This is a genomic window from Pseudomonas sp. zfem005 (assembly GCF_032621735.1).
GTDB lineage: Bacteria > Pseudomonadota > Gammaproteobacteria > Pseudomonadales > Pseudomonadaceae > Metapseudomonas > Metapseudomonas solani.
Genome location: NZ_JAVYJE010000005.1, coordinates 286,453 through 398,275, shown reverse-complemented (window position 1 = coordinate 398,275; position 111,823 = coordinate 286,453). Strand labels below are relative to the sequence as shown.

Below are 111,823 nucleotides of genomic sequence, written 5' to 3'. Positions count from 1 at the left end.
TGGGTCGGCAGGACCTTGGCGAACTCGACGATGCGCGATTGCAGGCACCAGCCGGACTCGCAGTAGACGTTGGGCAGCTCCATGGCCCACTGCATGGGCTCGAACACGTAGACGCCACCGGTCTGCACGCCGAAGTGCGCCATGATGAAGTCGACGTTGGGGAACTCCTTGATCATCGGCACCCACTCGGAAGGGATGCTGTAGGGGCCGTCACCGGTGTGCAGCTTCACCGGCACGCCCAGCTCGGCGCATTTCTCGAAGGCCGGGCGTACCCAGTCCAGGGCGCGGTCCGGGCGGTAGGCATGCATGTTGGCCTGCATCTGGACCATCTTGAAGCCGTGCTCGGTGACGTAGCGTTCGATGGCCTCGACGCCGTTCTGCACGCCGCAGCGGGGGTTGTAGACGAAGCAGCCGATGAAGCGGTCCGGGTAGGTCTGGACCATCTTCAGGGTGTAGGCCATGTAGGCGTCGATGGATTCGCGGCCCGACAGCTCGCCGTCGGTCCAGGTGTAGATGGTGTTGCCCTGGGGCGGCTGGATGAAGGCCTTGTCGATGCGGCGCGGTTTGCCGTTGACCAGATAGGGGCCATCCATCATCTCCAGCAGGCGCTCGCCGGTGAAGGGGTCACCGTCGTGCCTCCAGGCGAGGTCCACCAGATCGGTGGGGTAGCAACTGATATCGATGATCACAGTTCGATCTCCTGATAGTGCGGGGAAGGAAGACCTTCCGGTTCGCAACAGATCGACCTGTGCAATGGCCATTGCTAGGTGCCTCGCAGCACCTTCCCGCGCCTCTTGCAGGGCGCACAGGACCTGAGCTGTCGCTTGGTCCGCAGTATTGGGAGGGGGCTCGAAGCGCGACCAATACTATTTGGCCGCTGGGTTGATATGCGCTGGATATCGGCCCCGCAAGGGAATGATTTGCAAGGGGTTATCCACAGCGCCGCCTCCGCGTTGGGCACGAATTCACCGCGCAAGTGGCCTCTGTAGGATGGGTAGAGCTCCGCGAAACCCATCAATGCGGCGCGCCAGGAATAACTACGTGCCGTGCCCGACTCCGCCTGGTGGATGAAAAAGCGCCATCCACCCTACGCAGCGGTCATGTCCGTGCAGCGCCGCCGCTTTTCCTGTGAGCGAATTCATTCGCGATCGGGTTTTCCCTATGGCTCGGTGCTCAGGCTCCGCCAGCATGGGTTTCGCTCCGCTCTACCCATCCTACGAACGCATTGCTCCGCCGCAGGATGGGGCGCGATCGGGCTTCCAGGTATTCACCCGATCGCCTCGAACGTTCTCGCCGCCATTTCGCGGATGGCGGCGATCATCGGCGCGACCTTCTCGCCACCGCCGTGGGGCCAGAGGGCGTAGAGGTTGTAGTGCGCGGGAATGCTGGTGCGGGTCAGGCGCACCAGGCGGCCTTCGCGCAGGGCATCGGCGGCCAGCAGGCCGCGCACCAGCCCCACGCCGGTGCCGGCCTCGGCGGCGGCCAGCAGGTTGGCGACGTTGTCGAACACCATCACCGCCGCGGGCTCGGTGGGCTCCAGGCCGGCGGCGTCGAGCCAGGGAATCCACGAGCGCCGCGAGTAGCCCAGCAGCGGCAGCCTGAGCACCTCGGCCGGCTCGATGGGCGCCACCAGGCCATGGCGTTGCAGCAGCGCCGGGGAGACGACGGGGGTGACGCGGTCGTCGCAGAGGGGGGCGAACTCGCAGTCCTGCCACTCGCCGTAGCCGTAGCGCAGGCTCAGGTCGACGCGCTCGAACGCCTGGCGCTCCAGGCGCGGCATGGACAGGAAGAGGATCTCGCGGCCGGGGAACAGCTCCAGCAGCGCCGGCAGGCGGGCGTTGAGCCAGCTCTGCGCCAGCTCGGCATCCACGTCCAGGGTCAGGCGCCGGGGCAACTCGCGGTGGCTCACCGAGGACAGCGCCTTGTCGATCTGCATCAGGCCGTCGGCGAGCATCCCGGCGAACAGCTGGCCGGCGTCGGTGAGGCTGCTGCGGCCCTTCTCGCGAAGGAACAGCGGCTGCCCGACGAACTCCTCCAGCGTGCGGATCTGCTGGCTCACGGCGCTGTGGCTGAGGTCCAGGTCGCGGGCGGCCTGGGAGAAGCTGCCGGTACGGGCGGCCTGGAGAAACGCGCTCATCGACTGCAGCGACGGGTATCGCTTGTACATGGCTGTAAGTCCTGCTTACACGGGTTGGCGGAAATCGTCGCTGGCTGGCGCCACAGCTCCCACCCACTATGGGGCGGCACGACTACACGCGAATTCTCGCCTCAGTTCAAGGAGCGCCCGGCATGATCGAGATCGTGGTGAACGGTACAGGCCATCAGTTGGAAGACACGCTGGCGTCAACGCCCTTGCTCTGGGTCCTGCGCGACCGCCTGTACCTGACCGGCACCAAGTTCGGTTGCGGCGGTGGTTTCTGCGGCGCCTGCACGGTGCACCTGGACGGCACGCCGATCCGCTCCTGCCAGTTCCCCCTGGCGGCTGCAGCGGGGCATGCGATCACCACCATCGAAGGGCTTTCCGCCGAGGGCGACCACCCGCTGCAACTCGCCTGGGTCGAGGAGGACGTGCCCCAGTGCGGCTACTGCCAATCCGGCCAGTTGATGTCGGCGGCGGCATTGCTGGCCTCCGGCACCGCCATCGACGACGACACCATCCGCTCGGCCATGGCCGGCAACATCTGCCGCTGCGGTACCTACCCGCGCATCAGCAAGGCCATCAAGCGTGCCGCCGCAGCACAGGGGGACGCCACATGAGCCTGGCCCGGCCGCTGGCGCGGCGCACCTTCCTCAAGCATTCGGCGACCCTGGCCTCGGGCCTGGCCATCGGCTTCCACCTGGGCGGCGCCCAGGCCGGGCGCGAACTCGGCACGGCCGCCGGGGCCACGGCGCCCTTCGAGCCCAACGCCTGGGTGCGGGTGCTGGCCGACGGCACCGTGAGGATCGTGGTGCACAAGCACGACTCCGGCACCGGCACCCACACCGCGCTGGCCGCCTGCGTCGCCGAGGAACTGGACCTGGACCCGCTGGAGGTGCAGGTCATCACCCCCGAGAACCCCTTCTTCGAGGCCTACCGGCACCCGCTGTGGAAGGTGTTTTCCACCGGCGGCAGCACCAGTGTTTCCCTGGAGTACGGGCGCCTGCGCGAGGCCGGCGCCACCGCGCGCACCCTGCTGGTGGAGGCCGCGGCGCTGCGCTGGGGCGTGGCGCCCAGTGATTGCACCACCCGGGGCGGGCAGGTGCTGCATGCCGCCAGTGGCCGCCGCGCGGGCTACGGAGAGCTGGCCGACGCCGCCGCGCAATTGCCGGCGCCGAAGGAGGTGAAGCTCAAGGACCCGGCGCAGTTCCGCTACATCGGCAAGCTGCGCCACAAGCGCCACGCGGCGGACAAGGTGCGCGGGCGCTTCGAGTACGGCATCGATGCCCGGGTGCCGGGCATGTGGGTGGCGGTGGTGCAGCGCAGCCCGGTGGTCAACGGCCGGGTGGCGAGGATCGACGACAGCGCGGCGCTGAAGGTGCCCGGCGTGCACCGGGTCATCCGCATCCCCGCGCAGGACAAGGTGCTCGGCGGCAACCAGGAGGGCGTGGCGGTGCTCGCCGACGACTACTGGGCCGCCAAGCTGGGGCGCGCCGCGCTGGTGGTGGAGTGGCAGGGCGGCCTGGCGGATTTCGACAGCGAGCAGCTGGCCGCAACCCAGGCCAAGGCGCTGGAAGCCGCCGGCGCCGCGCCGGTGCCGACGCTGCAGGCCGGTGACGCCGCTGCGGCCCTGGGCGGTGCCGGGCGGGTGATCAAGGCCGACTACCGCATGCCCGGCAAGATGCAGAACCCCCTGGAGCCGGTGTGCATCATCGCCTGGCTCGATGCGGGCGGGATCACCTTCAAGGGCGGCGTGCAGGTGCCGTCCTTCGCCATGGAGGCGGCCGAGCTGATCTGCGGCCTGCCACCGGAAAAAGTGCACATCGACGAGATGGTTTCCGGCGGCAGCTTCGGCGCGCGGGAGGCCAAGTACTGGCTGTTCGAGGTCGCCTACCTGGCCGCCCAGGCCAAGGTGCCGGTGAAGCTGATGAACAGCCGCGAGGACGAGATGCGCGCCCTCTACGGCCACCCCGCCACCCTGCACCGCCTGGAAGGGGCGCTGGATGGCGAGGGCGCCCTGCAGGCCCTCAGGCTGCGCGCGGTGTCCCCGGCCTCGCCGGAGATGTGGGAGCCGGGCTACTTCGAGCGCCCGGACCACATGGACTACAGCACCACCGAGGCCATCTCCGCCTTCGACTTCGCCTACCGCGCGCCGCACCTGGACCTGGCCTGGCTGCGCCACGAGAGCGGCGTGCCCAGCGGCTGGTACCGCTCGGTGAGCTTCATCCCCAACGTCTTCGCGGTGGAAAGCTTCATGGACGAGCTGGCCCAGGCCGGCGGCCGCGATCCGCTGGATTTCCGCCTGGCGCACATGCACGAACGGCCGCGCCACGTGGAGGTGCTGCGCACCGCGGCCAAGCGCGCCGGCTGGGGCCGCGCGGCGGGGGCGGATTCGGCCCTGGGCATCGCCACCAATCAGGGCTACGGCAGCTTCATCGCGGTGATCGCCCAGGTGGCCCGGCGCAACGGCACGGTGCAGGTGGAGCGCCTCACCTGCGTGGTGGATTGCGGCCTGGCGGTGTCCCCCGGCGGGGTGGAGGAACAGCTCCAGGGCGGGCTGATGTGGGGGCTCGGCCATGCGCTGTTCGACCGCCTCGACATCCGCCAGGGCCAGGTGGTGCAGAGCAACTTCCACGACTACCGGGTGGCGCGCATGTCGGACATGCCGGCGCTGGACATCCAGGTGCTCGAAGGCGCGCGGGACAAGCCCGGCGGCATCGGCGAGCTGGCCAGCCCGGCGGTGGCGCCGGCCATCGCCAACGCGGTGTTCCGGCTCACCGGCAAGCGCCTGCGGGACACGCCGCTGGCGCTGGATGGCCTGGGCTGAACGGAGTGGATTGAACGGCTTGCGGAGGCTGCATGGACCTACGACTGCTGCGCTATTTCTCGGTGCTCGCCGATGAACTGCACTTCGGCCGTGCGGCCACCCGGCTGCACATGTCGCAACCGCCCCTGAGCCAGCAGATACGCCTGCTGGAGGAATCCCTGGGCACCCGCCTGTTCGAGCGCAGCCACCACCGGGTGGAGTTGACCGAGGCCGGCCGCACCCTCAAGCAGCAGGTGCCGCTGGTGTTCGAGCAGTTGAACCGCGCGCTCGACCTCACCCGCCAGACCGCCCGTGGCCAACTGGGCGAGCTGGAGATCGGCATGATCAGCTCGGTGATGGTCGGCGTGCTGCCCAAGGCGTTGCACCGCTTCCGCACCCGCTACCCGGACGTGCGCTGGCGCCTGCACGAGATGACCCCGGCGGCGCAGCTGGTGGCGCTGAAGGAGCACCGCATCGACGTCTGCGTGTTCCGCGTCGGCCATGACGACCCCGGCCTGCGCAACGAGCTGCTGCTCTACGAACCCCTGCGCGCGGTGCTGCCGGCGGAGCACCCGTTGGCCCAGCGCGCGACCTTGGCGCCCGTCGACCTGGCGGGGGAGTTCTTCGTGACCCTGGAGCTGAACCAGTCGAGCTTCGCCAATTTCCTCGTGCAGTGCTGCGTACAGGTGGGCTTCAGCCCGCTGATCCTGCAGCAGGTGATCGAGGTGCAGACGCTGCTCGGGCTGGTCCAGGCGGGGTTCGGCGTGGCGCTGCTCCCGGCTTCGCTGGAGCAGCTGGCGCCGGCCGGGGTGGTGTTCCGCCGCCTGCAGCCGCCCCTGCCGGAGGTGCCGCTGTACGCCATCTACCGGGCGGGGGATGACTCGGCGGTGCTGCAGCGCTTCCTTGAAACCCTGCGCGAACAGAGCGCCACCGAGCGGCCGTTGCCGGCCTGACGTCTAGCGGGCCAGCCACTCCAGCATGCCCAGCCCCGCGCGTCGGCCGCTGGCGAAGCAGGCGGTGAGCAGGTAGCCGCCGGTGGGGGCTTCCCAGTCGAGCATCTCGCCGGCGCAGAACAGGCCGGGCAGGGCCTTGAGCATCAGGTTGGCGTCGAGGGCTTCGAAGGGCACGCCGCCGGCGGAGCTGATGGCTTCGTCCAGCGGGCGCGGGCGCACCAGGGTGATGGGCAATGCCTTGATGGCGGCGGCCAGGCGCGCCGGGTCGGTGAACACCTCGGCCGGGGTGAGCTCGCGCAGCAGCCCGGCCTTGACCCCGTCGATACCCAGCTGGCTGTGCAGATGCTTGGCCATGGAGCGCGCGCCGCGGGGCTTGGACAGGGCCTTGATGACCTTCTCCAGCGGGTGGTTGGGCAGCAGGTCCAGGTGCACCGTGGCGCTGCCGTCGCGGGCGATGCGCTGGCGGATGCGTGCCGACAGCGCATAGACCAGGCTGCCCTCGATGCCGCCGGCGGTGAGCACGAATTCGCCCGGGCGTGGCGGCTCGTCGTCCAGGCGCAGGGCCACGGTCTTCAGCGGCGCACCGGCGAACTTGTCCTTCAGCAGTGGGCTCCAGCCTTCCACCTCGAAGCCGCAGTTGGCCGGTTGCAGCGGGGCGATGGCGACGCCACGGCCTTCCAGCAGCGGCACCCAGGTGCCGTCCGAGCCCAGGCGCGCCCAGCTGCCGCCACCCAGGGCGAGCAGGGTGGCGCGGGCCTCGATGCTGCGCTCGCCCTCCGCCGTGGCGATGCGCAGGTCGCCCTGTGCGTCCCAGCCCAGCCAGCGGTGGCGGGTGTGGATGGCCACGCCCGCTTCGCGCAGGCGCTTGAGCCAGGCGCGCAGCAGCGGCGCGGCCTTCATGTCGGTGGGGAAGACACGGCCCGAGGTGCCGACGAAGGTGTCGATGCCCAGGCCGTGGATCCACGCGCGCAGCTCTTCGGCGCCGAAGCCGTGCAGCAGCGCGGCCACATCGTCGCGGCGTTCGGCATAGCGGGAGAGGAAGGCGTCGCTGGGCTCGGAATGGGTGATGTTCATCCCGCCGACACCGGCCAGGAGGAACTTGCGGCCCACCGAGGGCATGGCGTCGTAGAGGTCGACCCGCACGCCGGCGAGCGCCAGGGTTTCGGCGGCCATCAGGCCGGCGGGGCCGCCACCGATGATGGCGACGGGGAGGGGATTCTGGGTCATGGCGGGCTTGGCGAGGTTGGGCTGGCGCGCATTCTAGCGCAGGCCTCGCCAGCGGGCATGGGCGCCGCACGGGGCGGCGCCCGGCGGGCTCACTGCTGCTGGCGCAGTTGCGGCTCGGCCTGCGGTTGTTGCGAGTGCTGCTGCTCGACACGGGCCTGGGCGGCCTTGGCCCGCTCCACGTATTGCTGGTAGGCGGGGATGGCGATGGCGGCCAGGATGCCGATCACGAACAGCAGCGCGACGCCGCCCGCCAGGCCGATCAGCCAGGCGCTGCCCTTGGTGCGGCCGTACTTGGCGTTCCAGGTCTGGTCGCTGGTGCAGAAGAACACGATGGTCTCGATCAGCGAGATCAGGCTGGGGATGCCGGTGACCCAGAACAGCAGGTAGAACAGCCCCCACCACTGGCCCAGGTAGAAACGATGGAAGCCGAGGCCGCCGAAGAAGAACGCGAGCACGCCGGCGGTGATCTTGCTCTTGGAGTTCAGGTTCTGGTCAGCGTGGCAGCGCGGGCAGGCCTGCGCGGTGGGCGCGATGGCGGCCCCGCAGTTGCGGCAGAACACGCTTTCCGCTTCGAGGTTGGCGCTGGGTGCCTGGTAGGCATGGACTTCCATGGGGGATCCTTGTGAGGGGAAAAGCGGCGACTCTAACAGTGGCTGGAAATGACTGTCAGCAGGTGGTCATGACTAGGTGAAGGCCGCGTGGATTGTGCTATGGGGGAGCGGCGGTGTTGTAAGGAGGAGGTTAGGAGCGAGTTGCGATTGGGGTGTTGGAGTTAGGTGTATTCGGTCGGCCGAAGCGGAACGCCGCCCGGCCCACCTTACGCGCACCCTGCGCCTACACAACAGTCACTCTGTGCCGGTTCCAGGTTCAGACGAGGCCCATGCTGTGCCAGACGCGGGCGGCGCTGTGGTGGAGGATGCCGTGGCGGCGGGCGAGGGCTGCGCGGTCCTTGCTGTAGCCGCCGCCGATGACGCCGACCACGGGGATGTCGCGGCCCAGGCAGTGGCGCATCACCGCTTCGTCGCGGGCGGCGACGCCGGCATCGGTGAGTTGCAGGTAGCCCAGGGCGTCGTCCTTGTGCACGTCGACGCCGGCGTCGTAGAGCACCAGGTCGGGCTGGTAGAGCGGCAGCAGGTAGTTCAGCGCGTCGTCCACCACCTTGAGATAGTCCCCATCGCCCATGCCCATCGGCAGGGGGATGTCCCAGTCGCTCTCGGCCTTGCGTGCGGGGAAGTTCTTCTCGCAGTGCAGGGAGACGGTGATGGCGTCGGGCGTGTCGGCGAGGATGCGCGCCGTGCCGTCGCCCTGGTGCACGTCGCAGTCGAAGATCAGCACGCGCCCGACCCGGCCGGCCGCCAGCAGGTAGCGGCTGATCACCGCCAGGTCGTTGAAGATGCAGAAGCCCGCCGGGAAGTCGTAGTGGGCGTGGTGGGTGCCGCCGGCCAGGTGGCAGGCGAGGCCGTGCTCCAGGGCCAGTTCGGCGGCCAGCACCGAGCCGCCCACCGCGCGGATGGTGCGCCGGGCCAGGGCCTCGCTCCAGGGCAGGCCGAGGCGGCGCTGGTCCTCGTGGGCCAGCTCGCCCTGCAGGTAGCGGGCGATGTAGTCGGGGCAGTGGGCGAGGGCGAGGACCTCCGCCGGGCACAGCTCGGGGCGCAGCAGCTGCTCGTCGCGGACCAGCCCGCTGTCCACCAGGTGGTCGCGCAGCAGGCGGAACTTCTCCATGGGGAAGCGGTGCCCGTCGGGGAAGGGCGGGCTGTAGTCGTCGTGGTAGACCAGCGGCAAAGGCATAATGCGGAGCTGTTTTTTCGTCGGCCGGGTCGCAGAGAGTAACGCGGCGGCTGTCCATCTCGTAAGCACCGTCACCCTTGGAGGAACCGGCAATGCCCCTCGAACTGCAGACCCCGCGCCTGTTGCTGCGCGCCTGGCGCGACGACGACCTCGATCCCTTCGCCGCGCTCTGCGCCGACCCCGAGGTGATGCGCTACTTCCCCGGCACCCAGAGCCGCGAGGAGGCTGCCGCGCTGATCCAGCGCGCCCACGCCGCCGAGCACGGCTTCGGCCTCTGGGCCCTGGAGCGCAAGGACAACGGCGAGTTCATCGGCTTCACCGGGCTGGGCAAGGTCGGCTTCGAAGCGCCCTTCACCCCCGCCACCGAGATCGGCTGGCGCCTGGCCCGTGCCCACTGGGGCCAGGGCTACGCCAGCGAGGCGGCGCGCGCGGCCCTGGCCTGCGCCTTCGACACCCTGCAGCTGGCCCAGGTGGTGGCCTTCACCGTGCCGGCCAACAGGGCCTCCAGCGCGGTGATGGAGCGCATCGGCATGACCCGTGACGAAGCCGGCGACTTCGAGCACCCGAAGGTGGCAGTCGGTCACCCGCTGCGCCGCCACATCCTCTACCGCATCCACCGCCAGGATTGGCTGGAGCGGCCATGAGCGATGAGGCCCATGCGCACCACGCGGATCAGGCATCGCCCGGCGAGCGGTGGAGTCGGCATCGGCTGTTATTTCGACGATGCGGTGCACGAATTGCTCGGACTTGCCGACAGCCGCTGGCAAAGTCTTTACCATTTCACCCTTGGCCGCGCCCGCTGGGATGAGCGCCTGACGACGGCACCGGCCTATCCTGAATGAACTCGACCCCGACCCTGAACGGGGCAGCCGCCTTGCAGAGGAGATACCCCACATGACCCAGGTGCTGGATGATCTGGTCGCCTTGCTGAGCCTCGAATCCATCGAGGAGAACCTCTTCCGTGGCACCAGCCAGGACCTGGGCTTCCGCCAGCTGTTCGGCGGCCAGGTGCTCGGGCAGTCGCTGTCGGCGGCCAGCCAGACGATGGAAGAGGAGCGCCACGTGCACTCCATGCACGGCTACTTCCTGCGCCCGGGCGACGCCACCCTGCCGGTGGTCTACACCGTGGACCGGGTGCGCGACGGCGGCAGCTTCAGCACCCGGCGGGTGACGGCGATCCAGAAGGGCCAGCCGATCTTCACCTGCAGCGCCTCGTTCCAGGCCGATGAAAACGGCTTCGAGCACCAGATCACCATGCCCCAGGTGCCCGGGCCGGAGAACCTGCCCTCGGAGCTGGAGATCACCCGGCAGAACGCCCACCTGATTTCCGAGCGCATGCGCGACAAGTTCCTCTGCGACAAGCCCATCGAAATCCGCCCGGTCACCGCCAACAACCCCTACGACCCCAAGCCCGGCGAGCCGATCAAGTACGTCTGGTTCCGCGCCGACGGCAACCTCCCGGACATCCGCGCCCTGCACAAATACGTGTTGGCCTATGCCTCGGACTTCGGCCTGCTGACCACCGCCATGCTGCCCCACGGGGTTTCGGTGTGGCAGAAGTTCATGCAGGTGGCCAGCCTCGACCACTCGCTGTGGTTCCACCGCGACCTGCGCGCGGACGACTGGCTGCTGTACTCCATGGACAGCCCCTGGTCCGGCAACGCCCGCGGCTTCTCCCGCGGCAGCATCTTCAACCGCGCCGGCCAGCTGGTGGCCTCGGTGGCCCAGGAAGGCCTGACCCGCGTGCGCGAAGACTGGAAGTAACTCCCCGCGCCGGCCCGTAGGAGCGAGCTCTGCTCGCGAAGCGCTCCGCCGGGTGGGCCATGGCGTAGCGCCCGACTCCGCTGGTGGACATAAAAAGCGATGTCCACCCCGAAATGCCCCGGTGCCGCACGGCGAGCGGGCTCGCGTAGGGTGGATGACGCTCTTTTCATCCACCAATCGGTGTTCCCGGCCTGCACCCTGGGCGAGTTTTGCACCGCATGGGTTTCGCTGCGCTCTACCCATCCTACGTGTGCCTTGCAGGTGCTTCGTAGGATGGGTAGAGCCGTGCGAAACCCATCACCTCGGTATCCCCAGGCGTCCCCACGGCCGGCCTCAGGACAACTGCTGCTTCAATGCCTCGCTCTGGCCGAGGACGCGGGGCATGTCTTCGTAGCGGATCCACCATTGGCCTTGCCATTCCATGAGGTTGACCTGGTGGTGGCCCTGCCATTTCAGCAGGCGGCGACGGGGCTGGTGGTCGGGCGTGCGTTGGCCGTCGAGGAGGGCGGGGAGCACTTCCTGGGTGATCCACTGGCGCAAGCTGCGGTTTTCCGGGTGGTAGAAGTTCACCAGCAGCAGGCTGTGCAGGCCGCTTTCGTTCACCAGCAGCTCGTCGGTGAATTGCCCGGCCTCGTGGCGCAGGGTTTCCTGGCGCCACTGGTCGGCGTCGAGCTTGGCGGTGAGGCGCATGTCCAGGCGGCTGTTGGTGAGGCGGGCGAGGTCGCGGCAGCAGAACCAGGGCAGGCCGTCGATCAGCACGACGTTGAGGGGGCGGCGGTAGCGGATGAAGCGCGTGGCGATGCGGTAGTCAGTCATGGCGCACCTCCGGGGTGGAGGGGCGGCAGGTGATGCGCTGTTGCGACTGGATGGCTCGCATGTTCCAGAACTCCTGTGCTGGACGTGGAGCCGCCACCGATTGGAAGGGTGGCGGACCGTGCGAGGGTAGAGCCCGGTCTGCTTGTGCGTGAACCGGAGGGTTTGCACCCACCTCGCACAGTCCGCCATAGACTGCCAGCCCGACGATTTTCAGGCTCGTGGGGCTGCTATGGCGTGTGTGCTGCACCAGCAAGTACGGGGCTCTACTCCCGGTCATGACCAAGGCCATGACGGGGCGAGAAGCTACCCAGCGGCTTTGTAGGACGGCAATGCAGTTGTCATGTAGGGATCGGCCTGCAGTCCACTCCCCGTCATTTGTTTATCCCGCTGTAAGACCCTGAGTGAAATATTTCCAACGAGTCGATGTTATTAGGCGATTTGCTGTAGGAGAATCCGCTCAAGTCTTTATTGCCAATCGCAATTTAAACCCGTCCGAACAGTGCTAATGCGTTTAAAAACGCATACTGGCTATTTGCTCTTTATTTCGTAAGTAAAACGCTATTTATTCTTCCTCTTATTTCCTACAAGGCCCTGAAAGCCGCGCCAATACATAGGTTTGAAGCCCTGTAGGCCCTGTGATGGCACGTTGCGCCAGCGTGCTGGCACCTTCAGCTTTTTGAACGCCGCCGAATTTCTACTACGGTCCCATTCATTGGTACGCAAGTGCTCGTGGAGTCTTGGGTGTTGTAGGAGTTTTCATAATGAACCGCGCTCAGTTTTTGATTTCGTCCCTGGTGCTTCTGCCTCTGTCGTCGTCTCTGGAGGCCGCGGGGACGGTCCAGGGGCAGTTGGGTATACAACTCGTGATCGGCGCCGGCTGCACCGTGAACAACGGCAGCAACAACGGCAGCGCGAACACGTTCGGCAGCATCGCCTTCGGCACCTATCCCAGCCTGAACAGCATCATCGAGGCCCAGTCCGTGGGGGCTTCGGCGGGCAGTTCGTTCGGCGTGACCTGCACCACCGGCACCAACTATTCGGTGGCGCTGGATTCGGGCCTGCATGCCACCGGCAACCAGCGCAACATGAGTGCCGGCGCCACCGATGTGATCGCCTACAACCTCTATAAGGAGGCGGCGCGCACCACGCTCTGGGGCAACGGCAGCAACGGCGGCACGGCCCTGGCCGCCACCGGCACCGGCGCCAACCAGGAGCTGGTGGTGTATGGCCGCGTACCGCCGCAGACGACACCCGCCACCGGCACCTACACCGATACCGTCCAGGTGACCATCACCTGGTAAGCGTTGTGACCGGGCCCGGCGCCCGGCAATGACCACTGCGACACGGAAGTAAGACTCACAGCCAGGAACCGCCATGGTCTGCCATTGCGACAGCAAGTGGATGTGGCTGGTGCTGATGGTTTCGACGACGGTCTGTCCGTCGATCCATGCCGCCAGCAAGAGCGCCACCATCGGAATAGCCGCTGAAGTCCTGCCGGCCTGCAGCGCCGGCAGCACGGTACCGGCGACCCTCGGCCAGTTCGGCACCCTGGATTTTGGCACCCACTTCAACCTCGCCGCGCAGGTCACCGTGGTCGGCACGGCGGGAGCCGGTGCACTGCGGGTCAACTGCCTGACCAGCACCCCCTATCGCGTACTGATCAGCGCCGGCGGCAGCGGCAACGTCAATGCCCGCCGCATGACCGGGCCCTCGGCGGCCCAGGTCAGCTACAACCTCTACACCTCCGCCACCTACGCAACCGTGTGGGACAACAGCATCGGCGTCACCGGCACCGGCAACGGCCAGGACCAACTGCTGCCGGTGTACGGCCGCGTGCCGGTGCAGGCCGCGCCGCTGTCGGGCACCTACACCGACACCGTCACCGTGACGGTGAGCTGGTGATGTTGCGCCGGCCCCTGGTCGCCAGCCTGGCCCTGCTGCCGGGCCTGGGCTGCTTCGCCGACACGGGCCTCAACGAGCTGCAGATCACCCAGCTGTTCGAGATCAAGGCGGCGGTGACCGCCGGCTGCATCCTGGGCAGCGGCAGCAGCGACGTGACCACCTACGGCAGCATCAACTTCGGCCAGGTCAGCACCCTGCCCAGCGACGTGACGCGGGTCAGCACGGTGGGCAACGGCTCCATCCAGTTGCAGTGCACACCCGGCACCTCGCTGAGCATCGCCCTCAACGCCGGGCTCAACACCGCCAGCGTCACCGGCGGCCGCTACATGATCAAGGGCGCCGAGACCCTGCGTTACCAGCTTTACAAGGACGCCGGCTACAGCGCCGTGTGGGGGGATGGCAGCAACGGCGCCACGGCCATGAGCCTGACCTACAGCGCCACCAGCGGCACCCAGTCCTACCCGGTGTATGCGCGGCTGTTCGCGGTGGCGACCATGCCCAGCGCCGGGATCTACAACGACACGGTGACCGTCACCGTGACCTATTGAGAAGGGGAAGCCCATGCACCGAACCGCCCTAGGACATGGCCTGCGCACCGGCGTCATCGCCGCCTTGCTGGGGCTGGGCCTGACGGCGGCGAACACGGCCATGGCGGCGAGCTCGGTGCTGATCTGGCCGATCAACCCGACCATCGAGGCCGAACAGAAGGCCGCCGCGCTGTGGCTGGAGAACCGTGGCCAGCAACCCGTCGACCTGCAGGTGCGGGTGATGACCTGGCGCCAGGGCAACTTCGACGACCAGCTCGACGCCCAGCGCACCATCATCGGCAGCCCGCCGGTGGTGACCATCGCCCCGGGCAAGCGACAGATGATCCGCCTGATCGCCACCCAGCCGGCGCCGGCCGGCACCGAACAGGCCTACCGGGTGCTGGTGGACGAGATGCTGCGCCCGGATGCCCAGGTGGACCCGCAGCTGGGGGTGAAATTCCAGATGCGCTATTCGGTGCCGCTGTTCGTGTTCGGCGGTGGCGCGGGGCCGGAGCCGGTGAGCGGCGCCAAGCCCCGCGAGGGGGTGCAGATCCTGCAGCCCAGGCTCAGCTACCAAGTGCGCCAGGAAGGAGGCAGGCGCTACCTGTTCCTGAGCAACCAGGGGCCGGCCCATGCCCGCCTGTCCAAGGTGTCGGTGCGCCAGGGGGGCGCCAGCACACTGATCGCCGACGGCCTGCTGGGCTACGTGCTGCCTGGGGCGCAGATGCGCTGGCAACTGCCGGAGCGGGCGCCGAGCGGCAATTTCGTGCTGGAGGCGCGGATCAACGAGCAGGCCGAGCCTCAGCCGATACCGGCCCATTGAACAGCGGCCGGGCGACTGCCGAAGGATGGCGCGTATTGGGGGCAACGGGCGCAACACAACGGCATGGGCATGGCGCCTGTGGGGCGGGCTGCTGCTCGTCCTGCTGCTGGGCGGGGCGCCCTGGGCGGCCGAGCCCAACCCACCGCCCGCCGACGCCGCTGCTGCGCCCGCCGACTCGGGCGCGGTGCCGGGGGAATACACCCTCTACCTGGAGCTGGTGGTCAACGAGATGCCCACCGACAAGGTGGTGCTGGTGATCGTCCGTGATGGCCGCTATTGGGTCGAGTCCGAGGACCTGCGCGGCGCTGGGGTGCGCCTGCCCGAGGGCGCCAGCGGGCCCCAGGCGCTGGATGCCATCGAAGGCCTGGGCAGCGAATACGACCAGGAACTACAACGCCTGAAGCTGACGCTGCCCAGCGAATGGCTGCCGCGCCAGGAGGTGGGCGACACCAGCGTGTACGCGCGCACCCCGGCCCGCGCCGACTTCGGCGCGCTGTTCAACTACGACCTCTACTACACCGACAGCGATGCCGGGCAGCGCTACGCCAGCACCTGGCTGGAGCAGCGCCTGTTCGGCAGCCGCGGCACCCTGGGCAATACGGGCGTGTACCGCAAGAGCTTCGGCGACAGCGAGGGCGAGGGGGACGGCTACGTGCGCTACGACACCCTGTGGACCCTCAACGACCAGGAGAGCCTGCGCACCTTGCAGGTGGGCGACCTGGTCACCGGGGCGCTGACCTGGAACAGCGCGGTGCGGGTGGGCGGCGTGCAGGTGTCGCGTAACTTCGGCCTGCGCCCGGACCTGGTCACCTACCCCCTGCCGCGCTTCAGCGGCGATGCCGCGGTGCCGAGCACGGTGGACCTGTTCATCAACAATGCGCGGGTCAGCAGCGACGACCTGCAGCCCGGCCCCTTCACCGTGAGCAACGTGCCCTACATCAGCGGCGCGGGCACCGCCACGGTGGTGACCACCGACGCACTGGGGCGCCAGGTGTCCACCGACGTGCCCTTCTACGTGACCAACACGCTGTTGCAGAAGGGCCTGTACGACTACTCCCTGGGTGTGGGCAAGCTGCGCGAAGACTACGGCGTGAAGAGCTTCGCCTATGGCAGCACGGTGAGCAGCGGCACCTTCCGCTACGGCATCAGCGACGCCTTCACCCTGGAGAGCCACGCCGAGCTGGGCGAGGAACTGCGCCTGGGCGGGCTCGGCGGCACCTTCGGCCTGGGCAACTGGGGCACCCTCGGCACTTCGTTTTCCCAGAGCACCTATGAGGGCCTGCGCGGCCATCAGGCCAGCCTCGGCTACAGCTATTACTCGCCGCTGTTCGGCTTCGCCTTCCAGCGTGTGCAGCGCAGCTCGGGCTTCGTCGACGTCAGCCAGGTGAGCGCCCTGGAGCTGGGCCGCGAGGAACTGGGCCTGGCGCGGCGCACCGACCAGGTGACCTTCTCGGTGAGCCCGGAGGAGATCGGCAGCCTCGGCATCGGCTACTTCGCCAGCGAGACCCGCAGCGGCGAGCGCACCCGCGTGCTGAACTTCTCCTGGTCGCGCAGCCTGTGGGCCAACAGCAGCCTGTATGTGTCGATGAACCGCGAGTTGGGCACCTCGGGCTACTCGGCGCTGGTGCAGCTGATCATGCCGTTCGACATGCTCTCCACCTTCAGCGCCAGCGTCGAGCGCGACACCAACGGCAAGTACCGCGAGCGGGTCAACTACGGGCGCACCGCACCGAGCCAGGGCGGCGTCGGCTACAACCTCAGCTATGCCGCCGGTGGCGGCCGCTACACGCAGGCCGACGTCACCTGGCGCACGCCTTATACGCAGATGCAGCTGGGCGTGTACGACAACGATGGCGAGCGCACCCAGTGGGGCGATATCAGCGGCTCGCTGGTGTGGATGGACGGCGGGGTGTTCCCCAGCAACCGCATCAACGACGCCTTCGTGCTGGTCAGCACCTCGGGCTTCGCCGACGTGCCGGTGAACTTCGAGCACCAGCTGCTGGGCTACACCGACAGCCGCGGTCACCTGCTGGTGCCCTGGGTGCCGTCCTACTACCGCGCCAATTACGAGATCGACCCCCTGGGCCTGCCGGGCAACGTGCGTATCCCGGATGTCTCCCAGGAGATTGCCGTGCACCAAGGCAGCGGCGCCCTGCTGGAGTTCCCCATGGCGCGGGTGGTGGCGGCGAGCATCCTGCTGATCGACGTGCGTGGCGAGGTGCTGCCGCGCGGCGCCATCGCCCGGGTCGAGGGGCGCGACCTGGAGGCCTATGTGGGCTGGGACGGGCTGGTGTATTTCGAGGGGCTGGAGCTGCGTAACGCGTTGCGCGTGGAGCTGCCCAACGGCAGCCACTGTGCGGTGACGGTGGAGCTGAAGAGCCTGGACGAGGAACTGGCGCAGATCGGCCCGCTGACCTGTCGCTGACCTGCACGAACGAGGAACGAGTCATGGATGCGAAGCGCAATATCCTCCCCCTGCTGCTACTGGCGCTGCTCTGGCTGGGTGCGGGGCGGGCGTGGGCGGCCTGCACCACGGTGAACCCGGCGGTGAGCCTGGGCAGCGTCAGCTCCTTCACCATGAACGCCTCGGCCCAGGGCAACCTGGGGGGCGCAGGGCTGACCTGCGCGACCTTCCTGTCCCTGCTGGCGGCCAACTATGTACAGGTGACGCTGCAGTCCACTGCGCCGGTGCTCAGCGATGGCAACGGCAACAGCATTCCGCTGAAGGTGTTCGTCACCAACGGCGGCGCCGAGATCACCCCCGGCTCCACGGTGCAGCTGAGCAGCCTGGCGGTGCTGGCGCTGCTGACCAATGCCAGCACCGGCATCAACCTGTACTTCCAGGCCCAGGCGGCCAATATTCCCGCCGGCACCTACACCACCAATGTGGTGTTCACCTGGCGCTACGCCATCTGCGAATCCGGCGTGCTCAACTCCTGCTCCTGGCAGCGCAGCCCCGGCGTCACCCAGAACTGCCCGCTCGGCCTCTGCGGCGCGCCCACCAACTGGGGCACCGGGGTGACCGCCACCAGCACCGTGACCATCGTAGTGACCAAGGCCTGTGCGCTGAACAGCTACCAGAACGTCGACCTCGGCAGCCAGGCGCTGGTCAGCCAGTTCGCCTCGGTGACCCGCGCCATCACCCTGACCTGCACCAGCGACGAGGGTTACCTGGTCAGCTTCGACAACGGCCAGAACTACCAGGCACCCTGGCGGCGCATGGCCAGCGGCGCCAACCGCCTGAGTTACAACATCTACTTCCCCAATACGACGACGGTGTGGACCACCACGCAGAACCTGTCGCAGAAAGGCACGGGATTGCTGCAGACGGTGAACTTCCAGGTGACCGTCGACCCCACGCAGGCCAACGTGCCGGTGGGTACCTACATCGACAACGTGACCCTGATCATCAACTACTGACGGGACGGTGTACCCTGGCGCGCTGTTCCCCGAACCGTCCGGAGTAGAGACATGGGCCTGGCGCAGTTCCGCCATTGGGTGTTCGACATGGATGGCACCCTGACGATTGCCGTTCACGATTTCGCCGCGATCCGCCGCGAGCTGGCGATTCCCCCGGAGGATGACATCCTCCATCACCTCGCCGCGCTGCCGGCGGAAGAGGCCCGTGCCAAGCACGCCTGGCTGCTGGAGCACGAGCGCGAGCTGGCGCTGAATGCACGCCCGGCGGCCGGTGCCGTGGAGCTGGTGCGCCACCTGCACGCATGCGGCGTGCGCCTGGGCATCCTCACCCGCAACGCCCGCGAGCTGGCGCTGCTGACGCTGCAGGCCATCGGCGTGGACGATTGCTTCGCCCCGGCCGACATCCTCGGCCGCGACGAGGCGCCGCCCAAGCCGCACCCGGGTGGCTTGCTGCACCTGGCCGAGCGCTGGGCCGTGGCGCCGGACGAGATGGTGATGGTGGGCGACTACCGCTTCGACCTCGACTGCGGCCGCGCCGCCGGCAGCGCCACGGTGCTGGTCAACCTGCCGGAAAACCCCTGGCCGGAGCTCACCGACTGGTACGCCGAGGATTGCGCGCAGCTGTTGCTGTTGGCGCGGTAATCGGGTGCGTGCCAAGACCGCAACCGCATGGGTTTCGCTTCGCTCTACCCATCCTACAAGGCACTCCCCCGTAGGATGGGTAGAGCCGTGCGAAACCCATCAAAGGCCCCGCACGGGGCGGGTGGCTACAGGTCCCGTGCGGTGAAGGTGTCGCAACGGTTGATGTCGCCGCGCTCGAAGCCGGTCTTGAACCAGCGCACCCGCTGGGCCGAGGTGCCGTGGGTGAAGGAGTCGGGCACCACCTGGCCGCGTGCCTGTTTCTGCAGGCGGTCGTCGCCGATGGCGTTGGCGGCGTTGAGGGCTTCTTCCAGGTCACCCGGCTCCAGCCAGTCCAGGCGTTTCTGCGCGTGGAAGGCCCAGACGCCGGCGAGGCAGTCGGCCTGGAGTTCCTGGCGCACCAGCAGGCCGCTGGCGCCCTCCATCTTCTGGCCCCGTTGGCGCGCGGCATTGACCTTGGCGGAGACGCCGAGCAGCGTCTGTACGTGGTGGCCCACCTCGTGGGCGATGACATAGGCCTGGGCGAAGTCGCCGGCGGCGGAGAAGCGCTGGGCCATTTCGCGGAAGAAGTCCAGGTCCAGGTACACCTGGCGATCGCCGGGGCAGTAGAAGGGGCCGACCGCCGAGGAGGCGAAGCCGCAGGCCGATTGCACGCCGCCGTTGAACAGCACCAGTTTCGGGTCCTGATACTGGCGGCCGCCCTGCTGGAAGATGGCCTGCCAGGTGTCTTCGGTATCACCGAGCACGGCGCGCACGAACTCCGCTTCCTGGTCGTCCCCCGGTGGCGCGCCGCTATGAGGAGGCGCGGTGGAGAGGCTGGCCTGGCCGGCGAGCTGGCCGAGGATGGTCAGCGGGTCTTCACCCATGAGCAGGCCGACCACCACCACCAGGGCGATGCCGCCCAGCCCGATGCTCTTGCCGCCGCCGAGGCGCATGCCGCCACTGCCGCTGCCGCGCGCATCCACCACGTTGTCGCTGCGTCTCGCCCGTTGCCAGCGCATGTGCCGATCCTTGATCTTGTCGAGGCATTGAGTGTCGTAGCTGGCGGCGGGGTGCGCCAGCCCGGTCGTCAGCCGAGGCGGCCCGGCTCCGGCAGCAGGCGCGCTTGGGCCAGCAGTTGCACGGCGCCGCCGACCTGCACGCGGCCCTCACCGGTGACCTGTACATCCAGCCGGCTGGGGCGGCCGAGGAAACGCCCCTGGTTGAGGGCGAAGCCCTGCTCGCGGCGCTCCAGGCCCCGCTGTACCAGCCAGGCGGCGACCGGGCCGGCGGCACTGCCGGTGGCGATGTCTTCGACCACGCCGAGGGGGTCCCAGGTGCGGCCTTCGCGGGCGTCGACGTCGATGAGGAAGACGAAGGCCGCGCCTATGGCCGCCAGGTCGTCATCCAGCGGGCGTTGCTGGCGGGCATTGGCCAGCCCGGCGCCGGTCACCGGCAGCAGCAGGTAGGGCAGGCCGGTGCTGACCACCTGCGGCGGGTGGCGGCTGTCCCATTCGCTGCCGAACGCAGCGGCGAAGGCCTGGGCGGCACTGGCGTCCAGCTCGGCGCCGAACTCGGCGACGCCCTGGTCCATCTCGGCATAGAAGCCCTGGCCCTGGCGGCGGGTGGCCAGGGTGACGCGTTTGTCGCGCAGTTGCAGGGCCCATTCGGCGTGCTCGCCCGGGGCGTGCAGGTGGTGCAGCAGGGCGGCGGCGCCGAGGATCGGGTGGCCGGCGAAGGGCAGCTCCTCTTCCACGGTGAATACCCGCGCGGCGAACTCGCCGGGCTGGGCACCCGGCTCGAGGAAGATCGACTCGAACTGGCGCAGTTCCTGGGTCAGCGCCTGCATGGCGGCGGGCGACAGGCCCCGGGCGTCGGGGAACACCGCCAGGCCGTTGCCGGCCAGCACGCGTTCGGCGAATACATCGACTTGCCAGTAATCCATTGTTGTTCCTCGGAAACGCGCGCGGCCGCCCAGGGGCGGCCGCGCTGTGTGGGGTAGGGGAGCGCTAGTGTGCCGGATACTCGGCCAGCACGCTCTGCTGACCTTGCGCCGATACGCCGATCACCTGGTAGGCGTCCTGCATGCCGTCCATCTCCATGCCTGGCGAGCCCATGGGCATGCCCGGCACGGCGGCGCCGATCAGGTCCTTGCGCTCGCGCAGCTTGAGCACGTCGCTGGCCGGCACATGGCCTTCGACGAACTTGCCGTCGACCACGCCGGTGTGGCACGAGCCCAGGCCGTGGGGCACGCCGAGGCGGGTCTTGACCGAGGCCATGTCGCGCTCGACGTGGTCGTTGACCTGGATGCCGTTGTCCCGCAGGTGGCTGATCCAGGCCTTGCAGCAGCCGCAGTTGGGGTCGCGGTAGACGTCCATGGAAACGGTCTCCGCTGCCTGGGCGAAGAGGGGACCGAAGAGCAGGGAAGCGAGAAGGGCGCGGCGCATGGAGTAGCTCCTTGAAGTGGAATGGGCGACAGCTTATGCCTGTCGCCGCTGCGCTGCGCGCCGCGGCTGTTACGGGATGTACGCCGGTTGATATGGGTCAGTTTTCCCGGTTTCCGGGGACGCGTGCGTTGCCCTCGTAGGATGGGTAGAGCGGAGCGAAACCCATCAATGGGGCGCGCCAGGGAAAACGGCGTGCCGCTCCCGACCCCGCCTGGTGGAGGTAAAAAGCGACCTCCACCCGTACCGACCCTGTCCGCATGTTGGCTGGGCGGCCTCAAGGCGCCGGCCGTGCGGGGAAGTCCTTCAACAGCTCGGCCACGGCCTGGTCGAAGCCTTGCTGGGTGAGCTTGGGGTCGTGCAACTGGCGGCTGATCTGCGCTTCGAACAGCACCCGCTCGTCGAAGCCGTCGAGGATGCGCAGGGCGAGGCGGGCGCGTTCGTCCTGGGTCAGCTCGGTCTGGTTGTAGAGGGCGCCGCCGGGGGTGACCACCGGTCGCATGGTCACGCCTGGCTCCGGCGCCAGGCCCAGGGCGTAGATGATGGTCAGGTCGCTGCCGTGCTCCTGGTAGCGGTAGCCCTTGGCTTCCAGGGCCTTGTGCAGGGCGTTGTCGAAGCGTTCTTCCAGGTCCTGGCGGTGCCCCGGGGCACGCACCGGCTGGATGCTGAAGGTCATGTAGTGGCTGGTGCGCGCGGCCGGGGCGACGGTGACGCCGTCGTCGGGGGGCGCGGCGCAGGCGCCCAGCAGCATGGCGAGCAGCGGCAGGCTGAGGCGGGGCGGCAGCATGGGTGACTCCTTGGAATGGTCCTGGCTAGAGCCTAGCCGTGGCCCTGGCCCGGCGGCCCCGACCTTGCGATGGGTTGGGCGAACGAAACCCGCTGCGGTGGGTCTTTTGCAGATCGCTGCCGATCGGGAGGAGAAAGGCGATGCTACTTGCCCGGCTGATTCTGGTGGTCCAGATCCTGGTGTTCGCGGGTTTCGGCCTGGCCTACTGGTTCCGCCCCTACGAGATGGCCAACCTCAGCGGCATGCTGCTGATGGAAACCACCTCGGTAAGCAACGTGCGCGTCTACTACGGCGGCCTGCAGATCGGCCTGGCGCTGTTCCTGCTCTGGGCCCTGCGCGGCCGCGAGCTGATGCGCGCGGCGCTGATGATGCTGTTGCTGGTGCAGTCCGCCCTGGCCCTGGCGCGCATCGGTTCCCTATGGCTGGACGACGGCACCCTGCAGAACTTCGACATCAGCTCCCTGGCCTACAAGGTGGCCACTGCGCTGCTGGCCGGCGTAGCCCTGGTGCAGCTGGCGCGCTACCAGGAACCGGTGGCGGACACCGCGCTGATCGGCGACCTGGACGACGAGGTCAGCGAGCCGCTGCGCCGGGGCGGCATCCGCGAAGGGTTGGTGGAACGCATCGACGAAGCGGCACCGCTGCCGCCGGAAAGGCCCTGATACAGAGCCGTCGCACACGGGGCGACGGCCTGCCGGGCAGGCTTGGGAAACTTGCCTATCCTTTGGTTTTCAAGCCGATGACGGAGGCGGTCCCATGGATATAGAAGCCCTATTTTCCAACCTGCACACCTTGCCCAGCATTCCCAAGGTGGCGCAGGACCTGATCCAGCAATTCGATAGCCCGACCTCCAGCCTGGATGGCGTGGCGCGCAATATCGCCCTCGACCCGGTGATCGCCGCCAAGGTGCTGCGCCTGGCCAACTCCGCGCGCTTTCGCGGGGCGCGGGAGTCCACCAGCATCGAGGATGCGGCCATGCGCCTGGGCTTCAACACCTTGCGCACCCTGGTGATGGCTTCGGCCGTGACCGGCGCCTTCAAGGCCTCGCCGAATTTCGACCTCAAGGGCTTCTGGCTGCACAGCTTCCAGGTGGCGAGCATCAGCCGCCTGCTGGCCAAGCAGAAGGGTGTGGACCCGGACACGGCGTTCACCTGCGGGATGATGCATGACATCGGCGAACTGCTGATCCAGACCGGCGCCCCCGAGTTCGCCGAGAAGCTCAACAGCGGCAAGGGCGGGGCCACCGGGCGTGCCGCCAGCGAAACGCTGCAACTGGGGTTCGGCTACCCGGAAGTGGGCGCGGAGCTGGCGCGGCGCTGGCAGCTGCCGGCGGTGATCCAGCAGGCCATCGCCTACCAGGCGCGGCCGATGCAGGCGCCGGCCGATGCCTTGCTGCCGCGCATCCTGGCCCAGGCGGTGCTGGTCAGCGAGGCGCTGCAGGCCCATGGCGGCGCCACCGAGGAGGCGCGGCAATCCCTGGAAGGCCCGCTGGTGGAAGGCGTGGACCTAGACGCGCTGTTCGCGGCGTTGCCGGCGGTGCTGGAGGCGGACAAGGCCTTCGCCGAACTGCTCACCTGAAAACCGCCGCTTGACTTGGCGCAGCGGCAGGAATAATTTCCAGACCCATGAAATCGACCTCCCTGATGCTGCGCCAACAGATTATTACCGCCATTACATACTTGGCGGGTTGACCAGTACCTACACAGAAACCCGCCCTCGAGGCGGGTTTCTTCTTTCTGTCTCCTGGGCCCCAAGCGAACCGCAGGAGACGCCATGCAACCTTCCCCCCTCGTCCAGGCCGTGCAACGGGCGGACCAGCTGATCAATGCCGGGCGCTTCGATGCGCTGATGGATTTCTACACCGACGACGCCGTGCTGGTGGTGCGCCCGGGCCTCAACGTCCAGGGCCGCGACGGCATCCGCCGCGCCTTCGATGCCATCGCCGCGCATTTCCAGCACAGCCTCTGGGTCAGCCAGCGCGACCTGCAGGTGATGGAGACCGGCGACACCGCCCTGGTGATGGGCCGTGCGCGCATCCAGTGGCGCTCCAGCGATGGCTTCCTGTCCTTCCTCGAACGCAAGGCCACCTACGTGTTCCGCCGCCAGGCCGACGACAGCTGGCGCTGCGCCGTGGACAACTCCTATGGCACCGACCTGCTCGATGCCGTCACCGGGGAGGCCGTGGCATGACCGACTCGCTGCTCAAGGGCTATGTGCAGAAGATCCTCCGCGCGCCGGTGTACGACGTCGCCATCCAGACGCCCCTGCAACCGGCACCGCGCCTGTCCCAGCGCCTCGGCAACGCCGTGCTGCTCAAGCGCGAGGACCTGCAGCCGGTGTTCTCCTTCAAGATCCGCGGCGCCTACAACCGCGTGTCCCAGCTCAGCGCCGAGCAACGTGCGCGCGGGGTGATCGCCGCGTCCGCCGGCAACCACGCCCAGGGCCTGGCCCTGGCGGCGCGCCAGCTGGGCATCGAGGCGACCATCGTCATGCCGCGCACCACGCCGGAGCTCAAGGTCCAGGGCGTGCTGGCCCGGGGCGGCAAGGCGGTGCTCCACGGCGACGCCTTCCCCGAGGCCCTGGCCCATGCGTTGCGCCTGGCCGAGGAGCAGGGCCTGACCTTCGTGCCGCCCTACGACGACCCCGACGTGATCGCCGGCCAGGGCACCGTGGCCATGGAGATCCTGCGCCAGCAGCCGGGCGAGCTGGACGCCATCTTCGTGCCGGTGGGCGGCGGTTCGCTGATCGCCGGCATCGCCGCCTACGTGAAATACCTGCGCCCCGAGGTGAAGGTCATCGGCGTCGAGCCGGAGGATTCCAACTGCCTGCAGGCGGCCATGGCCGCCGGCGAGCGGGTGGTGCTGGAGCAGGTGGGGCTGTTCGCCGACGGCGTGGCCGTGGCGCAGATCGGCGCGCACAACTTCGAGGTCTGCCGCCAGTATGTGGACGAGGTGCTCACCGTCAGCGCCGACGAAATCTGCGCGGCGATCAAGGACATCTACGACGACACCCGCTCCATCACCGAGCCGGCCGCTGCCCTGGCCGTGGCCGGGATCAAGAAGTACGTGGCCCGCGAGCGCTGCGAGGGCCGCACCCTGGTGGCCATCGACTCGGGCGCCAACGTCAACTTCGACCGCCTGCGCCACGTGGCCGAGCGCGCCGAGCTGGGCGAGCAGCGTGAGGCGATCATCGCCGTGACCATTCCCGAGCGCCCGGGCAGCTTCCGCGCCTTCTGCGAGGCTTTGGGACGGCGGCAGATCACCGAGTTCAACTACCGCTTCCACAGCGAGGCCGAGGCGCACATCTTCGTCGGCGTGCAGACCCACCCGGAGAACGACCCGCGCGACGCGCTGGTGAGCGGCCTGCAGGCCCAGGGCTTCCCAGTGCTGGACCTGACCGACAACGAGCTGGCCAAGCTGCACATCCGTCACATGGTCGGCGGCCGCGCCGACGGCGCCCTGCACGAGCGCCTGCTGCGCTTCGAATTCCCCGAGCGGCCCGGCGCGCTGCTGAATTTCCTCAACCAGCTGGGCGGGCGCTGGAACATCAGCCTGTTCCACTACCGCAACCACGGCGCCGCCGACGGCCGCGTACTGGCCGGCCTGCAGGTTCCCGACGACGAGCTGCACCTGCTGCCCGCCGCGCTGGACGCCATCGGCTACCCCTGGTGGGACGAAAGCGACAACCCGGCCTACCGCCTGTTCGTGGGGTGAGGGGGGAGCTAGCGGATGGACGGGCCTGGCGCGGCGTCCTGTAGGGGCGACTTCAGTCGCCAAGCGGCGCGCAGCGCCGCCGGCTTGGTGGGAGCGAATTCATTCGCGATTGAGAGGGCGGCGCGCGCCGGGTTTCACCCGACCTACATGTCGCTCAACCATCGTGCTCACGTGTGACACCGCATTGGTGGAGGTAAAAAGCGACCTCCACCCTACACAGCGGTCATGCCCGCGCGGTGCACGTTTTTTGTGGGAGCGAATTCATTCGCGATCGGGGCACCAGGCGGTGACCCCGGCGGGAATCAGCGACGGACCAGCAACACACCCGATTCCATATGGTGGGTGTAGGGGAATTGGTCGAACAGGGCGCAGCGCTCGATGCGGTGGGTGTCGTGCAGCTGGGCGATGTTGGCGGCCAGGGTCTCCGGGTTGCAGGAGATGTAGAGGATGCGCTCGAAGCGGCGGGTCAGCTCGCAGGTGTCCGGGTCCATGCCGGCGCGGGGCGGGTCGACGAACACGGTGCCGAACTCGTAGGCCTTGAGGTCGATGCCGGCGAGGCGGCGGAAGGGGCGCACTTCGTTGAGGGCTTCGGTCAGCTCCTCGGCGGAGAGACGCACCAGGGTGACGTTGTCCACGCCGTTGTCGGCGAGGTTGGCCAGGGCGGCGTTGACCGAGGTCTTGCTGATCTCGGTGGCCAGCGCCTTGCGCGCGCGGGTGGCCAGGGGCAGGGTGAAGTTGCCGTTGCCGCAGTACAGCTCCAGCAGGTCGTCCTCGCGCTCGCCCATGGCTTCGAAGGCCCAGGCCAGCATCTTCTGGCACACCTCGCCGTTGGGCTGGGTGAAGGCGCCTTCGGGCTGGCGGTAGCGGAAGGCGCGGCCGGCGACGGTCAGCTCTTCTTCCACGTAGTCGCGACCGATGACGATGCGCTTGCCCTTGGAGCGGCCCACCAGGCTCACGCCCAGGTCGGCGGCGAGCTTCTCGGCCTCGGCCTTCCAGGCATCGTCCAGGGGGCGGTGGTAGCAGAGGGTGATCAGCGCGTCGCCGGATAGGGTGGTGAGGAACTCCACCTGGAACAGCTTGAACGACAGCACCTGGCTCGCCTGCCAGCCGGCTTTCAGGCGCGGCATCAGCTCGTTGATGCGGCGGCTGGCGATGGGGAAGTCCTCGATCAGCACGGGGGTGAACTTGTCCCCGGCTTCGAACATGGCGTAGTGACGGGTCTCACTGCCGGTCTCGCGCCACAGGCGGAACTCGGCGCGCAGGCGGTAGTGCTCGCGGGGCGAATCGAAGACGTCCGGTTGCGGTGCGTCGAAGGGCGCCAGCAGTGCCTTCAGGCGCTCGGCCTTGTCGGCGAGCTGCGCGGCGTAGCCTGTGGGATCAAACTGCGGGCGGCTCATCAGTGGAAGAACCCCATCTTGATCACGAACAGCACGGCGAGGATCACCAGCGCCGGGCTCAGCTCGCTGTAGCGGCCGGCCAGGGTCTTGATGGCGGCCCAGGCGATGAAGCCGAAGGCGATGCCGTCGGCGATGGAGTAGGTGAAGGGCATGGCCAGGGCGGTGATCAGCACCGGGGCGGCGGTGGTCAGGTCGCTCCATTCGATCTCGGCCAGGCCCGAGGCCATCAGCACGGCGACGAAGAACAGCGCCGGCGCGGTGGCGAAGGCGGGCACGCTGCCGGCCAGGGGCGAGAGGAACAGGGCCAGGAGGAACAGCACGGCGACCACGACGGCGGTGAGGCCGGTACGGCCACCGGCGCTGACGCCGGCTGCGGATTCGATGTAGCTGGTGGTGGTCGAGGTGCCCAGCAGCGACCCGCCCATGGCGGCGGTGGAGTCGGCGATCAGGGCGCGGCCCATCTTCGGCATGTGGCCGTCGGCGCGCATCAGGCCGGCCTTCTTGGCCACGGCGATGAGGGTGCCGGAGTTGTCGAACAGGTCGACGAAGAGGAAGGCGAAGATCACGCTGACCAGGCCGATTTCCAGTGCGCCCTTGATGTCCAGTTGCAGGAAGGTGGGCGCCAGGGACGGCGGCATGGAGACGATGCCACCGAACTTGGACACGCCCAGGCCGATGCCGGCGAGGGTGACGGCGAGGATGCCGATCAGCACGGCGCCGGTCACCTTGCGGGCTTCCAGGGCGATGATCAGGAAGAAGCCGAGCACGGCGAGGATCGGCTCGGGCTTGGTCAGGTCGCCCAGGGTGAGCATGGTCACCGGGTGGGCGGCGACGATGCCGGCCTTCTGCAGGGCGATCAGCGCGAGGAACAGGCCGATGCCGGCAGCGATGGCCGAGCGCAGCTCCAGCGGGATGCTGTTGATGATCCATTCGCGGATGCGGAAGATCGACAGCACGAAGAACATGCACGCCGAGATGAACACCGCGCCCAGGGCCACCTGCCAGGTGTGGCCCATGTGCAGCACCACGGTGTAGGTGAAGAAGGCGTTCAGGCCCATGCCGGGGGCGAGGGCGATGGGGTAGTTGGCGATCAGGCCCATGACGGTGGAGCCGATGGCGGCGGCCAGGCAGGTGGCGACGAACACCGCGCCCTTGTCCATGCCGGTTTCACCGAGGATGGCGGGGTTGACGAAGAGGATGTAGGCCATCGTCAGGAAGGTGGTCAGGCCCGCCAGGACCTCGGTGCGTACGTTGGTGTCGTGCGCTTTGAGTTGGAACAGTTTTTCCAGCATTTTCGCTCCCCGTGACGTCTTCGCGTCTGTTGGCCCGGACTGGATAGCAGTCAAGCACAGCGCCTGCGGTTGGGCGCCGTTTCTGCCAGCCCGGCAAAAAAGGCGCGCATCATACCAGCTCCCCTGGGGGCGGTGAATTTATGACCAGACGGGCAGCTCGGGTTTCGTCGTGCGGCCCGCCCGGGCAGAAACCCTGAACCTCGGCGAAGACCGGCCAGTCCACCAGAAAGATGCGGGTATCCACACCCGCGCACCGCCCTTCGGGGCCGGACGAGACGAGCCTGAGGTCAACATGAGTTCCCTATCCAGCCTGCGCCGTGGCCAAACCGCCGTCGGCCATCCGATCCAACTGGTCATCAACGGCGAATCCCATCGGCTGCAGGTGGAGCCCTGGACCACCCTGCTCGACCTGCTGCGCGAGCGGCTCGACCTGGTGGGCACCAAGAAGGGCTGCGACCACGGCCAGTGCGGCGCTTGCACCGTGCTGCGCAATGGCGTGCGGATCAACGCCTGCCTGGCCCTGGCGGTGATGCAGGACGGCGCCGAGATCACCACGGTGGAAGGCCTGGAGCGGGGCGGCGAGCTGCACCCGATGCAGGCCGCGTTCATTCGCCACGACGCCTTCCAGTGCGGCTACTGCACGCCGGGGCAGCTGTGCTCGGCGGTGGCCCTGGCCAGCGAGAACCACGCCCACGACCGCGACGGCATCCGCGAGCAGATGAGCGGCAACCTGTGCCGCTGCGGCGCCTACGCCAACATCCTCGACGCCATCGAGGAGGCGCTGCCCGCCTGCCGGGGCGCTGCCAAGGGGAACGCCGCATGACGCCCTTCAGCTACGAACGCCCCGAGGAACTGGACCAGGCCCTGAAGCTGGCCGGCCCCCACGCGCGCTTCATCGCCGGTGGCACCAACCTGGTGGACCTGATGAAGGAGAACGTCGAGCGCCCCGAACGGCTGATCGACATCACCGCGCTGCCGCTGCACGGCGTGCTGGTCGGCGAGGACGGCGGGCTGCGCATCGGCGCCCTGGTGAGCAACGCCGACCTGGCCTGGCACCCGCGCGTGCAGAGCCATTTCCCGTTGCTGGCCGAGGCGCTGCTGGCCGGCGCTTCGCCGCAGTTGCGCAACATGGCCACGGTCGGCGGCAACCTGCTGCAGCGTACCCGCTGCCAGTACTTCTATGACGTGGCCACGCCCTGCAACAAGCGCGAGCCCGGCAGCGGCTGCCCGGCGCGCGCGGGGCTCAACCGCAATCACGCGATACTCGGCGCCAGCGAACACTGCGTGGCCACCCACCCTTCCGACATGTGCGTGGCCCTGGCGGCGCTGGAGGCCAAGGTGCACGTCGCCGGCCCCGGCGGCACCCGGGTGATCGTCTTCGCCGACTTCCACCGCCTGCCCGGCGACGAACCGCAGCGCGACAACCTGTTGGCGGCGGACGAGCTGATCACCGAGGTCGAGCTGCCGCCTTCGCCCTTCGCCCGCCACAGCGCCTATCTGAAGATCCGCGACCGCGCTTCCTACGCCTTCGCCCTGGTTTCGGTGGCGGCGGCGCTGCGCGTGGAGCAGGGCACCGTGGCCGAGGCGCGCATCGCCCTGGGCGGTGTGGCGCACAAACCCTGGCGCCTGCCGGACGCCGAGGCGGCACTGGTGGGGCGCCCCTGCACACCGGCGGCCTTCCGTGTCGCCGCCGACCTGCTGCTGCAGGGGGCCGAGGGCCTGGGGCGCAACACCTTCAAGGTGGAGCTGGCCCGCCGCGCGGTGGTCCGCGCCCTGGCCGACGCCGCCAAGGGAGGGCTCCGGGCATGAGTGCATCGCCACTGGGCAAGGCCCATGACCGGGTGGACGGCCGTGACAAGGTCACCGGCCGCGCCCGCTACGCTGCCGACTTCGCCGTGCCCGGCCTGTTGCATGGCTGGGTGGTCAACGCGAGCATTCCGCGCGGACGCATCCTCGCCATCGACAGCCGCGCGGCCGAGGCGGTGCCCGGCGTGCAACTGGTGCTGACCCACGCCAACCGCCCGCCCATCGCCAGTTATGACGAACCCTACGAGGACGCCGACGCCGCCGACGGCTCGCCGTTCCGCCCGCTGTACAACGACCGCATCCTCTATAGCAGCCAGCCGGTGGCACTGGTGGTGGCCGAGACCCTGGAGCAGGCGCGCCACGCCGCGCGCCTGGTGACGGTGGACTACCAGGCCGAGCCGCACCAGACCGACCTGCTGGCCGCCCTCGACGACGCTCACCTGGCCCCGGCGTCGCTGCCCGAGCCCCGGGGCGATTGCGCCGGCGCCCTCGCCGGCGCGGCCCTGCGCATCGACGTGAGCTACAGCTCGCCCATCGAGCAGCACAACCCCATGGAGCCCCACGCCGCCACGGTGGTCATGCAGCCTGACGGCGCGCTGCTGGTCTACGACAAGACCCAGGGCACGCAGAACAGCCAGCAGTACATCGAGCGGGTATTCGGCCTGGAGCCGGGCCAGGTGCGGGTGATGGCGCCCTTCGTCGGCGGCGCTTTCGGCTCGGCCCTGCGCCCGCAGTACCAGCTGGTACTGGCGGTGATGGCGGCGCTCAAGCTGCAGCGCTCGGTACGGGTGACCCTGACCCGGCAGCAGATGTTCAGCTTCGGCTATCGCCCGCGCACCCTGCAGCGCCTGAGCCTGGGCGCCGCCGCCAATGGCGAGCTGCGCGCCCTGCGCCACGAAGCGGTGGGGCAGACCTCGCGCTTCGAGGACTTCACCGAGCACGTGGTGGAGTGGTCCGGGATGCTCTACCAGTGCGACAACGTCGAACTGGGCTACCGCCTGGCGCCGCTGGACGTCTACACGCCGCTGGACATGCGCGCCCCCGGCGCCACCCTCGGGGTCTTCGCCCTGGAGTGCGCCATGGACGAGATGGCCGCCGCCGTGGCCATCGACCCGCTGCAGCTGCGCCTGACCAACTACGCCGAACGCAACCAGAACGAAGGCAAGCCCTTCTCCAGCAAGGCCCTGCGCGAGTGCTACGCCCAGGGTGCCGAGCGCTTCGGCTGGGCGGCGCGTGACCCGCAGCCGCGCAGCATGCGCGAGGGCCACGAGCTGCTCGGCTGGGGCATGGCCACCGGCGTGTGGGAGGCCATGCAGAGCCCGGCCAGCGCCCGCGCGGTGATCGATGGCGACGGCCACCTGCACCTGAGCAGCGCCACCACCGATATCGGCACCGGCACCTACACGGTGATGACCCAGATCGCCGCCGCCAGCCTGGGGCTGGACATGGCGCGGGTGACCTTCAGCCTGGGCGACTCGCACCTGCCGAAGGCGCCGCTGCAGGGCGGTTCCTTCACCGTCTCCTCGGTGGGCAGCGCGGTGCAGCAGGCCTGTGTGGCGCTGCAGGACCGGCTGCTGAAGACCGCCGTGGAGCTGGAGGACTCGCCCTTCGAGGGGCTGACGCGGGAGCAGGTGGAGTTCGTCGACGGCGAGCTGCGGGTCATCGGCGCGCCGGAGCTGGCGCTGGGCTATGGCGAGATCGTCCGTGCCGCTGGCGGCGCGGCCCTGGAAGCCCGGGTGGACGCCAAGCCGGACGACAAGCGCGACGCCTATTCCACGGCCAGCCACTCGGCGGTCTTCGTCGAGGTGCGGGTGGACGAGGCGCTGGGCGTGGTGCGGGTCAGCCGGGTGGTCAGCGCCATCGCCGCCGGTCGCGTGGTCAACCCGAAGATGGCGCGCAGCCAGATTCTCGGCGGCGTGGTCTGGGGCATCGGCATGGCCCTGCAGGAGGAGACCCAGACCGACCATGCGCTGGGCCGGCACATGAACCACAACCTGGCCGAGTACCACATCCCGGTGCACGCGGACATCGGCGATATCGAGGTGATCTTCGTCGAGGAAGAGGACGAGGTGGTCAACGCCCTGGCCTCCAAGGGCGTCGGCGAGATCGGCATAGTCGGGGTCGCGGCGGCGGTGGCCAACGCCATCTGGCACGCCACCGGCAAGCGCATCCGCGACCTGCCGATCACCCCCGACAAGCTGCTCTGATCAATCGCCGCCGTGCAGGCGGTCGCGGTTGGCCAGGGTGGGGAAGAGCTTTATCCACAGGCCGGTGATGAGCAGGGTGCCGACCCCGCCCATCACCACCGCCGGCACGGTGCCGAACCAGGCGGCGGTGACGCCGGACTCGAACTCGCCGAGCTGGTTGGAGGCGCCGATGAACAGGCCGTTGACGGCGCTGACCCTACCGCGCATCTCGTCCGGCGTGTGCAACTGCACGAAAGCGCCACGGATGACCATACTGATCATGTCTGCCGCGCCCAGCACCGCCAGCACCGCAAGGGAGAACCAGAACGAGGTGGACAGGCCGAAGGCGATGGTGGCCACGCCAAACACGCCCACGGCGGTGAACATGATGCGCCCCACCTGGCGTTCGATGGGGAAGCGTGCCAGCCAGAACGACATGGCCAGCGCGCCCACCGCCGGTGCCGAGCGCAGCAGGCCGAGGCCCCAGGGCCCGGTGAGCAGGATGTCCTTGGCGAACACCGGCAGCAGCGCGGTGGCGCCGCCGAGGAGCACGGCGAACAGATCGAGGGAGATGGCGCCGAGGATGTCGCGGCGGCTGCGGATGAAGCGGATGCCGGCCAGCAGCGAGTCCAGGGAGGCGCGCTCCTTGCGCAGCACCTGCTGGCGGCTGGACAGGCTCAGCATCAGGCAGCAGGCGATGCCGTAGAGCACCGCCACGGGGCCATACACCCAGAGGCTGCCGAAGGCGTAGAGCAGGCCGCCGACCGCCGGCGCGACGATGGTCGCCGCCTGCATCGCCGAGGCGGCCGCGGCCACGGCGCGCGGGAACAGCTCCGTCGGGACGATGTTGGGCAGCAACGCCTGGGTCGCCGGCATTTCGAAGGAGCGTGCCGCGCCGAGGGCGAAGGCGAGGAGGAAGATCATCTCGCGGCTGATGGTGTCGGTGGCGCTGCCCAGTACCAGCGCGACGGCGATCAGCCCCTGGACCGTCTGGCACAGCGCGGCCACGTGGCGGCGGTCGTAGCGGTCGGCCACGTGCCCGGTATGGAGCATGAACAGCACGCGCGGGAGGAATTCCGCCAGGCCCACCAGGCCCAGGTCAAGCACGTTGCCGGTGAGTTCGTAGATGTGCCAGCCGATGGCCACGGTGAGCATCTGGAAGCCGCTGGCGGTGCACACGCGAGCGAACCAGAACGCCATGAACGGGCGGTGGTGACGCAGCAAGAGGGCCTGGGACATAGGTCGGGAAAATGCTTAGGAGGCTATCGGATGCGCAGATTAGCACCTTGCCCCGGCGCCGAAAATCGGCGCGACGCCCCGGCACCCGAGGCGTGCACCTTCGTGCCAGGAATTTATTCTGACCGAGCGGCCAATTTTTTCTTGTCTGCCGATTCGGTTCCATTAGAATCTGACCTTCGAGTCAGAAACCCTCTCGACCATTCTCATCGACCCCGAGCCTCGGGGCCGACGGATTACTACGCACAGGAAACAGGGGCCGGCACAGATCGCGCCCCAAGGATCGGGTATGTCCAACCGTGAGTTATCCCGACGCGCCTTCTTGCAGGGCAGTGTCATCGCAGGTATCGGCATCACGCTGGCACCACTGGGCAGCAAGGCCTTTGCTGCATTGTTCGAGGACAAGGTCACCGCCTCGCCGCAGCCCTGGTACACGCCCGGCGGCCAGGCACGAGCGCGCATCGACGGCGTTTCCAAGGCCTGTGGGGCCAAGGTCTTCGCCCGTGACATCCGCGCCAAGGACATGCCCGGCTGGCCCCAGCGCCAGGGCCATGCGCTGCTGATCAAGGCGACCCGCGCCGACCAGCTCTACGCCGGCCTCGACCTGTCCATGCTCGGCGACGAGCTCAAGCCCGATCGCCTGGTCACCGCGGCGGACCTCGCCCGTGACGGCATCGGCTTCCCCGAAGGCCACAACCTCGACCCCTTTCTGCCGGAAGGCCAGGTGCCGATGTTCATCGGCCACCCGGTGGCGATGGCCATCTGGACCGACTTCGACCGCTACCGCCGGGCCAAGAACATCCTCAAGTTCAACGAGAAGGTGGTGCGCTACGGCGCCAAGGCCGAGCTGTACCAGGCCGACCCCTACGGCAGCTTCCGCTTCGTGCGGGTGGGCGGCGAGACGGCGTTCGAGCCGGACGTGTTCTCCAGCCTCAAGGACAGCATGCTGTTCCCCATCATCCGCCAGCGCAAACCGGTGTGGAGCCAGCAGGCCAAGATCAACGGCGACCTGACCCAACAGGGCCTGTACTACGCCGAGCGCATGGAGCAGCAGCTCAAGGCGCCGCCGGAAGACTGGCTGGTGTTCGACGAGCGCTTCACCACCCAGTCCATCGAGCCGGCGGCCCTGGAGGCCGACAACGGCAACGGCTGGTATGACGCCGAGAGCGGCACCCTGCACTTCGTGGTCGCCACCCAGTGCCCCTTCGAGGTGGCCGAGCAGACCGCGCACATGCTGGCGCCGTCGCGCTTCAAGGTGGCCACGCTCAACCTGCACCCGGGCTACACCGTGGGCTACGGCTCCAAGGACAACAACATCTTCGTCTTCTACGCCGCGCTCGCCGCGATGTACGGCGAAGGCGTGCCGGTGCGCCTGGCCAACGACCGCTACGAGCAGTTCCAGAGCGGCATCAAGCGCCACCCCTTCGACATGCACTACCAGCTGGCGGTGAACAAGCAGGACCACAGCTTCCAGATCTTCCGCGCGCACATGGACGTCGACGGCGGCGGCCGCGCCAACTACAGCTCCTCGGTGGCGGCGGTCGGCGCCACGGCGGCGCAGTCCATCTACTACCTGCCGCAGAGCGACCTGGCCGCCACCGCGTACCACTCGCGCGGCGTCGAGGCCGGTTCCATGCGCGGCTACGGCACCCTGCAGACCATGGCCGCCACCGAGATGATGGTGGACGAGGTGGCCGGCCGCCTGGGCCTGGACGCCATCGAGCTGCGCAAGAAGAACGTGTTCAAGACCGGCATGAAGAACACCCAGGGTGCGATTCCCGCCGGTGCGCTGCGCCTCGACGAGATTCTCGAAAAAGCCGCCCAGCACGAAATCTGGCGCACCCGCGCGGAGCGCAAGCAGCGCTTCGACGCCGAGGACCCGGACAACCTCTACGGCGTCGGCTTCGCCATGTGCCAGAAGGACTTCGGCACCGGCTCCGAGGCGCCCCTGGCGAGCCTGGAGATCACCGCCGACGGGCGCGTGCTGCTGCGCCACGTGGCCATCGACATGGGCACCGGCATGGCCACCTCCCAGGCACTGCTGGCCGCCGACCACCTGGGCCAGCCGGCCCATGAGATCAAGACCGGCGAGACCGACTGGCACGAGCTGGGCCTGGTCACCAGCGGCAACCCCTACATCATCAGCCAGGCCGACCAGGACGCTGCGTTGAAGAACCCTCGCTGGGTGGGCAAGCTGGCGTCGCCGTCCTCGGCCACCAACTCCGCCTACTACTCCGGCCACGCCACCCGCGAGGCTGCGCGCATCATCTTCAACTTCGGCCTGTGGCCGGCGGCGCTGAGCATCTGGGGCCGTGGCGAGTACAACGGCTCGCTCAACCCCTACGTGGTGCGCCGCGAAGACGCCCACTGGAAGGATGGCGCCCTGAGCGCCGGCGGCATGCCGCCGATCCCCTTCGAGCTGCTGGCGAAGAAGGCCCATGACCTGGGCCTGGTCACCGCCGCCAGCGTGCACGGCTTCAACCGCTGGAAGTGGGCCTCGGCCGAGTTCGAGATCAACGGCGTGCGCGAGAGCCTGCCGCTGGACGCAGTGGCGGTGAAGTACGGCGCCGGTGCCGACGCCGGCAAGCGCGCCCTGATGACCCGCAACGGCTACCACCTGCTGGACCGCGTCTCGGTCAGCTACCCGGAAACCCAGCTCAATAACGCCATGGTCACCTACTACAGCCCGGTGGCCACCCTGGTGGAGATCAAGGTCAACAAGGGCAGCGGCCAGGCCACCGTGATCAACCACCATTCCTGGATGGAGTGCGGCCGGGTGATCGTCCCCGAGCTGGTGCTCGGCCAGCTGGAAGGCGGCATCGCCATGGGCATCGGCCACGCGCTGATGGAGGAAATGCCGCTCTACGAAGGGGGCCCGGGTGAGGGCACCTGGAACTTCAACCGCTACCAGCTGCCCCGGGCGAAAGACGTCGCCGTGTGGTCGCAGACGGCGGAGATCCTGCCGCCGCTGTCGCCCAGCGACCCGGCCAAGGGCATCGCCGAAGTGGTGATGATCCCCGTGGTCGGCGCCATCGTGAACGCCGTGGCCCACGCCACCGGCAAGCGCCTGCGCGACCTTCCCCTGACTCCGGCCCGCATCAAGGAGGCCCTCCATGGCTAACCGCGCGCTCAGCATGAACATCAACGGCCAGGCCGTCGGCCCCATCGAGGTGGCGGACGACCTGATGATGATCGACTTCCTCCACGAGTACCTGAACCTCACCGGCTCGCGCCTGGGCTGCGGCCAGGGCGTGTGCCACGCCTGCGTGGCCATCCTCGACAAGCCCGACGGCACCAGCGAGGAAATCCGCACCTGCATCACCGGCGCGCATTTCTTCGCCGGCAAGAAGGTGCGCACGGTGGAGGGCCACGCCCAGCTCGACGACAAGGGCGAGGTGAAGAGCCTTAACCCCATCCAGCAGAAGTTCGTCGACCAGTTCGCCTTCCAGTGCAGCTACTGCACCCCCGGCTACGTCAACGCCGCCACCGTGCTGGTGGAGAAGCTGCAGCGCCAGCCGATCAAGCGCAGCGAGCTGGAGGGCGAGATCGACAACGCCCTGGGCAAGCACATCTGCCGTTGCACCGGTTACGTCCGCTACTACAACGCCGCGCGCGATGTGGTCGAGGAACTGGGTCTGGTGAAGGAAGGCTGATGATGAAAGCACTGCTGATCGCTGCCGGGCTGCTCCTGCCCCTGGCCGCCACCGCCGCGCCCGAAGCGCCCGCCGACAAGGCCCTGATCGAGCGCGGCCGCTACATCTCCCGCGCCGCCGACTGCGTGGCCTGCCACAGCATCGAGGGCAGCGCCCCCTATGCCGGTGGCCTGCCGCTGGAGTCGCCCTTCGGCACCATCTATGGCACCAACATCAGCCCGGACAAGGAGCACGGCATCGGCCACTACACCGCCGATGACCTCTACCGCGCGCTGACCCAGGGCGAGAAGCCCGATGGCAGCAAGCTCTACCCGGCGATGCCCTACACCTCCTACCACCTCATCACCCGGGAGGACTCCGACGCCCTCTACGCCTACCTGATGAGCCGCGAGCCGATCCCCAAGGCGAGCCCGCAGACCAGCCTGACCTTCCCGTTCAACCTGCGCTTCGGCCTGGCCTTCTGGAACATGCTCTACAAGAACCGCGTGCAGATGCAGCCGGCGGAGGGCAAGAGCGAGGCCTGGCAGCGTGGCCAGTACCTGGTGGAAGCCCTCGGCCACTGCGGCGAATGCCACACCCCGCGCAACGCGCTCGGTGCCCTGCAGCAGGACCAGCGCATGGAAGGCGGTGTGCTCCTGGGCTACCTGGCGCCCAGCCTGAAGGCCGAGGCGCTGGCCGCCCGTGGCTGGACCACCGACGACCTGGCGACCTTCCTCAAGCACGGCATCAGCGCCCAGGGCTCGGTGTTCAACGAGATGTACCCGGTGCTGCACCACAGCCTGCAATACCTGCCGGAGGTGGATCACCAGGCCATGGCGGTGTTCCTCATGGGTGACCAGCCGCCGGCTCCGGCGACCATCGCCACCCGCCCGCTGGCCGAGCTCACCGCCAGCGGCCAGGCCGGTCGCCAGGAGTACCTGAACCTCTGCGCCGGCTGCCATGGCGCTGAGGGGCAGGGCATCCCCCACGTGGCGGTGGCCATGGCCGGCAACACCACCCTGCGCCAGGAGGATTCGCGCAACCTGCTGCGGGTGATCGACGACGGCATCCGCGAGCAGCAGTTCACCGGCTTCGAACGCATGCAGCCGATGCCCGGTTTCCTGCATGATCTTGATGACGCGCGGATGCGCGATCTGCTCAACTACCTGCGCCAGACCTGGGGAGGATCGCCCGGGGACATCGGTATGGAGAGCGTCTCCCAACTGCGAAGCGAAAAGGTTCACTGACCATGCAACACCTCGACCTCATCGTCGTGCGCAAGGCCCTCGAGTGGTCCAGGGCCGGCCAGCGTGTCTGGCTCTGTACCGTGCTTTCCACCTACGGCTCGGCGCCCCGTGCGCCGGGCTCGCTGCTGGCCGCCAACGAGGCGGGGCAGTGGGTGGGGTCGTTGTCCGGTGGTTGCGTCGAGGATGACTTCCTCGAACGTGTCGCCGAAGGCGCATTCCCCGAGCCGCTGGCGCTGGTGCGCTACGGCGACGGCAGCGATGAGCGTTCGAAGATCAGCCTGCCCTGCGGCGGGGTGCTGGACGTGCTGGTGGAGAACCTGCCGGCCGATTGCGAGGTGCAGGCGCACCTGCGCGAGCTGGAAAGCGCCCTGGCCGGCCAGCGCCGGCTGCTGCGGGAGATCCGCATCGACGGCGGCAGCCGTGCCCTGCTGGAGGACCGCGAGCAGGGCGCCCGGGTGGAGCGTAACGAACAGGTGATCCGCCTGCGCGTCGGTGCTGCCCAGCGCCTACTGCTGGCGGGCTATTCCTCGGTGGCCCAGGTGTGCGCCGAATTCGCCCAGCCGCTGGGCTTCGAGGTGGTGCTCTGCGACCCCCGCGAGGAGGTGCTCGAGGGCGTCGAGCTGCCGGGCGTCGAGGTGCGCCGCGAGCTGCCCTCCGAAGTGATCCGCAACGGTGGTTGCCACGCCGACACCGCCGTGGTGGCCCTGACCCACGACCCGCGCATCGACGACCTGGCGATGATCGAGGCGGTGCGCACCGAAGCCTTCTACATCGGCGTGATGGGCTCGATGGCCACCAGCACCAAGCGCCGGGAGCGCCTGCGTCGCGTGGGCGGCCTGAGCGAAACCGAGATCGACCGCATCATCGCCCCCATCGGCCTGAACCTGGGCAGCAAGACCCCGGCGGAGATCGCCCTGGCGGTGCTTGCCGACATCCTGCGGGTGCGCAATGCGATACCGCGCGAGCGGGTTTGATTCCCTGGACGGAACGCTGGGGAAACCCTGTAGGAGCGAATTCATTCGCGATGGCAGCCGACAGGCTGCCGCTCTGTATTGGGACCGCTGCGCGGTCCTTTCGCGAATGAATTCGCTCCCACCCATTCTTTGATGCCCCAGGAGTTGTCATGCCCCCCGTCATCGCCCTGATCCTCGCCGCTGGCCGTGGCACACGCTTCGGCAGCGACAAGCGTCAGGCGCGCCTGGCCGATGGCCGCACCCTGCTGGCGGCCAGCGTGGCGCGGGCGCGGGCGGTGTTCGATGAGGTGCATGTGGTGCTGCGCCCGGAGGACGACCCGGCGGCGTTGGGCCTGCCCGACGATTGCCCGGTGATCCGCTGCGCGGACGCCGACCTGGGCATGGGCCACAGCCTGGCGGCGGGCGTGCGCGGGTTATCCACAGCCCGGGGCAGGGCCGTGGCGGTGATGCTGGGGGACATGCCCTGGCTGGCCGAGGCGACGCTGCGCCAGTTGGTGGCCCAGGCCGATGCGCAGCACATCCTGTTCCCGTTGCACCACGGCCTGCGCGGCCACCCGGTGATCTTCGGGCGCGATTTCTGGCCCGAGCTGCAACACCTCCAGGGCGACGAAGGCGCCCGTTCCGTGCTCGCTGTCCACCGCGAGGCCTGGCGGGTATTGGAGGTGGACGACCCCGGCGTGGTGCTGGACGTGGACACGCCCCAGGCCCTTGATTCGGGGCACGCGCCACGGCCGTAGGCGTGCACCGGCTTCCGGGGGTGTAGGGTGGATGACGCTTCATCCATCCACCAGGTGGGTTACGGGCTGTTCAGGACTGTCCAGTGACCTTGTAGCGGGGCCCCGCTCCGGCTCCGTGTTTGTCCAGGGTTATCCACTCGCTGCGGCAACCTGCCGCGTGGCAATCGACCACAGCATTTTTCTTCAAGCGAAGCGCTACTCTTTAGCTGCTGATTGATCTGCGTCAATGCCCGACCTTTGGGTTTGCGCTTGCGGCCGATTGGGCCGCCATCTCCCTGAAACTCCACATAAAAAGAACGAATTCCCATGAGCAGCGCTCCAATTGCCGGAGTGACCTGCCCAGGGCCGTGCCCGTGAAACCAGCTATGAGGACGCCGTAATGTTCGGATTGGAGGCTCTTGATCTCGCCCGAATCCAGTTCGCCTTCACCATTTCCTTCCACATCATCTTTCCGGCCATCACCATTGGCCTGGCGAGTTACCTGGCGGTATTGGAAGGCTTGTGGCTGAAGACCAACCGGGAGGTCTATCGCGACCTCTATCACTTCTGGTCGAAGATTTTCGCCGTCAACTTCGGCATGGGCGTGGTGTCCGGCCTGGTGATGGCCTATCAGTTCGGCACCAACTGGAGCGCCTTCTCCGACTTCGCCGGCTCGGTTACCGGGCCGCTGCTGACCTACGAGGTGCTCACCGCATTCTTCCTCGAGGCCGGCTTCCTCGGCGTGATGCTGTTCGGCTGGAACCGCGTCGGGCCGGGCCTGCACTTCTTCTCCACGGTGATGGTGGCCATCGGCACGCTGATCTCCACCTTCTGGATCCTCGCCTCCAACAGCTGGATGCAGACGCCCCAGGGCTTCGAGATCATCGATGGCCGGGTGATCCCCACCGACTGGTTCGCGGTGATCTTCAACCCGTCCTTCCCCTATCGCCTGGCGCACATGGCCACCGCGGCCTTCCTCGCCACGGCCTTCTTCGTCGGCTCCTCGGCGGCCTGGCACCTGCTGCGCGGGCGTGACAACCCGGCGATCCGCCAGATGCTCTCCATGGCCATGTGGATGGCCCTGCTGGTGGCGCCGATCCAGGCGTTCATCGGTGACCTGCACGGCCTCAACACCCTCAAGCACCAGCCGGCGAAGATCGCCGCGATGGAAGGGCACTGGGACAACAGCAGTGGCGAGGCGACCCCGCTGATCCTCTTCGGCTGGCCGGACATGGAGCGCGAGGAAACCCGCTTCAAGGTGGAGATTCCCTACCTCGGCAGCCTGATCCTCACCCACAGCCTGGACAAGCAGGTGCCGGCGCTGAAGGACTTCCCCAAGGAAGACCGGCCCAACTCCACCATCGTCTTCTGGTCGTTCCGCATCATGGTCGCCCTCGGCCTGCTGATGATCCTGGCCGGCGTCTGGAGCCTGTGGCTGCGCTGGCGCGGCGGGCTGTTCAGCTCGCGGCCGTTCCTCTACCTGTGCCTGTGGATGGGCCCGTCCGGGTTGATCGCCATCCTCGCCGGCTGGTTCACCACCGAGATCGGCCGCCAGCCCTGGGTCGTGTACGGGCTGATGCGCACCGCCGACGCCTCGTCGAACCACAGCTTCGCGCAGATGAGCCTCACCCTGATCATGTTCGTGGTGGTGTACTTCGCCGTGTTCGGCGCCGGCTTCAGCTACCTGCTGCGCCTGGTGCGCAAAGGGCCGAAGACCGACGAAGGCAAGGAGCAGGGCATCGGTGGCCCTGGCCAGAAACGCACGCCGGCACGGCCGATCTCGGCCGCCGACGAGAACATGGACGACGATGACGCCAGTGGCGACGACCTGGGCGCGAGGAATTGAACATGGGCATCGACCTTTCTCTGATCTGGGCAATCATCATCGTCTTCGGCGTGATGATGTACGTGGTGATGGACGGCTTCGACCTGGGCATCGGCATCCTCTTCCCCTTCGTCAAGGACGACTCCGAGCGCGACGTGATGATGAACACCGTCGCGCCGGTGTGGGACGGTAACGAGACCTGGCTGGTGCTGGGCGGGGCGGGGCTGTTCGCGGCCTTCCCGCTGGCCTACTCGGTGGTGCTCAGCGCCCTCTACCTGCCGCTGATGTTCATGCTCATCGGCCTGGTGTTCCGGGGCGTGGCCTTCGAGTTCCGCTTCAAGGCCAAGGAGCACAAGCGCCACATCTGGGACAAGGCCTTCATCGGCGGCTCCCTGGCGGCGACCTTCTTCCAGGGCGTGGCCCTGGGGGCCTTCATCGAAGGCATCCCGGTGGAGAACCGCCAGTTCGCCGGCGGTGGCCTGGACTGGCTGGCGCCCTTCCCGATCTTCAGTGGCCTGGGGCTGGTGGCGGCCTATGCGCTGCTCGGCTGCACCTGGCTGATCATGAAGACCGAAGGCCGCCTGCAGGAGCAGATGCACGACATGGCCCGCCCGCTGGCCCTGGTGCTGCTGGCGGTGATCGGCATCGTCAGCATCTGGACGCCGCTGTCCCATGGCGAGATCGCCCAGCGCTGGTTCAGCCTGCCCAACCTGTTCTGGTTCTTGCCGGTGCCGCTGCTGGTGCTGGTGACCTTCTTCTACCTGCTGCGCTCGGTGGCGAACTACGACAACATCAAGCCCTTCGTGCTGACCCTGATCCTCATCTTCCTCGGCTACAGCGGCCTGGGCATCAGCCTGTGGCCGAACATCGTGCCGGGCTCGCTGAGCATCTGGCAGGCCGCCGCGCCGCCGCAAAGCCAGGGCTTCGCGCTGGTGGGGGCGCTGTTCATCATCCCCTTCATCCTCGTGTACACCGCCTGGAGCTACTACGTGTTCCGCGGCAAGGTCACCCCGGACCAGGGCTACCACTAGTGGACAGGAGAGCGACCATGGCTGTGGATAACCCCGAGAAGAAGCCCCTGTGGCAACGCCTGGGCTGGCTGCTGGCGATCTGGACCGGCAGCGTCCTGGCGCTGGGCGCCGTGTCCTACCTGCTGCGGCTGTTCATGAATGCGGCGGGGCTGAGCACGCCCTGAGCCGGGACAAGATGCCGGCTCGGCTCCGATGGTGGACCCGCGATCCTTATGACGGCGATGTCGGGTTGCATCCGACCTACGGTTGAGCGACTCCCTGCGGTACCAGGGAGCGCGGGACGGTAGGGTGGATGTCGCTTTTTACATCCACCAGCGATGCCCGGTYTGGCTCCGMTGGTGGACCGRTGAAGCGGGGTCCAMCCTACGCGACGGTCGGCTCGTGCAGGGCGGGTGGAACCCGTGAATCCCTGTGACGGTGATGTCGGGTTGCACCCGACCTACGGTTAAGCGACTCCCCGCGGTACCAGGGAGCGCAGGACGGTAGGGTGGATGTCGCTTTTTACATCCACCGGCGGCGCCCGGCCCGGCTCCGATGGTGGACCGGTGAGGCGGGGTCCACCCCACGCGACGGTCGGCTCGTGCAATGCGGGTGAAACCCGCGAATCCCTGTGACGGCGATATCGGGTTGCACCCGACCTACATCGGCGCCCGATTGAATCGCGCCCCTACTTGGAGGCCTTTAGGATCACGAACTTGGGCGTGGCGGCGACCTGCTCGACGCCGCGGTACAGGCGCTTGAGCTTGGCGTGGTAGCCCAGGTGGCGGTTGCCGACTATCCACAGCTCCCCGCCGGTGACCAGCGCATCGCGCGCCTGCACGAACATGCGCCAGGCGAGGAAGTCGCCCACCACCTGCTGCTGGTGGAAGGGCGGGTTGCACAGCACCAGGTCCAGGGAATCCGCCGGCTGCTCGGCCAGGCCATCGCCGGGACGCACCTCCACCGCGCGCTCGCCCAGGGCCGTGCGCCAGTTATCCACAGCCGATTGCACCGCCATGTAGGACTCGTCCACCAGGGTCAGCTGCGCCGCCGGGTTGGCCAGGGCGTAGGCGATGCCGAGCACGCCGTTGCCGCAGCCCAGGTCGGCCACGCGGGTGGCGTCCAGGCGCTTGGGCAGGTGCGGGAGGAAGGCGCGGGTGCCGATGTCCAGGCCCTCGCGGCAGAACACGTTGGCGTGGTTGAGCAGCTCGATGCGCGGCTTTTCCAGCAGGTAGCGGGTGGGGTAGGGCGAGCTGACGCGCGGTCGGTCCGCCTGTGTGGCCACCAGCAGGCGGGCCTTTTTCACTGCCAGCGAGGCTTGCATCGGGCCGATGTATTTCTCCAGCAGGTCGCCGGCGGCGTGGGGCAGGTGCTTGACCATGCCCGCGGCCACCACTGTGGCGCCGGGCGCCAGCTGGCCTTGCAGGCGGATCAGCTGTTCTTCCAGCAGGGCCAGGGTCTTGGGCACGCGGATCAGCACCCGGTCGAATGGCCCCTCGACCATTTCACTGGCCGGCACGAAGCGCAGCGCGTCGGCGGCCAGGCCGTTACGCGCCAGGTTGCGCTGCAGGCCGAGGAAGCCCAGGTGCGAGTCGCCGCTGCTGGTGACCTGAACGTGCGGCGCGAGGCTGGTGGCCAGGGCGCCGAAGCTGTCGTTGAGCACCAGCACCCGGGTGGCGGCGTCGGGCGCCTGCTCATGCAGGTGGCCGAGCAGGTACTCGTCGGCGGCGTCGAAGGCCTGCAGCGGGTCGTTCGGCTGGTCGGGAACGCGGACCAGGTCGAGCTGGCCGAAAGGGGTGAGCAGTTGGGGCATCGGGAACTCTGGAAAGGGCTGAAGGCGGAGATTGTGCTGGAAGTGAGAGCTGGTTGGGATTAGCGGTGCTTGTTTATTGATCAGTTTTGCCTAAGAATCCGCGCCTCTGATTTCGGACCGCCATCCCATGGCGATTCTCTGCGCCGGAACAGCTCCAATAATAACCAGGCATCTGGCATTTCTCTGCCCTGAACGACCTGGTACGCCGTAAAAAACGGTGCGTACCCGCTGGTTGGGAGCGGGCGTTCCACCGAAAAAAACCTTATTCCAGACGGAGCCGACGCGCATGGCGCGGGCTTCGCCGTTGCCATTTGCACAGGTGCATACATGTACAAGTCTCTGTTCGGGGCGCTCTTCGCTTCGCTCATGGTCCTTTCCAGCTCCGCGCTGGCCGAGGAGCCGATCCTCATCAAGTTCTCCCACGTGGTGGCCGAGGACACGCCCAAGGGCAAGGGCGCGCTGCTGTTCAAGAAGCTGGTGGAAGAACGCCTGCCGGGCAAGGTGAAGGTCGAGGTCTACCCGAACTCCAGCCTCTTCGGTGACGCCGACGAGATCCAGGCCCTGCAGAAGGGCGAGGTGCAGATGCTGGCGCCCTCGCTGTCCAAGTTCGAGGCCTATACCAAGCAGTTGCAGGTGTTCGACCTGCCCTTCCTGTTCGATGACCTCGAAGCCGTGAAGCGCTTCCAGAAGCGCGACAAGAGCCGCGAGCTGCTGCGCTCGATGTCCAAGCAGGGCATCTATGGCCTGGGCTACTGGAACAACGGCATGAAGGAGCTGACCTCCAGCCGCGAGCTGCGCAAGCCCGAAGACGCCAAGGGCCTGGCCTTCCGTATCCAGCCGTCCTCCGTGCTCGACGCACAGTTCGGCCTGCTCGGCGCCAAGACCGTGAAGATGCCCTTCGCCGACGCCTTCAAGGCCCTGCAGGCGGGCACCATCCAGGGCACCGAAGGCCCCTGGTCGAACATCGCCAGCCAGAAGATCGACACCGTCCAGCCCTATGTCATCGAGACCAACCACGGTTCGCTGAACTACATGCTGATCACCAACCACAAGTTCTGGATCAGCATCCCGTACCAGACCCGCACCGAGCTGGAAGCCATCATCGAAGAGGTCACCTTCGCGGTGAACAAGGACGCCGAGGCGATGAATCAGAAGGACCGCGAGCGCGTCATCGCCGCCGGCAAGGCCAAGGTGATCACCCTCACCCCCGAGGAGCGTGACGCCTGGCGCCAGGCCCTGATGCCGCTGTGGAAAACCTACGAAGCGGAGATCGGTGCCGACGTGCTGCGCGCCGCCCAGACCGTCAACCGCAAGCACTGATCGGCCTATAGCCACAACGCGCGCGGGTGTTTCCCGCGCGCGCTTTGCGGGACACTGGCGGGGTTCCAGCGACAGGAGCCCGCAATGAGCGCCAGCGAAGAGAAGTTCACCCGCCAGACCCTGCTCGACGTCCAGACCCTGACGCCGAGCCTGTTCACCCTGCGCACCACCCGTGACCCCGGCTTCCGCTTCCGCGCCGGTCAGTTCGCCCGCCTGGGCGTGACCAAGGCCGATGGCAGCACCGTGTGGCGCGCCTATTCCATGGTGTCTGCACCCCATGACGAGCACCTGGAGTTCTTCTCCATCGTGGTGCCCGGCGGCGAGTTCACCAGCGAGCTGAGCCGCCTCGCCGAGGGCGACACCCTGCTGATCGACAAGCAGGCCTTCGGCTTCCTCACCCTCGACCGCTTCATCGACGGCCGTGACCTCTGGCTGCTGGCCACCGGCACCGGTGTCGCGCCCTTCCTGTCGATCCTCCAGGACCTGGAAGTGTGGCAGCGCTTCGAGCGCATCCTGCTGGTGTACAGCGCACGGCACGAAAGCGAGCTGGCCTACCAGCCGTTGATCGCCGGGCTCAAGGAGCTGGAGCACCTGGAAGGCGTCGCCGACAAGCTGACCTACATCCCCGTGGTCACCCGCGAGCAGGTACCGGGTGCGCTGAACGGGCGCATCACCACGCTGATCGAGAACGGTGAGCTGGAGCGTGCCGCCGGCCTGGCGCTGACTCCCGAGCATTCGCGGGTGATGCTCTGCGGCAACCCGCAGATGATCGAAGACACCCGCGCCGTGCTGAAGGCCCGCGACATGAACCTGGCCCTGACCCGCAAGCCCGGGCAGGTGGCGGTGGAGAATTATTGGTAGAAGACGTTGGCCCAGCGAGCCTTTGTCTCTTTCGTAGGATGGGTAGAGCGAAGCGAAACCCATCGATGCGAGGTATGGCAGGGCTTCGTGCGGGGCTGTCAGCATGGGTTTCGCACGGCTCTACCCATCCTACGACACAGGGTTTCGCACGGCTCGCGGGCCATTCACATCTCCACATCCCCTCGATTCGCACAGCCGCCATCGCAACGGCCGGGGCAGCTGCAGCCGGTGCTGCTGCGCCCGGTGGCGCGTTCCATGCGCCGGGCCACGGGGTCGTCGTCGGCGAAGGGCAACATGGTGGCTTCGTCGATCTGCCGCTGGCTCTTGCCACCCAGGCTGAACTGGGTGGCGACGTAGAAGAACACCAGGGTGCCCAGGGACAGCAGGCCGTAGAAGGTATCCGTGTCCATGCCCGTCTCCTCAGGTCGTGGCGCCGAGCGCGTGCCGTTCGGCCTGGGGCGCCTTCAGGGTGCGCCAGGTGTTGTAGGCCATCAGCAGCATGCCGCTGAGGAAGAACACCCCGCCGATGAAGCGCACCAGGAAGCCCGAGTGGCTGGCCTCCAGGGATTCGACGAAGGAGTAGGTGAGGGTGCCGTCGTCGTTGATGGCGCGCCACATCAGGCCCTGGGTGATGCCGTTGACCCACATCGAGGCGATGTAGAGCACGGTGCCGATGGTGGCCAGCCAGAAGTGCGTATTGATCAGGCCGACGCTGTACATGCGCTCGCGACCGAAGATCTTCGGGATCAGGTGGTAGAGCGAGCCGAAGGTGATCATCGCCACCCAGCCGAGGGCGCCGGCGTGCACGTGGCCGATGGTCCAGTCGGTGTAGTGGGAGAGGGCGTTGACCGTCTTGATCGCCATCATCGGCCCCTCGAAGGTGGACATGCCGTAGAAGGCCAGCGAGACGATGAGGAAGCGCAGGATCGGGTCGTCGCGCAACTTATGCCAGGCACCGGAGAGGGTCATCATGCCGTTGATCATGCCGCCCCAGCTGGGCGCCAGGAGGATGATCGACATCGCCATGCCCAGGCTCTGGGCCCAGTCCGGCAGGGCGGTGTAGTGCAGGTGGTGCGGGCCGGCCCAGATGTACAGGGTGATCAGCGCCCAGAAGTGAACGATGGACAGGCGGTAGGAGTAGACCGGGCGCCCGGCCTGTTTGGGGATGAAGTAATACATCATCCCGAGGAAGCCGGTGGTGAGGAAGAAGCCCACCGCGTTGTGCCCGTACCACCACTGCACCATGGCATCGGTGGCGCCACTGTACAGCGGGTAGGACTTGAACCAGCTCACCGGGATGGCCATGTGGTTGACCACGTGGAGCATGGTGGTGACCAGGATGAAGGCGCCGAAGAACCAGTTGCCCACATAGATGTGCGGGGTGCTGCGCTTCATCACCGTGCCGAAGAACACCACCGCGTAGGCGACCCAGACGATGCCCATCCACACGGCGCCGGTGAATTCCAACTCGGCGTATTCCTTGGTGGTGGTCAGGCCCTGGGGCAGGGTGACCAGCAGGCAGACGATCAGCGCCTGCCAGCCCCAGAAGGTGAAGGCCGCCAGGCCGTCGCCGAACAGTCGCGCCTGGCAGGTGCGCTGCACGGTGTAGTAGCTGGTGGCGAACAGCGCGCTGCCGCCGAAGGCGAAGATCACCAGGTTGGTGTGCAGCGGGCGCAGGCGGCCGAAGCTGGTCCAGGGCAGGTCGAGATTGAGTTGCGGCCAGACCAGCTGGGCGGCGATGAACACGCCCAGGCCCATGCCGACCACGCCCCAGACGACGGTCATGATCGCGAACTGACGAACCACCCGGTAGTTGTAGGTGGGCTCCTGTGTTGCAGTGCTCATGGCGAAACCTTTCGATTGCAAGGAAGGGGGTGCCAGTACGGGGGCTGGCAGGGTCGTCACTCTAGGAAGGCGAGCCAAAACAAAACAGGCTCAGATCATTGAGGTTTTTGGGTATCAGATCAGGGCCGATCGGATGGCTGACAGATGGAGCAAGGCCGCCAGGCGATGCTCATCTGATCCGGTTTTAGATCGCGCATCTGCGGCTGTTTCTGCTCCGCGGGTCCGCCCATAGTTGCACCTCGTTGTTCCGCCCCCGGTGCAGGGGCGGATGCCTGACCCGAGGAGCCTTGCATGTATCGATACGACGACTACGACCACGCGCTCGTGCGTGAGCGCGTGGCGCAGTTCCGCGACCAGGTGGCGCGGCGCATGAGCGATGAGCTGAGCGAGGAGGAGTTCCTCCCGCTACGCCTGCAGAACGGCCTGTACATGCAGAAGCACGCCTACATGCTGCGCGTGGCCATCCCCTACGGCACCCTGGCGTCGGGCCAGCTGCGCACCCTGGCCGGCATCGCCCGCGACCACGACCGCGGCTACGGCCACTTCACCACGCGGCAGAACATCCAGTTCAACTGGATCGAACTGGCCGAGGTGCCGGACATCCTCGAACGCCTGGCGGAAGTGGAGATGCACGCCATCCAGACCTCCGGCAACTGCGTGCGCAACATCACCACCGAAGCCTTCGCCGGGGTGGCCGCCGACGAGCTGCTGGACCCGCGCCCGCTGGCGGAAATCCTCCGCCAGTGGTCGACCATCAACCCCGAATTCCTCTTCCTGCCGCGCAAGTTCAAGATCGCCATCTCCGCTTCGGGGGAAGACCGCGCGGCCATCCAGATGCACGACATCGGCCTCTACCTGTACCGCGACGCGGCGGGCGAGATGTGCCTGCGGGTGCTGGTGGGGGGCGGCCTGGGGCGCACGCCGATCCTCGGTCTGCAGATCCGTGACGGCCTGCCCTGGCAGCACCTGCTGTCGTACGTCGAGGCCATCCTGCGGGTGTACAACCGCCACGGCCGGCGCGACAACAAGTACAAGGCGCGGATCAAGATCCTGGTCAAGGCGCTGGGTATCGAGGCCTTCTCCCGCGAAGTGGAGGCCGAGTGGCAGCACCTGCGCGACGGCCCGGCCCAGCTCACCGCCGATGAGTACCAGCGGGTGGCCGCGGCCTTCGATGCGCCGGTGTACGAAACCCTCGACGACGTCGACCTGAATTTCGGCAGCCAGCTGGCCAGCGACCCGGCCTTCGCCCGTTGGTGCTTGCGCAACCTGCAGCCGCACAAGGTGCCCGGTTATGCCGCCGTGGTGCTCTCCACCAAGCCCGGGGTCGACGCGCCGCCGGGTGACGTCACCGCCGCGCAGATGGAGGCCGTGGCCGACTGGGCAGACGCGTTCGGCTTCGGCGAGATACGCATCGCCCATGAACAGAACCTGGTGCTGCCCGATGTGCGCAAGCGCGACCTGCACGCGCTCTGGTCGCGGGCGGTGGCCGTTGGCCTGGCCACGCCGAACATCGGCCTGCTGACCGACATCATCGCCTGCCCTGGCGGCGACTACTGCGCCCTGGCCAACGCCAAGTCGATCCCCATCGCCCAGGCCATCCAGCAGCGTTTCGAAGACCTCGACTACCTGCACGACCTGGGCGAGCTGAGCCTGAACATCTCCGGCTGCATGAACGCCTGTGGCCACCACCACATCGGCAACATCGGCATCCTCGGTGTGGATAAGGGCGGCAGCGAGTGGTACCAGATCACCCTCGGCGGCGCCCAGGGCATGGCCGCCGCGCTGGGCAAGGTGATCGGCCCCTCGTTCAGCGCCGCCGAAGTCCCGGAGGTGATCGAGCGCATCGTCGCCACCTATGTGGATTACCGCGAGCTGGAGGAGCGCTTCGTCGACACCGTCGGGCGCATCGGCATCGAGCCTTTCAAGGAACGGGTCTACGTGCGTGAGCAGGTGCCGGCATGAACAACCTCATCCGCCTGCTCGACGATGAACCGCAGCTGATCGCGGACGACCCCTGGACCCTGGTGCGCGAGGCGGGCGAGGCGCTGCCCGACGGGCGGCTGATCCTGCCGCTGGCCCTGTGGCGCGAGCGTGATGGCCGGGACGGCCTGCTGCTGCAACCGGACGACGAGGTGGAGGCACTGGGGCCGCTGCTGACCGATGCGCTGCCGCTGATCGCCGTGGACTTCCCCAGCTTCCGCGACGGCCGCGGCTACAGCCAGGCCTACCTGCTGCGCAGCCGCCTGGGCTGGCACGGCGAGCTGCGTGCGGTGGGCGATGTGCTGCGCGACCAGCTCTCGCACATGCGCCAGTGCGGCTTCGATGCCTTTGCCGTGCGTGAGGACAAATCCGTCGTCGACGCGCTTAAGGGGCTGGCCGGGGTCAGCGTGCTCTATGGGCGTTCGGTGATCGAGCCGCGGCCCCTGTTCCGGCGGCGCTAAGCAAGGTCGTACACGATTAGTAAAAATTCCACGATTAAACGGCGTGCATTCATGTCCTAGGATGCACGTCCGTTTTTTTGATCCGGAACCCAATGGACAGCGACAGTTGTAAACCACCCCCGAGTACCCAGGGCGTGGCCCCTTCCTCCCCCGGCGCCAGCGCGCGCCCGACCCGAGCGTGGCAGCGTGCCGCGCGATCTTCCCGCATGCCGAACCGCCTGCCGCGCCCCGTTAGCGCCGATGCAGCCTTCGCGCGTGCCCGTCTTTCGCCCGGGAGTGCCTGAGCATGGAATGGATAGCCGACCCCACCGCCTGGCTGGGCCTGCTGACGCTGATCGTGCTGGAGATCGTCCTCGGCATCGACAACCTGGTGTTCATCGCCATCCTCGCCGACAAGCTGCCCCCCGAGCAGCGTGACCGCGCACGCCTGATCGGCCTGTCGCTGGCGTTGATCATGCGCCTGGGCCTGCTGGCCAGCATCTCCTGGCTGGTGACCCTGACCGAACCGCTGTTCGAGGTGTTCGGCCAGGCCTTCTCCGGCCGTGACCTGATCATGCTGTTCGGCGGTGTGTTCCTGTTGTTCAAGGCCACCATGGAGTTGCACGAGCGCATCGAGGGCCATACCCACCACCAGGGCGGCAGCCGCACCTACGCCATGTTCTGGCCGGTGGTGGCGCAGATCGTCGTGCTCGACGCGGTGTTCTCCCTGGACGCGGTGATCACCGCCGTCGGCATGGTCGAGCACCTGGAAGTGATGATGATCGCCGTGATCATCTCCATCGGCCTGATGATCGTCGCCAGCAAGCCGCTGACCGCCTTCGTCAACGCCCACCCCACGGTGATCATGCTGTGCCTGGGCTTCCTGATGATGATCGGCTTCAGCCTCACCGCCGAAGGCCTGGGTTTCCACATTCCCAAGGGCTACCTGTATGCGGCCATCGGTTTCTCGATCCTCATCGAGATGGCCAACCAGACGGTGCGCTGGCGACGCAAGCGCAAGCTGCAGGGCAGCCGTGGCCTGCGTGAGCGCACCGCCCATGCGGTGCTGCGCCTGCTCGGCGGCCGTGGCGTGGATGCCGGCGAAGTGGGCGATGACATCGCCGACATGCTCAAGGACGGCGAGGGCGACACCGCGGTGTTCGACCGCCGCGAGCGGGTGATGATCAGCGGCGTGCTGCACCTAGCCGAGCGCTCGATCCGCACCGTGATGACCGACCGCGCACGGGTCAACCGCATCGACCTGGGCGAGACCCGCGAGCAGATCCACCAGGCCCTGCTGCAGGCGCCCCACTCGCGCCTGGTGGTGATCCGCGATGGCGCGGTGGACGAGCCCCTGGGCTACCTGCACAAGAAGGAGCTGTTCAAGGAACTGCTGCGCGGCGAGGAGCCGGACCTGGAATCCCTGCTGCGCGCGCCGGTCAACCTGCCCGAGAGCGTGTCGGTGCTGGGGGCCCTGGAGCAGATGCGCGAGGCCTCCACCCACATCGCCTTCGTGGTCAACGAGTTTGGCGGCTTCGAGGGCCTGGTGACCATGACCGACATCCTCGAGTCCATCGCCGGCCAGTTGCCCGACGCCAGCGAAAGCGAAGGCCCGGACATCGAGCCGAGTGCGGGGGGCTACAAGGTCAGCGGTGCGGTGAACCTCGCCGTGTTGCGTGAGCGCCTGGGCTTCCGCGCCCGTCCCACGGACGACTACCAGACCCTGGCGGGCCTGGCCATGAGCCTGCTGGACCGCCTGCCCATGGTGGGCGACCGCCTCGAGGTGGAAGGCTGGGAACTGCAGGTGACCGAGGTGCGCGAGCGCCGGGTCAACCGCCTGCTGCTGAGGCCGGTCGACGAGACGGGCTGAGCCTGAAACGAAAACGGCGCCGCGAGGCGCCGTTTTCATTGGCGGGGGGCAGGGCCGGGGCGTGTGTAGGTCGGGTGCAACCCGACGATGCGGAGTGCCAGGAGCTCGCGGGTTTCACCCGCCCTACGGAGGCATGAAACAAGAACGGCGCCCGTGGGCGCCGTTCTTCATCGCTGCAATCCGCTCAGGGTTGCTGCTTGTCCTGCTGCTGCGATTTGAGCAGGTCGCGGATTTCGGTCAGCAGCACTTCCTCCGGGGTAGGGACCGGCGGGGCGGAGGGGGCTACGGCTTCTTCGCGCTTGAGTTTGTTGATGGCCTTCACGCCCATGAAGATGGCGAAGGCGACGATGACGAAGTCGAGCACCGTCTGGATGAACTTGCCGTAGCTCAGCACCACCGCCGGGATATCGCCCTGGGCGGCCTTGAGGGTGATGGCCAGGTCAGTGAAGTCGACGCCGCCGATCAGCAGGCCGATGGGGGGCATGACCACGTCGCCGACGAAGGACGAGACGATCTTGCCGAAGGCCGCGCCGACGATGATGCCCACCGCCATGTCGACCACGTTGCCTTTCACCGCGAAGGCTTTGAATTCGTTCAATAGGCTCATGTACCGCTCCCCTGGGTCTGGTTATGGGCTGAAAGTGTAACCGAGTGTTCTGACCCTGCCATCTCAGCGATGTTGCGGTTCCATGTGCCGGTACAGGCTGCAGAAATCGGCATGGACGCGGCTGTCCACCGGTTTTTCCACCCTCACGCCGGTGGCGGGGTAGCGGTTCAGCAATACCTTCGGCCGCACCGGGCGCGGGTAGAAACCGCCGCCGCAGTTGGGGCAGACGTTCTCCAGGCGCTCGGCACAGGCGGCGCAGAAGGTGCACTCGAAGGAGCAGATGCGTGCATCGGCGCTCGATGGCGGCAGGGGGCGGGAACAGGCTTCACAGCTAGGACGCAGCTCCAGCATCGGGGGTTCTCCTCGGTCAGGCGGACCATCCTAGTGCTTCCAGGGGCCGGCGCACAGCCACGACTGTTCACTGAAAACCTCCCGGTGGTGCATCGGCCGGCGACATCGCGGCTGCTTGGTCTAGCCTCAAGGGAGTTTTCGCCAGTGAGGAGCCCGACCATGCCGCTCGAACATCACCCCCTGGACCGCGAGTTCCCCGAACATCGCGACACGATGCGCGAAATGCTCCAGCACAACGTGCATTTTTCCCGTCTGGCGCAGGAGTACCAGCGCCTCGACGCCCGCATCTATGAAGTGGAGGACGGCAAGCACGCCCTCGATGACCTCGCCCTGCACAGCCTGAAAATGCAGCGGGTGGCCCTGAAGGACGAGATCGCCCAGCTGCTGAAGAGCCATTGAGGCGTTGATCGGCGTCAAAACGGCGGGAGGGCGCGCTGGGTAGTCTGGCGCCCATTTCCCCTTCCGGAGCCGTCGCCATGACCGTCTACGACACCCTTCCCAATGCCGCCCCCGAGCGTGACCGCAAGGCCCTGTACGAGGCGCGTCGCGCCGAAGAGCGCACGGCGCGCCTGCGCGAACAGTACGAGCTGCTGGAAAAGCGCATCGGCCGCATCGAGCAGGGCAGCGAGCCGCTGGACGGTTCCAGCCTCCAGGCCCTGCGTATGCGCCGCGATGGCCTGCTGCAGAACCTGCAGGCGCTCAAGGCGCCGGAGCGCAAGGAAGGCTGCTGCGGCTGCGGGCGCGCCTGCAAGGGTTGATCCGCTATCATGCGGGCTTTCGTCTGACGGAGTCCGCTGATGGCCAAGGCCAAGCGCATGTACGGCTGCACCGAGTGCGGCTCGACCTTCCCCAAATGGGCCGGCCAGTGCGGCGATTGCGGGGCCTGGAACACCCTGGTTGAAACCGTCATCGACGGCGCCGCGCCCCCCAGCGGGCGCGCCGGCTGGGCCGGTGGCCAGGCGCAGATCAAGACCCTGGCCGAAGTCAGCGTCGAGGAAATGCCGCGCTTTTCCACCGCTTCCGCCGAGCTCGACCGCGTGCTCGGTGGTGGCCTGGTGGACGGCTCGGTGGTGCTGATCGGCGGCGACCCCGGCATCGGCAAGTCCACCATTCTGTTGCAGACCCTGTGCAACATCGCCTCGCGCTTCCCCGCGCTCTATGTCACCGGTGAGGAATCCCAGCAGCAGGTCGCCATGCGCGCCCGCCGCCTCGGGCTGCCGGAAGACAAGCTCAAGGTGATGACCGAGACCTGCATCGAAAGCATCATCGCCACCACCCGGGTGGAAAAGCCCAAGGTGATGGTGATCGACTCCATCCAGACCATCTTCACCGAGCAATTGCAGTCCGCCCCCGGCGGCGTGGCCCAGGTGCGCGAGAGCGCGGCGCTGCTGGTGCGCTATGCCAAGCAGAGCGGCACGGCGATCTTCCTCGTCGGCCACGTGACCAAGGAAGGCGCCCTGGCGGGCCCGCGCGTGCTGGAGCACATGGTCGACACCGTGCTGTATTTCGAGGGCGAGTCCGATGGCCGCCTGCGCCTGCTGCGGGCGGTGAAGAACCGCTTCGGCGCGGTCAACGAGCTGGGCGTGTTCGGCATGACCGACAAGGGCCTGAAGGAGGTTTCCAACCCGTCGGCGATCTTCCTCACCCGTGCCCAGGAAGCGGTGCCCGGCAGCGTGGTCATGGCCACCTGGGAAGGTTCGCGGCCGATGCTGGTGGAGGTGCAGGCCCTGGTGGACACCAGCCACCTGGCCAACCCGCGCCGGGTCACCCTGGGCCTGGACCAGAACCGCCTGGCCATGCTGCTGGCGGTATTGCACCGCCACGGCGGCATTCCCACCCACGACCAGGACGTGTTCCTCAACGTGGTGGGCGGGGTCAAGGTGCTGGAGACGGCGTCCGACCTGGCGCTGATCGCGGCGATCATGTCGAGCCTGCGCAACCGCCCGCTGGAGCATGACCTGTTGGTGTTCGGCGAGGTGGGCCTGTCGGGCGAGGTGCGCCCGGTACCGAGCGGCCAGGAGCGCCTGAAGGAGGCGGGCAAGCACGGCTTCAAGCGCGCCATCGTGCCCAAGGGCAACGCCCCGAAGGAGGCGCCCCCGGGGCTGCGGGTGATTGCGGTAACGCGCCTGGAACAGGCGCTGGATGCCCTGTTCGAGTGACCCCTACTTCTCTACCAGGGCGGCGAGGTCGCGTTCCAGCAGGTCCTCGTCGCCGAGGTTGAGTTCCACCAGGCGACGCAGGTGAGCGATGGAATCCAGGTCGATGTGCTGGCAGACGAAGCCCAGCTGGTCTTTCTGCACGCGGGTCAGCACCACCTCCATGCGCACCTGGGTGTCGCCGCTGAGGCGGACGGTGGCCAGGAACGGCTGGTCGGGGTCGCCGTTCCAGTTGCTCGGGCGCTCCACCAGCAGGCCCTTCAGGGAGATGTCCTGCAGCTCGACGTTCCAGCGACGCTCGTCCTGGGCGATCTCGGTGGCGGCATCGAACGCGATGCGGTGAAAGCGTCGGCGCTCGTTGTCTGTGTCACTCATGGCATGGCTCCTGCTCAATTCACACAACTATAGACAAGGCTCGGGGCTGCCGCTCATCGGGAGCGACGTCGCCACAGCCAGGCGCCGGCGGCACCCAGCAACAGCGCGGCGCCGGCAGCGAGGCCGTATCTGATGGAGTAGAACCCATCGCGCACGGCCTGTTCACGTTCTTCCCACAGGCGGCCGTGGGCGCTTTCGAAGTCCGGCTCCTCGCAGTTCATGCCGAAATTGCCGGCCCATTCCACGAAAGGGCCGTGCTCGACGTACCGCCGGTAGATGGCCTGGGCGCGGGGGAGGTCGCTGTACTGCACCCAGCCGCTGCCCTTGCACAGCACGGCGGCGAAGGCCTGGCTGGTATGGGGCAGGTCGTCGGCGGCGCGCTCGGTGAGGTCGGCGGCGACCCAGCGGTAGTGGTAACGCAGGTTGGGCTGGGCCAGATTGGCGTTCTGCCGCTGCACCTCGCCGGCGGAGAGCAGCCCGCCGGCCTGCAGCGGGTTCACCTGGGTGAAGGCGAAGTTGCCGCCCAGAACGTGGAAGTCCGGGGACATCTCGTAGCCCAGCAGCTCCATGCCCTGCCGGCGGGCCAGGCGGGCGGCGGTGTAGTAGGCCTCGGCGCGACCGATGCCGGTCCAGCGGCTTTGCGCCTGTTCGCGGGCCTGGCCGTATTCAAGGGCGGCGGCGCGCAGCTCGTCGCTCTCGAAATAGGCCGGGGCTTCGTCGTAGCGGCCTTCGCGCAGCAGGCGGCGGCCCAGCAGCTCGCGCAGGGAGGCGGCCACCGGTTGCGGGCGATAGGCGTCGCGGTCTTCCTGGGTTGGGGCGGGCGGCGCGACGACCTTGGCGTCCACGTAGCCCTTCAGCTCGTCGAGGGTGAGCACCCGCTCGGCCACGGCGGCGGCATCCATCCAGTAGATCTCGCCGCTGCGGTAGAGGTTGTCGAAAGCCTCCAGGTAGTCGCCGCGCTGCAGCGCGAGGATGGCGCTTTCGCCTTCCACCCGGCAACGCGGCGTGATGGTTTCCCACTCCCAGCCGGCGGTGCGCCGGGCGCCCCATTTCTCGTCCTCGGGAAAGGCCTTGGCGGCCCGGGCGTAGGCTTCGGCGGCGCGCGGGGTGTCGCCGGCACGCAGGGCCAGCTTGGCCCGCAACCACCAGGCGAGGCCGCTGTCCCCGGCCTTGGCCAGGAAGCGTCCGGCATCGTCGTAGCGGCCGACGCGGTAGGCGAGCGCGGCGAGACGGTCGGCGTTGGGCAGTTCGGCGGCGTCGAGGGCCATCAGCAATTCGGCCAGGTGCTGCTCGCCGTTGGGCTGTTCGTCGTAGAACCAGCCGATCCGGGTGAGCAGGCGCACCGTCAGCAGTCGTTGCACCTCGGGCAGCGCCAGCAGCGGCACCAGTTGCTCGTCGGGCATGCGCGCCAGCTCCCCGCTCAGCTGGCGCAGGGAGCTGTAGCCGGTGTTGGAGTGCAGCGTCGCCTGGTTGGCGTAGAGGCGGATGGCCTCGCCCCAGTCGCCGGCCTCCTTGGCCAGCAGGGCTTCCTCGCCGAGGCTGGCGGCGGCCAGCTCCAGCGGGTCGTCGAAGCCCTCGATGGCCAGTGTGCGGGTGAGGCGGAAGGCCTCCCTGGCGGCTTCGGCATTGGCGTGCAGGCGCTGGGTGATTTCCTCGTCGCTGAGCACTTCGTCGCTGGCGGGCAGGGCCCGGCTGCTGGCGGCCAGGGTGCGGCCCATGGAGTAGGCGGCCCAGGTGCTGCGGGTGCGACGCTCAGCGTCCGGCAGTGCGAGGACGCGGCGGAAGTAGTCGACGGCCAGCGGCGGGTCGCCCTGGAAGGCTACGGCGCCGGCGGTGTAGAGGCGGATTTCGGCGGGCAGGTCCTGGCCTTCCGCTTCGGCCCGCTGGGCGTCATCGAGGCCGCGCAGGGCCTGCACGCGCTGCCACATCGCTTCGCCCAGTTCGCTTTTCTCGCGCTCGTCACGCTGCTGCAGGTAGGCGCCGTTGTCCTCCTCCCAGCGCGGCACCAGGCTGGCTTCGGTGACCTGCTTGAGCCCGGGGATGGGCGGTGCCAGGCGGCTGATCTCGAAGGCGAAGTTGCCCTCGGGCAGCTCGGCCAGGCTGTTGGCGCGGTCGTCCAGCAGGCGCATGGAGAAGTCCGGGCCGCAGGCCAGGGCGCTGCCGAGCGGCAGGGCGAGGGCGATGGCCAGGGCGAGACGGGCGGGGCGACGCTCAGGGGCGTACATGGATTCCTCCTTGATCGAGTTCGGAGCAGCGGGCCCAGCCCAGCGCACGGCGCTGGCCGGCGGCGAGGTCGGCGGCGGCCTGGCGCTCCAGCACCAGGCCCGTGTCGCTGCGTTGCATGCGGTAGCCGGGCAGGGCGTCGAAGGCCTGGCAGTCCCGGGCGGCGATGTCCAGCCGCTGCGGCAGCGGGCCGGGGGCATTGCCGGTATTGGTGAGGCTGAGTTCGCGCAGGTCATCATCCCGTGGGCGTTCCACCTGGACGGCCAGTGCCGCGGCCAGGGGCTCGCCCCGGGCCACGGCGCGCAAGGTCGCCAGGGGCCAGGCGCGGCGGTCGCCCGGCAGGGGCAGGCGGAACCAGATGAGCCCGACGAGGTGGGCGGGGCGTTCATCCCGCAGGCGTTGTACCAGGGCGGCGACCTGCTGCGGGTCGGCGCTGAGTTCGCGGCGCTCGCCGGCCAGGTTCAGCGGCGCTTCGCTTTCCACCTGGGCGCCGCTGGCACTGCTGATGAGGCCGGCACCGTAGGCGGGCAAGGCGAGCAGGAAGGGGCGCTCGCTGCGTTCGGCCCAGCGCTGTGCCCAGGCGAACGCCTTGTCGGCATCGAACAGCCCCTGCTCCGGAGCGCTGACGCCGTGGACCTGCAGCACGCTGCCGTCCACCTGGGCCAGCAGTGCGTCAAGCTCCGGGCTGGACAGCCAGGCGGGCAGGGCGGTGATGCCCAGGCGCAGGCCCGGTGGCAGGGCCTGGCGCAGCTCGGCGAGGAAGCGGGTGTAGCCGGGCAGGCGCGCGCTGGCGCAGTCGTGGTCGATCTCCAGCGCCTGGGGGGTGAGGCCGGCGGCCTGCCAGTCGGCCAGCAGCGCGGTGATTTCCTCCCGTGCCCGTTGCGCGTCCAGTTGCGGCAGCTGGCCGTCGAGGCGTACCACCGCTACCAGTGGCCGGCCATCGGCGCGCAGCAGCGGGGCGTCGACGCGGATGCGCGACCAGCCGGCACCGGGGTGGGCCTGCAAGGCGAGCACGCGCAGGGTGGAGAAGTCGGCGTGGCTGGCGGCGAGGGCTTCGGCGTGGGCGGGCAGCCATTGGCGCTGCCAGACGTAGAGTTGCTGGTCGAAGGGCAGGGACGCCTCTTCGCGGCAGCCGCCGGTCAATGCGAGTAGGAAGAAGAGGGCCGCGATCCAGCGGCGGGGGAGGCCGTACATGGTCTTCATCGTGACGTGGCCCGGGCGCGAGGCCCGTTCGCGGCGGATTAGACGCCCAATCCGCTAGGCCGGCAAGGGCTGCCCGCCAACTTCGTCACATCCCCGCAAGCGGCATGGTCATTGGGCGCACGGCAGGGCCGCCTGGTTTGACAGTTCGCCAAGTGTCGCCAAAGCTGCTTAGGCGGATTTACCCCTATTGATGATTGTGGAGTGCAGCTAATGGACAACCGACTGCTGGTCAAAGGCGTGATTGTGGGACTTCTGAGCGTGGGTAGCGTGGCGGCACATGCCGACGCTGCCGGTGGTAACGGCTGCGGCTGGGGCAACATGCTGTTCGAAGGTCAGCGCGGCTTCGCACCGCACTTCCTGGCCACTACCACCAACGGCACCTCGGGTAACGCCACCTTCGGCATGACCTCCGGTACCAACGGCTGCGATGTCGGCGCCAAGATCGGCTACGGCGGCCGCTCGATGCTGGCCATGAACGGCATGCTCGACAACATTGCCGAAGACATGGCCCAGGGCCAGGGCGAAGCGCTGGACGCCTACGCCACCCTGCTGGGCGTGGAGCAGGGCGACCGCGCCCACTTCGCCAAGGTCGCCCAGGAGAACTTCTCCACCATCTTCTCCGCCCCGGACGTAACCGGCGAGCAGGTGCTGGCCAACACCCTGGAAGTGATGAGCCGCGACCAGCAACTGGCGCGCTACGCCAAGCAGCCGGCCTGATCGGCAGCGGTAACCAAGAAGCCGGGCGATGCCCGGCTTTTTCATGCCCGGTGATTGGGCTGCCTGGGCAGGGCGGGTGAACTCCGCGAATCCCTGTGCGCCGAAATGTCGGGTTGCACCCGACCTACAAGGCCTGGCGCAGGCCTAGGGTTCAGGGCACAGGGTGGGCGTAGGGTGGGCTTCAGCCCACCGCTCTCCTCCAGCCACCTCACCACCACGTGCAAGCACTCACCACCCCCAGGATTCGACACCGTCCGACCACCCCGACGACCGCGGCCGAAGGCTCTAGACCAAGGTCTGACTTCAGTTTCGCCGGGGAGCGGCTAAGCTTGTGCGGCAGCTTGTCTGTCTATCCATTCGGAGTTCCCTATGAACAATAACAATAGCGTCACGCGCCACCTGCCCTGGGCAGTGCTGGCGGTGGTCGGCGCATGTGCCTTGGGTGTGGTCGCACTACGCCGCGGCGAGGCGATCAACGCCTTGTGGATCGTAGTCGCAGCCGTTGCCCTTTACCTTGTCGCTTACCGCTACTACAGCCTGTTCATCGCCACCAAGGTGATGCAGCTGGACCCGACCCGCGCGACCCCCGCGCTGCTCAACAACGACGGCCTGGACTACGTCCCGACCAACAAGCACATCCTCTTCGGTCACCACTTCGCCGCCATCGCCGGCGCCGGCCCGCTGGTGGGCCCGGTACTCGCGGCGCAGATGGGCTACCTGCCCGGCACGCTCTGGCTGATTGCCGGCGTGGTGCTCGCCGGTGCGGTGCAGGACTTCATGGTCCTGTTCATCTCCACCCGTCGCAACGGCCGCTCCCTGGGCGAGCTGGTGCGCGAGGAGATGGGCCAGATACCCGGCACCATCGCGCTGTTCGGCGCCTTCCTGATCATGATCATCATCCTCGCGGTGCTCTCGCTGATCGTGGTCAAGGCCCTGGCCGAGAGCCCCTGGGGCATGTTCACGGTGATGGCGACCATCCCCATCGCGATGTTCATGGGCATCTACATGCGCTACATCCGCCCGGGCCGTATCGGCGAGATTTCGCTGGTGGGCGTGGTGCTGTTGCTGCTGTCGATCTGGCTCGGTGGCCAGGTGGCCGCCGACCCGGTCTGGGGCCCGGCCTTCACCTTCACCGGCGTGCAGATCACCTGGATGCTGATCGGCTACGGTTTCGTCGCCGCCGTGCTGCCCGTGTGGCTGGTGCTGGCGCCCCGTGACTACCTGTCGACCTTCCTCAAGATCGGCACCATCATCGCCCTGGCCATCGGCATCCTGGTGACCATGCCCGAGCTGAAAATGCCGGCGCTGACCCAGTTCGTCGACGGCACCGGCCCGGTGTGGAAGGGCGGCCTGTTCCCCTTCCTGTTCATCACCATCGCCTGTGGCGCGGTGTCCGGCTTCCACGCGCTGATCAGCTCCGGCACCACGCCCAAGCTGCTGGCCAACGAATCCCATGCCCGTTATATCGGCTACGGCGGCATGCTGATGGAATCCTTCGTCGCCATCATGGCCATGGTCGCCGCCTCGGTGATCGAGCCGGGCGTGTACTTCGCCATGAACAGCCCGCCGGCCGTAGTCGGCACCGACGTCGCCAGCGTGGCGGCCACCGTCAGCAGCTGGGGCTTCACCATCACCCCGGAAGTGCTGGAGGCCACCGCCCGTGACATCGGCGAGCACACCATCCTGGCCCGTGCCGGTGGTGCGCCGACCCTGGCCGTGGGCATCGCGCAGATCCTCCACCAGGTGTTGCCGGGCGAGAACACCATGGCGTTCTGGTACCACTTCGCGATCCTCTTCGAGGCGCTGTTCATCCTCACCGCGGTGGACGCCGGTACCCGTGCCGGGCGCTTCATGCTGCAGGACCTGCTGGGCAACTTCGTGCCGGCGCTGAAGCGCACCGAGTCCTGGACCGCCAACGTCATCGCCACCGCCGGCTGCGTGGCCATGTGGGGCTGGCTGCTGTACCAGGGCGTGATCGACCCGCTGGGCGGCATCAACACCCTGTGGCCGCTGTTCGGCATCTCCAACCAGATGCTCGCCGGTATCGCCCTGATGCTCGGCTGCGTGGTGCTGATCAAGATGAAGCGCCAGCGCTACGTCTGGGTCACCCTGGTGCCGGCCACCTGGCTGCTGATCTGCACCACCACCGCGGGCCTGATCAAGCTGCTCGACCCGAACCCGGCGGTGGGCTTCCTGGCCCTGGCCAAGAAATACAGCGACGCCGCCGACGCCGGCCAGATCCTGGCCCCGGCCAAGGACATGGCGCAGATGCAGCACGTGATCTTCAACGCCTACACCAACTCGACCCTGACCGTGCTCTTCCTCTTCGTGGTCCTCAGCATCCTGTTCTACGCCATCAAGGTGGGACGCAGAGCCTGGGCCAAGCCGGAGCGCACCGACAAGGAATCGCCCTTCCAGCCGATCCCGGATGCCTGAGGAGTGAACGCGCATGTTCAATGACCTGAGCCGCATGGGTAAGTACCTGGGGCAGGCCGCGCGCATGCTGGTCGGCATGCCCGACTACGACAACTACGTCGAGCACATGCGGGGCAAGCACCCGGACAAACCGGTGATGAGCTACGAGGAGTTCTTCCGCGAGCGCCAGGAAGCGCGCTACGGTGGCGGCAAAGGACGACCCATCCGCTGCTGTTAAACGTGCTTCGCCAGGCTGCTGCGCTCGCGGCGCCTGGCGAGACAGGTTGAGTTCTAACCACGCGCCACGCTGAGTCGTGGCGCGTGTCTTTTGGAGATCACGATGTACCCGACACCCATCCCCGTCACCGTGCTCAGCGGCTTTCTCGGCGCCGGCAAGACCACGCTGCTCAAGCACATCCTCAAGGCCGAGCACGGCCTGAAGATCGCGGTGATCGAAAACGAATTCAGCGAGACGCCCATCGACGGCCAACTGCTCGGCAGCGAGCCGGTGCAGGTGATGACCCTGGCCAACGGCTGCGTCTGCTGCTCCATCCACGTCGAGCTGGAGAAGGCCCTGTACCTGTTACTGGAGCGCCTGGACGCCGGCGAGCTGGCCTTCGACCGGCTGGTGATCGAGTGCACCGGCCTGGCCGACCCGGCACCCGTGGCGCAGACCTTCTTCGCCGACGAGGAGCTCTGCGAGCGCTACGTGCTGGACGGCATCATCACCCTGGTGGACGCCGCCAACGCCGAGCGCCACCTGGCCGAGACCATCGCTCAGGCCCAGGTCGGTTTCGCCGATCGCATCCTGGTGAGCAAGCGCGACCTGGTGGACAACGCCCACTTCGAGGCCCTCAGCCAGCGGCTGTCACGGATCAACCGCCGCGCGCCGATCCGCATGGTCGACCACGGCCGTATCGACCTGGCCGAACTGCTCGACGTACGCGGCTTCAACCTCAACGCCGATATCGGCTCCGGCCTGAGCCTGCGCCCGCTGACCCCGGCCGGCTCCACCGACCGAATTTCCACCCTGGTGCTGAAGAGCGACAAGGCGCTGGACCTCGACAAGCTCAGCACCTTCATGGAAGGCCTGCTGGAAGAGCACGGCAATGCACTGCTGCGCTACAAGGGCGTGCTGGATATCGCCGGCGAGGACCGGCGCATGGTGTTCCAGGGGGTGCTGCGCCTCTACGGCTTCGACTGGGACAGCGAGTGGGCGGAGGGCGAGTCGCGCGAGAGCGTGATCGTGTTCATTGGCGACGGCTTGCCGGAGGAGCGCATCCGCGCCGGTTTCGCCGAGGTGCAGGCCTGAAAGGGTGACTCGCAGGGTTGGAATGCAGATGAAAAGTAAATAGAATCACTCGCATTTGATTCCATTTACCCCTCCGGCGTGCCACCCATGAACGATGCAGTTGCGGCACCCGAACCCTGTCTCAATACCCTCTATCGCGAACACCGCAGCTGGCTGGAAAGCTGGCTGCGGCGGCGCCTGGGCAACGCCTGGGATGCTGCGGACCTGACCCAGGACACCTTCGTCCGCGTGCTCGCCGCCCACCAGGACAAACCGCTGCCGCGCCTGCAGGAGCCACGGGCCTACCTGCTCACCGTCGGCAAGCGCCTGCTGATCAACCACCACCAGCGCCGCAGCCTGGAACGCGCCTACCTGGACGCCCTGGCCAGCCTGCCGGAGGCGCAAGCGCCTTCGCCCGAACAGCGCTGGCTGCTGCTGGAAACCCTGCAGGCGCTGGACGAACTGCTCGACGGCCTGCCGCTGGCGGTGCGCCGCGCCTTCCTCTGGTCGCAGCTCGAAGGCCTCGATTACGCCAGCATCGCCCTGCGCCTGGACGTATCCGAACGCACGGTGAAGCGCTACATGGCCAAGGCCTACGAGCACTGCCTGCTGGTGGACCTGTGAGTGCCCAGCCCTCGGCCCAGGCCCGCCAGGTGGCGCGGGAAGCGGCGCACTGGCTGACGCTGCTGGAGTCCGGCGGCGCCCGCGAGGCCGACCATGCCGAATTGCAACGCTGGCGCGCCCGCAGCGGCGACCACGAACAGGCCTGGCAGAAGGCCCAGGCGTTGCGCCAGCGCTTCGCCCAATTGCCCGGCGCCCTGGCGTTGGCCAGCCTCGACCGCCCGGACCTGGGGCGGCGCACCACCCTCAAGCGCATGCTCGCTCTCGGCGCCCTGGCACCCGCCGGCTGGCTCGCCTGGCGGCAGATGCCCATCGCCAACTGGAGCGCCGACCTGCGCACCGCCACCGGCGAGCGTCGTTCGCTGGAGCTGCCCGACGGCACGCGCCTGCAGCTCAACACCGCCAGCGCGGTGAACCTGGATTTCACCGACGGTCGCCACCAGCTCGCCCTGGTCGACGGCGAAATCGCCCTGGACGGCGCCAGCGAGTTGCAGGTGCAGACCCGCGATGGTCGCCTGCAGGCCTCGGGCGCGCGCTTCTGCGTGCGCCAGTTCGACCACGGCTGCCTGGTGTCGGTGGCGCGCGGCACGGTGCGGCTGGAGCCTGTCCAGGGCATGCCGGTCACCCTGCAGGCGGGTCAGCGTGCCGGCCTGGGCGCTTCCGCTGTGGGCCGGGTGGAAGCCTTCGACACCCGCCAGCCCGACTGGCAGCAGGGTGTGCTGATCGTCGAGAACCGTGGCCTGGGTGCAGTGCTGCGCGAGCTGGATCGCTACCGACCCGGCGTGCTGCGCTGGGACCCGGCGCTGGAAACCCTCGCCGTGACCGGCACCTTCCGCCTGGAAGACACCGACAAGGCCCTGGCCCTGCTGGCCGCCAGCCTGCCCATCGAGCTGCACTACCGCACCCGCTACTGGGTGTCGCTGGTGCCACGGCAATCGCCTGCATGAGGGCTGTCCCTTTTTTTCGGCTCGCCTGTCATCACTGGCAATAGAACGAAAAAGAGAGCCTTTCGATGTCTGCAGTCCTTTACTTCCGTCCCTGCGCGATGCCTCTGCTTCTGGCCCTGGGCTGTGCCGGCCTGTCTGCCGCCAGCTGGGCCGACGACGGTGCGCGCCGCAGCTACCAGATCCCCGCCGGCAGCCTGGGCGCAGCGCTGACCCGTTTCGCTGGCGAGGCGGGCGTTAGCCTGTCCGTCGACCCGTCCCTGGTTTCCGGGCGCAGCAGTGCCGGCTTGAACGGCGACTTCGCCGTGGAGGAGGGCTTCGCCCGTCTGCTCCAGGGCTCCGGCTTGATGCTGCAGCCGGCCGGCGAGGGCAGCTACACCCTGCTGCCGGTGCCCGACCAGGGCGGCAACGTGCAGCAGCTGCAGCCGATCGCCATCACCGGGCAGGGCAGCGGCGCCAGCGCCGATCACTACGCCGGCGGCCAGGTTTCCCGTCGTGGCGGGCTGGGCATGCTGGGCGAGCGGGACTTCATGGAGACGCCCTTCAACCTCACCTCCTACACCAGCGAGGCGGTAAAGAACCAGCAGGCCCGCACCCTCGCCGACGTGGTCGCCAGCGACCCCTCGGTGCGCAGCACCAACCCCTCCGCCGGGCGCTTCGAGCAGTTCTCCATCCGGGGCTACAGCCTGTACAACAGTGATGTTGCCTATGGCGGCCTCTACGGCGTATTGCCCACCTATTCCATCGACATGGAGATGGTCGAGCGGGTCGACATCCTCAAGGGCCCGGGCGCCCTGCTCGGCGGCCTGGCACCCAATGGCAGCGTCGGCGGCAGCGTGAATATCGAACCCAAGCGCGCGGGTGACGAACCGACCACCGAGTTCACCGCCCTGCACGCGTCTTCCGGCCAGTTGGGTGGGCACGTGGACATCGGCCGGCGCTTCGGCGACGACCAGCGCTTCGGCCTGCGCTTCAACGGCGTCAAGCAATCCGGCGACACCGAGTGGGACCACCAGAGCCTGGAGCGTGATTCCGCCGTCCTGGGGCTGGACCTGCGCGCCGAGCGGGTGCGCCTGTTCCTCGACCTGGGCCGCCAGGAGCGCGATGTCGACGGGCCCATGGAGCGGGTCGGCCTCAACGCCGGGGTCAAGGTGCCGGACGCCGAAGACATCCACCACAACTTCGCCCAGCCCTGGACCTACTCCCGCGCCAAGGACACCTTCGGCGCCCTGCGCGGCGAGTACGACCTGAGCGAGTCGCTGATGCTCTACGCCGCCGCCGGTGCGCGCCGGGGCGACTACGACTTCCTCCGCCATGCGGTGCAGCTGACCAACGACGCCGGGCGCTTCGTGGTCAGCCCGCGGGCCTTCCAGCGTGAGGAGGAGGTGCGTACGGCCACTGTGGGCCTGCGCAACTGGTTCTCCACGGGCTCGGTGGGGCACACCCTCAACCTCAGCCTCAACCGTTTCGACATGACCTTCGACAACAGCGGTGCGCGCTACGCCAATGGCGTGAGCAACCTGTTCGACCCGGTGACCCTGCCGGTGCCGCTCACGCCCACGGCCGCCGACAACCCGACCCACACCGAGAGCGTGCTCTCCAGCCTGGCGCTGGCCGACACCCTGAGCTTCGCCGACGACCAGGTGCTGCTGACCCTGGGCGCGCGTCTGCAGCGGGTTGAGGTGGACAGCTCCGAGCCGGGCGAGCCCGACCAGCGTTATGACGAAAGCGCCACCTCGCCGGCCTTGGGCGTGGTCTGGCGCACCACCGAGGCACTGTCGCTCTACGCCAACTACATGGAAGGCCTGACCCAGGGCCAGACCGCCCCGGAGACGGCCAACAACGCCGGCCAGGTGTTCGCGCCCTACCGCAGCAAGCAGGTGGAGGCGGGCATCAAGTACGACAGGGGCAGCCTCGTCACCACCCTCAGCCTGTTCCGCATCGAGAAGCCCGCCTACTACACCGAGAACGGCTACCTGCGCCCCGATGGAGAGCAACGCAACCAGGGCCTGGAGCTGAACCTATTCGGCGAACCGCTGGAAGGCGTGCGCGTACTGGGCGGCGCCATGCTGCTGGACGCCGAACTGACCCGCACCGCCAATGGCACCAACGACGGCAACCGCGCCATCGGCGCGCCCATCCTCAATGCCAACCTCGGCCTGGAATGGGACCTGCCCCAGGTGCAGGGGCTGACCCTCACCGCGCGGGCCATCCACACCGGCGCCCAGTACCTCGACCAGGCCAACACCCAGAAGGCCGACGCCTGGCAGCGCTACGACCTGGGCGCGCGCTACGCCTTCGCCGTGGGCGAGACGGACGTGACCCTGCGCGCCAGCGTGGAGAACGTCATGGACAAGGCCTACTGGGCCTCCGCCAACGTCCCCGACGGCACCGCCACCGGCCTCACCCTCTCCACCCCACGCACCTGGCTGGTGTCGGCGACATTCGGTTTCTGAGGGGGCGTTCCCGGGCTGAAGCCCGGGCTACGGTCGGTATTCGTAGAGCGTAGGGTGGGCTTCAGCCCACCATCGGGGCGGCCGGCAATCCCCATGGTGGATGGAAAAAGCGCCATCCACCCTACACCCCGACGTACCCCGTGCCTGTAGGGGCGAACTCATTCGCCAAGGGCCGCCGGCACGTTGTGTCCGGCAAGTGTAGGGTGGACCACGCTTCACCGGTCCACCGCAGCAGAGCCCGGTTCGGCTCCGCTGGTGGATGAAAAGAGCGCCATCCACCCTACACCCCGACGTACCCCGTGCCGGTAGGGGCGGACTCATTCGCCAAGGGCCGCCGGCACGTTGTGTCCGGCAAGTGTAGGGTGGACCACGCTTCACCGGTCCACCGCAGCGGAGCCCGGTTCGGCTCCGCTGGTGGATGAAAAGAGCGCCATCCACCCCCGAGATACCCCGTGCCTGTAGGGGCGAATTCATTTGCCAAGGGCCGCGCAGCGCTCCCACGGCCTGTGCGACAGGCACAAAAAAGCCCGGCATAAGCCGGGCTTTTTCGTCAGCGCTGACGCTTAGTTGCCGTAGACCGGCAGCTTGGCGCAGACGGCCTTGACCTGTTCGCGAACGCGGTCGACCACGGACTCGTCGCCCATGTTCTCGAGGATGTCGCAGATCCAGGTGGCCAGCTCGCGGCACTCGACTTCCTTGAAGCCACGGGTGGTGACGGCCGGGGTGCCGATGCGCAGGCCGGAGGTGACGAAGGGCGAGCGCGGGTCGTTGGGTACCGAGTTCTTGTTCACGGTGATGAAGGCACGACCCAGGGCGGCGTCGGCGTCCTTACCGGTGATGTCCTGCTTGATCAGGGACAGCAGGAACAGGTGGTTCTGGGTACCGCCGGAGACTACGTCGAAGCCGCGGTCGATGAACACCTGGGCCATGGCCTGGGCGTTTTTCACCACTTGCTGCTGGTAGGTCTTGAACTCGGGCTGCAGGGCTTCCTTGAAGCACACGGCCTTGGCGGCGATGACGTGCTCCAGCGGGCCACCCTGGGCGCCGGGGAAGACGGCGGAGTTCAGCTTCTTCTCGATCTCTTCGTTCTTGCGAGCGAGGATCAGGCCGCCGCGCGGGCCGCGCAGGGTCTTGTGGGTGGTGGTGGTGACCACGTCGGCGAAGGGCACCGGGTTCGGGTATACGCCGGCGGCGACCAGGCCGGCCACGTGGGCCATGTCGACGAACAGGTAGGCACCTACCTTGTCGGCGATGGCGCGGAAGCGGGCGAAGTCCAGGACCTGCGAATAGGCGGAGAAGCCGGCGACGATCATCTTCGGCTTGTGCTCGACGGCCAGGCGCTCGACTTCGTCGTAGTCGATCAGGCCGGCGTCGGTGATGCCGTACTGCACGGCGTTGTACAGCTTGCCGGAGGAGGAGACGGAGGCGCCGTGGGTCAGGTGACCGCCGTGGGCCAGGCTCATGCCGAGGATGGTGTCACCGGCCGACAGCAGGGCCAGGTAGACGGCGGCGTTGGCCTGGGAACCGGCGTGGGGCTGGACGTTGGCGTAGTCGGCACCGAACAGTTCCTTGGCGCGGTCGATGGCCAGTTGCTCGACGACGTCGACGTACTCGCAACCGCCGTAGTAGCGCTTGCCCGGGTAACCCTCGGCGTACTTGTTGGTCAGTACCGAACCCTGGGCTTCCATCACCGCCGGGCTGGTGTAGTTCTCGGAGGCGATGAGTTCGATGTGCTCTTCCTGGCGCTGGGCTTCCTGCTCCATCGCGGCGAAGAGGTCTGCATCGTAGCGGGCGAGGGTCAAATCACGGCTGAACATGGCGGTCCTCTCAGGGATCGGTACGTGGAAAGGCGCGCATTCTAACTCATAGGTCGTTGGCTGACACATGAAGGTCGGTCATACGACAGACAAGTGGCATTCACGCGGAATCGCTGTCGTCTTCCTGCAACTGGGCGAGCTTCTGGCGCAGGGTCTCGCGCTCATGGTCGAACAGCAGCGGCAGCTGCTGCCAGCTCTCGTAGAGCGGCTCCAGCCAGCAGCAGTAGCCGTCGTCGGGGCGCTGGCTTTCCAGCTGTTCGAAGCAGGTGTGGATGTCCAACGCATGGGCCGGTTCGTCGTGGGCGATGGCCGCCAGCACGCGGATGGCCGCCACCGTGGTCCAGTCACTGGGCCCGAACAGGGCGCAGAGCAGCAGTTCGCGGCGCCGCGAGCCTTCCCAGCCACCGTCGAGATGGGCCAGCACCTGGGCGGCGGCGCTTTGTACACGGGTGAGCCAGACCAGTGCGGAGATCGAGCGGTCGGGCACCGCCGGCGGGTGCACCAGGGTCGCCAGCACCTGCAACGCTTCGTCAGCCTCCAGGCCGGCGGCCACATGGCTGGCCTGGGCCCAGTTGGCGCGGGCATAAGGCTTGGCTGCGAGCCCGGCGATCAGCGCGCTGACCTTTGCTCCCGGCGGCGGCAGAGCCGGTTGCGCCTGGTCGCCCTCGTAGCGCCAGAGCCGGTGGGCGACCGGGCCCAGGGGCTGGCGCGGGTCGGGCTGGGCGATGGATTCGGCGGTGACCTCCACCTTGCAACCGGCCAGGCCATGGGCGGCGAGCTCCAGGGTGATGGCGAGGACGTTGCTCGGCGCCTCCAGGGAGCTGGTGCGCAGGGTGATGCTGTCGCCGGGCGAGCCGTTGTAGCTGCCATCGAGCAGGCTGTCGCGGATCTTGCGCAGGACGTTGGCGCTGGCGTCGTTGGGTTGGGGCGGGGCGCCGCTGGCGAGGAACCACAGCTGGTAGGCGCGCTCGTTATCGGCCTTGGCGGCGTCGATCACCCGCTGCAGCAGGGCGTCGTCGCCCGTGGCGCGCCACTGGCAGTAGTCCCGCGAGGGGGCGGCCCAGGCATGTTCCGGGTGCAGCGCCAGGGCCTGGTCGTACCAACTGATCGCCTGGGCCCAGCCCTGGTTCTCCAACCAGGTGTCGCCGGCCTCCAGGTAGGTGCTGAGCTCCTCCGGTTGCTGCTGCATGGCCTGGCTGAAGGCCTGGTCGGCCTCCGCCGGGCGGCCCTGCTGGCGCAGCACCAGGCCCCGTGCGGTCGCCTGGTGCCAGTCCTGTTGCTGCACTGGGCCGGCCAGTTCCAAGGCCTGGTCGAACAGGGCGGCGCGGCGCAGCAGGCCGATGTGCAGCATGGCCCATTGGGCGACGAAATCGTCCGAAGGCTGGATGCGACTGGCCAGTGCGGCCCAGCGGCGGGTGTTGGCGAGGTCGTGGGCGGTGGCTTCGCGGGCTTCCGGGGTGCGCTGGATGACGCGGCCGTAGAGGCGCATCTGCAGGTCGGCATCCAGCTGCTCCAGGGCGCCGGCCGGTTCCAGCCAGCCGAGGGCCCAGGCGTCGAGGTAGTCGCTTTCGGGGGTGGCGTCGATGACGTGCAGGAGCAGGTCCACCGCGTCGGCGACCCGCCCTTCGCGGGCCATGATCCAGCAACGCAGGGCCTCGGTGGCGGCGTAGCGCTGATCGCTCGGCGGCAGCAGCACGGCTTCAGCCGGGGTGCCGGCGGTTTGCAGGTAGCGTTCGGCCAGGGCCAGCCATTCGGGGTTGCCCGGGGCGAACTTCAGCAGCTCGGCCAGGTGCTCGGCGCCATGGGCGAGGTTGCCTTGTTCCAGCTCGGCCTCGGTGATGAAGCGCTCGAACTCGGCAGTGCCCTGGCGCAGCTCGATGCTGGTTTGTTCGGGGGCAGCCTGCGCCTCGGCGGTCGGGGCGGCTGGGGTGGTCTGGCGGGTATCGGCGTTGCGGGTAAAGCGTTTCCACCAGGACATGGCGGGCTCCTTGTCTCGTCGTCGCCGGTCAATGGCGGGCTGGTCGGGCGGGGCGCTGGGCGGTGATGGCGCGATCTTACGGCAAGGCCCCCGGTACGGGCCTGTCGGGGATCACGAAACTGGTTTCGCGGCGAGGTGGAGCGGTGTTCGGCATGACCTCGAAGGGTGGACCGGTGAAGCGTGGTCCACCCTACGCCCGGGCTGCGGAGACAAATAAGCCCAGGTGTTGACGGTATCCGCCGATCCCCCAGGCTCTTGCAGCTTGCAGCTTGCAGCTTGCAGCTTGCAGCTTGCAGCTTGCAGCTTGCAGCTTGCAGCTTGCAGCTTGCAGCTTGCAGCTTGCAGCTTGCAGCTTGCAGCTTGCAGCTTGCAGCTTGCAGCTTGCAGCTTGCAGCTTGCAGCTTGCAGCTTGCAGCTTCCAGCTCGCTGTCAGCGCTCAGGCAGCAACAGGAAATCGGTCACCACCGCCACCAGCCGGCCGTCGGCGTCGTAGCCGAAGTAGCTGGGGTAGGCGCCGTCGCCGTAGCCGCTGGAGAAGAACGCCACATTGCCGGCGTCGGTCGGCAGCAGGTACCAGCTGCGGGTGTGCTGGTAGGTCTTGTCCAGTTCGGCGAACAGGCGCTCGTCGAAGGCCTCGCCTTCCTGGTCTCGGCGGGCCTCGTAGCTGCGCAGGGCGGCGGCGTCCATGAAGCCGCCGGTGCCGCTGTCCACCCCGTAGCCGAAGAACTCGTCCGGGCCCAGGGTGATCGGGTCCTGGCCTTTCACCAGGGCCATCTCCCAGCGGGTCGCCGGGCCGGGGGCGAAGACGATGCGGGCGAAGGCCACGCGCTCGTCATCGCCGATCCGTGCGATGGCCAGCTGCAGCGGATAGCGGCCCTTGGGCACGGCCTGGGTGAAGGGGCCGTCGCAACTCACCAGCGGGTCGCAGGCCACCAGTTGCCCGGTGGGCAGCTCCAGCTCGCCGATGGCCTGTGTATGGAGGCGGTAGTCCTGGCCCTCCACCTGCACCTGGTAGCCCTCGGTGAAGGCGGCATCGAAGAGCGGGTGGTCCTTCGGGGCGGCGGCCTCGGCGTGGAGCGCTGGCAGGGCCAGCAGCAGGGCGAGCCCGGCGAAGTGTCGGTTCATGGGCAGCGGTACTCCATCTGTGCGCCAGTGGCCGAGAAGATCTCATGCCAGCGCCTGAGACTGTGTGGATCGGCGCTCAAAACCCGGAAGCTGCCAGGCTGCATGCGCTGTCGGGCCTGGGCGGGCGAGAGCTGGTCGGCCTGCCTCAAGAGCGCGAGCACCTTGATCGGCTGTGGGCCGATATCCGTGACCCATAGCTCCGCTGCCGAGGGCCGGCTGCTGCTTGGCGCGGGGTCACCGTGGTGGGCGGTCAGCCAGGCCATGGCCTGTTCGCTGGCGAGCCCCGAGCATTCCGCCGCGGCGTCCCGGTGCTGGCGGCAAAACCATTCGAGCCCGGCCGGGTGCCCTGCGGCGCCGGGTGGCAGGGGCCGGTAGTCGGCGAAGGTGATCCAGCGCCCGCAATCGGCCAGGCCGTCGCACACACAGGGCTTGTGGCAGAGCGCGCAAATGGGCGGCTTCACCGCGGCCACCGGACGCTGGACATAGGAGGGTGGGGCATGCCGGAGTCCTATCGCATTCATTGATCGGCGCCCCGCTCGGGCCGCTGAAGCAAGGTAATCTACGCGCCGTTTCGGCCCGCGTCGGGCGCCATCATTGCACAAGGATCGAAGATGGAACCGGTATTCGTTACGCAGCGTCTGGCTGCACTGTTTGAGTCCCATGGCGTCGAGTTCGTCGTGCACGACGATTGGGTCGCCCCCGGGGGCCGGCTGCCGGCCATCCGCGCCACCTGGTACCCCGGCGAGCAGACCGGACGGCTGAACGTGGATGTGCTGCTGGAAGACGACAACCGCCAGTTCCAGGAAGCCTTCGTCGGCCTGGGCGAGGGCGAGTCGGGTTTGCAGGACGCCTGGCAGAACTTCTGCCGCAACAGCTTCCACGTGCTGCTCTCGGCGTTGTGGGGCCATGTCGACGAGGAGCAGGTGATGGTGGAGACCTGGCAGGTGGGCGAGCAGCGCTTCGAGGCGCACCTGGGCAACCTCGGCCTGCGGGGCGCCGATGGCAAGGTGCCGGAGCTGCCCGCCGAGCTGTTCCCCAGTATCGAGACGCAGATCCGCGCCCAGCCGCTGGACGCACGCATCCACTGGTTCCGCCACTTCTTCTGCGCCTTCAGCAACCAGCGCACGGTAGAGGCGCTGTTCGACAACGACGCCTGGCAGGCCGGCATGGACAGCCTCTCGCGCCTGGGCTGGCAGGATTCGCAGGCGTACTACAGCGTGCGGCACTTCCTGGTGGTCAAGCCGATCCCCGCCTGACGGTGTTTGCCCGGAACGGTCCCGCTGCAACGCAAGAGCCCCGCATTTAGCGGGGCTCTTGCGTGGGGCTGGCCTGGTGGTTCGAGGTGCTCAACTGAGCATGAACAGCGCGGCGCCGCCGAACTGGGCCTCGAACTGCTCGGGGCTCATGGGGCGGCCGAAGAGGTAGCCCTGCACCTCGTCGCAGCCGTGTTCGCGGAGGAACTCCAGCTGGGCGTGGGTCTCGACGCCTTCGGCGATCACCGCGAGGTTGAGGCTGTGGGACATGGCGATGATGGCGCGGGCGATCTGCGCATCGCGCTCACCGTCGGGCAGGCCGTCGACGAAGCTGCGGTCGATCTTCAGCACATCGATGGGGAACTGCTTGAGGTAGTTGAGCGAAGAGTAGCCGGTGCCGAAGTCGTCCACCGCGATGCACAGGCCCAGGCGCTTGAGGCTGGCGAGAATCTGCATCGCTTCGCTGACATCGCGCATGAGGATGGATTCGGTCAGCTCCAGCTCCAGGCAGGCGGGCGGCAGGCCGCTGTCGGCGAGGATTCCGGAGATGCGTTCCACCAACTGGCCGTCGGCGAACTGGCGCGCGGAGATGTTCACCGAGATCTTCGGCAGGCGCATCTTCTGCTGGTGCCAGTGCTTGAGCTGGCGGCAGGCTTCGCGCACCACCCAGTCGCCGACGTCCACCACCAGGCCGAGTTCTTCGAGCACCGGGATGAAGTCGTTGGGCGGCACCAGGCCGCGTTTGGGGTGCTGCCAGCGCAGCAGCGCCTCGACGCCGGTGAGGCGCTTGCCGTCGCCGGAGAACTGCGGCTGGTAATAGAGGATGAATTCGCGCTGCTCCAGGGCGTGGCGCAGGTCGCCCTCCAGCTCCAGGCGCTCCAGGGCGCGGGCGTTCATTTCGGCCTGGTAGAACTGGAAGTTGTTCTTGCCGCGTTCCTTGGCGTGGTACATCGCGGTGTCGGCGTTCTTCATCAGCTGGCTCAGCTCGCGGCCGTCCTGGGGGCTGAGGGCGATGCCGATGCTGGCGGTAACGAAGAACTCGCGGCCTTCCAGCACGAAGGGGCGGGCCAGGCTGGCGAGTATCTGCTCGGCCACGCTGATGGCGCGGTTCAGCGCGCCTTCGCGGGTGGCGCGAGGTTGCAGTAGCAGGGTGAATTCGTCGCCACCCATGCGCGCCACGGTGTCGTCGTCGTCGACGCAGGCCGCCAGGCGGATGGCCACGTCCTTGAGCATGCGGTCGCCGGCGGCATGGCCGAGGGAGTCGTTGATCGGCTTGAAACGGTCGAGGTCGAGGAACATCAGCACCACCCACTCCTGGTGCCGCTCGGCGTGCTGCAGCGCGGTGTGCAGGCGGTCCTGGAACAGGGTGCGGTTGGGCAGGTGGGTGAGGGCGTCGTAGTAGGCCAGGCGGTGGATGCGCTGCTCGCTGGCCTTGCGCTCGCTGATGTCGCTGAAGAAGCACACGTAGCTGACCAGGTCGCCTTCCTCGTCGTGCACTGCGGTGATGCCGATCCACGAGGGATAGGCATCGCCCTGGCGGCGCTTGAGCCAGACTTCGCCCTCCCAGCTGCCGCGCTGGTTGAGTTGGCCGAGGATGTAGTTGAGCTGGGTGGCCTGCTGGCGGTCGGCGGTGAGCACCGAGGGCAGCTGGTCGAGCACTTCGGCCGAGGAATAGCCGGTGATGCGGCTGAAGGCTTCGTTGACCTGGACGATATAGCCGGCCGGGTCGGTGACCAGGATGGCCGAGGTGGAGTGCTCGAACACCGTCGCCGCCATGCGCAGGTCCTTCTCGGCGCGGCGTTGCTGGCTGATGTCGCGGCCGACGCCGAGCAGCCCTTCGAACTGCCCGTGTTCGTCCCACATCAGCATGATGCGCAGTTCCACGGGAATCTTGCGGCCGTCGGCGCGCAGGCAGTCGAAGAGGAACAGCTGGGCCGGCAGGCGGGCGCGCAGTTCGGCCAAGCGCTGGGGGTTGCCCAGGGCGTTGCTGACCTGGTCCAGCAGCACGTAGAGCGGGGCCATCTGCCGTGGGTCGGCGACGGCGGTGTTGAAGCCGTTGGCGACCACCGATTCGGCGCTGAGGCCGAGCACCGGCTGCACCGAGGGGCTGACGTAGTTGAGCTGCAGCTGGCGGTCGCTGGTGAAGATCACGTCGCTGATGCTTTCGGCCAGCAGGCGGTAGCGCCGCTCGCTGTCGCGCATCAGTTCGCTGGCTTCGATCTGCTCGGTGATGTCCTTGGCCACGCCTATCAGGCGGCTGACCCGGCCCTGCTCGTCGCGGGTCAGGGATTGCTCGCGGATGTCGAACCAGTGCCAGTTGCCGTCGCGATGGCGCCAGCGCAACTGGCATTGCAGCAGCAGGCCGTCGCCGACCACCTGTTGCAGGTTGCGCATGCGCCAGTACTGTTCCTCGTCGTCCGGGTGCAGCACCTGCTCCCAGAAGCGCTCGCCCATCTCCTTGAGCTCGCTGCGGCTGTAGCCGAGCTGCTGGCCGAGGCGGTTGTTGCTGAGCATGACCTTGCGGTTGCCGATGTCGTGCACGTAGAGGGTGTCCGGCACGGCCAGCACCACGTCCGACCAGAAGCGCTCGCGCTCGATCAGCGACAGCTCGATGCGCTTGCGGCTGGTGATGTCGCTGATGCTCAGGGTGACGGCGTGCAGGTCCTGGATCATTTCCGGCAGGCGCAGCACCACCCACAGGTGGCGCTCGGTGCCCTGGGGCGTGACGAGGCGGGTTTCCAGCTCGATCTGCGATTGGCTGCCGAGTACGGCGCCGATCAGCTGGGCGCGGATGCCGCCATCGCGCAACGGGCCGTGGCCGACCAACTGCTGCCAGGCCTGCTCGGTGCTGGCGACGCCCAGCAGGCGCAGGGCGAACTGGTTGACCTCGGTGATGCGCAGGCGCTGTTGCAGCTCCATGTGCTGTTCGGGGTGCGCGGTGATCCACTGGCCGAGGGCCTGGGTGTCGCGCAGGCCCAGCTGGAACAGGTATTCGCGCAGGCCGGAAAGGTCCAGCACGCAGAGCGCGACGCCGGTGCCTTCGAAGATGTCCTGGTAGCGCCGACGGGTTTCCTGCAGCACGCGCAGGGCCTGCTGCTCTTCGGTGACGTCGCGCAGCACCCAGACGTAGCCGATCAGCTTGGCGCCATCGTTGAGGTCGTTGCGGGTCACGGCGAACAGGCGCTGCTCGCCGTCGACGCCGGCGGGCACCAGGTCCGGGCCGAGGTCGTTGGGGAAGGTGGTGGCGTGCAGCAGCAGCGGGTCCAGCCCTGGCAGCAGGGCCAGCAGGTGGTACTCCTGGGATTCTTCGCTGCTCATGCCGAACAACGCCTCGGCGCGGGCGTTGAGGTAGCACACCACGCCGTCGGTCCAGGTCACCACCACGCGCTCTTCGATCACCCCCAGGGCGCTGGCCGCCTGACGCAGGGAGCGCCGCGAGGCGTCGTTGATCTCGCGCAGGTTGCGCTGTTCGCGCTGCAGGACGAACAGGGCGATGGTGGCCAGGGTGGCGCAGATCAGGAACAGCGCGAAGCGGCCGATGAGGCCGGGCAGCAACTGGGCCTGCACCTGGCGTTCGTCGTAGAGCGCGCGCAGCTGCCAGTCACTGTGGGCGAGGGGGGCGAGGAACAGCGTCTGCGACTCTTCCTCGGCGGTCACCGGCATGACGATGGGGCTGTCCTTGTCGAGCTTGCCGCTGTGCAGCAGCACGCGGGCGCTGAAGCGGTCCTCCAGCAGCCAGCCGGACTGGGCGCGCTCCTGCTCGCGGATCCAGTTGTGCAGCGCACGCGGCGCCAGGCGCAGGAGCCAGGCGTTGTTGGCCTGCACGTCCCGCAGGATCAGGTACAGCTGGCCGCCGGCCTGGGCGCTGAAGGCGAAGTGCACGGGCTGGCCGGCGGAGCGCTGGTAGAGGCTGGCGACGAACAGGGCGTCGTCGGCGCCTTCCCCGCTGTCGGCGGCGATGCCGCCACGGGGGGTGAGCCAGGCGATGCTGCGCATGGCCGGGTAGATGCGCCGCAGGTTGTCCAGCAGCTCGGGGTTGATGGACGGCTGGCGGGCGCTCTGGGAGAGGAAGGCGAGGCCGGCCTGGGCCTTGAACTCCATGCTGCCTTCCAGGTGGCTGGACATTTCCCGTGCCAGCTCCTGGCTGCGTTGTCGCTGGCTGTCCTGGAGCTGGTGGTACTCCTGTTGCAGCTGCCAGAGGAGCAGGCCGAGCATCGACAGCACGAGGATCACGAGCAGGCCCTTCACCGAGCGATGCATCGGCGGGCCGTACGGCTCTCCGGGCGCACGCGGGGTAGTGGAAGGGCGAAGCTTGGGCACTGGGCGAAATCCTGCGGTGACGACGAAAAAGGCAGGGTGGTGCTTGCCGACTGACTGTAGTCCGGCTGATGCAAGCCGGCTAGCATGCCTTGAAGTGAGGCGAAGTGCCAGCATGGCCGACGAGCGTCGTTTGCCCTGTTTCGCCCATTCCGGTAGCTTTGCCGCACGCGCGCGGGAGCGCCTGCGCCCCGCCCTATACCCCTGATCACAGAACCAAGGTCACCCATGGCTCAATACGTCTTCACCATGCATCGGCTGAGCAAGGTTGTTCCGCCGAAGCGGGAAATCCTTAAAAACATCTCCCTGTCGTTCTTCCCCGGCGCCAAGATCGGTGTGCTGGGCCTCAACGGCTCGGGTAAATCGACTCTGCTGAAGATCATGGCCGGCGTGGACACCGAGTTCGACGGCGAAGCGCGCCCGATGCCCGAGCTGAACATCGGCTACCTGCCCCAGGAGCCGCAGCTGGACCCGACCAAGAGCGTGCGCGAAGTGGTCGAGGAAGCGGTCAGCGTGGTGAAGGACGCCCAGGCACGCCTGGACGAGGTCTACGCCGCCTACGCCGACCCGGACGCCGACTTCGATAAGCTGGCCGCCGAGCAGGCCAAGCTCGAAGCCATCCTCCAGGCCAGCGATGGCCACAACCTGGAGCGCCAGCTGGAAGTCGCCGCCGATGCGCTGCGCCTGCCGGCCTGGGACGCCCGCGTCGAGCACCTGTCCGGTGGTGAGAAGCGCCGCGTGGCCCTGTGCCGCCTGCTGCTGTCCGCCCCCGACATGCTGCTGCTGGACGAACCGACCAACCACCTGGACGCCGACTCCGTCGCCTGGCTGGAGCACTTCCTCCACGACTTCCCGGGCACCGTGGTAGCCATTACCCACGACCGTTACTTCCTCGATAACGTCGCCGGCTGGATCCTCGAACTCGACCGCGGCGCGGGCATCCCCTACGAGGGCAACTACTCCGGTTGGCTGGAAACCAAGTCGGCCCGCCTGGCCCAGGAATCCAAGCAGCAGTCGGCCCATGAAAAGGCCATGAAGGAAGAACTGGAGTGGGTGCGCAAAGGCGCCAAGGCCCGCCAGTCGAAATCCAAGGCCCGCCTGCAGCGCTTCGAGGAAATGCAGTCCCAGGAATTCCAGAAGCGCAGCGAGACCAACGAGATCTACATCCCGGCCGGTCCGCGCCTGGGCGACAAGGTCATCGAGTTCAAGAACGTCACCAAGGGCTACGGCGACCGCGTGCTGATCGACAACCTGTCGTTCTCCATGCCCAAGGGCGCCATCGTCGGCGTGATCGGCGGTAACGGTGCCGGTAAGTCGACCCTGTTCCGCATGCTCATGGGCAAGGAGCAGCCGGACTCGGGCAGCATCGAGATCGGCGAGACCGTGCAACTGGCCTGCGTGGACCAGAGCCGCGACGACCTGGATGGCAGCAAGACCGTGTTCCAGCAGATTTCCGACGGCTCCGACCAGATCCGCATCGGCAACTACGAGATCCCGTCGCGTACCTACGTCGGTCGCTTCAACTTCAAGGGCGGCGACCAGCAGAAGTTCGTCAAGGACCTGTCCGGTGGTGAGCGTGGCCGCCTGCACCTGGCCCTGACCCTGAAGGAGGGTGGCAACGTCCTCCTGCTCGACGAACCGTCCAACGACCTCGACGTCGAAACCCTGCGCTCCCTGGAAGAAGCCCTGCTGGACTTCCCCGGCGCCGCCATCGTGATTTCCCACGATCGGTGGTTCCTGGACCGCGTCGCCACCCACATCCTGGCGTACGAAGACGACTCGCAAGCGGTGTTCTTCGAAGGCAACTACACCGAGTACGAAGCCGACCGCAAGAAGCGCCTGGGCGATGCCGCTGCCCAGCCGCACCGCGTGCGTCACAAGAAGCTGGCCCAGTGACCTGAGGTCAGCCCCCGGTTGATGCCGGGTGGGCCGCAAAAGAAAACGGAGCCGAAAGGCTCCGTTTTCGTTTCCGCTCCCGGCTTACTTCACCTTGCGGGCCAGGTCGTCCAGGCTGCGTTGCAACTGGTCGGTCTTGCGTGCCTGCTCATCCAGCCCGCGCTGGATGCCGGAGATGTCGTTGGCCGAGCCGCTGTCGCGCTTGAGGTCGTCCACCTGGCGCCTCAGGGCGCTGATGGTGTCGGCCTGATCGCTGCTTAGCTGATTCAGCTTGTTGATGTGCTTCTGCATCTCCTTGAGATCGCCGACGCTGATGTTGCTCTCCGTCAGTTGGCCCCCGTGGGAGGTGCTATCTACAGCGGCGAGGTTGTCATAGCTGCTGGCCGAGCCTGCCATCTCGACACCTGCTCGGGCCTGGCCGATGCCGGCGAGCAGCAGGGCGGTGAGCGTGGTGGCGGCGAGGAGGGAAGGACGCATGCGCGAGCGGTACATGGATGAACTCCTGGGAGTGAGTGCCGAAATGGCACATCGCTATGACTGGCGCGAATGTGCCGAGTTCTCCCGTGGAAATGGGTGGATACAAAGGCCAGGCGGCAGCGCCCCGTTCGCTCGGTGCTCGCGCGAATGCGCTATTTGAGAGCCTGGATTGCGCCGACAAGGTGCAGGCTTTGCTCGACGAAATCCCCGTTTCAGAGGGGTTTATTCCCTTCGTTTACGGCGTCTTTTATAGATTTGCACCAAAAAGATTCAATAAGGCGTCATTTTGCACTTCTGTAGGGCGCGTTTTCCTTGTTAGAGTCAGCGCCCTTTTGATCAGAACGAGCAGGCCAGGACGCCATGACCGAATCCGTCGACAACTATCTTGCCCGCCTGAAACGGCGTGACCCCGACCAGCCCGAATTCCACCAGGCCGTGGAAGAGGTGCTGCGCAGCCTGTGGCCCTTCCTCGAAGCCAACCCGCATTACCTGCAGGCCGGCATTCTCGAGCGCCTGGTGGAGCCGGAGCGCGCGGTGCTGTTCCGGGTGCCCTGGGTCGATGACGCCGGCCGCGTACGGGTCAACCGCGGCTACCGCGTGCAGATGAGCAGCGCCATCGGCCCGTACAAGGGCGGCCTGCGCTTCCACCCCTCGGTGAACCTCGGCGTACTCAAGTTCCTGGCCTTCGAGCAGGTGTTCAAGAACTCCCTGACCTCGCTGCCCATGGGCGGCGGCAAGGGCGGCTCGGACTTCGACCCCAAGGGCAAGAGCGATGCCGAAGTCATGCGCTTCTGCCAGTCGTTCATGAGCGAGCTGTACCGCCATATCGGCGCCGACCTCGACGTGCCCGCCGGTGACATCGGCGTCGGTGCCCGCGAGATCGGCTTCCTGTTCGGCCAGTACAAGCGCCTGTCCAACGAATTCACCTCGGTGCTCACCGGCAAGGGCCTGGCCTACGGCGGCAGCCTGATCCGCCCGGAAGCCACCGGCTACGGCTGCGTGTACTTCGCCCAGGAAATGCTCAAGGGCCGCGAGAGCGGCTTCGACGGCCAGCGTGTGGCCATCTCCGGTTCCGGCAACGTCGCCCAGTACGCGGCGCAGAAGGTCATGGAGCTGGGCGGCAAGGTGATCTCGCTGTCCGATTCCGAAGGCACCCTGTTCGCCGAGGGCGGCCTGACCCAGGAGCAGTGGGAAGCGGTGATGGAGCTGAAGAACGTGCGCCGTGGCCGCCTCAGCGAGCTGCAGGCGCCCGGCCTGCGCTTCCTCGCCGGCCAGCGCCCCTGGAGCCTGGCTTGCGACATCGCACTGCCCTGCGCGACCCAGAACGAGCTGGACGCCAACGACGCCCGCACCCTGCTGGCCAACGGCTGCATCTGCGTCGCCGAAGGCGCCAACATGCCCTCGACCCTGGAGGCTGTGGATATCTTCGTCGAGGCCGGCATCCTCTACGCCCCGGGCAAGGCCTCCAACGCCGGCGGCGTCGCCACCAGCGGCCTGGAGATGAGCCAGAACGCCATGCGCCTGCACTGGAGCGCCGGCGAGGTGGACCAGCGCCTGCACGGCATCATGCAGAACATCCACCATGCCTGCGTCGCCCACGGCGAAGAGCACGGCCGGATCAACTACGTGAAGGGCGCCAACATCGCCGGCTTCGTCAAGGTGGCCGACGCCATGCTGGCGCAAGGCGTGGTCTGAGTCGCGACATCCCCTGGTGGGAGCGGATGCATCCGCGAAGAAAAGGGCAGCCGAATGGCTGCCCTTTTCGTTTGCGCAGCGGTTGTGCCCGGCCGCTCAATGCCCGGTCAGGGCGCGGTCCATGGCGCGGCGCTTGTCGCGCTCCCAGTCTTCGTCGCGATCCTTGGATATCTGCTCGTGGAACTCCCGCAGCTCTTCGCTGCGCACCTGCTCCTTGCACTGCTCGAAGCCGTCGCCCCAGCCTTCGGCGTAGGTGCGCTCCTTGAGGTAGCGCGGCACGTCCTTGCGGAAGGCGCCGGTGATCACGCCGGCCGCCTGGCGGCCGCTGCTGCAGCCGTCGCGGAAGCCGTCGGCGAAGGCGGGTGGGTAGCCTTCGGCGATCAGGTATTGGTGGGTGCTCTCGCAGCCGGCCAGCAGGGCGCAGCCGAGGAGAAGGGGGATGGCAAGGGTGGCGCGGAATGACGCCATGTTCGACTCCCGTACGCCCGCTATCCGGGCGTACATGCGCTGATTTCATTGCGGCGGCCACCCCGGGGAGGGGCGGCCTGGTGCAAGTATCGGCGGGAGGATGTCGTGGTTTCGTCAAACCGCCGTGATGGCGATGTCGTGGAAATCCTGCCGCTTACTCTGGATCTGACAGCGGACGGGCAGGAATTGCTGGATCACCTCGATATTGCTCACCAGGTGGTCGCTGAGCACCAGGGTGCTGAAGCTGCCACCGCCGGCCAGGGCCATGGGCAGCAGCAACTGGTCCGACAGGTGCTCGCCCACCGCGGTGCCGGAGGCCAGCCAGGCGCGGGCCTCGTCCACCGCCAGGTCGGCGACCCGCTCCGCACCCAGGCGGGGCTGGCCGAACGCGCTGAACACCTCGGTCAGGGTCGCGCAGCCGATCTCCAGCAGCAGGGCGTTGCCCGGCCCCTGGTCATGGTCGATGAACTGCAGGTGCAGCTCGTCCTCACTCCAGCCCAGGCGCTTGACCACCCGTTGCAGCTCGCGCTCGCCGACATGGCCGGGAACCCCGGCAACCAGGGCGCGTGCCTGGCGTTTCGACACCGCACCCGGTGCTTCCAGGTGCAGCGGCTGCAGCTCGCCGGGTGCCATGCGCAACCGCACCACGCCGCCACCGGCCATCATGAAGCCGTGGCGCAGCAGCTCCAGCTCCACCTCGGCGCCCATGCGGCGCAACAGCGGCAGCCAGGCGCACTGGAGAAAGTCCACCGGCGGCGCCAGCGGGTTGTGGGTGCCGCCGCTGACGTCCAGGGTGCTCGGCCCGTCGGCGAACAGCAATGCCGGCAGCAGGGTCTGCAGCACCAGGGTGCAGCTGCCCCCGCTGCCGATGGCGAAACGGTAGTCGCCGCCGCGTATCGGCCCCGGCCTGAAGCACAGCGTCTGCGAGCCCAGCTCCGCACCCTCAACCACTGCCCCGGACACCTGCGCCGCTGCCAGCACCGCCGTCAGGTGCTGGCGCAGCAGGCCCGGCCGGCTGCGCTTCGCACGGATATTGCGGATGCGGAACGCGCGCCCGCTGATCATCGACAGGCTCAGCGCGCTGCGCAGTATCTGGCCGCCGCCGATGGCGCCGTCGAGTTCGAGAAAATCCTTGTTCATGTCTTCAGTGTTCCAATCAGTTGCTTCCGCTTGGGGCGGCTGGCCAGGTCATGGCCGATTCAGTGGGTTCCATCGGTTCCGGTTGCTGGTTGGAGAAGTCCGCCAGGCATACCCATTCGAGGTTTTCTTCTGGTCGTTGGCATGCCAGCACCTGGCCTTGCCGTCCCATCACCAGGCGGCCGTTGCAGTCGAAGTCGACGAAGTCGGCCTCTCCGATCGCGGTGGGCTCACCGCTTCTCCACAGGGTGAAATGGTTACGCCATTGATATCGATGGGCTTGATGTTTCTGCCAGGTCAGCATGAGCTCGCCCTGGCTTTTGATCAGGCGTGTGCGCATCTGCCAGTGGTAATTGGATTCGGCTCCGTCTGGTAGATCGGGTGCTTGCCAACCGTTGTGCAGGCAGGCCTGAAACCAGCTGGAGAATCGCCCGCTCGTCTCCACCTGCAACGGCAATTCGGCGTTCGCGCGTCGCTCGCAGGGGCGGGCGATGTTCAGCAGCAGATGCCTCGATCCTTTGAACAGCCCGCCGCCTTCATAGCCAGGGTGGGCCCACAGCGCCAGTGCGGAGAAGTGGGGCGGCCGGCTGACGGCCGTCCACACGGGGCCAATGTCTTCTGGCCAGTAACGCCGCCCCTCGCGCCGTGCGAGATAGAGGAAGAGTTCGCCGTCGTCCGAGAGATCACATTGCTCGGCTGCGATTTTTCCGTGAAACCACTGGCCGAGGGCGAAGCTGTCATCCCTCAGGTCCCAGCGGATCATCCGTACCCATTCGCTGGGACCACGGCGTAGCAGTACCGCCACTGGCGCGCTGTGGGCGAACCAGGCTTTCAGGCTGCATTTGGCGGGTGTCCTTGCCGGGCCCTTGGTCTTGCCGGTCATGGGTTCTGGCCATCCTTGTCGGTGTTCGTTACAGGGCCCGTATCAGGGCCGTCAGTTCTTCTTCGGGTATCAGTTGCCTGTCGCGCAGGCCTTCCAGGCGGGCCTTGAGTTGCGCGGCAGACTCCCAGTATCTGTTCGGTCGCCAGCGCTGACGCCAGGACTGGAACGCCTGTAGCCAGAGCTCGCGCTGGTCTTCAGCAGCGTTGCACAGGCCATCCAGCAGGCTTTCCGATTGGGCGCCGGCGGGCAGCATCAGGATGAGGTGCAGGCTACCCGGTATGTCCTCCACGGCACGACGGGCGATCTCTGCCCGCACTGCCGGCTCGAATGCCGGGTGGCGCAGGCGCTTCAAGGCCAGGAGTGCTGCCACGATCACGCCCGGTGCGGCGTCGGCCAGCAGGACGAGGCTTGCCTCGCTTGCTTGTTCAGGGGCGAGCTCCATCAGCACCTGCAGGCCCTTGCGGCGTACGGAGGGCAGCGGCGTGGCGAGCGCCTGGTGGGCCAGCGGAACGGCTTCCTCCATGCGCAGCTCAGCGGCTTGGCCGAGCACGCCGTGCCAGTGCGTCCTGTCCTTCGGCAGCTGTTCCAGGGCACGTCGCACCACGGCCGGGGCGTCGACGCCGTGGCGAGGTGCAGCCCAGCGCGCCAGGTCGCGAACGGCGGGCGAGCTGTCCAGCAGGGCCGTTTCCAGCCAGCTGTGCAGTTCTGCTGCGTCGGGTTCGCCCTTGAGCAGCGCATACAGGGCCTTGGCGCGCAGGCGGCCGCTGCGGTCCATCAAGGCGCGGCGCCACAGCGGCCCGGCCAGGTTGGCCGGCGCCTTGCCCAGCGCGTCCATGGCCTGGGTGCGCAGGGTTGGATCGGGGTGTGCCAGGGCGGTCCCGAGCAGTTCGGCGTCGAGATTGTTCTCCGCCATCAAGGTGCTGAAGACGAAGCGCGCTTCCCGCCCGCTCAGGCTTGGCAGCGCCTGAAGCAAGGTCGGGCGCAGCGCGGGCTCTCCCATGCGTTCTTGGATGCTGGCCAGGGCCACGCTGTGGTCGGCGCGCATCTTGCGCTGCAGGTCCAGCAGCAGGTCGAGGTTGGCCAGCAGGCTCTCGGCAGATGCTGCGACCAAACGCTGTTCCAGGGCACCCCGTGCCAGCTCGCGCAGGCTCGCCACCGAGTCGTTCAGGCAGACGAGGCAGTAGGCCAACGCGGCTTCGTCGCCCCGTTCGAGGTGCCGGCGCAGCACACCCTCGCGGATGAAACCGTTGTGCTGCCGGGGCAGCTCACGAGCGCTGAGGGTGACGCCGTTGGCCAGGGAGTTTTCGGCTTCGTCCAGCCGGTATCGCAGCCAGTCGGTGTATTCGCCGGCAGCCTGTTTCACGCGTAGCTGGTCCCGCCAATGGGCGAGCCATTGCGTTGTGTTCATTGGAGCGCTCCTTGGATGGGGGATCTGGCCCCATCCCTGTCCCGCCGGCTCATGGCGTTGGGGCGGGTGTATTCAATAGCGGTGCCAGTGGCACGGTCTGTGGGCGCAGGGTCTCTGCGCAGTGGCCCAGGCGGGTGGTTTCCGCCTGGGCCTGGGAGGCGCTTTCCGCCACCTGCATCAGGGCGTAGCGGTTAGCGCCCGGGGTGCCGGTGTCGATGACTGCATAGGACCCCAGGCACTCGGGCTGCCGGGTGCGGGAGGCATGGGCGGCGGTGGCGCTGGCGTGGCGCTCGGCGATCACCGCGAGCAGCGACGCTGGCGGCGGAGTGGCCGCTTCGGCCAGGGCCGAGTGGTCGCCATTCCACTTCAGGTTGCGGGTTTCCAGGCGGTCTGGCGCGTTGTCCTCCGTGGCGTGGTAGCGCACCAGCAGCACCGGACTCTCACCGGTGGCGGCCAGCACCCAGCTCTGGTTGGGTCCCGGGGTCTCGTCGTGGGACCAGGCCAGGCGCGGGCCCTGGGCCGTCGCCAGGTAGAGGGCGTGGCGGCGCTTGGGGTGCTCGAAGCCGGCCATCTGGGTGACCAGCAGTGCCTGCGCGCCATCCGCCAGCGGCAGCGGGCGGGCGGAGGCGCTGACCTGCCCTTCCTCCTCACCGGTTATCCATACCCCGGGTTGGGCCGAAGCGCTCGCCAGGGGCGTACCGGTGCCGTACAGGGGATCGGACTCCGCTGGCTGGGCCGGTGCAGCCGTCGCCGACCAGGCCAGCACCGCTGGGGCGCCGACCGGCTGGCCGCCACGCAATAGGCGCAGCTCGAAGGGGCAGGGCGCCTGGGTGCAGGCGGGCAGCGACAGTTCGAAGGCCGTTGTTGCGTCCGGGGCGACGGTTTCCAGCCGCTGGCGCTCCTGGGCGGCCAGGCCGCTGGCCAGGCCGAGGAGCGCCGGCAGGGTGATAAGCAGTTTGAAATCCATTTCCCGTGTTCTCCCTTTACTCGTTGGCGTCAGGCGGCGTGGGTCCGCACGCAGTGGCGCATGAATTCATCCAGCAGGGCGTCATCGCCCTCGCCCCGTGGCAGCTGCGGCGCTTCGCCGGCGCTGGCCAGCTGGGCTTCGATGAAGGCGTGCAGCGCTTCACGGCGAGGGCCGTAGGTGGCTTCGGTCCCCGCACGCTTGAGTTGCAGCAGCGCGTGTATCTCCTCCAGCAGCGCGGCGTCATCCAGGGTCACCAGCAGGTCCTCGAAGGGCATCGGCGGGCGGCCGCGGCCTTGGTCGAGCCAGCGTACCGCCAGGAGCGGGCGCAGGACGTAGAGGTACTTCTTGAAACGCACGGTCTCGTCTTGCAGATAGCCCCGGAAGTTCTTCTTGGCCATGGACAGGTAGTGGTGACGCACGGCGCGGGGTGACCAGAAGGCTTCGGCCAGTTCACGCAGGCGTGCACTGGCGGCTTCGTCCTGGCGGTACACCAGGGGCGAGTCGAGCCATTCCAAAAGCGTGGGGTTGGAGTTGCGCAGCAGGCGCAGGGCCTTGCGCAGTTCCCAGCCGCTGACGTCCAGCTCGTCGTCCAGCGGGCGCTCGATCACGTCGCGCGGCTCACGCACCTGCAGGTACCAGTCGGGTTGCTCGACGTAGACGAAGCGCACGTCGTAGTCGCTGTCGCTCGAGGCGAAGCCCCAGGCGCGGCTGCCGGATTCGCAGGCGTAGAGCACGGTGACGTTGCGCTCGCGTTCGACCCGGTGCAGTTCCTCCAGCACCCGCTCGCGCATGGCGGCGGGGAGGGGATGGCGGTGGTCGCTGGTCATTTCGTTGGTTCCTTTACTGCTTCAATCGGTGGCGCTGGCGGCCAGCGCGCTGAGTGTTCGTCGTCTCGGGTTGTACAGGGTGAGGCACCAGATGCCCCACCATTCCTTGCCGTCATCGAAGTAGCTGCTCCAGGCGCTGCGCTGGGGTTCGTCGTCGGCGTTACCGACCCAGTCCAGCACCTGCAGCCCTTCGCCGGCATGCAGCCGCAGGACCTCGCGCCATTCGCGGAAGTCCTCCACCTGTAGGGTGCTGCCATAGGGCGGGCCGACCAGGGCCCGGTACAGCGGCCCATCGTCCCGCGCCAGGTCCTCGATGCGCGCGGCATCCAGGGGCTGCGGGCGCGCCCGATCCAGGTCGGGGATCAGCTCCGGCCAGGGTTTATTGGCGTACTGCGGGTGTTCTTCCAGCAGCTTGCGGCGCCATGCCTGGGAGCGTTCACGAATGCCTTCGAACAGCACCCGCAGCGCATCCTTGTGCTCGGCCTCGCCGGGGCGGGCGGTGGCATCCAGGCCCAGCACGACGAAGTCGAAGACGCTGCCGGCTTCGTCGAGGCGGGCCTGGAGTTCCGTCACCCGGCGGTTTTCCAGTTTCTGCAGCATGAGTCTCTCTTCCCAGTGTTCTGAAAAACGTCGGCGAGGCAGTCAGCGCAGATGGTTTTTCAACCTTTTACGCACACCACCTGGCGCAGGGTGTGCACCACTTCCACCAGCTCGCGCTGGGCATGCATCACGGCGTCGATATCCTTGTAGGCCATGGGGATCTCGTCGATCACGTCTTCGTCCTTGCGGCATTCCACATGGGCGGTGGCGCGGATCTGGTCTTCCACGGTGAACAATTTCTTCGCCTTGGTACGGCTCATGGTGCGACCGGCACCGTGGCTGCAGGAGCAGAACGCCTCCTCGTTACCCAGGCCACGCACGATGAAGCTGCGCGCGCCCATGGAGCCCGGGATGATGCCCAACTGGCCCTTCTGTGCCGATACCGCACCCTTGCGGGTTACCAGGACCTCCTGGCCGAAGTGCTGCTCCTTCTGCACGTAGTTGTGGTGGCAGTTCACTGCCTCCAGGTTGGCCTCGAAGGGCTTGGTGATCACCTGGCGCGCGGCGGCGATCACGGCGTGCATCATCATCGCGCGGTTCTGCTTGGCGAAATCCTGGGCCCAGCTCACGGCTTCCACGTAGTCGTCGAAGTGCTCGCTGCCTTCTTCGAAGTAGGCCAGGTCACGGTCCGGCAGGTTGGCGATGTGCTGGCGCATATCGGCCTGGGCCAGTTCGATGAACAGGTTGCCGATGGCGTTACCTACGCCGCGCGATCCGCTGTGGAGCATGAACCAGACGCGCTGTGCTTCGTCCAGGCAGACCTCGATGAAGTGGTTACCGGTTCCCAGGGTTCCCAGGTGCTTGCGGTTGTTGGTCTTCTCCAGGCGCGGGTACTTGTCTGTGATCACCTTGAAGCGCCCGGCCAGGGCCGACCAGGCGTGGTCCGCCAGTTCCGGCACGTCTTCCCAGGCGCCTTTGTCTCGACCACCGCGGGACACGCTACGCCCGTGGGGCACGGCTCTTTCGATGGCGCTTCGCAGGCCGGCCAGGTTATCCGGCAGGTCGGAGGCGGTCAGCGAGGTGCGCGCGGCGATCATTCCGCAACCGATGTCCACGCCCACGGCGGCCGGGATGATGGCGCCGACGGTGGGGATCACGCTGCCGATGGTCGACCCCTTACCCAGGTGCACGTCCGGCATCACGGCCAGGTGCTTGAAGATGAAGGGCATCTGCGCGGTGTTCATCAGCTGCTTGCGCGCGTCGTCCTCCACCGGTACGCCCTGGGTCCAGAGCTTGATCGGTTTGCCGTTGGCGACTTCCAGCAGTTGGAAGGTTTCGTTGCTCATGTCGTTACTCACTTCTATTACGTTGCGTGCTGGCCGGGAACGGGTTGTGCCCGGCCATCGCGAATTCGTTTGTTCAGTCGGCAGGCGCGGCAACGTGTCGCCGTGGAAAACACCTGTCCTTTGCAGTCCTCGTACCACCACTTCTGCTGGGCGGCCGTCCAGGTCTGCTCGATACCGCAATCGTGGCACCTGAAATCCAGGTCCTCGTACCAGCCGCGACGGACGAAATCCGGGTCGCCGTAGCTGTTGTAGGGCGCGAGGTTGGCTCGGTTGACCGGAAAGCTGCCGGGCGGCGGTTTCTGGCCTGTGGGCCGTCTGGCCGACTCGGCCTTCCATGCCTTGCGTCGCTCACGTGCCTCGCGGATTTCCCGGCGGCGTTGCTTGTTGCTCTTCACGCAACCCTCTCCTTCGCCGGGCAGGCCTTGCTCAGGCCTGCTTCAGCGTTACCAGTCCATTCAATACCTGATCCAGGCCACCGAATACCGAGATGCGGTCGATTCGTTCGGCCACCCGCTCCAGGGTTTCCAGCTCCTTGAGGCGCAGGGCGGTGGGGTTGTCTTCCATCACCTTGGCCGTGTTCAGCAGCGAGCGGGTCGCCGAGGTCTCTTCGCGGCGGCGGATCACGTTGGCCTGCGCGGCCTTCTCGGCCTCCACCACCTGGGCCAGCAGGGTCTTCATCTCGCCGGGCAGGATGATGTCGCGCACGCCCAGGCCGCTGACTTCGATGCCGGTGCCGGCCATGCGCTCCTTCAGGTAGGCGCCGACGGATTCGTCGATCACCTGCTTGTTCTCCAGCAGTTCGTCCAGCGAGCGTGTTCCCACCGCCGCCCGCAAGCCGAATTGCAGCTCGCGGTACAGGTGCTCCAGCGGCTTGGAAAGCTGCGAGAACGCCATCAGCACATCGCTGTAACGCCAGTTGGCGGCCAGGTTCAGGCGCAGGCTCACCTTGTCGCGGGTGAGGATCTCCTGGCCGCTGACTTCCAGTGCCTGGGTGCGCATGTCGATCAGTTCCACGTTCACCTGGCGGTTGTAGCGCCAGAAGCCATGCTGGCCCGCCGGCAGCAGCTCGATCACCGCGCCGTCGACCTTGAGCATGCCGACCTGGTAGGCCGGTACCTGTGCCACCAGGATCGCTTCTACGCCGGTCACGCTGCGGCCCCGCAGATTGCCCTGCAGCTGTTGCAGCAGCGCCGTTGCCACGCGGTAGTCCTGGCTCAGGTCGATGCGCTCCAGGCGCTGCTCGGTCTGGCCCTTCCAGTACAGCCGACGGCTGCCGGGAGCCAGGATCTCCACCAGAACGCCGTCCTCGTAACGCAGGCCCGCTTCGTTCTCGGCAAGGTCCATGCGGGTGAAGTAGCGCTCCACCAACTCGGGCTCGGACTGGCGCAGGTAGCCTGCCAGGCGGTGCTCGAACTGGGGGGTATTCAGGCTGAAGGTTTCCACGCTCAGGCGGTTGCCCAGGTCCAGATGGCGATAGATGCCCGGCTCGAGGAGCGCCAGGAAGTCGCCTTCGGAGTACAGCAGGCCACGTTCGTTTTTCTTCACGTTGAATCGCTTCAGCAGTTTCATTCGTTTCTTCCTTCTTCATCTTGTTCGGGGTGCCGGTGCTGGCCGGCCCGCCGAGTGGCGAGGAGGGAGCCTGCGAGAGGCAGGCGCTGTGGACTTCCGGTCCTTCTCGGCCGATTCCTTCGGCCAGCGCCTGACGTGTCGCAAACCCGGTCCTCGTACCAGGCGGACCGGCGGTGGCTTCGGGTCCCTGGCGGTTCCGACCATCCTGGTCGCTTCGCGCCTATCCCTTCGCCGCACCGGCGGGGTGTTGCATCCATTGAGTAGCTGCCGTGAAAGGGCAGTGTTCGAGCGGGACTCGAACCCGCGTCAGGCCATCCGAGAATGGCTGCTCTACCAGACTGAGCTATCGAACGGCGCGGGCAGGATTCGAACCTGCGACGGCTCCCACGGAGGGGAGTGCTCTACCGGCCTGAGCTACCGCGCCATCGACCTTCGCTGCTGCAGCGGCATGCACGAAGCCGACACCAGGGGTGGGCTCGGGCACCGGCGGGATTGGAATCCCTGCCCGTGGGCTGCATCAGCGATGCGGTCGAGAGGGATATAGCGAGCGGCGTGCCAGTTTCGTTTTCGCGGCTCGAATTAATTTTTAACTTATTGATTTATAAGTATTTAATTTTTATGCCCGCTGAATCCAATGATCTCCATGGCGGCAGTCGTCATGGATATTCATATTCTTGGATATACGAATTTATCTTTTTGGATAAAATCGCCGTCACTGACGCGCCCTCGACAAGGACATGCCAATGCGCTTTTCACTTTTTCTCGTCTTCAGCCTGTTTGCCGGCCTGGCCCAGGCGGTGCCGCTGCCCGAGGTGCACGAGGGCGACATCATCTTCCACCAGTCGCGCTCGGCGCAGAGCCTGGCGGTGCAGCAGGCTACCCACTCGCGCTACAGCCACATGGGGCTGGTGCTGGCGCGCAACGGCACGCTGCAGGTGTTCGAGGCGGGGGCGAAGGTGCAGTACGTGCCGCTGCAGCACTGGATCGCCCGGGGCGAGGGTGGGCACTACGTGATCAAGCGGCTGGCCCGTGCCGATGAGCTGCTGACCCCTGACGTGCTGGTGCAGATGCGCCAGTTGGCGGAGGGCATGCGCGGGCGTCGCTATGACCTGGCCTTCGAGTGGAACGACCAGCGCCTGTATTGCTCGGAGCTGGTGTGGAAGTTCTACGAGCGCAGCCTCGGCCTGCGCCTGGGCGAGCTGCAGCGCATCCGCGATTTCGACCTGAGTTCGCCGGTGGTGAAGGCGAAGATGCGCGAGCGCTACGGCCAGGCCATCCCGCTGGACGAGACCGTGGTATCGCCGGTGGCGATCTTCGAGTCGCCCCTGCTGATCACCGTGGCGGAGCACTGAGCATGGCGCGCAAGACCGTCGCCATCGGCTTTATCGGCGCCACCCTGGACCGCATGGGCAAGGGCGCCGAGCGCTGGAACAAGTGGCGCCCCAGCGTCGGCCTGTGCCAGCAGCCGGACCTGCTGCTGGACCGCCTGGAGCTGATCCACGGCAGCGACGCCCGCGACCTGGGGTTGGCCCAGCGCATCAAGGGCGATGTGGAGCAGGTGTCGCCGCAGACCGAGGTAGTGCTGCACGAGATGCCGCTGCACAACCCCTGGGACTTCGAGGAGGTGTATGCGGCGCTGCACGACTTCGCCAGCGCCTACCGCTTCGATACCGAGCGCGAGGATTACCTGGTGCACATCACCACCGGGACCCACGTGGCGCAGATCTGCTGGTTCCTGCTCACCGAGGCGCGTTACCTGCCGGCGCGCCTGGTGCAGACCTCGCCGGCCCGCCGCCGCGACGAGGACCGCCACGCCATCGGCACCCACTCGCTGATCGACCTCGACCTGTCGCGCTACGACCATATCGCCTCGCGCTTCCAGCGCGAGATGCTGGAGAGCCTGGCGCTGCTGAAGTCCGGCATCGCCACGCGCAACGCGGCGTTCAACCGCAGCATCGAGCAGATCGAGCGGGTGGCGCTGCGTTCCCGCGCGCCCATGCTGCTGGTGGGGCCGACCGGGGCGGGCAAGTCGTTCCTGGCGCGGCGCATCTTCGAGCTGAAGGATGCGCGCCACCAGATCAAGGGCCGCTTCGTCGAGGTGAACTGCGCGACCCTGCGCGGCGACGGCGCGATGTCGGCGCTGTTCGGCCATATCAAGGGCGCCTTCACCGGCGCGCAGAACGCCCGCGATGGCCTGCTGCGCGCGGCGGACGGCGGCATGCTGTTCCTCGACGAGATCGGCGAGCTGGGCCTCGACGAGCAGGCCATGTTGCTTAAGGCCATCGAGGAGAAGCGCTTCTTCCCCATGGGCTCGGACCGTGAGGTGGAAAGCGATTTCCTGCTGATCGCCGGCACCCACCGCGACCTGCGCACGCGGGTGACCGAGGGGCTGTTCCGCGAAGACCTCTATGCCCGTATCAACCTCTGGACCTTCGAACTGCCGGGCCTGGCCGGGCGCCGCGAGGACATCGAGCCGAACATCGATTTCGAACTGGAACGCCACGCCCGCGAGCAGGGGCGCATGGTGCGCTTCAACGTCGAGGCGCGGCGCCGCTACCTGGCCTTCGCCTGTTCGGGGGAAGCGCGCTGGGCGGGCAACTTCCGCGAGCTGTCGGCCTCGATCACGCGCATGGCGACCCTGGCCGACAGCGGCCGCATCGACGAGGCGCTGGTGCAGGAGGAGATCGACCGCCTGCGCTACGCCTGGGGCGCCCAGGGGCAGGCGGATGATGGCCTGGCGGCGCTGCTCGGCGAGCGGGTGGTGGAGCTGGACCGCTTCGACCGCCTGCAGCTGGCGGCGGTGGTCGCAGTGTGCCGCGAGGCGAGCAGCCTGTCCGAGGCGGGGCGGCTGCTCTATGACGTCTCGCGCCAGGCCAAGGCGCAGCCCAATGATGCCGACCGGCTGCGCAAGTACCTGGCGCGGTTCGGCCTGGAGTGGAAGGACCTGGCCGCCGGGTAGAGGCCGTGGCGTGAGCCGGGTGGCAGCCCAGGCCGCCGCGCTCGGCTATCCTGTGCGCCTTTCGAACAGGCCGAGCAAGGACCGCCCATGAACCTCCCTCACTCCGTCGAGCAACTGCGCGAGCGCTGCGCGGCGGGAGAATCCTTCGATTACCTGTACTTCTGGGGCCACAGCAGCGCCCCCGGCGCGCCGCTGGGCAAGGCCTGTTTCAGCCAGTGGTTCAAGTCGCCCTTCACCCTGGATGGCGTGCGCTATGCCACCGCCGAGCACTGGATGATGGCTGGCAAGGCGCGCCTGTTCGGGGATGAGCAGGCGCTGGAGCGCATCCTCGCCGCCCGTACGCCGGCCGATGCCAAGGCGCTTGGTCGCGAGGTCCGTGGTTTCGATGACGCCCGCTGGCGGACGCACAGCTTCGACCTGGTGGTAGAGGGCAATCTCGGCAAGTTCGAGCAGAACCCCGACATGCAACGGGTGCTGCTGGGCACCGGCACCAAGGTGCTGGTGGAGGCCAGCCCGGTGGACCCGGTCTGGGGCATCGGCCTGGCCGAGGCGGACGCGGCGGCGCGTGAGCCTGCCACCTGGCGTGGCCTCAACCTGCTGGGCTTCGCCCTGATGCAGGTGCGCGAGCGACTGGGAGGGCAGGCCTGATGTTCACCGACGACGAGCTGCAACGCCTGCGCCGGCACGGATTGGTGCCTTTCGCCGGGCGCATCATTCACGAGGCCCGGCCGCCGATCACCGATGCCGAGCTGGCCGAGGTGGAGCAGCGCCTGGGTCGCCCGCTGCCGCCGACCCTGGTGCGGCTGTGGCGTGTCGCCTTTGGTGGCCGCCTCGATTACGACTTCCAGGTGGACTACCAGGGCCACCTGCATCCCTTTTCCCTGAGCGAGCTGTTCTTCCCCGGCAGTGACGGCTACCACGACCTGTGGGGCTGGGTCGAGCACGAGGAGGAGGGCGCTCGGGAGTTCGCCGAGGACGAGGGCCGTGAGTGGGATGGGCGCCTGGCGTTCCTGCCCGTGGGCGGCTTCGAGTACCTGGAGCGCATCTATGTCCGCATCGAGCCGGGTGACAATTTCGGCGCTGTCTATGCCTGGAGCAAAGGGCTGCCGCCGGCCTGGCCCATGCGTCTGCACGAGGATTCCTTCGCCCGGGTGGCGGACGATCTGGAAGGGCTGTTCGCCCAACTGGTGTATTACAGCGACCCCTTTGCCGAGGGCGCCGACGGCACCGGCCTGGAGCTGGACGAGGCGCTGGACCCGCTGGCCGCCGAGGATGCCGGGTTGGCGCAGCGGCTGCGGGCGGGGATGAGCGCCCAGGTGCAGGACTGGCTCGGTGCGCTGGAAGGCGGCCTACTACTGGCCGCGCCGGCCTTGCAGCGCCTCGCCCTGGAGCACGCCGTGGAGGCCGGTGACGAAGCGCTGCTGACGTGCCTGGCCGATGCGGGCGTCGACCTTGGGCAGCTGATCCGTGGCGGGGCGAACGCGCCGGTGTACGCCCGCCTGCTCAAGCGCGAGGCCGTGGTGACCTGGTTCGCTGGACGCGGCATCGCCGAGCGCTATCTCGATCAGTAGTGGTACCAGCGTAGCTGCAGCATCACTTCGTTGTCATTGCCGCCGAGCTGGCTGAAGGAGCGCTCGGCGGAGAGGCGCAGGCCCAGGTCCGGGCTCAGCTCCCATTGCTGGTTGAGTGACAGGCGCCGGCGCACCTCGCCGTTGTGGAAGTAGTCGCCGGCCGCTTCCAGGCTGAGGGTGCCCAGGGGGTTGCGCCAGAGCAGCCCGGTATCGAAGCCGCCGGCCCCGGCGACGAAGGCGCCGAAATCCGGGTTGTGCTCCACCCGGGCGGTGGCCAGGGCGTAGTAGAGGGCGTCGTCCCCCAGTTGCCAGCTGCCGCCCACGCCGCCGTTGAGGTGGCTCACCAGGGTTTCGTCCCCGTCCTTGCCGGGAACCCGTTCCAGGCCGCCGGCCACCTGCCAGGACCAGGGCTGCAGCAGCTGGGTGCGCGGGGTCAGCGAGCGGATGGTGGCGAAGTCCAGCTGTTGCAGCTGCCAGTGGTTCTGCTCGTACTGGCGCAGCTTGAGCTGGAGGATTTCGATCTGCGCACCGAGGGGGAAGCCGGCGAGGTTGTCGTTGAGGTCGTGGTAGGCCATGCGCAGGCCGTACTCGGCGTAGGCGCGGTCTTCACGGCTGCCTACGCCCAGTTGCCAGGTGCGCGACTCGTGGCCTTCCTCGGGCAGCGCCGGGCGTTCGGCCTGCAGTGGGGGCGGCGGGTTCTGGTTGATCGCCCGCAGCAGCTGGAAGCTGCGTTGCGCACGGGCGCCGCTGCGTTCCTCGCCGGTGGAGCGGTAGCGCTCCAGGCGGAAGGCGGCGTCCTGAATCAGCGCGCGGCGTGGGGCAGGCAGGGCGCGGAAGGCCGGGTCGTCCAGCAGGCCTTCATCTTCCGCCAGGCGCAGGACCCAGTCCTGCTCGTCGCCATCCAGCGGCGCGGCGCGGGCCATCAGTTCCTTTTCCCGCGAGGGGCGGTAGTCGATCTGTTCCACCAGCCCGGCGTCCTTGATGGCGCGCACGGTGTCGGTGGGGATGGCGGTGAGCGGGAACTGCTCGGTGAGCTCGATGCCGGGGCGGGCGATCTCCAGCAGCTCCAGCAGGCGGTAGGAGCAGTTCTCGTCGAAGAAGAAGTAGTCGAAGCGCACCTGGCGCAGTTCCCACACGTGCTCGACCATGCGCCCGGTTTCCTCGGGCGTGAGGTTGAGGCGGTACTCCCACAGGTCGCGGTTTTCCAGGCGGCTGTATTCCTTGAGCTTGTCGCGGTAGGGCACCAGGGCGAAGAGGCCGGGGTAGCCGCCCATCAGGCCTTTCCAGGCGTAGAGGATGCTGTTGTCCGCGCCTTCGATGAAGGCGCCGAAGTTGAGCGCGTAGCTGAGCAGGGCGGAGTTGTTCTCCTGCACGTCGGGCTGGTCGATGCGCAGCAGGGTGTGGCCGAACATGGACGAGGGGCTGTTGAGGTAGGCCGCGGGGAAGATCAGCACCGTGCTGTGGGGGTTGATGTCGCGGTACCAGTTGGCGAATTCGCTGCAGGCCGGCGCCGGCAGCCCGGTCAGCTGCAGGCGTTCGCGCAGCCAGCGGGTGCGCGCCGGGTAGAGGCATTGCGGGTGGCGATCGCCGAGGCTGGCGTCCTGGTAGAGGGCGTCCACCGTGGCGGCGAGTTCGGCAGCGGGGTCGCTGTCACCGTTCTCGGCGAGGAAGAAGCGTTCGTCGTCGACGTAGCTGCGCCAGCCGCCGAGCTTGCCGGTTTCGTAATGGCCGAGGGCGATCCAGTAGGGGTCTTGCGCCAGGCGCTGCAGGGTTTGCTGGGGAATGGCGGGGGCCGCCATCAGGTGTGTACAGGTGCAGAGCGCCAGGAGGGAGAAGATCCGTTTCAACTGCACTGCTCGCTTTCGCCTGGGGAGGGGATGGGCGAGCTTTGGCGATGCCCGGGGTGGGTGTCAAGCAAGGCCAGAATGCACGATTGCGCAAGCCTTCCGATGCATTTGCGAAGCGCCTCGCGCCGCGCTCCGCTGAGGTCGGAACGCCTTGCAACGCGGACGAAGGCGGCGCCAGAATGCGGCCATTGCTTCCGCGTCACCCATAAGGATTTCCGATGCCCGATCCCCTCGCCGCTTCCCTGCGCCTGGCGCCCGATGCGCTCACCCGCCCCTTCGACTCCAAGCAGTTCGCCTTCGCCACCACCGACGACCTCGAACCTTTCCGCGGCGTGCTCGGCCAGGAGCGCGCAGTGGAAGCCCTGCAGTTCGGCGTCGCCATGCCGCGCCCGGGCTACAACGTTTATGTGATGGGCGAGCCGGGTACCGGTCGTTTCTCCTTCGTGCAGCGCTACCTCAAGGCCGAGGGCAAGCGCCTGGAAACGCCGATGGACTGGGTCTACGTCAACAACTTCGAGGAGCCGCGCGAGCCGCGCGCCGTGCAGTTGCCACCGGGTGAGGCGAACGCCTTCATCACCGACATCGGCCAGCTTGTGGATAACCTGCTGGCGACCTTCCCGGCGGTGTTCGAGACGCCCACGTTCCAGCAGAAGAAGAGCGCGATCGACCGCGCCTTCAACCAGCGTTACGACCGTGCCCTGGATGTGATCGAGCGCCTGGCGCTGGAGAGGGACGTGGCGCTCTACCGCGACAGCGCCAATATCGCCTTCACCCCGATGAAGGATGGCAAGGCGCTGGACGAGGCCGAGTTCGCCCAACTGCCCGAAGCCGAGCGCGAACGCTTCCACGAGGATATCTCCAGCCTGGAGGAGCGCCTCAACGAGGAGCTGGCCAGCCTGCCGCAGTGGAAGCGCGAGTCCAGCAACCAACTGCGCCAGCTCAACGACGAGACCATCACCCAGGCCCTGCAGCCGCTGCTGTGCGTGCTCTCCGAGAAGTACGCGGAGAACGCTGGCGTGGTCGCCTACCTGCAGGCCATGCAGGTGAACCTGCTGAAGACCGTGGTCGACCAGATGCTCGACGACAAGCCGGACCTGCAGCGCCGCGAGATGCTCGAGGAGCAGTACTGCCCGAGCCTGGTGGTGGGCCATCCGGCCAGCGGCGGCGCGCCGGTGGTGTTCGAGTCGCACCCGACCTACGACAACCTGTTCGGCCGCATCGAGTACGGCACCGACCAGGGCGCCCTCTATACCAGCTACCGGCAGTTGCGCCCGGGTGCGCTGCACCGCGCCAACGGCGGCTTCCTGGTGCTGGAGGCGGAGAAGCTGCTGAGCGAGCCCTTCGTCTGGGATGCGCTCAAGCGCGCCCTGCATTCGCGCCAGCTGAAGATGGAGTCGCCCCTGGCCGAGCTGGGCCGGCTGGCCACTGTCACCCTGACGCCCCAGGTGATCCCGCTGCAGCTGAAGGTGGTGATCATCGGTTCGCGCCAGCTGTATTACACGCTGCAGGACCTGGATCCGGACTTCCAGGAGATGTTCCGCGTGTTGGTGGACTTCGACGAGGAGATCCCGCTGTCTGAAGAGACCCTCGAACAGTTCGCCCAACTGCTCAAGACCCGTACCTCGGAGGAGGGCATGGCGCCGTTGAGCGCTGCCGCGGTGGCGCGCCTGGCCACCTACAGCGCGCGCCTGGCGGAGAACCAGAAGCGCCTCTCGGCGAAGATTGGCGACCTGTTCCAGCTGCTCAGCGAGGCGGACTTCGTGCGCCAGTTGGCCGGCGAGAAGGTGACCGATGCCGAGCACATCGAGCGTGCGCTGAAATCCAAGGCGACCCGCACCGGGCGCGTTTCGGCGCGCATCCTCGATGACATGCTGGCGGGCATCATCCTCATCGACACCGATGGCGCGGCGGTGGGCAAGTGCAATGGCCTCACCGTGCTGGAGGTGGGCGATTCGGCCTTTGGCGTGCCCGCGCGGATTTCCGCCACGGTGTACCCGGGCGGTTCGGGCATCGTCGACATCGAGCGCGAGGTCAACCTCGGGCAGCCCATCCACTCCAAGGGCGTGATGATCCTCACCGGTTACCTGGGCAGTCGTTATGCACAGGAGTTCCCGCTGGAGATTTCCGCGAGCATCGCCCTGGAGCAGTCCTACGGCTATGTCGACGGCGACAGCGCGTCCCTGGGCGAGGTCTGCACCCTGATCTCGGCCCTGTCGCGCACGCCGCTGAAACAGTGCTTCGCCATCACCGGCTCGATCAACCAGTTTGGCGAGGTGCAGGCGGTCGGCGGGGTCAACGAGAAGATCGAGGGCTTCTTCCGCCTCTGCGAGGCGCGTGGCCTGACGGGCGAACAAGGCGTGATCATCCCCCAGGCCAACGTCGCCACCCTGATGCTCGACGAGCGCGTACTGCAGGCGGTGCGTGCCGGACGCTTCCACGTCTACGCGGTACGCCAGGCCGACGAGGCGCTGAGCCTGCTGGTGGGCGAGGCGGCGGGCAGCCCGGACGACAAGGGCCGTTTCCCCAAGGGCAGCGTCAACGCCCGGGTGGTGGAGCGCCTGCGCGAGATCGCCGAGATGGGCATGGAGGAGGAAGAGAAACCCGATGCGGCCAAGGAAGCCGTCGCCGCGCTGGAGAAAGCGCCGGCGCCGGCCAAGCCTCCGCGCAAGGGACCGAAGAAGGAGCCCGGCAAGAAGACCCCGCCCGAGGACAAGATCCAGGGGCCGGCCTGACCAGGCGATGACCGGTCACGGCGCTTGCGGGCGTCGTGGCTGGTCAGTCATTGAGCGATAAGGGCCGGCCCAGCGCGGCTGCCGGTCCGACAGACTTTTCACCACTCCATCCACAGGCTTATCCACAGCTGGCGTGGATAAGGTTTCCTCACTTCCTCACGGTTGCATGCGGGTGTAGGCTGGCCGCAGGTCTACGCGAGGAACGCCGTTATGTCCCGCAACCTCTGCCTTACCCGTCAATGCCTGGGGCTGGTTACGCGCATCGAGTGCGTGATCCTGCCACTGGCTGGAGGGAAGGGACTCTGGACGCTTATCTGCGCGGCCGGCATTTCCGGGGCGCAGCCCTCCGCACTCAAGGCTCAGGGCCCATTCCACGGGCCTTTCGTCGCCGAATCGGTTCTTTCCGCGATTGCCTCGTGCCTGGCCGAATTGGGCTACTGCGAATGCGCGGACCCGATGATCTGGCGTATCCATGTGCAGGGTGAGTTGCGTCGGCTGAATGGCGAGCGGCGTCACAGCCTGGGCAGTTTCCTGTTCAGCCCGGAGACCTGACGGCCGTCGCGTTGAGCAGCTTTTGCGCAGTGCCCGGCAAGCCCCGGCCACACCTGCTCCGGGCCATCCTTCCCAAGACTGTTCACAGGGTTATCCACAGCTGCTGGGGATATTTCGAGGCATTACTTGCCTGTTTTTCTGTAGGAATGTGCTCGTTATACTCGCCGCCAGTTTTGATTCTGGATGCGAGGCTTCATGGAACGCTTATTGGAAAACACGATGTACGCGGCGCGCTGGCTGCTGGCGCCCATCTACTTCGGCCTGTCCCTGGCGCTGTTGGCGCTGTCGCTGAAGTTCTTCCAGGAGGTCTATCACGTCCTCCCTCATGTTTTCGAGAAGACCGAGGCCGAGCTGATCCTGGTGCTGCTGTCGCTGATCGACATGTCGCTGGTGGGCGGCTTGCTGGTGATGGTGATGATCTCGGGCTACGAGAACTTCGTCTCCCAACTGGATATCGATGAAGGCAAGGAGAAGCTCAGTTGGCTGGGCAAGATGGATTCCGGCTCGCTGAAAATGAAGGTGGCCGCGTCCATCGTGGCGATCTCGTCGATCCACCTGCTGCGAGTGTTCATGGATGCGCAGAACATCGATAACGGCAAGATCATGTGGTACGTGATCCTGCACATGACCTTCGTGATCTCGGCGTTCGCCATGGGTTACCTGGACAAGATGACCAAGCACGATCACTGATCGCCTTCCTGCGCCACCATGACCGCCCGTCAGCGTCCCGCTCGCGGGCGGTCGTGTTTCTGCCCGGCGGTTTTGATCCTGTACAGAAACTGTATTTAACTTTTTCCTGTACAGACCGCGAGGTGACGCCATGAACCTGCAGACCCTTTCCAGCGAAGCCCGTGCCGGGCATATCGAGGGGCTCGACCTCATCTCCATGGAAGGGGGCATCTACCTGTTGCAGGCGCATATCGATGGGCGCTGCCACACCCTGGACGATGGCCGTGGCCACGCGATGCAACTGCGCTCGGTGGAGCATGCGCGGGGGCTGTTGCACGAGCTGCCGCGCCTGCCTTTCTATCTGGTGCATGCGTCCGTGCACGACGAGATGTGCGGCATCGCCCCCGATGGGCGCAGCGCGTTGCGGGTGCCGCTGTCGATGGGCTCCAGCCGCTGAACGGGCGGGGTGCGATGCGGGGATAGGGCGCGGAAGGGGGGCTGTGCTAGTCTGGCCGACCTTTTTTCCAGAGCGGAGCCCCGGCCATGTCCGAACTCGAATTTTCCACCGATGAAACCCGTGTCAGCTATGGCATCGGCCGCCAGCTGGGCGACCAGATCCGTGACAATCCCCCGCCCGGTGTGAGCATCGACGCTGTTGTCGCCGGCCTGCGCGACGCCTTCGCCGGCATCGAGAGTCGTGTGGATGGCAATGCCCTGTCCGCCGCCTTCAAGGTGATCCGCGAGCGTATGCAGGCTGAAGCCCAGGAGAAAGCCGATGCCGCCGCTGGCGAAGGTCGTGCCTACCTGGTGGAGAACGCCAAGCGTGAAGGCGTGACCCAGCTGCCGTCCGGCCTGCAGTACGAAGTGCTGGTCGCGGGCGAGGGCGCCAAGCCTTCCGCCGAAGACACCGTGCGCACTCACTACCACGGCACCCTGATCGACGGCACCGTGTTCGACAGCTCCTACAACCGTGGCGAGCCGGCTGAGTTCCCGGTGGGTGGCGTGATCGCCGGTTGGGTCGAGGCCCTGCAACTGATGAACGCCGGCAGCAAGTGGCGCCTGCACGTGCCCAGCGAGCTGGCCTATGGCGTCCAGGGCGTTGGCAGCATCCCGCCGCACAGCGTGCTGGTGTTCGACGTGGAGCTGCTGGAAATCCTCTGAGCCTTCTCAGGGTGATTGCCGGGCGCGTCGTCCCTGACGGCCCGGGAACCGGCGAAGGCGCCTTTGCCTCCGCTCGCACGGCTGGCGCCCCGGGGCGCCGGCCATGCGGATGACGCGTCCTGCGTCATCCGAACCTCTTTCAGTGCAGCTGGATCTCGTTGTGCGGACGCAGTGCCCGCGCATAGCAGAAGAGGAACAGGCTGCGCACCAGCTCCTTGAGTATCAGGGGCTCGCTGGAGGTCAGACCGGCGAGGTCGAGATCCCCCTGGTCCCGTAGTTCGTCGAGGGCTTCCTCTTCGAGGATGGCGCACACTTCGCCGGTTTCACGGTGGAGGATGCGCAGGTAGGGGTGCGGGCGATCCAGCCAGGCATCGATCAGGTAGGTCATGGCTCATCTCCTTGAAAAGCAGTGATATGAGAATAATTCCTATTATCAAAATGGCAAGCGCGATTTGCAGCCTTTCGTCGTCTGCTTGATCCAGGTCACGCTGGAGGGTGCGCCCGAGTCTGCTCCCGCGTCCCATATCCACTGCGTTGTTAGCTGGTTCGGAAGGAGTTGGCGATGGCGCAATAAAAAGCCCGTCACGAGGACGGGCTTTTGCTGGTGCGGGTGTGGATCAGTGCGTGCGGGCCACGGCGAAGCGAGTGAGCTCGATCAGGGCGTCGCGGTATTCGTTGTCCGGCAGCACCTCCAGGCAGGTGATGGCGCGCTCGGCGTAGTCGCGGGCGAGGCGGGCGGTGTAGTCTAGCGCGCCGGCGGCTTCGACGGCTGCGCGGACGCCTTCCAGGTCCTGGCTGCCGCCCTGCTGGATGGCCTGGCGAACCACGGCGGCCTGCTCGGCGGTGCCGTCACGCATGGTGGCAATCAGCGGCAGGGTGGGCTTGCCTTCGGCGAGGTCGTCGCCGACGTTCTTGCCCAGGGTGGCGGCATCGCCGCGGTAGTCGAGCAGGTCGTCCACCAACTGGAAGGCGATGCCCAGGTAGTCACCGAAGGTGCGCAGGGCTTCGACCTGTTCGGTCGGGGCCTGGGCCAGTGCGGCGGCACTGTGGGTCGAGGCCTCGAAGAGCATCGCGGTCTTGCCGCGGATGACTTCCATATAGGTTTCTTCGGTGGTGCTGGCGTCGCGGATCTTCGACAGCTGCAGCACTTCGCCTTCGGCGATCACGCGGGTGGCCTGGGAGATGATGCGCATCACCTGCATCGAGCCCAGTTCCACCATCATTTCGAAGGAGCGCGCATAGAGGAAGTCGCCCACCAGCACGCTCGGCGCGTTGCCCCACAGCGCATTGGCGGTGGAACGGCCGCGACGCAGGCCGGAGGCATCGACCACGTCGTCGTGCAGCAGGGTGGAGGTGTGCAGGAATTCGATGGTGGCGGCGAGCAGGCGCAGTTGCTCACCGCCAAAGCCCAGGGCGTTGCCGCTGAGCAGGACCAGGAGCGGACGCAGGCGCTTGCCGCCGGCGGACACGATGTAGTCGCCGATCTTCTCCACCAGGGGAACGCGGGAGGTGAGTTGCCGACGGATGATGTCGTCGACTGCGGTAAAATCGTCCGCCACCACGCGGTAGAAGGCCTGGGGTTGCATCAGCGAGGGGTGCTCCTTTGAGGTTGCGCGGCATGCTAGGGGGCAGGGTGGGGGCTGTCAAGGCGAGTACCAGCGGTGCTTGCGCGGCAATCATGGCTTGCGTACAATCGCGGCCCCTGAACTTCCTTGGGCATTTTCCTGCCTTACGCAATTGCACGGGTTCCAGTTCCGGCCCCATGCAGCCATGCCGACCCCTACTTATTTCTATAAAGCGTCGGGTGAGCAGGTTTAACGGAGAAAATCCATGTACGCAGTTATCGTTACCGGCGGCAAGCAATACAAAGTCGCTGAAGGTGAATTCCTCAAGATCGAGAAGCTCGAGATCGCTACCGGCGAATCCGTGACCTTCGATCGCGTTCTGCTGATCGGCAATGGCGACGACGTGAAAATCGGCGCTCCGGTCGTTGATGGCGCCAGAGTAGTCGCTGAAGTGGTCGCTCAAGGCCGTCACGACAAAGTGCGCATCATCAAGTTCCGCCGTCGTAAGCACCACATGAAGCGCCAGGGCCACCGCCAGTGGTTCACTGAAATCAAAATCACCGGCATCCAGGCCTAATTTCCTTTTTTGGAGGATTTGACTCATGGCACACAAAAAAGCTGGCGGTTCTACCCGCAACGGCCGCGACTCAGAAAGTAAACGCCTTGGCGTGAAACTGTACGGCGGCCAGGTCATCAAGGCCGGCAACATCATCGTGCGTCAGCGCGGCACCAAGTTCCACGCCGGTTACGGCGTTGGCCTGGGCAAAGACCACACCCTGTTCGCGAAAGTGGACGGCGTGGTCAAGTTCGAGGTCAAAGGCGCTTTCGGTCGCAAGTACGTGAGCGTCGTCGCGGCCTAATCGCGACTCCGCTGCAAAAGCCCTGTCTCGCGACGGGGCTTTTTTGTTTCTGATAGATGGAAACTCCGATTTGCGCGGGCTTCCCTGTATCCTTGTGTTCTTTTTTCTTTCAACCCGTCCCGCGTGGCGGGAGGCGTCCTGATGAAATTCGTCGATGAAGTATCGATCTTTGTAAAAGCGGGTGACGGCGGCAACGGCCTGATGAGTTTCCGTCGCGAAAAATTCATTGAGAAGGGCGGCCCCAACGGCGGCGATGGCGGTGACGGCGGCTCCGTGTTCATGGAAGCCGACCCGAACCTGAACACCCTGGTCGACTATCGCTACACCCGTCGTTTCGATGCCCAGCGTGGCGAGAACGGCGGCAGCAAGGATTGCACCGGGCGCAAGGGTGAGGATCTGGTCCTGCCCGTTCCGGTCGGGACCACCATCATCGATGCCGGCACCCAGGAAATCATCGGCGACCTGACCAAGCCCGGTCAGCGGCTGATGGTCGCCCAGGGCGGCTGGCATGGCCTGGGCAACGCCCGTTTCAAGTCGAGCACCAACCGTGCGCCGCGCCAGACTACCAACGGCAAGCCGGGCGATTCCCGTGACCTCAAGCTGGAGCTGAAGGTGCTGGCCGACGTCGGCCTGCTGGGCCTGCCGAACGCGGGCAAGAGCACCTTCATCCGTGCGGTTTCTGCGGCCAAGCCGAAGGTCGCCGATTACCCCTTCACCACCCTGGTGCCGAACCTGGGCGTGGTCAGCGTGGGGCGCTACAAGAGCTTCGTCGTGGCCGACATTCCGGGCCTGATCGAAGGCGCCGCCGAAGGTGCGGGTCTGGGTATCCGCTTCCTCAAGCACCTGGCGCGTACCCGCCTGCTGCTGCATATCGTCGATATGGCGCCGCTGGACGAGAGCGATCCGGCCGAAGCGGCTGCCACCATCATCGAGGAGCTGGCCCGCTTCAGTCCGGCGCTCACCGAGCGTGACCGCTGGCTGGTGCTGAACAAGGCCGACCAGCTTCTCGACGAGGATCGCGAGGCTCGCCTGAAGGCGGTGATCGAGCGCCTGGAGTGGGAGGGTCCGGTCTATGTGATCTCCGCCCTGGAGCGCGAAGGCACCGAAGCCCTGTCCCAGGAGATCATGCGCTACCTCGACGAGCGCACCCTGCGCATGAGCGAGGAGCCCGAGTACGCCGAAGGGCTCGCCGAGCTGGATCAACGCATCGAGGACGAGGCGCGTGCCCGTCTGCAGGCGCTGGACGATCAGCGCGCCCTGCGCCGTGCCGGCCTGAAGAGCGCCGGTGCGGACGATGACGACGATGACTTCGATGATGACGAAGACGACGGCGACGGTCCGGAAATCTTCTACGTTCCCTGATGAATGCGCCGCTCGGCGCAAATGATCGCCATAGGCTGTGCGCCATGGGCCGCACGGCTTTCTAGCTAAGGTTGGAAGATATGCGGGACAAGGTGACGGGCGCGCAGCGCTGGGTGGTCAAGATCGGCAGTGCGCTGCTGACGGCGGATGGTCGTGGTCTCGATCGTGATGCCATGGCGGTCTGGGTCGAGCAGATGGTGGCCCTGCGCAATGCCGGGGTCGAGCTGGTGCTGGTTTCCTCTGGCGCTGTGGCTGCGGGCATGAGTCGCCTGGGCTGGAGCGCCCGGCCGAAAGCTATGCATGAGTTGCAGGCTGCGGCTGCGGTGGGGCAGATGGGATTGGTGCAGGCCTGGGAGTCGAGTTTCGGCGAGCATGGCCGGCACACCGCGCAGATTCTCCTGACCCATGACGATCTCTCCGATCGCAAGCGTTACCTCAATGCACGCAGCACCCTGCGCACCCTGGTCGAGCTCGGCACCATTCCGGTGATCAACGAGAACGACACGGTGGTCACCGATGAAATCCGCTTTGGCGACAACGATACCCTCGCGGCCCTGGTGGCCAACCTGGTCGAAGCTGATCTGCTGGTGATCCTTACCGATCGCGACGGCATGTTCGATGCCGACCCGCGCCACAATCCCGATGCCCAGCTGATTTTCGAGGCCCGTGCCGATGACCCGGCGCTGGATGCCGTGGCGGGCGGTACCGGTGGTGCGCTGGGTCGTGGCGGCATGCAGACCAAGCTGCGTGCGGCGCGCCTGGCGGCTCGTTCCGGTGCGCATACGGTGATCGTCGGTGGGCGTATCGAGCGGGTGCTGGATCGCCTCAAGGCGGGCGAGCGCCTGGGCACCCTGCTGGCGCCCGAGCGCGGCATGCTGGCGGCGCGCAAGCAGTGGCTGGCCGGCCATCTGCAGACTCGCGGCACCCTGGTGTTGGACGCCGGTGCGGTGAAGGCCTTGCGTGACGATCGCAAGAGCTTGCTGCCGGTGGGTGTGAAGGCGGTGCAGGGCAGCTTCCGCCGTGGCGAGATGGTGGTCTGTGTCGGGCCGGATGGGCGCGAAGTGGCGCGCGGCCTGGTCAACTACAGTGCCCTGGAGGCGCAGAAGATTATCGGACAGTCCTCCGAGCAGGTGGAGAAGCTGTTGGGTTATGTCGATGAGCCCGAGCTGGTGCATCGGGACAATCTGGTTCTGGTCTGAAGGAGCGTTCGAATGCGCGTGATCAAGGGATTGTCGGCATTGGTGTTGTGCATGCCTTTGCTGGCCGCTGCGGAGGAGATCGGTTCGGTTTCAACCGTGTTCAAGTGGGTGGGGCCGAACGACAAGATCGTCGTCGAGGCTTTCGATGACCCCAAGGTGGATGGCGTGACCTGCTACCTGTCGCGCGCCAAGACCGGCGGAGTGAAGGGTGGGCTCGGCCTGGCCGAGGATCGTGCCGAGGCTTCCATCGCGTGCCGTCAGGTGGGGGCGATTCACTTCAAGGGTGAATTGAAGGATGGCGAGGAGGTCTTCAAGGAGCGCACCTCGCTGGTGTTCAAGACCATGCAGGTGGTGCGTTTCTTTGACCAGAAGCGCAATACGCTGGTGTACCTGGTGTACAGCGATCGGGTGATCGACGGCAGTCCGCAGAATGCGGTCACGGCGATCCCGATCCTGCCTTGGGTTGAGTCGCGCTGAAGATCAAAGCCCGGTTCGCCGGGCTTTTTTGTGGTCGCGCTTCGGCGATGCTTTTTCGCGGGCAATAAAAAACCGGCCCTGGGGCCGGTCTTTCATCAGAAGCAAAGCTTAGGCAGCAGCCTGGCCGAGCGCCTTGATGTGGGCGTTCAGGCGGCTCTTGTGACGAGCAGCTTTGTTCTTGTGGATGATGCCCTTGTCGGCCATGCGGTCGATTACCGGAACAGCCAGGGTGTAGGCGTTCTGGGCTTTGGGCAGGTCCTTGGCATCGATCGCCTTGACGACGTTCTTGATGTAGGTACGGACCATGGAGCGCAGGCTGGCGTTATGGCTACGACGCTTCTCAGCCTGTTTTGCGCGTTTTTTGGCAGAAGGTGTATTGGCCACCGTCAAGCTCCTCGAAAACTGGGGGGATACAAACAAATAAGGCCGCGAATCATGCCGATGCGATGAAGCAATGTCAAGGGCAGGTACGGCTTCCCTACAAAGGGGCGACGAGCGTACCTCAGATCGGCGGGCAGCGTGATTTATTTCTGCACCGGCTCTACACTCGCGGCCTCCGAAAACCAGCGCGTTGGCCTGGTTGCGGCCCCGCCCGCCGGGCGCAAACCCTTCACGTTCACCCCGGAATGCAAGCAGCCTGACCTTATGAACCTGCTCAAATCGCTGGCGGCCGTCAGTTCCATCACCATGCTTTCTCGGGTCCTCGGCTTCGTTCGCGACACCATCGTGGCGCGCATCTTCGGTGCCGGCGTGGCGACCGACGCCTTCTTCGTTGCCTTCAAGCTGCCCAACCTGTTGCGGCGGATCTTCGCGGAGGGCGCGTTCTCCCAGGCCTTCGTGCCGATCCTGGCGGAGTACAAGAGCCAGCAGGGAGAGGAGGCCACCCGCACCTTCCTGGCGTATGTATCCGGTTTGCTGACGCTGGTGCTGGCGATTGTCACGGCCATCGGCATACTCGCCGCGCCCTGGGTGATCTGGGCTACGGCGCCGGGCTTCACCGATACGCCGGAAAAATTCGAGCTGACCACCTCGCTGCTGCGGGTGACTTTCCCCTACATCTTCCTTATCTCTCTCTCGTCCCTGGCCGGGGCTGTGCTCAATACCTGGAACCGTTTCGCCGTGCCGGCCTTCGTGCCGACCCTGCTGAACGTGGCGATGATCATCTTCGCGCTGTTCCTGACACCTTATTTCGACCCGCCGGTGATGGCCCTGGGCTGGGCGACCCTGGCCGGCGGCCTGGCGCAGTTGCTGTACCAGCTGCCGCACCTGAAACGCATCGGCATGCTCGTGCTGCCGCGCCTGAACCTGCGGGACAGCGGCGTATGGCGGGTGATGAAGCAGATGGGGCCGGCGATCTTCGGTGTTTCGGTGAGCCAGATCTCGCTGATCATCAACACCATTTTCGCGTCCTTCCTGGCGGCCGGCTCGGTGTCGTGGATGTACTACGCCGACCGCCTGATGGAGCTGCCGTCCGGTGTGCTGGGCGTGGCCCTGGGCACCATTCTCCTGCCGTCGCTGGCCAAGACCTATGCCAGCGATGATCGCCAGGCCTATTCGCAGCTGCTGGATTGGGGGCTGCGCCTGTGCTTCTTGCTGGTGCTGCCTTGCGCACTGGCGTTGGCGCTGATCGCCGAGCCGCTGACGGTGTCGCTGTTCCAGTACGGCAAGTTCAGCGCCCATGATGCGGAGATGACCCAGCGTGCACTGATCGCTTACTCGGCGGGGCTGCTGGGGATCATTCTGGTCAAGGTGCTAGCGCCTGGCTTCTACGCCCGGCAGAACCTGCGCACGCCGGTGCGTATCGCCCTGTTCACCCTGGTTGCGACGCAACTGATGAACCTCGTCTTCATCGGCCCGCTGCAGCACGCCGGGCTGGCATTGGCCATTGGCCTGGCCGCTTGCCTCAATGCCGCGCTGCTGTTCTGGCAATTGCGCCGGCAGAAGCTGTTCGAGCCGCAGCCCGGTTGGCCGATGTTCCTGACCAAGCTGCTGGTGGCGGTGGCCTTGATGGCGGCGGTGCTGGTGGGCGGCATGTGGCTGCTACCGGCCTGGGACCAGGGCGACATGCTGGTGCGCCTGTTGCGCCTGGGTGGGTTGGTCACGGCAGGGGCGCTGAGCTATTTCGCTACGTTGGCGTTGCTTGGCTTCCGCCTGCGACACTTCGCCCGACGTGCGATCTGAGCTTCCCGGGGCCGCCTGATCGGGCATCGGCGCGGCCCGTCAGCGGCGCCTGTTGTCTGGCTGCGGGTGTGCGTATAATTCGGCCACTTTGTGAACAAGACGTGTGCTATGCAGCTGGTCCGAGGCCTCCATAACCTGCGGCCCCAACTTGGGGGTTGCGTTGCCACCATCGGCAATTTCGACGGCGTACACCGTGGTCATCAAGCCATTCTCAAACGCTTGCGCGAGCGCGCAGCCGAGTTGGGCGTGCCCAGCTGCGTGGTGATTTTCGAGCCGCAACCCCGCGAGTTTTTCGGCCCCGATACCGCCCCCGTGCGGCTGACCCGCCTGCGCGACAAGCTGGAGTTGCTGGCTGCCGAAGGCGTGGACCGTGTGCTGTGCCTGGCCTTCAACCGCCGGCTGCGTGAACTCAGCGCCGCCGAGTTCGTGCATGCGGTGCTGGTCGAGGGGC

Annotated in this window: 102 protein-coding genes, 1 tRNA gene and 1 pseudogene (2 of these 104 running past the window's edge); 62 read left to right on the top strand and 42 right to left on the bottom strand. The window is 67.3% G+C overall.

Going from position 1 to position 111,823, the window contains the following annotated elements; genetic code table 11:
- Window positions 1-689: the 5' portion of an amidohydrolase family protein gene (locus RTW82_RS14055; RefSeq protein WP_021217540.1), read on the bottom strand. 241 nt of this gene lie to the left of the window's left edge; the window shows 689 of its 930 coding nt (coding positions 1-689); it begins with the start codon at window positions 687-689; its stop codon lies off the left edge, out of view.
- 578 nt (window positions 690-1,267) lie between these two features.
- Window positions 1,268-2,167 (bottom strand): LysR substrate-binding domain-containing protein, encoded by a 900-nt coding sequence (locus RTW82_RS14050; protein WP_316925447.1) that lies wholly within the window; start codon window positions 2,165-2,167, stop codon window positions 1,268-1,270.
- Between the two features lie 122 nt (window positions 2,168-2,289).
- On the opposite strand from RTW82_RS14050, the gene RTW82_RS14045 reads away from it, so the two are divergent.
- The 3 genes from RTW82_RS14045 to RTW82_RS14035 are packed head-to-tail and all read left to right on the top strand — an operon-like array spanning window position 2,290 to window position 5,896.
- Complete coding sequence (locus RTW82_RS14045) at window positions 2,290-2,757, top strand: (2Fe-2S)-binding protein (protein ID WP_043245040.1); 468 nt, start codon at window positions 2,290-2,292, stop codon at window positions 2,755-2,757.
- A complete protein-coding gene (locus RTW82_RS14040) occupies window positions 2,754-4,964 on the top strand; it encodes a xanthine dehydrogenase family protein molybdopterin-binding subunit (protein ID WP_316925446.1) in 2,211 nt (736 codons plus the stop codon). The genes RTW82_RS14045 and RTW82_RS14040 overlap by 4 nt, the downstream gene beginning before the upstream one ends.
- A 32-nt stretch (window positions 4,965-4,996) precedes the next feature.
- Window positions 4,997-5,896: a LysR substrate-binding domain-containing protein gene (locus tag RTW82_RS14035; protein ID WP_316925445.1), complete on the top strand. Its 900-nt coding sequence runs from the start codon at window positions 4,997-4,999 to the stop codon at window positions 5,894-5,896.
- Window positions 5,897-5,899: 3 nt separating this feature from the next.
- On the opposite strand, the gene RTW82_RS14030 is transcribed toward RTW82_RS14035, so the two are convergent.
- The 3 genes from RTW82_RS14030 to RTW82_RS14020 form a co-directional block, all read right to left on the bottom strand.
- On the bottom strand, window positions 5,900-7,123 hold the full coding sequence (locus RTW82_RS14030) for a TIGR03862 family flavoprotein (RefSeq protein WP_316925444.1): 1,224 nt from the start codon (window positions 7,121-7,123) through the stop codon (window positions 5,900-5,902).
- Window positions 7,124-7,212: 89 nt separating this feature from the next.
- Window positions 7,213-7,734, bottom strand: a complete 522-nt coding sequence (locus RTW82_RS14025; protein ID WP_316925443.1) for an NINE protein — start codon at window positions 7,732-7,734, stop codon at window positions 7,213-7,215.
- A 256-nt stretch (window positions 7,735-7,990) separates the two neighbouring features.
- Window positions 7,991-8,911, bottom strand: a complete 921-nt coding sequence (locus tag RTW82_RS14020) for a histone deacetylase (protein WP_316925442.1) — start codon at window positions 8,909-8,911, stop codon at window positions 7,991-7,993.
- Window positions 8,912-9,003: 92 nt separating this feature from the next.
- Between RTW82_RS14020 and RTW82_RS14015 the strand changes: the two genes are divergently transcribed.
- From RTW82_RS14015 to tesB, 3 genes and pseudogenes are all read left to right on the top strand, one after another.
- Window positions 9,004-9,555: a GNAT family N-acetyltransferase gene (locus RTW82_RS14015; protein ID WP_316925441.1), complete on the top strand. Its 552-nt coding sequence runs from the start codon at window positions 9,004-9,006 to the stop codon at window positions 9,553-9,555.
- Window positions 9,556-9,606: 51 nt separating this feature from the next.
- Window positions 9,607-9,753 (top strand): annotated as a pseudogene (locus tag RTW82_RS14010) (hypothetical protein); the annotation flags it as partial.
- 52 nt (window positions 9,754-9,805) lie between these two features.
- Window positions 9,806-10,675 carry an acyl-CoA thioesterase II gene (gene tesB, locus RTW82_RS14005; RefSeq protein ID WP_316925440.1) on the top strand — a complete coding sequence of 290 codons (870 nt, stop codon included), beginning with the start codon at window positions 9,806-9,808 and terminating at the stop codon, window positions 10,673-10,675.
- A 333-nt stretch (window positions 10,676-11,008) separates the two neighbouring features.
- On the opposite strand, the gene RTW82_RS14000 is transcribed toward tesB, so the two are convergent.
- A complete protein-coding gene (locus RTW82_RS14000; protein WP_021218835.1) occupies window positions 11,009-11,491 on the bottom strand; it encodes a Bro-N domain-containing protein in 483 nt (160 codons plus the stop codon).
- Between the two features lie 848 nt (window positions 11,492-12,339).
- Here RTW82_RS14000 and RTW82_RS13995 point away from each other — a divergent pair.
- The 7 genes from RTW82_RS13995 (at window position 12,340) to RTW82_RS13965 (ending at window position 18,805) form a co-directional block, all read left to right on the top strand.
- Window positions 12,340-12,792 (top strand): spore coat U domain-containing protein, encoded by a 453-nt coding sequence (locus RTW82_RS13995; protein WP_316925439.1) that lies wholly within the window; start codon window positions 12,340-12,342, stop codon window positions 12,790-12,792.
- Between the two features lie 73 nt (window positions 12,793-12,865).
- Entirely contained in the window at window positions 12,866-13,393 is a 528-nt protein-coding gene (locus tag RTW82_RS13990; protein ID WP_265170474.1) for a spore coat U domain-containing protein, read from the top strand.
- Window positions 13,393-13,941 carry a spore coat U domain-containing protein gene (locus RTW82_RS13985; protein WP_021218832.1) on the top strand — a complete coding sequence of 183 codons (549 nt, stop codon included), beginning with the start codon at window positions 13,393-13,395 and terminating at the stop codon, window positions 13,939-13,941. Before RTW82_RS13990 ends, RTW82_RS13985 begins: the two co-directional genes overlap by 1 nt.
- 13 nt (window positions 13,942-13,954) lie before the next feature.
- Complete coding sequence (locus RTW82_RS13980) at window positions 13,955-14,743, top strand: molecular chaperone (protein WP_410478797.1); 789 nt, start codon at window positions 13,955-13,957, stop codon at window positions 14,741-14,743.
- Window positions 14,744-14,768: 25 nt separating this feature from the next.
- Window positions 14,769-17,168 (top strand): fimbria/pilus outer membrane usher protein, encoded by a 2,400-nt coding sequence (locus tag RTW82_RS13975; protein WP_316925438.1) that lies wholly within the window; start codon window positions 14,769-14,771, stop codon window positions 17,166-17,168.
- 23 nt (window positions 17,169-17,191) lie between these two features.
- Window positions 17,192-18,163 (top strand): spore coat U domain-containing protein, encoded by a 972-nt coding sequence (locus RTW82_RS13970; RefSeq protein ID WP_316925437.1) that lies wholly within the window; start codon window positions 17,192-17,194, stop codon window positions 18,161-18,163.
- Between the two features lie 51 nt (window positions 18,164-18,214).
- Entirely contained in the window at window positions 18,215-18,805 is a 591-nt protein-coding gene (locus RTW82_RS13965; RefSeq protein ID WP_271660003.1) for an HAD family hydrolase, read from the top strand.
- A gap of 125 nt (window positions 18,806-18,930) precedes the next feature.
- Here the strand turns inward: RTW82_RS13965 and RTW82_RS13960 are convergent, their stop codons facing one another.
- The 4 genes from RTW82_RS13960 to RTW82_RS13945 form a co-directional block, all read right to left on the bottom strand.
- Window positions 18,931-19,803: a neutral zinc metallopeptidase gene (locus RTW82_RS13960; RefSeq protein WP_184492080.1), complete on the bottom strand. Its 873-nt coding sequence runs from the start codon at window positions 19,801-19,803 to the stop codon at window positions 18,931-18,933.
- 68 nt (window positions 19,804-19,871) lie between these two features.
- The gene (locus RTW82_RS13955) at window positions 19,872-20,726 is read right to left on the bottom strand and encodes a PhzF family phenazine biosynthesis protein (protein WP_316925436.1); all 855 of its coding nucleotides are present in this window, start codon (window positions 20,724-20,726) and stop codon (window positions 19,872-19,874) included.
- 64 nt (window positions 20,727-20,790) lie between these two features.
- Complete coding sequence (locus tag RTW82_RS13950; RefSeq protein WP_316925435.1) at window positions 20,791-21,228, bottom strand: DUF411 domain-containing protein; 438 nt, start codon at window positions 21,226-21,228, stop codon at window positions 20,791-20,793.
- A 274-nt stretch (window positions 21,229-21,502) separates the two neighbouring features.
- On the bottom strand, window positions 21,503-22,012 hold the full coding sequence (locus RTW82_RS13945; protein WP_271660006.1) for a DUF4136 domain-containing protein: 510 nt from the start codon (window positions 22,010-22,012) through the stop codon (window positions 21,503-21,505).
- A 140-nt stretch (window positions 22,013-22,152) separates the two neighbouring features.
- On the opposite strand from RTW82_RS13945, the gene RTW82_RS13940 reads away from it, so the two are divergent.
- From RTW82_RS13940 to ilvA, 4 genes are all read left to right on the top strand, one after another.
- A complete protein-coding gene (locus tag RTW82_RS13940) occupies window positions 22,153-22,674 on the top strand; it encodes a DUF4345 domain-containing protein (RefSeq protein ID WP_021218823.1) in 522 nt (173 codons plus the stop codon).
- 94 nt (window positions 22,675-22,768) lie between these two features.
- Window positions 22,769-23,590: an HDOD domain-containing protein gene (locus tag RTW82_RS13935; protein WP_021218822.1), complete on the top strand. Its 822-nt coding sequence runs from the start codon at window positions 22,769-22,771 to the stop codon at window positions 23,588-23,590.
- Window positions 23,591-23,785: 195 nt separating this feature from the next.
- Window positions 23,786-24,202 (top strand): YybH family protein, encoded by a 417-nt coding sequence (locus RTW82_RS13930; protein ID WP_316925434.1) that lies wholly within the window; start codon window positions 23,786-23,788, stop codon window positions 24,200-24,202.
- On the top strand, window positions 24,199-25,725 hold the full coding sequence (gene ilvA, locus RTW82_RS13925) for a threonine ammonia-lyase, biosynthetic (protein WP_316925433.1): 1,527 nt from the start codon (window positions 24,199-24,201) through the stop codon (window positions 25,723-25,725). The genes RTW82_RS13930 and ilvA overlap by 4 nt, the downstream gene beginning before the upstream one ends.
- A 302-nt stretch (window positions 25,726-26,027) precedes the next feature.
- On the opposite strand, the gene trmA is transcribed toward ilvA, so the two are convergent.
- Together trmA and RTW82_RS13915 are read right to left on the bottom strand one after the other, a co-directional pair.
- A complete protein-coding gene (trmA, locus tag RTW82_RS13920) occupies window positions 26,028-27,122 on the bottom strand; it encodes a tRNA (uridine(54)-C5)-methyltransferase TrmA (protein WP_021218819.1) in 1,095 nt (364 codons plus the stop codon).
- On the bottom strand, window positions 27,122-28,414 hold the full coding sequence (locus RTW82_RS13915) for an NCS2 family permease (RefSeq protein WP_263403943.1): 1,293 nt from the start codon (window positions 28,412-28,414) through the stop codon (window positions 27,122-27,124). Before RTW82_RS13915 ends, trmA begins: the two co-directional genes overlap by 1 nt.
- Window positions 28,415-28,706: 292 nt before the next feature.
- Here RTW82_RS13915 and RTW82_RS13910 point away from each other — a divergent pair, with 292 nt between their 5' ends.
- Genes RTW82_RS13910 through RTW82_RS13900 form a run of 3 tightly spaced genes read left to right on the top strand, consistent with a single transcriptional unit; the run spans window position 28,707 to window position 32,427 of the window.
- Window positions 28,707-29,237 carry a (2Fe-2S)-binding protein gene (locus tag RTW82_RS13910; protein ID WP_316925432.1) on the top strand — a complete coding sequence of 177 codons (531 nt, stop codon included), beginning with the start codon at window positions 28,707-28,709 and terminating at the stop codon, window positions 29,235-29,237.
- Complete coding sequence (locus RTW82_RS13905; RefSeq protein WP_316925431.1) at window positions 29,234-30,223, top strand: xanthine dehydrogenase family protein subunit M; 990 nt, start codon at window positions 29,234-29,236, stop codon at window positions 30,221-30,223. The genes RTW82_RS13910 and RTW82_RS13905 overlap by 4 nt, the downstream gene beginning before the upstream one ends.
- Window positions 30,220-32,427 (top strand): xanthine dehydrogenase family protein molybdopterin-binding subunit, encoded by a 2,208-nt coding sequence (locus tag RTW82_RS13900; protein WP_316925430.1) that lies wholly within the window; start codon window positions 30,220-30,222, stop codon window positions 32,425-32,427. The genes RTW82_RS13905 and RTW82_RS13900 overlap by 4 nt, the downstream gene beginning before the upstream one ends.
- On the opposite strand, the gene RTW82_RS13895 is transcribed toward RTW82_RS13900, so the two are convergent.
- On the bottom strand, window positions 32,428-33,645 hold the full coding sequence (locus tag RTW82_RS13895; RefSeq protein WP_316925429.1) for an MFS transporter: 1,218 nt from the start codon (window positions 33,643-33,645) through the stop codon (window positions 32,428-32,430).
- Between the two features lie 286 nt (window positions 33,646-33,931).
- Between RTW82_RS13895 and RTW82_RS13890 the strand changes: the two genes are divergently transcribed.
- The 8 genes from RTW82_RS13890 to RTW82_RS13855 all read left to right on the top strand — a co-directional run bounded on the left by RTW82_RS13890 (window position 33,932) and on the right by RTW82_RS13855 (window position 43,231).
- Window positions 33,932-36,763, top strand: coding sequence for a xanthine dehydrogenase family protein molybdopterin-binding subunit (locus RTW82_RS13890; protein ID WP_316925428.1), 2,832 nt, complete (start codon window positions 33,932-33,934; stop codon window positions 36,761-36,763).
- The gene (locus tag RTW82_RS13885; protein ID WP_021218812.1) at window positions 36,756-37,295 is read left to right on the top strand and encodes a (2Fe-2S)-binding protein; all 540 of its coding nucleotides are present in this window, start codon (window positions 36,756-36,758) and stop codon (window positions 37,293-37,295) included. The genes RTW82_RS13890 and RTW82_RS13885 overlap by 8 nt, the downstream gene beginning before the upstream one ends.
- Window positions 37,296-37,297: 2 nt before the next feature.
- Entirely contained in the window at window positions 37,298-38,521 is a 1,224-nt protein-coding gene (locus RTW82_RS13880; RefSeq protein ID WP_316925505.1) for a cytochrome c, read from the top strand.
- Between the two features lie 2 nt (window positions 38,522-38,523).
- Complete coding sequence (locus RTW82_RS13875; protein ID WP_316925427.1) at window positions 38,524-39,495, top strand: XdhC family protein; 972 nt, start codon at window positions 38,524-38,526, stop codon at window positions 39,493-39,495.
- 149 nt (window positions 39,496-39,644) lie between these two features.
- Complete coding sequence (locus RTW82_RS13870; RefSeq protein WP_316925426.1) at window positions 39,645-40,232, top strand: nucleotidyltransferase family protein; 588 nt, start codon at window positions 39,645-39,647, stop codon at window positions 40,230-40,232.
- 379 nt (window positions 40,233-40,611) lie between these two features.
- Complete coding sequence (locus tag RTW82_RS13865) at window positions 40,612-42,057, top strand: cytochrome ubiquinol oxidase subunit I (protein ID WP_316925425.1); 1,446 nt, start codon at window positions 40,612-40,614, stop codon at window positions 42,055-42,057.
- Window positions 42,058-42,059: 2 nt separating this feature from the next.
- Window positions 42,060-43,067 carry a cytochrome d ubiquinol oxidase subunit II gene (gene cydB / locus RTW82_RS13860; RefSeq protein WP_184492091.1) on the top strand — a complete coding sequence of 336 codons (1,008 nt, stop codon included), beginning with the start codon at window positions 42,060-42,062 and terminating at the stop codon, window positions 43,065-43,067.
- Window positions 43,068-43,084: 17 nt separating this feature from the next.
- Complete coding sequence (locus RTW82_RS13855; protein ID WP_021218806.1) at window positions 43,085-43,231, top strand: DUF2474 domain-containing protein; 147 nt, start codon at window positions 43,085-43,087, stop codon at window positions 43,229-43,231.
- Window positions 43,232-43,734: 503 nt separating this feature from the next.
- Here the strand turns inward: RTW82_RS13855 and RTW82_RS13850 are convergent.
- Window positions 43,735-44,859 (bottom strand): class I SAM-dependent methyltransferase, encoded by a 1,125-nt coding sequence (locus RTW82_RS13850; RefSeq protein WP_316925424.1) that lies wholly within the window; start codon window positions 44,857-44,859, stop codon window positions 43,735-43,737.
- A gap of 327 nt (window positions 44,860-45,186) precedes the next feature.
- On the opposite strand from RTW82_RS13850, the gene RTW82_RS13845 reads away from it, so the two are divergent.
- Both RTW82_RS13845 and RTW82_RS13840 read left to right on the top strand, forming a co-directional pair.
- A complete protein-coding gene (locus tag RTW82_RS13845) occupies window positions 45,187-46,179 on the top strand; it encodes a TRAP transporter substrate-binding protein (RefSeq protein WP_316925423.1) in 993 nt (330 codons plus the stop codon).
- A gap of 84 nt (window positions 46,180-46,263) precedes the next feature.
- Window positions 46,264-47,040: a ferredoxin--NADP reductase gene (locus tag RTW82_RS13840; RefSeq protein ID WP_021218803.1), complete on the top strand. Its 777-nt coding sequence runs from the start codon at window positions 46,264-46,266 to the stop codon at window positions 47,038-47,040.
- A 164-nt stretch (window positions 47,041-47,204) separates the two neighbouring features.
- On the opposite strand, the gene RTW82_RS13835 is transcribed toward RTW82_RS13840, so the two are convergent.
- Together RTW82_RS13835 and ccoN are read right to left on the bottom strand one after the other, a co-directional pair.
- Window positions 47,205-47,450 carry a cbb3-type cytochrome oxidase subunit 3 gene (locus RTW82_RS13835; protein WP_021218802.1) on the bottom strand — a complete coding sequence of 82 codons (246 nt, stop codon included), beginning with the start codon at window positions 47,448-47,450 and terminating at the stop codon, window positions 47,205-47,207.
- A 10-nt stretch (window positions 47,451-47,460) separates the two neighbouring features.
- Window positions 47,461-48,885 carry a cytochrome-c oxidase, cbb3-type subunit I gene (gene ccoN / locus RTW82_RS13830; protein ID WP_316925422.1) on the bottom strand — a complete coding sequence of 475 codons (1,425 nt, stop codon included), beginning with the start codon at window positions 48,883-48,885 and terminating at the stop codon, window positions 47,461-47,463.
- A 291-nt stretch (window positions 48,886-49,176) separates the two neighbouring features.
- Here ccoN and RTW82_RS13825 point away from each other — a divergent pair, with 291 nt between their 5' ends.
- From RTW82_RS13825 to RTW82_RS13815, 3 genes are all read left to right on the top strand, one after another.
- Window positions 49,177-50,847, top strand: a complete 1,671-nt coding sequence (locus RTW82_RS13825; protein WP_316925421.1) for a nitrite/sulfite reductase — start codon at window positions 49,177-49,179, stop codon at window positions 50,845-50,847.
- Window positions 50,844-51,326, top strand: coding sequence for a DUF934 domain-containing protein (locus tag RTW82_RS13820; RefSeq protein ID WP_043244491.1), 483 nt, complete (start codon window positions 50,844-50,846; stop codon window positions 51,324-51,326). Before RTW82_RS13825 ends, RTW82_RS13820 begins: the two co-directional genes overlap by 4 nt.
- Before the next feature lie 286 nt (window positions 51,327-51,612).
- Entirely contained in the window at window positions 51,613-53,175 is a 1,563-nt protein-coding gene (locus RTW82_RS13815) for a TerC family protein (RefSeq protein ID WP_021218798.1), read from the top strand.
- Between the two features lie 184 nt (window positions 53,176-53,359).
- Here the strand turns inward: RTW82_RS13815 and mscL are convergent, their stop codons facing one another.
- Both mscL and RTW82_RS13805 read right to left on the bottom strand, forming a co-directional pair.
- Entirely contained in the window at window positions 53,360-53,782 is a 423-nt protein-coding gene (gene mscL, locus RTW82_RS13810) for a large-conductance mechanosensitive channel protein MscL (protein WP_031287489.1), read from the bottom strand.
- Between the two features lie 63 nt (window positions 53,783-53,845).
- Complete coding sequence (locus tag RTW82_RS13805) at window positions 53,846-54,133, bottom strand: DUF1272 domain-containing protein (RefSeq protein ID WP_021218796.1); 288 nt, start codon at window positions 54,131-54,133, stop codon at window positions 53,846-53,848.
- A gap of 159 nt (window positions 54,134-54,292) precedes the next feature.
- Here RTW82_RS13805 and RTW82_RS13800 point away from each other — a divergent pair, with 159 nt between their 5' ends.
- The 3 genes from RTW82_RS13800 to radA all read left to right on the top strand — a co-directional run bounded on the left by RTW82_RS13800 (window position 54,293) and on the right by radA (window position 56,292).
- The gene (locus RTW82_RS13800) at window positions 54,293-54,532 is read left to right on the top strand and encodes a YdcH family protein (RefSeq protein WP_043244487.1); all 240 of its coding nucleotides are present in this window, start codon (window positions 54,293-54,295) and stop codon (window positions 54,530-54,532) included.
- A 77-nt stretch (window positions 54,533-54,609) separates the two neighbouring features.
- Window positions 54,610-54,891: a YdcH family protein gene (locus RTW82_RS13795; protein ID WP_021218794.1), complete on the top strand. Its 282-nt coding sequence runs from the start codon at window positions 54,610-54,612 to the stop codon at window positions 54,889-54,891.
- A gap of 39 nt (window positions 54,892-54,930) precedes the next feature.
- Entirely contained in the window at window positions 54,931-56,292 is a 1,362-nt protein-coding gene (radA, locus tag RTW82_RS13790) for a DNA repair protein RadA (protein WP_316925420.1), read from the top strand.
- Between the two features lie 3 nt (window positions 56,293-56,295).
- On the opposite strand, the gene RTW82_RS13785 is transcribed toward radA, so the two are convergent.
- The 3 genes from RTW82_RS13785 to RTW82_RS13775 are packed head-to-tail and all read right to left on the bottom strand — an operon-like array spanning window position 56,296 to window position 60,081.
- Entirely contained in the window at window positions 56,296-56,664 is a 369-nt protein-coding gene (locus RTW82_RS13785; RefSeq protein ID WP_021218792.1) for a PilZ domain-containing protein, read from the bottom strand.
- Window positions 56,665-56,717: 53 nt separating this feature from the next.
- Entirely contained in the window at window positions 56,718-58,889 is a 2,172-nt protein-coding gene (locus tag RTW82_RS13780) for a hypothetical protein (protein ID WP_316925419.1), read from the bottom strand.
- Window positions 58,876-60,081: a DUF3142 domain-containing protein gene (locus RTW82_RS13775; protein ID WP_316925418.1), complete on the bottom strand. Its 1,206-nt coding sequence runs from the start codon at window positions 60,079-60,081 to the stop codon at window positions 58,876-58,878. The genes RTW82_RS13780 and RTW82_RS13775 overlap by 14 nt, the downstream gene beginning before the upstream one ends.
- A gap of 219 nt (window positions 60,082-60,300) precedes the next feature.
- Between RTW82_RS13775 and RTW82_RS13770 the strand changes: the two genes are divergently transcribed.
- The 7 genes from RTW82_RS13770 to RTW82_RS13740 all read left to right on the top strand — a co-directional run bounded on the left by RTW82_RS13770 (window position 60,301) and on the right by RTW82_RS13740 (window position 68,534).
- A complete protein-coding gene (locus RTW82_RS13770) occupies window positions 60,301-60,807 on the top strand; it encodes a DUF3015 domain-containing protein (RefSeq protein WP_316925417.1) in 507 nt (168 codons plus the stop codon).
- 369 nt (window positions 60,808-61,176) lie between these two features.
- On the top strand, window positions 61,177-63,243 hold the full coding sequence (locus tag RTW82_RS13765; RefSeq protein WP_271660024.1) for a carbon starvation CstA family protein: 2,067 nt from the start codon (window positions 61,177-61,179) through the stop codon (window positions 63,241-63,243).
- Window positions 63,244-63,256: 13 nt separating this feature from the next.
- Window positions 63,257-63,460 carry a YbdD/YjiX family protein gene (locus tag RTW82_RS13760; protein WP_021218787.1) on the top strand — a complete coding sequence of 68 codons (204 nt, stop codon included), beginning with the start codon at window positions 63,257-63,259 and terminating at the stop codon, window positions 63,458-63,460.
- A 102-nt stretch (window positions 63,461-63,562) separates the two neighbouring features.
- Entirely contained in the window at window positions 63,563-64,534 is a 972-nt protein-coding gene (gene yjiA / locus RTW82_RS13755) for a GTPase (protein ID WP_316925416.1), read from the top strand.
- Between the two features lie 87 nt (window positions 64,535-64,621).
- Window positions 64,622-65,137, top strand: a complete 516-nt coding sequence (locus tag RTW82_RS13750; RefSeq protein ID WP_021218785.1) for a sigma-70 family RNA polymerase sigma factor — start codon at window positions 64,622-64,624, stop codon at window positions 65,135-65,137.
- The gene (locus RTW82_RS13745; RefSeq protein ID WP_043244481.1) at window positions 65,134-66,081 is read left to right on the top strand and encodes a FecR domain-containing protein; all 948 of its coding nucleotides are present in this window, start codon (window positions 65,134-65,136) and stop codon (window positions 66,079-66,081) included. Before RTW82_RS13750 ends, RTW82_RS13745 begins: the two co-directional genes overlap by 4 nt.
- A gap of 65 nt (window positions 66,082-66,146) precedes the next feature.
- Window positions 66,147-68,534: a TonB-dependent receptor gene (locus tag RTW82_RS13740; RefSeq protein WP_316925415.1), complete on the top strand. Its 2,388-nt coding sequence runs from the start codon at window positions 66,147-66,149 to the stop codon at window positions 68,532-68,534.
- A 563-nt stretch (window positions 68,535-69,097) separates the two neighbouring features.
- Here the strand turns inward: RTW82_RS13740 and glyA are convergent.
- The 4 genes from glyA to RTW82_RS13720 form a co-directional block, all read right to left on the bottom strand.
- Complete coding sequence (glyA, locus tag RTW82_RS13735; protein WP_316925414.1) at window positions 69,098-70,351, bottom strand: serine hydroxymethyltransferase; 1,254 nt, start codon at window positions 70,349-70,351, stop codon at window positions 69,098-69,100.
- Window positions 70,352-70,451: 100 nt separating this feature from the next.
- Window positions 70,452-72,329: a hypothetical protein gene (locus RTW82_RS13730; RefSeq protein WP_316925413.1), complete on the bottom strand. Its 1,878-nt coding sequence runs from the start codon at window positions 72,327-72,329 to the stop codon at window positions 70,452-70,454.
- A 429-nt stretch (window positions 72,330-72,758) separates the two neighbouring features.
- Complete coding sequence (locus tag RTW82_RS13725) at window positions 72,759-73,454, bottom strand: DUF4241 domain-containing protein (protein ID WP_316925412.1); 696 nt, start codon at window positions 73,452-73,454, stop codon at window positions 72,759-72,761.
- Entirely contained in the window at window positions 73,451-73,915 is a 465-nt protein-coding gene (locus RTW82_RS13720; RefSeq protein WP_316925411.1) for a hypothetical protein, read from the bottom strand. The genes RTW82_RS13725 and RTW82_RS13720 overlap by 4 nt, the downstream gene beginning before the upstream one ends.
- A 150-nt stretch (window positions 73,916-74,065) precedes the next feature.
- On the opposite strand from RTW82_RS13720, the gene RTW82_RS13715 reads away from it, so the two are divergent.
- Window positions 74,066-74,710 carry a DUF6348 family protein gene (locus tag RTW82_RS13715; RefSeq protein ID WP_316925410.1) on the top strand — a complete coding sequence of 215 codons (645 nt, stop codon included), beginning with the start codon at window positions 74,066-74,068 and terminating at the stop codon, window positions 74,708-74,710.
- 90 nt (window positions 74,711-74,800) lie between these two features.
- Here RTW82_RS13715 and RTW82_RS13710 read toward each other — a convergent pair whose 3' ends face one another.
- A complete protein-coding gene (locus RTW82_RS13710; protein WP_316925409.1) occupies window positions 74,801-78,967 on the bottom strand; it encodes an EAL domain-containing protein in 4,167 nt (1,388 codons plus the stop codon).
- Between the two features lie 285 nt (window positions 78,968-79,252).
- Between RTW82_RS13710 and ettA the strand changes: the two genes are divergently transcribed.
- On the top strand, window positions 79,253-80,920 hold the full coding sequence (gene ettA / locus RTW82_RS13705; RefSeq protein WP_263400645.1) for an energy-dependent translational throttle protein EttA: 1,668 nt from the start codon (window positions 79,253-79,255) through the stop codon (window positions 80,918-80,920).
- An 84-nt stretch (window positions 80,921-81,004) separates the two neighbouring features.
- Here ettA and RTW82_RS13700 read toward each other — a convergent pair whose 3' ends face one another.
- Window positions 81,005-81,412 (bottom strand): hypothetical protein, encoded by a 408-nt coding sequence (locus tag RTW82_RS13700; RefSeq protein WP_021219402.1) that lies wholly within the window; start codon window positions 81,410-81,412, stop codon window positions 81,005-81,007.
- A gap of 345 nt (window positions 81,413-81,757) precedes the next feature.
- On the opposite strand from RTW82_RS13700, the gene gdhA reads away from it, so the two are divergent.
- Window positions 81,758-83,092, top strand: a complete 1,335-nt coding sequence (gene gdhA / locus RTW82_RS13695; RefSeq protein WP_316925408.1) for an NADP-specific glutamate dehydrogenase — start codon at window positions 81,758-81,760, stop codon at window positions 83,090-83,092.
- A 96-nt stretch (window positions 83,093-83,188) separates the two neighbouring features.
- On the opposite strand, the gene RTW82_RS13690 is transcribed toward gdhA, so the two are convergent.
- From RTW82_RS13690 to RTW82_RS13640, 11 genes are all read right to left on the bottom strand, one after another.
- Window positions 83,189-83,560 (bottom strand): hypothetical protein, encoded by a 372-nt coding sequence (locus tag RTW82_RS13690; protein WP_316925407.1) that lies wholly within the window; start codon window positions 83,558-83,560, stop codon window positions 83,189-83,191.
- 114 nt (window positions 83,561-83,674) lie between these two features.
- A complete protein-coding gene (gene rtcA, locus RTW82_RS13685) occupies window positions 83,675-84,700 on the bottom strand; it encodes an RNA 3'-terminal phosphate cyclase (RefSeq protein WP_316925406.1) in 1,026 nt (341 codons plus the stop codon).
- Window positions 84,701-84,716: 16 nt separating this feature from the next.
- Window positions 84,717-85,580, bottom strand: a complete 864-nt coding sequence (locus tag RTW82_RS13680) for a hypothetical protein (RefSeq protein ID WP_316925405.1) — start codon at window positions 85,578-85,580, stop codon at window positions 84,717-84,719.
- A gap of 28 nt (window positions 85,581-85,608) precedes the next feature.
- The gene (locus tag RTW82_RS13675) at window positions 85,609-86,988 is read right to left on the bottom strand and encodes a hypothetical protein (RefSeq protein ID WP_316925404.1); all 1,380 of its coding nucleotides are present in this window, start codon (window positions 86,986-86,988) and stop codon (window positions 85,609-85,611) included.
- 49 nt (window positions 86,989-87,037) lie between these two features.
- A complete protein-coding gene (locus tag RTW82_RS13670) occupies window positions 87,038-87,955 on the bottom strand; it encodes a hypothetical protein (protein WP_316925403.1) in 918 nt (305 codons plus the stop codon).
- 29 nt (window positions 87,956-87,984) lie between these two features.
- The gene (locus RTW82_RS13665; RefSeq protein ID WP_316925402.1) at window positions 87,985-88,782 is read right to left on the bottom strand and encodes a nucleotidyltransferase domain-containing protein; all 798 of its coding nucleotides are present in this window, start codon (window positions 88,780-88,782) and stop codon (window positions 87,985-87,987) included.
- Between the two features lie 21 nt (window positions 88,783-88,803).
- Window positions 88,804-89,382 (bottom strand): hypothetical protein, encoded by a 579-nt coding sequence (locus tag RTW82_RS13660; RefSeq protein WP_316925401.1) that lies wholly within the window; start codon window positions 89,380-89,382, stop codon window positions 88,804-88,806.
- A gap of 59 nt (window positions 89,383-89,441) precedes the next feature.
- Window positions 89,442-90,668: an RtcB family protein gene (locus RTW82_RS13655; RefSeq protein ID WP_021219394.1), complete on the bottom strand. Its 1,227-nt coding sequence runs from the start codon at window positions 90,666-90,668 to the stop codon at window positions 89,442-89,444.
- A gap of 17 nt (window positions 90,669-90,685) precedes the next feature.
- On the bottom strand, window positions 90,686-91,063 hold the full coding sequence (locus RTW82_RS13650) for a zinc-ribbon domain containing protein (protein ID WP_316925400.1): 378 nt from the start codon (window positions 91,061-91,063) through the stop codon (window positions 90,686-90,688).
- Between the two features lie 31 nt (window positions 91,064-91,094).
- A complete protein-coding gene (locus RTW82_RS13645) occupies window positions 91,095-92,237 on the bottom strand; it encodes a slipin family protein (RefSeq protein ID WP_316925399.1) in 1,143 nt (380 codons plus the stop codon).
- Window positions 92,238-92,588: 351 nt separating this feature from the next.
- Window positions 92,589-92,661: transfer RNA gene (locus tag RTW82_RS13640), tRNA-OTHER, on the bottom strand.
- Between the two features lie 319 nt (window positions 92,662-92,980).
- Between RTW82_RS13640 and RTW82_RS13635 the strand changes: the two genes are divergently transcribed.
- The 4 genes from RTW82_RS13635 (at window position 92,981) to RTW82_RS13620 (ending at window position 96,767) form a co-directional block, all read left to right on the top strand.
- Complete coding sequence (locus tag RTW82_RS13635; protein ID WP_316925398.1) at window positions 92,981-93,589, top strand: YiiX family permuted papain-like enzyme; 609 nt, start codon at window positions 92,981-92,983, stop codon at window positions 93,587-93,589.
- A gap of 2 nt (window positions 93,590-93,591) precedes the next feature.
- Entirely contained in the window at window positions 93,592-95,196 is a 1,605-nt protein-coding gene (gene rtcR / locus RTW82_RS13630) for an RNA repair transcriptional activator RtcR (RefSeq protein WP_316925397.1), read from the top strand.
- A gap of 87 nt (window positions 95,197-95,283) precedes the next feature.
- Window positions 95,284-95,844: an NADAR family protein gene (locus RTW82_RS13625; RefSeq protein ID WP_263400631.1), complete on the top strand. Its 561-nt coding sequence runs from the start codon at window positions 95,284-95,286 to the stop codon at window positions 95,842-95,844.
- Window positions 95,844-96,767 (top strand): SMI1/KNR4 family protein, encoded by a 924-nt coding sequence (locus tag RTW82_RS13620; protein WP_316925396.1) that lies wholly within the window; start codon window positions 95,844-95,846, stop codon window positions 96,765-96,767. The genes RTW82_RS13625 and RTW82_RS13620 overlap by 1 nt, the downstream gene beginning before the upstream one ends.
- Here the strand turns inward: RTW82_RS13620 and RTW82_RS13615 are convergent.
- A complete protein-coding gene (locus RTW82_RS13615; RefSeq protein WP_316925504.1) occupies window positions 96,761-98,566 on the bottom strand; it encodes a DUF4105 domain-containing protein in 1,806 nt (601 codons plus the stop codon). The genes RTW82_RS13620 and RTW82_RS13615 overlap by 7 nt on opposite strands.
- A 266-nt stretch (window positions 98,567-98,832) precedes the next feature.
- On the opposite strand from RTW82_RS13615, the gene RTW82_RS13610 reads away from it, so the two are divergent.
- The 5 genes from RTW82_RS13610 (at window position 98,833) to RTW82_RS13590 (ending at window position 103,728) form a co-directional block, all read left to right on the top strand.
- Complete coding sequence (locus RTW82_RS13610) at window positions 98,833-101,346, top strand: Lon protease family protein (protein WP_043243711.1); 2,514 nt, start codon at window positions 98,833-98,835, stop codon at window positions 101,344-101,346.
- A 210-nt stretch (window positions 101,347-101,556) separates the two neighbouring features.
- Window positions 101,557-101,898 (top strand): hypothetical protein, encoded by a 342-nt coding sequence (locus tag RTW82_RS13605; RefSeq protein ID WP_316925395.1) that lies wholly within the window; start codon window positions 101,557-101,559, stop codon window positions 101,896-101,898.
- Between the two features lie 195 nt (window positions 101,899-102,093).
- On the top strand, window positions 102,094-102,588 hold the full coding sequence (locus RTW82_RS13600; RefSeq protein WP_184488589.1) for a TIGR00645 family protein: 495 nt from the start codon (window positions 102,094-102,096) through the stop codon (window positions 102,586-102,588).
- A 130-nt stretch (window positions 102,589-102,718) separates the two neighbouring features.
- Window positions 102,719-103,024: a DUF6482 family protein gene (locus RTW82_RS13595; protein WP_021219384.1), complete on the top strand. Its 306-nt coding sequence runs from the start codon at window positions 102,719-102,721 to the stop codon at window positions 103,022-103,024.
- Window positions 103,025-103,110: 86 nt separating this feature from the next.
- A complete protein-coding gene (locus RTW82_RS13590; RefSeq protein ID WP_316925394.1) occupies window positions 103,111-103,728 on the top strand; it encodes an FKBP-type peptidyl-prolyl cis-trans isomerase in 618 nt (205 codons plus the stop codon).
- 139 nt (window positions 103,729-103,867) lie between these two features.
- Here RTW82_RS13590 and RTW82_RS13585 read toward each other — a convergent pair whose 3' ends face one another.
- The gene (locus RTW82_RS13585) at window positions 103,868-104,116 is read right to left on the bottom strand and encodes a hypothetical protein (protein WP_021219382.1); all 249 of its coding nucleotides are present in this window, start codon (window positions 104,114-104,116) and stop codon (window positions 103,868-103,870) included.
- Window positions 104,117-104,345: 229 nt separating this feature from the next.
- The gene (locus tag RTW82_RS13580) at window positions 104,346-105,314 is read right to left on the bottom strand and encodes a polyprenyl synthetase family protein (RefSeq protein WP_316925393.1); all 969 of its coding nucleotides are present in this window, start codon (window positions 105,312-105,314) and stop codon (window positions 104,346-104,348) included.
- Between the two features lie 244 nt (window positions 105,315-105,558).
- Between RTW82_RS13580 and rplU the strand changes: the two genes are divergently transcribed.
- The 5 genes from rplU (at window position 105,559) to RTW82_RS13555 (ending at window position 109,191) form a co-directional block, all read left to right on the top strand.
- Window positions 105,559-105,870 (top strand): 50S ribosomal protein L21, encoded by a 312-nt coding sequence (gene rplU / locus RTW82_RS13575; RefSeq protein WP_316925392.1) that lies wholly within the window; start codon window positions 105,559-105,561, stop codon window positions 105,868-105,870.
- Window positions 105,871-105,895: 25 nt separating this feature from the next.
- Window positions 105,896-106,153: a 50S ribosomal protein L27 gene (rpmA, locus tag RTW82_RS13570; RefSeq protein ID WP_031287649.1), complete on the top strand. Its 258-nt coding sequence runs from the start codon at window positions 105,896-105,898 to the stop codon at window positions 106,151-106,153.
- Window positions 106,154-106,294: 141 nt separating this feature from the next.
- Entirely contained in the window at window positions 106,295-107,515 is a 1,221-nt protein-coding gene (cgtA, locus tag RTW82_RS13565) for an Obg family GTPase CgtA (RefSeq protein ID WP_316925391.1), read from the top strand.
- An 80-nt stretch (window positions 107,516-107,595) separates the two neighbouring features.
- Window positions 107,596-108,714: a glutamate 5-kinase gene (gene proB, locus RTW82_RS13560; RefSeq protein ID WP_263400623.1), complete on the top strand. Its 1,119-nt coding sequence runs from the start codon at window positions 107,596-107,598 to the stop codon at window positions 108,712-108,714.
- 12 nt (window positions 108,715-108,726) lie between these two features.
- Window positions 108,727-109,191, top strand: coding sequence for a CreA family protein (locus tag RTW82_RS13555; protein WP_316925390.1), 465 nt, complete (start codon window positions 108,727-108,729; stop codon window positions 109,189-109,191).
- A gap of 108 nt (window positions 109,192-109,299) precedes the next feature.
- Here the strand turns inward: RTW82_RS13555 and rpsT are convergent, their stop codons facing one another.
- Window positions 109,300-109,575, bottom strand: coding sequence for a 30S ribosomal protein S20 (rpsT, locus tag RTW82_RS13550; protein WP_031287647.1), 276 nt, complete (start codon window positions 109,573-109,575; stop codon window positions 109,300-109,302).
- Between the two features lie 261 nt (window positions 109,576-109,836).
- On the opposite strand from rpsT, the gene murJ reads away from it, so the two are divergent.
- A complete protein-coding gene (gene murJ / locus RTW82_RS13545) occupies window positions 109,837-111,372 on the top strand; it encodes a murein biosynthesis integral membrane protein MurJ (protein WP_021219374.1) in 1,536 nt (511 codons plus the stop codon).
- Window positions 111,373-111,480: 108 nt separating this feature from the next.
- Window positions 111,481-111,823, top strand: the beginning of a protein-coding gene (ribF, locus tag RTW82_RS13540; protein WP_021219373.1) for a bifunctional riboflavin kinase/FAD synthetase. It continues 596 nt past the right edge of the window; 343 of the gene's 939 nt are visible here — the first part of the coding sequence; it begins with the start codon at window positions 111,481-111,483; its stop codon lies off the right edge, out of view.

Excerpts from the sequence above, each read along its gene's own strand:
- RTW82_RS14025 (WP_316925443.1), bottom strand. The coding sequence starts at position 7,734 with ATGGAAGTCCATGCCTACCAGGCACCCAGCGCCAACCTCGAAGCGGAA.
- RTW82_RS13985 (WP_021218832.1), top strand. The coding sequence starts at position 13,393 with ATGTTGCGCCGGCCCCTGGTCGCCAGCCTGGCCCTGCTGCCGGGCCTG.
- RTW82_RS13840 (WP_021218803.1), top strand. The coding sequence starts at position 46,264 with ATGAGCGCCAGCGAAGAGAAGTTCACCCGCCAGACCCTGCTCGACGTC.
- RTW82_RS13890 (WP_316925428.1), top strand. The coding sequence starts at position 33,932 with ATGTCCAACCGTGAGTTATCCCGACGCGCCTTCTTGCAGGGCAGTGTC.
- RTW82_RS13825 (WP_316925421.1), top strand. The coding sequence starts at position 49,177 with ATGTATCGATACGACGACTACGACCACGCGCTCGTGCGTGAGCGCGTG.
- RTW82_RS13555 (WP_316925390.1), top strand. The coding sequence starts at position 108,727 with ATGCGCGTGATCAAGGGATTGTCGGCATTGGTGTTGTGCATGCCTTTG.
- RTW82_RS13915 (WP_263403943.1), bottom strand. The coding sequence starts at position 28,414 with ATGCTGGAAAAACTGTTCCAACTCAAAGCGCACGACACCAACGTACGC.
- RTW82_RS13855 (WP_021218806.1), top strand. The coding sequence starts at position 43,085 with ATGGCTGTGGATAACCCCGAGAAGAAGCCCCTGTGGCAACGCCTGGGC.
- RTW82_RS13765 (WP_271660024.1), top strand. The coding sequence starts at position 61,177 with ATGAACAATAACAATAGCGTCACGCGCCACCTGCCCTGGGCAGTGCTG.
- RTW82_RS13625 (WP_263400631.1), top strand. The coding sequence starts at position 95,284 with ATGAACCTCCCTCACTCCGTCGAGCAACTGCGCGAGCGCTGCGCGGCG.
- RTW82_RS13880 (WP_316925505.1), top strand. The coding sequence starts at position 37,298 with ATGAAAGCACTGCTGATCGCTGCCGGGCTGCTCCTGCCCCTGGCCGCC.
- gdhA (WP_316925408.1), top strand. The coding sequence starts at position 81,758 with ATGACCGAATCCGTCGACAACTATCTTGCCCGCCTGAAACGGCGTGAC.
- ettA (WP_263400645.1), top strand. The coding sequence starts at position 79,253 with ATGGCTCAATACGTCTTCACCATGCATCGGCTGAGCAAGGTTGTTCCG.
- cgtA (WP_316925391.1), top strand. The coding sequence starts at position 106,295 with ATGAAATTCGTCGATGAAGTATCGATCTTTGTAAAAGCGGGTGACGGC.
- RTW82_RS13675 (WP_316925404.1), bottom strand. The coding sequence starts at position 86,988 with ATGAACACAACGCAATGGCTCGCCCATTGGCGGGACCAGCTACGCGTG.
- RTW82_RS13800 (WP_043244487.1), top strand. The coding sequence starts at position 54,293 with ATGCCGCTCGAACATCACCCCCTGGACCGCGAGTTCCCCGAACATCGC.
- mscL (WP_031287489.1), bottom strand. The coding sequence starts at position 53,782 with ATGAGCCTATTGAACGAATTCAAAGCCTTCGCGGTGAAAGGCAACGTG.
- RTW82_RS13845 (WP_316925423.1), top strand. The coding sequence starts at position 45,187 with ATGTACAAGTCTCTGTTCGGGGCGCTCTTCGCTTCGCTCATGGTCCTT.
- RTW82_RS13600 (WP_184488589.1), top strand. The coding sequence starts at position 102,094 with ATGGAACGCTTATTGGAAAACACGATGTACGCGGCGCGCTGGCTGCTG.
- RTW82_RS13635 (WP_316925398.1), top strand. The coding sequence starts at position 92,981 with ATGCGCTTTTCACTTTTTCTCGTCTTCAGCCTGTTTGCCGGCCTGGCC.
- RTW82_RS13930 (WP_316925434.1), top strand. The coding sequence starts at position 23,786 with ATGCAACCTTCCCCCCTCGTCCAGGCCGTGCAACGGGCGGACCAGCTG.
- RTW82_RS13820 (WP_043244491.1), top strand. The coding sequence starts at position 50,844 with ATGAACAACCTCATCCGCCTGCTCGACGATGAACCGCAGCTGATCGCG.
- RTW82_RS13795 (WP_021218794.1), top strand. The coding sequence starts at position 54,610 with ATGACCGTCTACGACACCCTTCCCAATGCCGCCCCCGAGCGTGACCGC.
- RTW82_RS13590 (WP_316925394.1), top strand. The coding sequence starts at position 103,111 with ATGTCCGAACTCGAATTTTCCACCGATGAAACCCGTGTCAGCTATGGC.
- RTW82_RS14000 (WP_021218835.1), bottom strand. The coding sequence starts at position 11,491 with ATGACTGACTACCGCATCGCCACGCGCTTCATCCGCTACCGCCGCCCC.
- ccoN (WP_316925422.1), bottom strand. The coding sequence starts at position 48,885 with ATGAGCACTGCAACACAGGAGCCCACCTACAACTACCGGGTGGTTCGT.
- RTW82_RS13935 (WP_021218822.1), top strand. The coding sequence starts at position 22,769 with ATGGATATAGAAGCCCTATTTTCCAACCTGCACACCTTGCCCAGCATT.
- RTW82_RS13660 (WP_316925401.1), bottom strand. The coding sequence starts at position 89,382 with ATGCTGCAGAAACTGGAAAACCGCCGGGTGACGGAACTCCAGGCCCGC.
- RTW82_RS13770 (WP_316925417.1), top strand. The coding sequence starts at position 60,301 with ATGGACAACCGACTGCTGGTCAAAGGCGTGATTGTGGGACTTCTGAGC.
- RTW82_RS13975 (WP_316925438.1), top strand. The coding sequence starts at position 14,769 with ATGGCGCGTATTGGGGGCAACGGGCGCAACACAACGGCATGGGCATGG.
- RTW82_RS14035 (WP_316925445.1), top strand. The coding sequence starts at position 4,997 with ATGGACCTACGACTGCTGCGCTATTTCTCGGTGCTCGCCGATGAACTG.
- RTW82_RS13655 (WP_021219394.1), bottom strand. The coding sequence starts at position 90,668 with ATGAGCAACGAAACCTTCCAACTGCTGGAAGTCGCCAACGGCAAACCG.
- RTW82_RS13585 (WP_021219382.1), bottom strand. The coding sequence starts at position 104,116 with ATGACCTACCTGATCGATGCCTGGCTGGATCGCCCGCACCCCTACCTG.
- ilvA (WP_316925433.1), top strand. The coding sequence starts at position 24,199 with ATGACCGACTCGCTGCTCAAGGGCTATGTGCAGAAGATCCTCCGCGCG.
- rtcR (WP_316925397.1), top strand. The coding sequence starts at position 93,592 with ATGGCGCGCAAGACCGTCGCCATCGGCTTTATCGGCGCCACCCTGGAC.
- RTW82_RS13910 (WP_316925432.1), top strand. The coding sequence starts at position 28,707 with ATGAGTTCCCTATCCAGCCTGCGCCGTGGCCAAACCGCCGTCGGCCAT.
- RTW82_RS14015 (WP_316925441.1), top strand. The coding sequence starts at position 9,004 with ATGCCCCTCGAACTGCAGACCCCGCGCCTGTTGCTGCGCGCCTGGCGC.
- RTW82_RS13700 (WP_021219402.1), bottom strand. The coding sequence starts at position 81,412 with ATGTACCGCTCGCGCATGCGTCCTTCCCTCCTCGCCGCCACCACGCTC.
- RTW82_RS13815 (WP_021218798.1), top strand. The coding sequence starts at position 51,613 with ATGGAATGGATAGCCGACCCCACCGCCTGGCTGGGCCTGCTGACGCTG.
- RTW82_RS13885 (WP_021218812.1), top strand. The coding sequence starts at position 36,756 with ATGGCTAACCGCGCGCTCAGCATGAACATCAACGGCCAGGCCGTCGGC.
- RTW82_RS13865 (WP_316925425.1), top strand. The coding sequence starts at position 40,612 with ATGTTCGGATTGGAGGCTCTTGATCTCGCCCGAATCCAGTTCGCCTTC.
- RTW82_RS13615 (WP_316925504.1), bottom strand. The coding sequence starts at position 98,566 with ATGGCGGCCCCCGCCATTCCCCAGCAAACCCTGCAGCGCCTGGCGCAA.
- RTW82_RS13715 (WP_316925410.1), top strand. The coding sequence starts at position 74,066 with ATGGAACCGGTATTCGTTACGCAGCGTCTGGCTGCACTGTTTGAGTCC.
- RTW82_RS13645 (WP_316925399.1), bottom strand. The coding sequence starts at position 92,237 with ATGAAACTGCTGAAGCGATTCAACGTGAAGAAAAACGAACGTGGCCTG.
- RTW82_RS13990 (WP_265170474.1), top strand. The coding sequence starts at position 12,866 with ATGGTCTGCCATTGCGACAGCAAGTGGATGTGGCTGGTGCTGATGGTT.
- RTW82_RS13665 (WP_316925402.1), bottom strand. The coding sequence starts at position 88,782 with ATGACCAGCGACCACCGCCATCCCCTCCCCGCCGCCATGCGCGAGCGG.
- tesB (WP_316925440.1), top strand. The coding sequence starts at position 9,806 with ATGACCCAGGTGCTGGATGATCTGGTCGCCTTGCTGAGCCTCGAATCC.
- RTW82_RS13940 (WP_021218823.1), top strand. The coding sequence starts at position 22,153 with ATGCTACTTGCCCGGCTGATTCTGGTGGTCCAGATCCTGGTGTTCGCG.
- RTW82_RS13970 (WP_316925437.1), top strand. The coding sequence starts at position 17,192 with ATGGATGCGAAGCGCAATATCCTCCCCCTGCTGCTACTGGCGCTGCTC.
- RTW82_RS13595 (WP_021219384.1), top strand. The coding sequence starts at position 102,719 with ATGAACCTGCAGACCCTTTCCAGCGAAGCCCGTGCCGGGCATATCGAG.
- radA (WP_316925420.1), top strand. The coding sequence starts at position 54,931 with ATGGCCAAGGCCAAGCGCATGTACGGCTGCACCGAGTGCGGCTCGACC.
- glyA (WP_316925414.1), bottom strand. The coding sequence starts at position 70,351 with ATGTTCAGCCGTGATTTGACCCTCGCCCGCTACGATGCAGACCTCTTC.
- RTW82_RS13835 (WP_021218802.1), bottom strand. The coding sequence starts at position 47,450 with ATGGACACGGATACCTTCTACGGCCTGCTGTCCCTGGGCACCCTGGTG.
- RTW82_RS13730 (WP_316925413.1), bottom strand. The coding sequence starts at position 72,329 with ATGTCCTGGTGGAAACGCTTTACCCGCAACGCCGATACCCGCCAGACC.
- RTW82_RS14050 (WP_316925447.1), bottom strand. The coding sequence starts at position 2,167 with ATGTACAAGCGATACCCGTCGCTGCAGTCGATGAGCGCGTTTCTCCAG.
- yjiA (WP_316925416.1), top strand. The coding sequence starts at position 63,563 with ATGTACCCGACACCCATCCCCGTCACCGTGCTCAGCGGCTTTCTCGGC.
- RTW82_RS13960 (WP_184492080.1), bottom strand. The coding sequence starts at position 19,803 with ATGCGCTGGCAACGGGCGAGACGCAGCGACAACGTGGTGGATGCGCGC.
- RTW82_RS13775 (WP_316925418.1), bottom strand. The coding sequence starts at position 60,081 with ATGTACGGCCTCCCCCGCCGCTGGATCGCGGCCCTCTTCTTCCTACTC.
- RTW82_RS13710 (WP_316925409.1), bottom strand. The coding sequence starts at position 78,967 with ATGCATCGCTCGGTGAAGGGCCTGCTCGTGATCCTCGTGCTGTCGATG.
- RTW82_RS13785 (WP_021218792.1), bottom strand. The coding sequence starts at position 56,664 with ATGAGTGACACAGACAACGAGCGCCGACGCTTTCACCGCATCGCGTTC.
- RTW82_RS13750 (WP_021218785.1), top strand. The coding sequence starts at position 64,622 with ATGAACGATGCAGTTGCGGCACCCGAACCCTGTCTCAATACCCTCTAT.
- RTW82_RS13670 (WP_316925403.1), bottom strand. The coding sequence starts at position 87,955 with ATGGATTTCAAACTGCTTATCACCCTGCCGGCGCTCCTCGGCCTGGCC.
- RTW82_RS13580 (WP_316925393.1), bottom strand. The coding sequence starts at position 105,314 with ATGCAACCCCAGGCCTTCTACCGCGTGGTGGCGGACGATTTTACCGCA.
- rpmA (WP_031287649.1), top strand. The coding sequence starts at position 105,896 with ATGGCACACAAAAAAGCTGGCGGTTCTACCCGCAACGGCCGCGACTCA.
- RTW82_RS13850 (WP_316925424.1), bottom strand. The coding sequence starts at position 44,859 with ATGCCCCAACTGCTCACCCCTTTCGGCCAGCTCGACCTGGTCCGCGTT.
- RTW82_RS13950 (WP_316925435.1), bottom strand. The coding sequence starts at position 21,228 with ATGCGCCGCGCCCTTCTCGCTTCCCTGCTCTTCGGTCCCCTCTTCGCC.
- RTW82_RS13605 (WP_316925395.1), top strand. The coding sequence starts at position 101,557 with ATGTCCCGCAACCTCTGCCTTACCCGTCAATGCCTGGGGCTGGTTACG.
- RTW82_RS13955 (WP_316925436.1), bottom strand. The coding sequence starts at position 20,726 with ATGGATTACTGGCAAGTCGATGTATTCGCCGAACGCGTGCTGGCCGGC.
- RTW82_RS13965 (WP_271660003.1), top strand. The coding sequence starts at position 18,215 with ATGGGCCTGGCGCAGTTCCGCCATTGGGTGTTCGACATGGATGGCACC.
- trmA (WP_021218819.1), bottom strand. The coding sequence starts at position 27,122 with ATGAGCCGCCCGCAGTTTGATCCCACAGGCTACGCCGCGCAGCTCGCC.
- RTW82_RS13690 (WP_316925407.1), bottom strand. The coding sequence starts at position 83,560 with ATGGCGTCATTCCGCGCCACCCTTGCCATCCCCCTTCTCCTCGGCTGC.
- proB (WP_263400623.1), top strand. The coding sequence starts at position 107,596 with ATGCGGGACAAGGTGACGGGCGCGCAGCGCTGGGTGGTCAAGATCGGC.
- RTW82_RS13760 (WP_021218787.1), top strand. The coding sequence starts at position 63,257 with ATGTTCAATGACCTGAGCCGCATGGGTAAGTACCTGGGGCAGGCCGCG.
- RTW82_RS13870 (WP_316925426.1), top strand. The coding sequence starts at position 39,645 with ATGCCCCCCGTCATCGCCCTGATCCTCGCCGCTGGCCGTGGCACACGC.
- cydB (WP_184492091.1), top strand. The coding sequence starts at position 42,060 with ATGGGCATCGACCTTTCTCTGATCTGGGCAATCATCATCGTCTTCGGC.
- RTW82_RS13680 (WP_316925405.1), bottom strand. The coding sequence starts at position 85,580 with ATGACCGGCAAGACCAAGGGCCCGGCAAGGACACCCGCCAAATGCAGC.
- rplU (WP_316925392.1), top strand. The coding sequence starts at position 105,559 with ATGTACGCAGTTATCGTTACCGGCGGCAAGCAATACAAAGTCGCTGAA.
- RTW82_RS13740 (WP_316925415.1), top strand. The coding sequence starts at position 66,147 with ATGTCTGCAGTCCTTTACTTCCGTCCCTGCGCGATGCCTCTGCTTCTG.
- RTW82_RS14030 (WP_316925444.1), bottom strand. The coding sequence starts at position 7,123 with ATGACCCAGAATCCCCTCCCCGTCGCCATCATCGGTGGCGGCCCCGCC.
- RTW82_RS14020 (WP_316925442.1), bottom strand. The coding sequence starts at position 8,911 with ATGCCTTTGCCGCTGGTCTACCACGACGACTACAGCCCGCCCTTCCCC.
- RTW82_RS13980 (WP_410478797.1), top strand. The coding sequence starts at position 13,955 with ATGCACCGAACCGCCCTAGGACATGGCCTGCGCACCGGCGTCATCGCC.
- RTW82_RS14040 (WP_316925446.1), top strand. The coding sequence starts at position 2,754 with ATGAGCCTGGCCCGGCCGCTGGCGCGGCGCACCTTCCTCAAGCATTCG.
- RTW82_RS13620 (WP_316925396.1), top strand. The coding sequence starts at position 95,844 with ATGTTCACCGACGACGAGCTGCAACGCCTGCGCCGGCACGGATTGGTG.
- RTW82_RS13805 (WP_021218796.1), bottom strand. The coding sequence starts at position 54,133 with ATGCTGGAGCTGCGTCCTAGCTGTGAAGCCTGTTCCCGCCCCCTGCCG.
- RTW82_RS13900 (WP_316925430.1), top strand. The coding sequence starts at position 30,220 with ATGAGTGCATCGCCACTGGGCAAGGCCCATGACCGGGTGGACGGCCGT.
- RTW82_RS13610 (WP_043243711.1), top strand. The coding sequence starts at position 98,833 with ATGCCCGATCCCCTCGCCGCTTCCCTGCGCCTGGCGCCCGATGCGCTC.
- murJ (WP_021219374.1), top strand. The coding sequence starts at position 109,837 with ATGAACCTGCTCAAATCGCTGGCGGCCGTCAGTTCCATCACCATGCTT.
- RTW82_RS13905 (WP_316925431.1), top strand. The coding sequence starts at position 29,234 with ATGACGCCCTTCAGCTACGAACGCCCCGAGGAACTGGACCAGGCCCTG.
- RTW82_RS13780 (WP_316925419.1), bottom strand. The coding sequence starts at position 58,889 with ATGTACGCCCCTGAGCGTCGCCCCGCCCGTCTCGCCCTGGCCATCGCC.
- rtcA (WP_316925406.1), bottom strand. The coding sequence starts at position 84,700 with ATGAACAAGGATTTTCTCGAACTCGACGGCGCCATCGGCGGCGGCCAG.
- RTW82_RS13875 (WP_316925427.1), top strand. The coding sequence starts at position 38,524 with ATGCAACACCTCGACCTCATCGTCGTGCGCAAGGCCCTCGAGTGGTCC.
- RTW82_RS13945 (WP_271660006.1), bottom strand. The coding sequence starts at position 22,012 with ATGCTGCCGCCCCGCCTCAGCCTGCCGCTGCTCGCCATGCTGCTGGGC.
- RTW82_RS13895 (WP_316925429.1), bottom strand. The coding sequence starts at position 33,645 with ATGTCCCAGGCCCTCTTGCTGCGTCACCACCGCCCGTTCATGGCGTTC.
- RTW82_RS14045 (WP_043245040.1), top strand. The coding sequence starts at position 2,290 with ATGATCGAGATCGTGGTGAACGGTACAGGCCATCAGTTGGAAGACACG.
- RTW82_RS13725 (WP_316925412.1), bottom strand. The coding sequence starts at position 73,454 with ATGAACCGACACTTCGCCGGGCTCGCCCTGCTGCTGGCCCTGCCAGCG.